Annotated in this window: 114 protein-coding genes and 1 pseudogene (2 of these 115 running past the window's edge); 62 read left to right on the top strand and 53 right to left on the bottom strand. The window is 71.8% G+C overall.

The window, feature by feature from the left end; genetic code table 11:
• Both hemB and ACWCWD_RS12410 read left to right on the top strand, forming a co-directional pair.
• On the top strand, nt 1–420 hold the 3' portion of the coding sequence (hemB, locus tag ACWCWD_RS12415) for a porphobilinogen synthase (RefSeq protein WP_450772325.1). It extends 585 nt beyond the left edge of the window; the window shows 420 of its 1005 coding nt (coding positions 586–1005); its start codon lies off the left edge, out of view; it ends in the stop codon at nt 418–420.
• Between the two features lie 165 nt (nt 421–585).
• Complete coding sequence (locus tag ACWCWD_RS12410; RefSeq protein WP_450772323.1) at nt 586–1179, top strand: hypothetical protein; 594 nt, start codon at nt 586–588, stop codon at nt 1177–1179.
• 15 nt (nt 1180–1194) lie between these two features.
• On the opposite strand, the gene ACWCWD_RS12405 is transcribed toward ACWCWD_RS12410, so the two are convergent.
• Nucleotides 1195–1617, bottom strand: coding sequence for a MerR family transcriptional regulator (locus ACWCWD_RS12405; protein ID WP_450772321.1), 423 nt, complete (start codon nt 1615–1617; stop codon nt 1195–1197).
• A gap of 77 nt (nt 1618–1694) precedes the next feature.
• Between ACWCWD_RS12405 and ACWCWD_RS12400 the strand changes: the two genes are divergently transcribed.
• Complete coding sequence (locus tag ACWCWD_RS12400) at nt 1695–2666, top strand: SDR family NAD(P)-dependent oxidoreductase (RefSeq protein ID WP_450772320.1); 972 nt, start codon at nt 1695–1697, stop codon at nt 2664–2666.
• A gap of 88 nt (nt 2667–2754) precedes the next feature.
• Here the strand turns inward: ACWCWD_RS12400 and ACWCWD_RS12395 are convergent, their stop codons facing one another.
• From ACWCWD_RS12395 to ACWCWD_RS12380, 4 genes are all read right to left on the bottom strand, one after another.
• Nucleotides 2755–3285, bottom strand: coding sequence for a HEAT repeat domain-containing protein (locus ACWCWD_RS12395; RefSeq protein WP_450772318.1), 531 nt, complete (start codon nt 3283–3285; stop codon nt 2755–2757).
• A gap of 296 nt (nt 3286–3581) precedes the next feature.
• On the bottom strand, nt 3582–4466 hold the full coding sequence (locus ACWCWD_RS12390; protein ID WP_450772316.1) for a DUF4253 domain-containing protein: 885 nt from the start codon (nt 4464–4466) through the stop codon (nt 3582–3584).
• Nucleotides 4467–5072: 606 nt separating this feature from the next.
• Entirely contained in the window at nt 5073–5618 is a 546-nt protein-coding gene (locus ACWCWD_RS12385) for a hypothetical protein (protein WP_450772315.1), read from the bottom strand.
• A 301-nt stretch (nt 5619–5919) separates the two neighbouring features.
• On the bottom strand, nt 5920–7110 hold the full coding sequence (locus tag ACWCWD_RS12380) for an MFS transporter (RefSeq protein ID WP_450772313.1): 1191 nt from the start codon (nt 7108–7110) through the stop codon (nt 5920–5922).
• A gap of 85 nt (nt 7111–7195) precedes the next feature.
• On the opposite strand from ACWCWD_RS12380, the gene ACWCWD_RS12375 reads away from it, so the two are divergent.
• From ACWCWD_RS12375 to ACWCWD_RS12355, 5 genes are all read left to right on the top strand, one after another.
• A complete protein-coding gene (locus tag ACWCWD_RS12375) occupies nt 7196–7585 on the top strand; it encodes a MerR family transcriptional regulator (protein WP_450772311.1) in 390 nt (129 codons plus the stop codon).
• A gap of 134 nt (nt 7586–7719) precedes the next feature.
• Nucleotides 7720–8334: a DUF4865 family protein gene (locus tag ACWCWD_RS12370; protein ID WP_450772309.1), complete on the top strand. Its 615-nt coding sequence runs from the start codon at nt 7720–7722 to the stop codon at nt 8332–8334.
• Nucleotides 8335–8479: 145 nt separating this feature from the next.
• Nucleotides 8480–9061, top strand: coding sequence for a dihydrofolate reductase family protein (locus tag ACWCWD_RS12365; protein WP_450772308.1), 582 nt, complete (start codon nt 8480–8482; stop codon nt 9059–9061).
• Between the two features lie 17 nt (nt 9062–9078).
• The gene (locus ACWCWD_RS12360; protein WP_450772307.1) at nt 9079–9666 is read left to right on the top strand and encodes a 2'-5' RNA ligase family protein; all 588 of its coding nucleotides are present in this window, start codon (nt 9079–9081) and stop codon (nt 9664–9666) included.
• Nucleotides 9667–9730: 64 nt separating this feature from the next.
• On the top strand, nt 9731–10828 hold the full coding sequence (locus tag ACWCWD_RS12355) for a MerR family transcriptional regulator (protein WP_450772359.1): 1098 nt from the start codon (nt 9731–9733) through the stop codon (nt 10826–10828).
• Nucleotides 10829–11035: 207 nt separating this feature from the next.
• Here the strand turns inward: ACWCWD_RS12355 and ACWCWD_RS12350 are convergent, their stop codons facing one another.
• Both ACWCWD_RS12350 and ACWCWD_RS12345 read right to left on the bottom strand, forming a co-directional pair.
• Entirely contained in the window at nt 11036–11278 is a 243-nt protein-coding gene (locus tag ACWCWD_RS12350) for a DUF397 domain-containing protein (RefSeq protein ID WP_450772305.1), read from the bottom strand.
• Nucleotides 11275–12099: a helix-turn-helix domain-containing protein gene (locus tag ACWCWD_RS12345; RefSeq protein WP_450772303.1), complete on the bottom strand. Its 825-nt coding sequence runs from the start codon at nt 12097–12099 to the stop codon at nt 11275–11277. Before ACWCWD_RS12345 ends, ACWCWD_RS12350 begins: the two co-directional genes overlap by 4 nt.
• Before the next feature lie 112 nt (nt 12100–12211).
• Between ACWCWD_RS12345 and ACWCWD_RS12340 the strand changes: the two genes are divergently transcribed.
• Nucleotides 12212–12703, top strand: coding sequence for an ATP-binding protein (locus tag ACWCWD_RS12340; RefSeq protein WP_450772301.1), 492 nt, complete (start codon nt 12212–12214; stop codon nt 12701–12703).
• A gap of 97 nt (nt 12704–12800) precedes the next feature.
• Here the strand turns inward: ACWCWD_RS12340 and ACWCWD_RS12335 are convergent, their stop codons facing one another.
• Both ACWCWD_RS12335 and ACWCWD_RS12330 read right to left on the bottom strand, forming a co-directional pair.
• Nucleotides 12801–13319, bottom strand: coding sequence for an RICIN domain-containing protein (locus ACWCWD_RS12335; protein ID WP_450772299.1), 519 nt, complete (start codon nt 13317–13319; stop codon nt 12801–12803).
• A gap of 109 nt (nt 13320–13428) precedes the next feature.
• Complete coding sequence (locus ACWCWD_RS12330) at nt 13429–14262, bottom strand: DUF4232 domain-containing protein (RefSeq protein WP_450772297.1); 834 nt, start codon at nt 14260–14262, stop codon at nt 13429–13431.
• A 397-nt stretch (nt 14263–14659) separates the two neighbouring features.
• Between ACWCWD_RS12330 and ACWCWD_RS12325 the strand changes: the two genes are divergently transcribed.
• Both ACWCWD_RS12325 and ACWCWD_RS12320 read left to right on the top strand, forming a co-directional pair.
• The gene (locus ACWCWD_RS12325; RefSeq protein ID WP_450772296.1) at nt 14660–16198 is read left to right on the top strand and encodes a helix-turn-helix domain-containing protein; all 1539 of its coding nucleotides are present in this window, start codon (nt 14660–14662) and stop codon (nt 16196–16198) included.
• A 7-nt stretch (nt 16199–16205) separates the two neighbouring features.
• Entirely contained in the window at nt 16206–17012 is an 807-nt protein-coding gene (locus ACWCWD_RS12320; protein ID WP_450772295.1) for an inositol monophosphatase family protein, read from the top strand.
• A 52-nt stretch (nt 17013–17064) separates the two neighbouring features.
• On the opposite strand, the gene ACWCWD_RS12315 is transcribed toward ACWCWD_RS12320, so the two are convergent.
• Entirely contained in the window at nt 17065–17406 is a 342-nt protein-coding gene (locus tag ACWCWD_RS12315; RefSeq protein WP_450772357.1) for a winged helix-turn-helix transcriptional regulator, read from the bottom strand.
• 147 nt (nt 17407–17553) lie between these two features.
• Here ACWCWD_RS12315 and ACWCWD_RS12310 point away from each other — a divergent pair, with 147 nt between their 5' ends.
• Complete coding sequence (locus tag ACWCWD_RS12310) at nt 17554–17904, top strand: DoxX family protein (RefSeq protein ID WP_450772293.1); 351 nt, start codon at nt 17554–17556, stop codon at nt 17902–17904.
• A 49-nt stretch (nt 17905–17953) separates the two neighbouring features.
• Here the strand turns inward: ACWCWD_RS12310 and ACWCWD_RS12305 are convergent, their stop codons facing one another.
• Nucleotides 17954–18400: a DUF6892 domain-containing protein gene (locus ACWCWD_RS12305; RefSeq protein ID WP_450772291.1), complete on the bottom strand. Its 447-nt coding sequence runs from the start codon at nt 18398–18400 to the stop codon at nt 17954–17956.
• Between the two features lie 265 nt (nt 18401–18665).
• On the opposite strand from ACWCWD_RS12305, the gene ACWCWD_RS12300 reads away from it, so the two are divergent.
• The gene (locus ACWCWD_RS12300; RefSeq protein ID WP_450772290.1) at nt 18666–19901 is read left to right on the top strand and encodes a phospholipase D-like domain-containing protein; all 1236 of its coding nucleotides are present in this window, start codon (nt 18666–18668) and stop codon (nt 19899–19901) included.
• 115 nt (nt 19902–20016) lie between these two features.
• A complete protein-coding gene (locus ACWCWD_RS12295) occupies nt 20017–20448 on the top strand; it encodes a hypothetical protein (RefSeq protein WP_450772289.1) in 432 nt (143 codons plus the stop codon).
• Between the two features lie 93 nt (nt 20449–20541).
• Here ACWCWD_RS12295 and argS read toward each other — a convergent pair whose 3' ends face one another.
• Nucleotides 20542–22326, bottom strand: coding sequence for an arginine--tRNA ligase (gene argS, locus ACWCWD_RS12290; RefSeq protein ID WP_450772287.1), 1785 nt, complete (start codon nt 22324–22326; stop codon nt 20542–20544).
• 211 nt (nt 22327–22537) lie between these two features.
• On the opposite strand from argS, the gene lysS reads away from it, so the two are divergent.
• Together lysS and ACWCWD_RS12280 are read left to right on the top strand one after the other, a co-directional pair.
• Nucleotides 22538–24292 carry a lysine--tRNA ligase gene (gene lysS, locus ACWCWD_RS12285; protein WP_450772286.1) on the top strand — a complete coding sequence of 585 codons (1755 nt, stop codon included), beginning with the start codon at nt 22538–22540 and terminating at the stop codon, nt 24290–24292.
• Between the two features lie 224 nt (nt 24293–24516).
• The gene (locus ACWCWD_RS12280) at nt 24517–24789 is read left to right on the top strand and encodes a hypothetical protein (protein ID WP_450772284.1); all 273 of its coding nucleotides are present in this window, start codon (nt 24517–24519) and stop codon (nt 24787–24789) included.
• Between the two features lie 28 nt (nt 24790–24817).
• Here the strand turns inward: ACWCWD_RS12280 and ACWCWD_RS12275 are convergent, their stop codons facing one another.
• Nucleotides 24818–26392 (bottom strand): DUF2637 domain-containing protein, encoded by a 1575-nt coding sequence (locus ACWCWD_RS12275; protein ID WP_450772282.1) that lies wholly within the window; start codon nt 26390–26392, stop codon nt 24818–24820.
• Between the two features lie 309 nt (nt 26393–26701).
• Here ACWCWD_RS12275 and ACWCWD_RS12270 point away from each other — a divergent pair, with 309 nt between their 5' ends.
• A complete protein-coding gene (locus ACWCWD_RS12270) occupies nt 26702–27241 on the top strand; it encodes a hypothetical protein (protein WP_450772280.1) in 540 nt (179 codons plus the stop codon).
• A 54-nt stretch (nt 27242–27295) separates the two neighbouring features.
• Here the strand turns inward: ACWCWD_RS12270 and ACWCWD_RS12265 are convergent, their stop codons facing one another.
• The gene (locus tag ACWCWD_RS12265; protein ID WP_450772279.1) at nt 27296–28237 is read right to left on the bottom strand and encodes a DUF3558 domain-containing protein; all 942 of its coding nucleotides are present in this window, start codon (nt 28235–28237) and stop codon (nt 27296–27298) included.
• A gap of 237 nt (nt 28238–28474) precedes the next feature.
• Entirely contained in the window at nt 28475–29356 is an 882-nt protein-coding gene (locus tag ACWCWD_RS12260; protein WP_450772277.1) for a DUF3558 domain-containing protein, read from the bottom strand.
• 218 nt (nt 29357–29574) lie between these two features.
• Between ACWCWD_RS12260 and ACWCWD_RS12255 the strand changes: the two genes are divergently transcribed.
• Nucleotides 29575–30768, top strand: coding sequence for an RtcB family protein (locus tag ACWCWD_RS12255; protein WP_450772275.1), 1194 nt, complete (start codon nt 29575–29577; stop codon nt 30766–30768).
• A gap of 48 nt (nt 30769–30816) precedes the next feature.
• Here ACWCWD_RS12255 and ACWCWD_RS12250 read toward each other — a convergent pair whose 3' ends face one another.
• The 4 genes and pseudogenes from ACWCWD_RS12250 to ACWCWD_RS12235 form a co-directional block, all read right to left on the bottom strand.
• Entirely contained in the window at nt 30817–31575 is a 759-nt protein-coding gene (locus ACWCWD_RS12250; RefSeq protein WP_450772273.1) for an SDR family NAD(P)-dependent oxidoreductase, read from the bottom strand.
• Between the two features lie 63 nt (nt 31576–31638).
• On the bottom strand, nt 31639–32406 hold the full coding sequence (locus tag ACWCWD_RS12245; protein WP_450772271.1) for a Mut7-C RNAse domain-containing protein: 768 nt from the start codon (nt 32404–32406) through the stop codon (nt 31639–31641).
• 101 nt (nt 32407–32507) lie between these two features.
• The gene (locus ACWCWD_RS12240; protein WP_450772356.1) at nt 32508–33524 is read right to left on the bottom strand and encodes an XRE family transcriptional regulator; all 1017 of its coding nucleotides are present in this window, start codon (nt 33522–33524) and stop codon (nt 32508–32510) included.
• Between the two features lie 180 nt (nt 33525–33704).
• A pseudogene (locus ACWCWD_RS12235) lies at nt 33705–33995 on the bottom strand (helix-turn-helix domain-containing protein); the annotation flags it as partial.
• Nucleotides 33996–34122: 127 nt separating this feature from the next.
• Between ACWCWD_RS12235 and ACWCWD_RS12230 the strand changes: the two are divergent.
• Genes ACWCWD_RS12230 through ACWCWD_RS12215 form a run of 4 tightly spaced genes read left to right on the top strand, consistent with a single transcriptional unit; the run spans nt 34123 to nt 38260 of the window.
• Nucleotides 34123–34839, top strand: a complete 717-nt coding sequence (locus ACWCWD_RS12230) for a hypothetical protein (protein WP_450772270.1) — start codon at nt 34123–34125, stop codon at nt 34837–34839.
• A 5-nt stretch (nt 34840–34844) separates the two neighbouring features.
• On the top strand, nt 34845–36146 hold the full coding sequence (locus ACWCWD_RS12225) for a UDP-N-acetylglucosamine 1-carboxyvinyltransferase (protein ID WP_450772268.1): 1302 nt from the start codon (nt 34845–34847) through the stop codon (nt 36144–36146).
• Complete coding sequence (locus ACWCWD_RS12220) at nt 36146–37186, top strand: serine hydrolase domain-containing protein (protein ID WP_450772266.1); 1041 nt, start codon at nt 36146–36148, stop codon at nt 37184–37186. The genes ACWCWD_RS12225 and ACWCWD_RS12220 overlap by 1 nt, the downstream gene beginning before the upstream one ends.
• Nucleotides 37187–37201: 15 nt before the next feature.
• Nucleotides 37202–38260, top strand: coding sequence for a UDP-N-acetylmuramate dehydrogenase (locus ACWCWD_RS12215; protein WP_450772264.1), 1059 nt, complete (start codon nt 37202–37204; stop codon nt 38258–38260).
• 200 nt (nt 38261–38460) lie between these two features.
• On the opposite strand, the gene ACWCWD_RS12210 is transcribed toward ACWCWD_RS12215, so the two are convergent.
• The gene (locus ACWCWD_RS12210; RefSeq protein ID WP_450772263.1) at nt 38461–38757 is read right to left on the bottom strand and encodes a hypothetical protein; all 297 of its coding nucleotides are present in this window, start codon (nt 38755–38757) and stop codon (nt 38461–38463) included.
• A 210-nt stretch (nt 38758–38967) separates the two neighbouring features.
• Nucleotides 38968–39570 carry a hypothetical protein gene (locus ACWCWD_RS12205; RefSeq protein ID WP_450772262.1) on the bottom strand — a complete coding sequence of 201 codons (603 nt, stop codon included), beginning with the start codon at nt 39568–39570 and terminating at the stop codon, nt 38968–38970.
• 284 nt (nt 39571–39854) lie between these two features.
• Here ACWCWD_RS12205 and hemL point away from each other — a divergent pair, with 284 nt between their 5' ends.
• Nucleotides 39855–41162, top strand: coding sequence for a glutamate-1-semialdehyde 2,1-aminomutase (hemL, locus tag ACWCWD_RS12200; RefSeq protein ID WP_450772261.1), 1308 nt, complete (start codon nt 39855–39857; stop codon nt 41160–41162).
• A complete protein-coding gene (locus tag ACWCWD_RS12195; protein WP_327177268.1) occupies nt 41159–41851 on the top strand; it encodes a histidine phosphatase family protein in 693 nt (230 codons plus the stop codon). Before hemL ends, ACWCWD_RS12195 begins: the two co-directional genes overlap by 4 nt.
• A gap of 112 nt (nt 41852–41963) precedes the next feature.
• Here the strand turns inward: ACWCWD_RS12195 and ACWCWD_RS12190 are convergent, their stop codons facing one another.
• The 3 genes from ACWCWD_RS12190 to ACWCWD_RS12180 all read right to left on the bottom strand — a co-directional run bounded on the left by ACWCWD_RS12190 (nt 41964) and on the right by ACWCWD_RS12180 (nt 45439).
• Nucleotides 41964–43133 (bottom strand): PP2C family protein-serine/threonine phosphatase, encoded by a 1170-nt coding sequence (locus ACWCWD_RS12190; RefSeq protein ID WP_450772258.1) that lies wholly within the window; start codon nt 43131–43133, stop codon nt 41964–41966.
• Between the two features lie 201 nt (nt 43134–43334).
• Nucleotides 43335–44639, bottom strand: a complete 1305-nt coding sequence (locus tag ACWCWD_RS12185; RefSeq protein WP_450772256.1) for a PP2C family protein-serine/threonine phosphatase — start codon at nt 44637–44639, stop codon at nt 43335–43337.
• Between the two features lie 296 nt (nt 44640–44935).
• Nucleotides 44936–45439: a MarR family winged helix-turn-helix transcriptional regulator gene (locus tag ACWCWD_RS12180; protein WP_450772255.1), complete on the bottom strand. Its 504-nt coding sequence runs from the start codon at nt 45437–45439 to the stop codon at nt 44936–44938.
• A 234-nt stretch (nt 45440–45673) separates the two neighbouring features.
• Between ACWCWD_RS12180 and ACWCWD_RS12175 the strand changes: the two genes are divergently transcribed.
• From ACWCWD_RS12175 to ccsB, 5 genes are all read left to right on the top strand, one after another.
• Nucleotides 45674–46978 (top strand): hypothetical protein, encoded by a 1305-nt coding sequence (locus ACWCWD_RS12175; RefSeq protein ID WP_450772254.1) that lies wholly within the window; start codon nt 45674–45676, stop codon nt 46976–46978.
• A 67-nt stretch (nt 46979–47045) separates the two neighbouring features.
• Complete coding sequence (locus tag ACWCWD_RS12170) at nt 47046–47657, top strand: TlpA family protein disulfide reductase (RefSeq protein ID WP_450772253.1); 612 nt, start codon at nt 47046–47048, stop codon at nt 47655–47657.
• Nucleotides 47658–47661: 4 nt separating this feature from the next.
• On the top strand, nt 47662–48423 hold the full coding sequence (locus tag ACWCWD_RS12165) for a cytochrome c biogenesis CcdA family protein (RefSeq protein WP_450772251.1): 762 nt from the start codon (nt 47662–47664) through the stop codon (nt 48421–48423).
• Between the two features lie 6 nt (nt 48424–48429).
• On the top strand, nt 48430–50214 hold the full coding sequence (resB, locus tag ACWCWD_RS12160; RefSeq protein WP_450772250.1) for a cytochrome c biogenesis protein ResB: 1785 nt from the start codon (nt 48430–48432) through the stop codon (nt 50212–50214).
• On the top strand, nt 50211–51293 hold the full coding sequence (gene ccsB, locus ACWCWD_RS12155) for a c-type cytochrome biogenesis protein CcsB (protein ID WP_450772248.1): 1083 nt from the start codon (nt 50211–50213) through the stop codon (nt 51291–51293). Before resB ends, ccsB begins: the two co-directional genes overlap by 4 nt.
• Before the next feature lie 93 nt (nt 51294–51386).
• On the opposite strand, the gene ACWCWD_RS12150 is transcribed toward ccsB, so the two are convergent.
• The gene (locus ACWCWD_RS12150) at nt 51387–52703 is read right to left on the bottom strand and encodes an aldehyde dehydrogenase family protein (protein WP_450772246.1); all 1317 of its coding nucleotides are present in this window, start codon (nt 52701–52703) and stop codon (nt 51387–51389) included.
• 192 nt (nt 52704–52895) lie between these two features.
• On the opposite strand from ACWCWD_RS12150, the gene ACWCWD_RS12145 reads away from it, so the two are divergent.
• Nucleotides 52896–53345, top strand: coding sequence for a MarR family winged helix-turn-helix transcriptional regulator (locus ACWCWD_RS12145; protein WP_450772244.1), 450 nt, complete (start codon nt 52896–52898; stop codon nt 53343–53345).
• A gap of 83 nt (nt 53346–53428) precedes the next feature.
• Here ACWCWD_RS12145 and ACWCWD_RS12140 read toward each other — a convergent pair whose 3' ends face one another.
• Together ACWCWD_RS12140 and ACWCWD_RS12135 are read right to left on the bottom strand one after the other, a co-directional pair.
• On the bottom strand, nt 53429–53845 hold the full coding sequence (locus ACWCWD_RS12140) for a PLD nuclease N-terminal domain-containing protein (protein WP_450772243.1): 417 nt from the start codon (nt 53843–53845) through the stop codon (nt 53429–53431).
• Nucleotides 53846–53912: 67 nt separating this feature from the next.
• Nucleotides 53913–54725 (bottom strand): class I SAM-dependent methyltransferase, encoded by an 813-nt coding sequence (locus tag ACWCWD_RS12135; protein WP_450772242.1) that lies wholly within the window; start codon nt 54723–54725, stop codon nt 53913–53915.
• An 85-nt stretch (nt 54726–54810) separates the two neighbouring features.
• On the opposite strand from ACWCWD_RS12135, the gene ACWCWD_RS12130 reads away from it, so the two are divergent.
• The 5 genes from ACWCWD_RS12130 (at nt 54811) to ACWCWD_RS12110 (ending at nt 59214) form a co-directional block, all read left to right on the top strand.
• Complete coding sequence (locus tag ACWCWD_RS12130; RefSeq protein WP_450772241.1) at nt 54811–55530, top strand: GntR family transcriptional regulator; 720 nt, start codon at nt 54811–54813, stop codon at nt 55528–55530.
• A gap of 181 nt (nt 55531–55711) precedes the next feature.
• Nucleotides 55712–55912: a hypothetical protein gene (locus ACWCWD_RS12125; RefSeq protein ID WP_450772240.1), complete on the top strand. Its 201-nt coding sequence runs from the start codon at nt 55712–55714 to the stop codon at nt 55910–55912.
• Between the two features lie 93 nt (nt 55913–56005).
• Entirely contained in the window at nt 56006–57463 is a 1458-nt protein-coding gene (locus tag ACWCWD_RS12120) for a menaquinone biosynthesis decarboxylase (RefSeq protein ID WP_450772239.1), read from the top strand.
• On the top strand, nt 57460–58377 hold the full coding sequence (gene mqnP, locus ACWCWD_RS12115) for a menaquinone biosynthesis prenyltransferase MqnP (RefSeq protein ID WP_450772237.1): 918 nt from the start codon (nt 57460–57462) through the stop codon (nt 58375–58377). The genes ACWCWD_RS12120 and mqnP overlap by 4 nt, the downstream gene beginning before the upstream one ends.
• Nucleotides 58378–58545: 168 nt before the next feature.
• A complete protein-coding gene (locus ACWCWD_RS12110) occupies nt 58546–59214 on the top strand; it encodes a UbiX family flavin prenyltransferase (protein WP_390965392.1) in 669 nt (222 codons plus the stop codon).
• Nucleotides 59215–59230: 16 nt separating this feature from the next.
• Here the strand turns inward: ACWCWD_RS12110 and ACWCWD_RS12105 are convergent, their stop codons facing one another.
• Nucleotides 59231–59377 carry a hypothetical protein gene (locus tag ACWCWD_RS12105; RefSeq protein WP_450772361.1) on the bottom strand — a complete coding sequence of 49 codons (147 nt, stop codon included), beginning with the start codon at nt 59375–59377 and terminating at the stop codon, nt 59231–59233.
• 155 nt (nt 59378–59532) lie between these two features.
• On the opposite strand from ACWCWD_RS12105, the gene ACWCWD_RS12100 reads away from it, so the two are divergent.
• The 6 genes from ACWCWD_RS12100 to ACWCWD_RS12075 all read left to right on the top strand — a co-directional run bounded on the left by ACWCWD_RS12100 (nt 59533) and on the right by ACWCWD_RS12075 (nt 64961).
• Nucleotides 59533–59988 (top strand): Lrp/AsnC family transcriptional regulator, encoded by a 456-nt coding sequence (locus ACWCWD_RS12100; RefSeq protein ID WP_266707593.1) that lies wholly within the window; start codon nt 59533–59535, stop codon nt 59986–59988.
• Nucleotides 59989–60041: 53 nt separating this feature from the next.
• Nucleotides 60042–61205: an aminofutalosine synthase MqnE gene (gene mqnE, locus ACWCWD_RS12095; RefSeq protein WP_386890109.1), complete on the top strand. Its 1164-nt coding sequence runs from the start codon at nt 60042–60044 to the stop codon at nt 61203–61205.
• Between the two features lie 178 nt (nt 61206–61383).
• The gene (locus tag ACWCWD_RS12090) at nt 61384–61908 is read left to right on the top strand and encodes an N-acetyltransferase family protein (protein WP_450772234.1); all 525 of its coding nucleotides are present in this window, start codon (nt 61384–61386) and stop codon (nt 61906–61908) included.
• 181 nt (nt 61909–62089) lie between these two features.
• Nucleotides 62090–62383, top strand: coding sequence for a DUF4229 domain-containing protein (locus ACWCWD_RS12085; protein ID WP_450772233.1), 294 nt, complete (start codon nt 62090–62092; stop codon nt 62381–62383).
• A 435-nt stretch (nt 62384–62818) separates the two neighbouring features.
• The gene (locus ACWCWD_RS12080; RefSeq protein ID WP_450772232.1) at nt 62819–64168 is read left to right on the top strand and encodes a dicarboxylate/amino acid:cation symporter; all 1350 of its coding nucleotides are present in this window, start codon (nt 62819–62821) and stop codon (nt 64166–64168) included.
• Nucleotides 64169–64319: 151 nt separating this feature from the next.
• Nucleotides 64320–64961: a TetR/AcrR family transcriptional regulator gene (locus ACWCWD_RS12075; protein ID WP_450772231.1), complete on the top strand. Its 642-nt coding sequence runs from the start codon at nt 64320–64322 to the stop codon at nt 64959–64961.
• Nucleotides 64962–65004: 43 nt separating this feature from the next.
• Here ACWCWD_RS12075 and ACWCWD_RS12070 read toward each other — a convergent pair whose 3' ends face one another.
• The 3 genes from ACWCWD_RS12070 to ACWCWD_RS12060 are packed head-to-tail and all read right to left on the bottom strand — an operon-like array spanning nt 65005 to nt 67656.
• Nucleotides 65005–65430, bottom strand: coding sequence for a nuclear transport factor 2 family protein (locus tag ACWCWD_RS12070; protein ID WP_450772229.1), 426 nt, complete (start codon nt 65428–65430; stop codon nt 65005–65007).
• Nucleotides 65431–65480: 50 nt separating this feature from the next.
• The gene (locus ACWCWD_RS12065) at nt 65481–66332 is read right to left on the bottom strand and encodes a MaoC family dehydratase (RefSeq protein WP_450772227.1); all 852 of its coding nucleotides are present in this window, start codon (nt 66330–66332) and stop codon (nt 65481–65483) included.
• A 4-nt stretch (nt 66333–66336) separates the two neighbouring features.
• Nucleotides 66337–67656, bottom strand: coding sequence for a 3-oxoacyl-ACP reductase (locus ACWCWD_RS12060; protein ID WP_450772226.1), 1320 nt, complete (start codon nt 67654–67656; stop codon nt 66337–66339).
• Nucleotides 67657–67867: 211 nt separating this feature from the next.
• On the opposite strand from ACWCWD_RS12060, the gene ACWCWD_RS12055 reads away from it, so the two are divergent.
• Together ACWCWD_RS12055 and ACWCWD_RS12050 are read left to right on the top strand one after the other, a co-directional pair.
• On the top strand, nt 67868–69130 hold the full coding sequence (locus ACWCWD_RS12055; protein ID WP_450772225.1) for an acetyl-CoA C-acetyltransferase: 1263 nt from the start codon (nt 67868–67870) through the stop codon (nt 69128–69130).
• Between the two features lie 51 nt (nt 69131–69181).
• Nucleotides 69182–71119 (top strand): AMP-dependent synthetase/ligase, encoded by a 1938-nt coding sequence (locus ACWCWD_RS12050; protein ID WP_450772223.1) that lies wholly within the window; start codon nt 69182–69184, stop codon nt 71117–71119.
• 72 nt (nt 71120–71191) lie between these two features.
• On the opposite strand, the gene ACWCWD_RS12045 is transcribed toward ACWCWD_RS12050, so the two are convergent.
• Nucleotides 71192–71644, bottom strand: coding sequence for a hypothetical protein (locus tag ACWCWD_RS12045; RefSeq protein WP_450772221.1), 453 nt, complete (start codon nt 71642–71644; stop codon nt 71192–71194).
• 34 nt (nt 71645–71678) lie between these two features.
• The gene (locus ACWCWD_RS12040; RefSeq protein ID WP_450772220.1) at nt 71679–72125 is read right to left on the bottom strand and encodes a sel1 repeat family protein; all 447 of its coding nucleotides are present in this window, start codon (nt 72123–72125) and stop codon (nt 71679–71681) included.
• A 170-nt stretch (nt 72126–72295) separates the two neighbouring features.
• Here ACWCWD_RS12040 and ACWCWD_RS12035 point away from each other — a divergent pair, with 170 nt between their 5' ends.
• On the top strand, nt 72296–72685 hold the full coding sequence (locus tag ACWCWD_RS12035) for a hypothetical protein (RefSeq protein ID WP_450772219.1): 390 nt from the start codon (nt 72296–72298) through the stop codon (nt 72683–72685).
• Nucleotides 72686–72805: 120 nt separating this feature from the next.
• Here ACWCWD_RS12035 and ACWCWD_RS12030 read toward each other — a convergent pair whose 3' ends face one another.
• Nucleotides 72806–73948 carry an Lrp/AsnC family transcriptional regulator gene (locus tag ACWCWD_RS12030; protein WP_450772218.1) on the bottom strand — a complete coding sequence of 381 codons (1143 nt, stop codon included), beginning with the start codon at nt 73946–73948 and terminating at the stop codon, nt 72806–72808.
• 59 nt (nt 73949–74007) lie between these two features.
• On the opposite strand from ACWCWD_RS12030, the gene ACWCWD_RS12025 reads away from it, so the two are divergent.
• Both ACWCWD_RS12025 and ACWCWD_RS12020 read left to right on the top strand, forming a co-directional pair.
• Entirely contained in the window at nt 74008–75204 is a 1197-nt protein-coding gene (locus ACWCWD_RS12025; RefSeq protein ID WP_450772217.1) for a M20 metallopeptidase family protein, read from the top strand.
• 58 nt (nt 75205–75262) lie between these two features.
• A complete protein-coding gene (locus tag ACWCWD_RS12020) occupies nt 75263–76672 on the top strand; it encodes an MFS transporter (RefSeq protein WP_450772216.1) in 1410 nt (469 codons plus the stop codon).
• A gap of 19 nt (nt 76673–76691) precedes the next feature.
• Here the strand turns inward: ACWCWD_RS12020 and ACWCWD_RS12015 are convergent, their stop codons facing one another.
• Nucleotides 76692–77285: a TetR family transcriptional regulator gene (locus tag ACWCWD_RS12015; protein WP_450772214.1), complete on the bottom strand. Its 594-nt coding sequence runs from the start codon at nt 77283–77285 to the stop codon at nt 76692–76694.
• 85 nt (nt 77286–77370) lie between these two features.
• On the opposite strand from ACWCWD_RS12015, the gene ACWCWD_RS12010 reads away from it, so the two are divergent.
• Together ACWCWD_RS12010 and ACWCWD_RS12005 are read left to right on the top strand one after the other, a co-directional pair.
• On the top strand, nt 77371–78648 hold the full coding sequence (locus ACWCWD_RS12010) for a beta-ketoacyl-[acyl-carrier-protein] synthase family protein (RefSeq protein WP_450772212.1): 1278 nt from the start codon (nt 77371–77373) through the stop codon (nt 78646–78648).
• A 166-nt stretch (nt 78649–78814) separates the two neighbouring features.
• The gene (locus tag ACWCWD_RS12005) at nt 78815–79618 is read left to right on the top strand and encodes an ALF repeat-containing protein (protein ID WP_450772211.1); all 804 of its coding nucleotides are present in this window, start codon (nt 78815–78817) and stop codon (nt 79616–79618) included.
• 85 nt (nt 79619–79703) lie between these two features.
• Here ACWCWD_RS12005 and ACWCWD_RS12000 read toward each other — a convergent pair whose 3' ends face one another.
• A complete protein-coding gene (locus tag ACWCWD_RS12000) occupies nt 79704–80453 on the bottom strand; it encodes an HAD family hydrolase (RefSeq protein ID WP_450772354.1) in 750 nt (249 codons plus the stop codon).
• Nucleotides 80454–80625: 172 nt separating this feature from the next.
• Here ACWCWD_RS12000 and ACWCWD_RS11995 point away from each other — a divergent pair, with 172 nt between their 5' ends.
• On the top strand, nt 80626–83220 hold the full coding sequence (locus ACWCWD_RS11995) for a bifunctional FO biosynthesis protein CofGH (RefSeq protein WP_450772210.1): 2595 nt from the start codon (nt 80626–80628) through the stop codon (nt 83218–83220).
• A 125-nt stretch (nt 83221–83345) separates the two neighbouring features.
• On the opposite strand, the gene ACWCWD_RS11990 is transcribed toward ACWCWD_RS11995, so the two are convergent.
• The gene (locus ACWCWD_RS11990; RefSeq protein WP_450772208.1) at nt 83346–83906 is read right to left on the bottom strand and encodes a TetR/AcrR family transcriptional regulator; all 561 of its coding nucleotides are present in this window, start codon (nt 83904–83906) and stop codon (nt 83346–83348) included.
• A 130-nt stretch (nt 83907–84036) separates the two neighbouring features.
• On the opposite strand from ACWCWD_RS11990, the gene ACWCWD_RS11985 reads away from it, so the two are divergent.
• Entirely contained in the window at nt 84037–84729 is a 693-nt protein-coding gene (locus tag ACWCWD_RS11985) for an SDR family oxidoreductase (RefSeq protein ID WP_450772207.1), read from the top strand.
• A 27-nt stretch (nt 84730–84756) separates the two neighbouring features.
• On the opposite strand, the gene ACWCWD_RS11980 is transcribed toward ACWCWD_RS11985, so the two are convergent.
• Entirely contained in the window at nt 84757–85989 is a 1233-nt protein-coding gene (locus ACWCWD_RS11980; protein WP_450772206.1) for an aminotransferase-like domain-containing protein, read from the bottom strand.
• Between the two features lie 276 nt (nt 85990–86265).
• Here ACWCWD_RS11980 and ACWCWD_RS11975 point away from each other — a divergent pair, with 276 nt between their 5' ends.
• Nucleotides 86266–87150, top strand: coding sequence for a carbon-nitrogen hydrolase family protein (locus ACWCWD_RS11975; protein WP_450772205.1), 885 nt, complete (start codon nt 86266–86268; stop codon nt 87148–87150).
• Between the two features lie 9 nt (nt 87151–87159).
• Here the strand turns inward: ACWCWD_RS11975 and ACWCWD_RS11970 are convergent, their stop codons facing one another.
• Nucleotides 87160–88671 carry an MFS transporter gene (locus ACWCWD_RS11970; protein WP_450772204.1) on the bottom strand — a complete coding sequence of 504 codons (1512 nt, stop codon included), beginning with the start codon at nt 88669–88671 and terminating at the stop codon, nt 87160–87162.
• A 101-nt stretch (nt 88672–88772) separates the two neighbouring features.
• Here ACWCWD_RS11970 and ACWCWD_RS11965 point away from each other — a divergent pair, with 101 nt between their 5' ends.
• On the top strand, nt 88773–89666 hold the full coding sequence (locus ACWCWD_RS11965; RefSeq protein ID WP_450772203.1) for a helix-turn-helix transcriptional regulator: 894 nt from the start codon (nt 88773–88775) through the stop codon (nt 89664–89666).
• 200 nt (nt 89667–89866) lie between these two features.
• Nucleotides 89867–90502, top strand: coding sequence for a LysE/ArgO family amino acid transporter (locus ACWCWD_RS11960; protein WP_450772201.1), 636 nt, complete (start codon nt 89867–89869; stop codon nt 90500–90502).
• Between the two features lie 26 nt (nt 90503–90528).
• Here the strand turns inward: ACWCWD_RS11960 and ACWCWD_RS11955 are convergent, their stop codons facing one another.
• Nucleotides 90529–90930, bottom strand: coding sequence for a MerR family transcriptional regulator (locus ACWCWD_RS11955; protein WP_450772199.1), 402 nt, complete (start codon nt 90928–90930; stop codon nt 90529–90531).
• Nucleotides 90931–90990: 60 nt separating this feature from the next.
• On the opposite strand from ACWCWD_RS11955, the gene ACWCWD_RS11950 reads away from it, so the two are divergent.
• Nucleotides 90991–92115, top strand: a complete 1125-nt coding sequence (locus ACWCWD_RS11950) for an alkene reductase (RefSeq protein WP_450772198.1) — start codon at nt 90991–90993, stop codon at nt 92113–92115.
• 135 nt (nt 92116–92250) lie between these two features.
• Here ACWCWD_RS11950 and ACWCWD_RS11945 read toward each other — a convergent pair whose 3' ends face one another.
• Nucleotides 92251–92850, bottom strand: coding sequence for a nuclear transport factor 2 family protein (locus tag ACWCWD_RS11945; protein ID WP_450772197.1), 600 nt, complete (start codon nt 92848–92850; stop codon nt 92251–92253).
• A gap of 92 nt (nt 92851–92942) precedes the next feature.
• Between ACWCWD_RS11945 and ACWCWD_RS11940 the strand changes: the two genes are divergently transcribed.
• Complete coding sequence (locus ACWCWD_RS11940; protein WP_450772196.1) at nt 92943–93824, top strand: LysR family transcriptional regulator; 882 nt, start codon at nt 92943–92945, stop codon at nt 93822–93824.
• A gap of 95 nt (nt 93825–93919) precedes the next feature.
• Nucleotides 93920–94663, top strand: a complete 744-nt coding sequence (locus ACWCWD_RS11935; protein ID WP_450772195.1) for a hypothetical protein — start codon at nt 93920–93922, stop codon at nt 94661–94663.
• On the opposite strand, the gene ACWCWD_RS11930 is transcribed toward ACWCWD_RS11935, so the two are convergent.
• The 4 genes from ACWCWD_RS11930 to ACWCWD_RS11915 all read right to left on the bottom strand — a co-directional run bounded on the left by ACWCWD_RS11930 (nt 94657) and on the right by ACWCWD_RS11915 (nt 96608).
• Nucleotides 94657–95172: a DinB family protein gene (locus ACWCWD_RS11930; RefSeq protein WP_450772193.1), complete on the bottom strand. Its 516-nt coding sequence runs from the start codon at nt 95170–95172 to the stop codon at nt 94657–94659. The genes ACWCWD_RS11935 and ACWCWD_RS11930 overlap by 7 nt on opposite strands.
• A gap of 214 nt (nt 95173–95386) precedes the next feature.
• The gene (locus ACWCWD_RS11925) at nt 95387–95584 is read right to left on the bottom strand and encodes a DUF397 domain-containing protein (protein WP_450772192.1); all 198 of its coding nucleotides are present in this window, start codon (nt 95582–95584) and stop codon (nt 95387–95389) included.
• Nucleotides 95581–95787: a DUF397 domain-containing protein gene (locus ACWCWD_RS11920; protein ID WP_450772191.1), complete on the bottom strand. Its 207-nt coding sequence runs from the start codon at nt 95785–95787 to the stop codon at nt 95581–95583. Before ACWCWD_RS11920 ends, ACWCWD_RS11925 begins: the two co-directional genes overlap by 4 nt.
• Nucleotides 95784–96608, bottom strand: a complete 825-nt coding sequence (locus ACWCWD_RS11915; protein WP_450772352.1) for a helix-turn-helix domain-containing protein — start codon at nt 96606–96608, stop codon at nt 95784–95786. The genes ACWCWD_RS11920 and ACWCWD_RS11915 overlap by 4 nt, the downstream gene beginning before the upstream one ends.
• Before the next feature lie 152 nt (nt 96609–96760).
• Here ACWCWD_RS11915 and ACWCWD_RS11910 point away from each other — a divergent pair, with 152 nt between their 5' ends.
• From ACWCWD_RS11910 to ACWCWD_RS11900, 3 genes are all read left to right on the top strand, one after another.
• Nucleotides 96761–97183 carry a hypothetical protein gene (locus tag ACWCWD_RS11910; protein ID WP_450772190.1) on the top strand — a complete coding sequence of 141 codons (423 nt, stop codon included), beginning with the start codon at nt 96761–96763 and terminating at the stop codon, nt 97181–97183.
• Nucleotides 97184–97329: 146 nt separating this feature from the next.
• Nucleotides 97330–98445 carry an ADP-ribosylglycohydrolase family protein gene (locus ACWCWD_RS11905; RefSeq protein ID WP_450772189.1) on the top strand — a complete coding sequence of 372 codons (1116 nt, stop codon included), beginning with the start codon at nt 97330–97332 and terminating at the stop codon, nt 98443–98445.
• Nucleotides 98446–98636: 191 nt separating this feature from the next.
• Nucleotides 98637–98927: a DUF1330 domain-containing protein gene (locus ACWCWD_RS11900; protein ID WP_450772187.1), complete on the top strand. Its 291-nt coding sequence runs from the start codon at nt 98637–98639 to the stop codon at nt 98925–98927.
• 44 nt (nt 98928–98971) lie between these two features.
• Here ACWCWD_RS11900 and ACWCWD_RS11895 read toward each other — a convergent pair whose 3' ends face one another.
• The 6 genes from ACWCWD_RS11895 to ACWCWD_RS11870 form a co-directional block, all read right to left on the bottom strand.
• The gene (locus ACWCWD_RS11895; protein ID WP_450772185.1) at nt 98972–100123 is read right to left on the bottom strand and encodes an adenylate/guanylate cyclase domain-containing protein; all 1152 of its coding nucleotides are present in this window, start codon (nt 100121–100123) and stop codon (nt 98972–98974) included.
• Nucleotides 100120–100569 (bottom strand): universal stress protein, encoded by a 450-nt coding sequence (locus ACWCWD_RS11890; RefSeq protein WP_450772183.1) that lies wholly within the window; start codon nt 100567–100569, stop codon nt 100120–100122. The genes ACWCWD_RS11895 and ACWCWD_RS11890 overlap by 4 nt, the downstream gene beginning before the upstream one ends.
• A 166-nt stretch (nt 100570–100735) precedes the next feature.
• Nucleotides 100736–101518 carry a type I methionyl aminopeptidase gene (gene map / locus ACWCWD_RS11885; protein WP_450772182.1) on the bottom strand — a complete coding sequence of 261 codons (783 nt, stop codon included), beginning with the start codon at nt 101516–101518 and terminating at the stop codon, nt 100736–100738.
• Between the two features lie 151 nt (nt 101519–101669).
• Nucleotides 101670–102143: a hypothetical protein gene (locus tag ACWCWD_RS11880; protein WP_450772180.1), complete on the bottom strand. Its 474-nt coding sequence runs from the start codon at nt 102141–102143 to the stop codon at nt 101670–101672.
• Nucleotides 102144–102313: 170 nt separating this feature from the next.
• Nucleotides 102314–102628 (bottom strand): DUF2316 family protein, encoded by a 315-nt coding sequence (locus ACWCWD_RS11875; RefSeq protein ID WP_450772178.1) that lies wholly within the window; start codon nt 102626–102628, stop codon nt 102314–102316.
• A gap of 43 nt (nt 102629–102671) precedes the next feature.
• The gene (locus ACWCWD_RS11870) at nt 102672–103604 is read right to left on the bottom strand and encodes an aldo/keto reductase (RefSeq protein ID WP_450772177.1); all 933 of its coding nucleotides are present in this window, start codon (nt 103602–103604) and stop codon (nt 102672–102674) included.
• Nucleotides 103605–103692: 88 nt separating this feature from the next.
• Between ACWCWD_RS11870 and ACWCWD_RS11865 the strand changes: the two genes are divergently transcribed.
• Together ACWCWD_RS11865 and ACWCWD_RS11860 are read left to right on the top strand one after the other, a co-directional pair.
• Nucleotides 103693–104301, top strand: coding sequence for a TetR/AcrR family transcriptional regulator (locus ACWCWD_RS11865; RefSeq protein WP_450772176.1), 609 nt, complete (start codon nt 103693–103695; stop codon nt 104299–104301).
• 219 nt (nt 104302–104520) lie between these two features.
• Complete coding sequence (locus ACWCWD_RS11860; protein ID WP_450772174.1) at nt 104521–105261, top strand: alpha/beta hydrolase; 741 nt, start codon at nt 104521–104523, stop codon at nt 105259–105261.
• 121 nt (nt 105262–105382) lie between these two features.
• Here ACWCWD_RS11860 and ACWCWD_RS11855 read toward each other — a convergent pair whose 3' ends face one another.
• The gene (locus ACWCWD_RS11855; protein WP_450772172.1) at nt 105383–106099 is read right to left on the bottom strand and encodes a TetR/AcrR family transcriptional regulator; all 717 of its coding nucleotides are present in this window, start codon (nt 106097–106099) and stop codon (nt 105383–105385) included.
• Between the two features lie 153 nt (nt 106100–106252).
• Between ACWCWD_RS11855 and ACWCWD_RS11850 the strand changes: the two genes are divergently transcribed.
• Nucleotides 106253–107389, top strand: coding sequence for an FAD-dependent oxidoreductase (locus ACWCWD_RS11850; protein WP_450772171.1), 1137 nt, complete (start codon nt 106253–106255; stop codon nt 107387–107389).
• Between the two features lie 86 nt (nt 107390–107475).
• Here ACWCWD_RS11850 and ACWCWD_RS11845 read toward each other — a convergent pair whose 3' ends face one another.
• On the bottom strand, nt 107476–108700 hold the 3' portion of the coding sequence (locus ACWCWD_RS11845) for a sodium:solute symporter family protein (RefSeq protein ID WP_450772169.1). The gene runs 341 nt beyond the window's last position; the window shows 1225 of its 1566 coding nt (coding positions 342–1566); the start codon falls outside the window, past its right edge; the stop codon is at nt 107476–107478.

Here is a 108700-nt window from a genome sequence, read left to right as displayed (position 1 = left end):
TCGATCCTCGCGTACACCGCGAAGTACTCCTCCGCCTTCTACGGCCCCTTCCGGGAGGCCGTCGGCTCCTCGCTCCGGGGCGACCGCAAGACGTACCAGCAGGACCCGGCGAACATCCGCGAGTCCCTGCGGGAGCTGGCGCTCGACCTCGAAGAGGGCGCCGACATGGTCATGGTCAAGCCGGCCGGACCGTACCTCGACATCCTCGCCAAGGTCGCCGACTCGGTGAACGTGCCGGTCGCGGCGTACCAGATCAGCGGCGAGTACGCGATGATCGAGGCCGCCGCCGAGAAGGGCTGGATCGACCGCGACGCGGCGATCCTGGAGAGCCTGACCGGCATCCGGCGCGCGGGTGCGTCGATGATCCTGACGTACTGGGCGACGGAGGTCGCGCAGCGGCTGGGCGGGCGCTCGGCGTAGCCGTCACCGTACCGGCCGGGGGCCCGGCGGGCGTGTCCGTGCGGATGGCCTGCCGGGCCTCGCCGTACCCGCTCGACTCCGGCCCCCGGCATACGGGTTCGGCCCCCGGCATACGGGTTCGGCGCGCGGGGTGCCGGCGTGCCGGGGTGGTGGCACGATGCCCGGGTGAACCACTTCTCGCGCTTCGCCAAAGGTCCCAGCCCCGGTGGCAGCGGGATGCGACAGCCCCCGGAACCCGTGCCGACCGAGCCCGGCCGGTGGCCGAAGCTGGAGGCCGCGCTCGCCCTGGTCAACCGCGACCTGCGGGCCACCCTGCCGGGCCAGGACGCGTTGGTGCTGATGAGCGTCCCGTCGTACGAGCCCGCGTCCCGGGCGTTCACCGGCGAGGAGCAGGTCTACGTGGCGATGCCCGACGGCCGTTGGCAGGGCAACGCGGTCAACGCGTCGGACCTGGAGGAGGGTTGCCCGCCGGAGCCGGACGACCCGGACTCGGTCCTGGCCGTCGTCGCGGAGGCCGCGCAGGACACCCTCATGGAGCTGCTGTGGCAGGCCTGGCCCGTCTGTCCGGCGCACGGGACCGGCATGCACGTCGGGGCCGCGGGGGCCAGCGGCGGTTGGCCCCACCCGGACGATCCGGATCCGGTGGGCCCGCCGGTGTGGTGGTGCGGCGGAGGTCGGGGCGGTTCGTGTCACGATGCCGCACCGGTCGGGGATTTGGGCATCGGGCGTCCGAAGAGGGCTGTACGGGAGGCCCGTTGACGGGTGCGCCCGCGTTCAGCGGTTCGGGTCCCAGAGCCCGTCGGCCTCGCCCCGGGCGAGGTGGTCGGAGTAGACGCCGACCTTCCAGACGATGACGGAGCGGCACTCCTCCAGGGCCCGGATCTGCTCCTCGACGCGCCGCTGGTGGGCGTCGAGGAGCCGGAGGCGGTCGGCCTCGTTGCCGGGCCCGTTCCGTACGAGCTCGGCGAACCGCCTGAGTTCGGCGAGAGGCATCCCCGACTCCCGCAGTTTCACGCAGACCATCAGCCACTCCACGTCCGCCTCGGTGTAGCGGCGCCGGCCGCCCGCGTCCCGTCCCACCGGCCCGACCAGCAGGCCCTCGCGCTCGTACAGGCGCAGGGCGTGCACGCTCAGGCCGGTCCGCCCGGCCACCTCGCCGATGCCCAGCGGCTCCGTGCGGGTCTCGGTAGTCGTCATGCCCTTCAATCTAGGCGCTGTCGGCGTCCGTTGCGGGAGTTGACCTAGACCGAGGTCGAGCTCGTAGCGTCCTCTGCATGACCATCAGTGAACAGCAGCCGCTCGGCTCGCCCTTCTCCGCCGCCAGTACCGCCGAGGACGTCATGGCCGGGGCCGACCTCTCCGGGAAGACCGCCGTCGTGACCGGGGGCTACTCCGGGCTCGGCCTGGAGACCTCCCGCGCCCTGGCGGCCGCCGGAGCCCGGGTGATCGTCCCCGCCCGTCGGCCCGGAGTCGCCGAGGCAGCCCTCGCCGACGTGAAGGGGTGCGAGATCGTCCCCATGGACCTGGCCGACCTCGACAGCGTACGGACGGCCGCCGCGCACATCGGCGCCTCCGTCACCCGGCTCGACCTCCTGATGGCGGTGGCCGGCGTCATGGCCACCCCCGAACGGCGCGTCGGGCCCGGCTGGGAGAGCCAGTTGGCCGCCAACCACTTCGGGCACTTCACCCTCGCCTGCGAGCTCTACCCGCTCCTGGCCGCGGCCGGTGGCGCGCGGGTCGTCGTCAACAGTTCGGCCGGGCACACCCTGACCGACTTCCGCCGGCACGACCCGCACTTCCGTACCGGCTACGACAAGTGGCTGGCGTACGGCCAGTCCAAGACCGCCAACATCCTGTTCGCCGTGCACCTCGACGCCCTCGGACGCGAGGACGGCGTCCGGGCGTTCTCCCTCCACCCCGGCAAGATCATCACGGGGCTCCAGCGGGAGATGGAGCTCCAGGAGCAGATCGACCTCGGGTGGGTGGACGAGCACGGGAACGTCGTCGGAGCCGGTTTCAAGTCCCCTTCGCAGGGGGCCGCCACCGGCCTGTGGGCCGCCACGTCCCCGCTCCTCGACGGACACGGCGGGCTCTACCTCGAAGACTGTGAGGTCGCGCGCGTCTCGGCCCCGGACGAGGCCATGGACGACGGTGGGGTCCGCGCGTACGCCGTCGATCCGGATGCGGCCGCACGGCTGTGGGACCTGTCACTCGCGGCGACCGGGGCCGCTCCGATCGGCCGGTGACACTCCTGGGGCGTGGCCGTGGCCGTGGCTGTGGCCGTAGCCGGCCCGACGCGTACGGGGCGAAAGGCCGACGCGTACGGGACCGCCCTCAGTCGGCCGCCTGCTGCTCCCACCCCGTGAGGATGCGGGCGGCCTCGTGGCCGAGGTGGGCGTCGTCGGACAGCCGGCGGAGCACCTCGGCCCGGCCCTCGCTCGGACCCGCCTCGCTGAGGGCCGCCAGGGCGTTGTCCCGTACGAGCGGGTCGGGGTCGCTCAGCACGGCGGCGGCCAGGGCCGCGAGGACGACGGAGTCGTCGGCGTACGAGCCCAGCGCCATCACCGCGTACTGGCGGACCAGGTCCTCGTCCGGGTGTTCGACGGCCGACACCAGGACGGCGCCCGCGAGACGCCAGGTCTCCGGGTCGGACGGGGGCCAGAGCCGCAGTACCTTCGTCGCCTCGACGCGCGCGAGGTCGAACGCCTCGTAGTCGGCGACGACCTCGATGAGGAACGACAGAATGCCCGGGTGATCCGGCTCGGTGGAGAGCACGCCGCCGAGGTCGTAGACGATTTCGCGCCTGCGGTCGCTCTCCTGGGGCAGCGTCCCGTACTCCGTGATCAGCTTTTCCGTCCGGTTCATGGGATATGCGTTTCCCCCGACGCGAAGTTCCACGCATCCGGCCACTTTCCGGGCCGCCTGGGCCGCCCGGGCCGGGAGTCGTGCGGGGCGGAGGCGCGGCGGGGCGTACGGGGCGTACGGGTGTGGCGCGGTCCGGCTTCTCCCCTCGTGGAAGCCGGACCGCGCGTTCGGGGTGGCCGGTCCCGTCCGCTCGGTCCCGGCCGGTCAGGGTCGCTCGGGACCGTCGGTCAGGTCGGGTGGTCAGGTCGGGCCAGGCCAGGCCAGGTCAGGTCAGGACTGGGCGTCCGGGCGGGCGGTCAGTCCCACCAGAAGGTCCAGCAGTCGCGGTTCATCAGGTGCTTCTCGGCGTACGCGTCGAGGCTGTACGGCGGGTTCTGGTCGATGTTGTCCGGGCAGAAGGCGTAGTGCTCGGCCGCGACCGCCCGGGCCTCGGCGAGGGTGGCCGGCGGGCGGCCGACCGACACGGTCAGGGTGTCGAAGCCGAGCATGACGATCCGGATGTCGAACCGGTCCTCCCAGGAGCGGAGCACCGCGCAGAGGCGGGCGACGTCGTTCTCGTGGTTGACCGGGCCCGACCAGCCGATGGCGGCGGGGATGTCCGCGCTGCGCCGGGCGGGTACGAGGGCAGGGCGCAGACCGGTTCCGTCCTCTTCGAGGTAGGCGCCGCCTATGACGTCCGCGAGTTCGGCGGCCAGTTGGTCGGGGTCGCCGATGCAGGCGGCGGGGACGGGGGCGAGTCCGGGCCACTCGGGGGCGCTGCCGGACCCGGCCCGGTCACCGGACTCGGACGTGTCGGCGGACTCGGACGTGTTGGCGGACTCGGACGTGTCGGCCGACTCGGCTTCCCCGTCCCCGAGTTCGTCGTCGGCGTACGGCTCCCAGAAGCTCAGGAGCACCTCTTCGGCGTCGTGGTCACCCGGGTACGAAGCGCGCTCGGGTGCGAGATCCCAGGCGCTGGGCGGCTCCCGGCGCGGGCCCTCGTCGATCAGCACGGGCAGCAGTCCGACCCGCCGGCCGGTGGCGCGCAGGGCCGCGAAGTCGCCCGGGGCCGCCGCCGTGTTCCCGTACCAGAACAGGGGTTCGTGCCAGGGGCCGTCGACGGTGGCGTCCACGAGGGATCCGGACGGCAGATCCAGCCCGTGGGAGGCAAGGGACGGAAGGGGATTCGGAAGCGTCGCCATGTCGCAGACACTAAGGGGAACCACTGACAACGCCTCCGGCGGTGCCGTTGACACTGTCACTAACAAGGCGGTCCAGAACGGCCTGAAGTGCTCGAACACCCCTGTCTCCGGCCCCGATTCGCGCGACAATCCCTCCGCGGGGCATCCGTAGAGCCCCCGCCGCCGAAGAGGAGACATGGCCCCTCAATCGAAACAACCCGAGCGACCCGAGCAGCCGAATCGACCCGAGAGATCCGGGCGGCCGCAGCGGTCCGGACCGGCCCAGCAGGGCAGTCAGAGGCGTGAAAGCAGTCAGGGTCGCGAGAGCGGCCAGGGCGGCCCCGGCAGTCGGCAGCCCAACCGGGGCAAGCGGACGAAGACTTCGCGTCTCGCCGACGGCCGGCTGCTCATCGCGGACATCGATCTGGAGCTCCCCCCGGGTCGGAGCCCGCTCCAACGGGCCCTGCGTACCGCCGACATCAACCTCCCGCCCGCCCGCTCCAGGGCGGGCGCACCGACGGAGGCCGGGGGGCCCGCCGGTGAGGCCGGGAAGGCCGCGCCCGTGGACGGAGCCGCTGCGGGGGAAGCTGTCTCCGGAGGGTGAACCGGGGTGCTCGCGTGGTCCGTTCAGTCGGCCTTGGGTGTCGTCGCGTACGTGAACGGGCCGACGACGCCCGCGCTGTGATGGGCCGCCGCTTCGAGCGCGGCGGTGATCCGTTGGCGCGGATTCAGGTCGAGCGAGGCGGTGGCGTGGAGCGCGCCGAGGGCGATGTCGTCTCCGCAGCCGACCGCCGCGTACCGGTCCGAGGGCTCGCCGACCTGGTAGTCCGAGTGGATGGTGTAGAGCCGTCCGGCTATGCCGACGAGGAACGTACCGGCCTGCTCCTGCTCCGACTCCTTGCGCGCCCAGCCGCCTTCCTTGAGGCAGGAGCGCAGTGCGTCGATGAACTTGGTGACCATGAACCGGTCCAGGTCGCCGCTCGGATGCGGTACCTCGAACGCGTACCGCAGGAGCTGTCCCATGCGGAACGACGAGGTGAACCCCATGACGTAGGGGCCGTTGCGGAACACCTTGAGGTCCCGGCGCACGGTGATCGAGAGCCCGGCGACTCCTGCCGAGTCGCCGCCGAGGTGGACGCGGTTCTTGTGGACGAGCCCGACGATCACGGTCATGCGGAGGCAACCTCACAAGGGCGCGGTGGAGCGGGTCTGCGGATGTCAGGAGAGGCTTCCCGGGGCGGATCGCCGCGAATCGCCCTGAGACGGAGCGAGTTCGAGGCGCGTTCGAGGCGCGTCGGGGCGTGGGGGAGGCGCATCGCGGTGCATGGCGAGGCGCTCGTGGGGCGGGGCGCTCGCGAGGGAAGCAGGGCGGCCGACTTCCCCTCTGCCCACCCGCGCGGGCACGGAGCCGATGTATCCGCGCCGGGGCGGCGCGAAGCCGGCGTACGGTCGAGCGGGTCGAGCGGGCCACCGGTCAAGCTGTCGAAGGGACTTCGGGCGCGGTGTCCTGGGCCCGGGATCGATCACGGGGGAGTACGAGACGGGCCAGGGCCAGCCCCAGCAGGCTCAGCGCCGCGCCCGCGAGGCCGGTCCAGCGCAGACCTCCGGCGGCGACGATCGCACCGCCGACGGCGGAGCCCGCGGCGGCGCCGAGGTTGAAGGCGCCCACGTTGACGGAGACGGCCAGGGTGGGGGCTGATCCCGCGTGGCGCAGGATCAGCCCTTGCAGCGGGGCGATGGTCGCGGTGGCGAACAGGCCGAGGACCAGGACCGCGACCACGGCCGTGGGCTGCCACACCACGGCGAAGGGGACGAGCAGGAGGGTCCCGGCCAGGCCGCCGAAGACCCCGCGTACGGTCGCGCTCATCGACCTGTCGGTGAGTTTCCCGGCGGCGAGGTTGCCGAGAAAGCTGCCCGCGCCGTAGGCGAGCAGGAGCCCGGAGACCGCGGAGGCGGAGAAGCCGGAGACGCGGGTCAGCAGCGGGGAGATGTAGGTGAACACCGCGGACACGCCGGAGAAGCCCACGGCGGTGGTGGCGATGGCGAGCAGTACGGGCCGCCGCGTCACCACCCGCAGCTCGTCCCGCAGGCGCGTGGGCGGCGCCTCCTGCCGGGGCAGTACGGCGGCCAGGAGCGCGGCGCCCACCAGGGCGAGGGCGGTCAGCAGGACGAACGGAGCCCGCCAGCCGGCGTGCTGCCCCAGCAGCGCCCCCAGCGGCACCCCGAGGAGCGTGGCCACGGTGAAGCCGGAAGCGACGGTGGCGATGGCCGAGCCCGCCTTCTCGGCGGGGACCACCCTGGTCGCCGTCACCAGCGCCAGCGCCACGAAGGCCGCGTGACTGAGGGAGGACACGACCCGGCCTGCCAGGAGCAGCCCGAAGGAGGGCGCCACGGCACAGATCGCACTGCCCGCCGCGAACAGCAGCAGCAGCCCGACGGCGAGCCCCCTGCGCGGCAGGCGTGAGGTCAGCAGGGCCATCAACGGCCCGCCGATCACCACACCGAGCGCGTAGGCCGTCACCGCCTGCCCGGCGGTTCCCACGGAGACGTCCAGATCGGAGCCGACCTCGGGGAGCAGCCCGGCGACCAGGTACTCGGAGGTACCCACGACGAAGACACTCGCGCACAGCGACGCGAGGATCGCGAAATCCTTGTTCACGGTCATGGCGCCGACGCTAAAGTCTCATATCGGTAGGAGAGTCAAGTGCTGAGGCGATCGCGACCGGGGTCGCGGTCATCGGGAGGCCCCTGTGCGGATCGGCGAGCTGTCCCGGCGGACGGGCGTGGGCGTGCACCTGCTGCGCTACTACGAGGAGCAGGACCTGCTGCATCCCGAGCGCCGCCCCAGCGGGTACCGGGAGTACGTCGACGAGGACGTCGCCGTCGTCCGCCGTATCCGGAGCCTTCTCGCCGCGGGTCTGAACACCTCGACGATCCGTACGGTCCTGCCGTGTCTGCGGGACGACGGCGAATGGCTCGTCCCGACCTGCTCGGATCTGGTCGCCGACCTCCACCGGGAACGCGACCGCATCGCGCGGGCCATCGCCGACCTGCAGACCTCCATGGCGGCGCTCGACGGAGTCATCGCCGCCGCCCCGGCCGACGTCACCCGGCGGGCGCTCTCCACGCTCAACGCCTGAACGGAACGCCGGCCGGGAGACCATCGCGTCAGCACCGATTCTCGCCGCGTCAGCATCGAGACCGCCGGGCCAGCATCGAGACCGCTGGGTCGGCACCGAGACCGCCGGGTCAGCACCGAGAGAGGCAGCACTTCATGTACGCCAAGCAGTACGAGATCACTCTGCCCGCCGACTACGACATGGAGATCATCCGGAAGCGGGTGGCCGTGGGCGGCCCGACCATGGACGACCGTGCCGGACTCGGCCTGAAGGCCTTCGTCATGCGCGAGCGAGGGGTGAACGGTTCGCCGGTCAACGAGTACGCGCCCTTCTACCTGTGGAACGACACGGGCGCGATGGCCCAGTTCCTCGTTGGCGGGGGCGGGTTCCAGAACATCGTCCGTGACTTCGGGCGCCCCGCGGCGCACCACTGGACCGGTATCGCCTGCCACACGGGGCCCGCCCGTGAGGCGGCCGTCCGGTCGGCTTCGCGCCGCCTCACCCCGATCCCCGCCGACCCCGATCTCCGGGGCGACGGCCTCGGCCTGGCCGCGCTGATCGGGCGGGAGGCGGAGGAACTGCGCGCGCTCGCCCGCCGCGAAGGCGTGCACACCGCCGCCCTCGCCTTCGACCCGCATGCCTGGCAGCTGGTGCGGTTCGTGCTGTGGGCGGACGCCGTGGCACCGGACGAGGACGCCACCGAGCGCTATGAGGTCCTGCACCTCTCCGCTCCCGGCCTGGCCGACCTGCCGGAGGGGCGCACCTGGTAGTCGGCGGGAGGGCCGGCGACGGCGACATGCCGGGCGGGGTGCGGATCACGGGGCGGGCGGCCTCGCGCGCGTAACGTCTCGGGCCACCCGAACCCGGTGCGCGGCCACCCGTGCCGCGTACCCCACCCGATCCGCGAGGCCATCGATGCGCAAGCTCATCCTCTCCATCTCCATGTCCCTCGACGGGTTCTTCGAAGGACCGGACCACGACATCGACTGGCACTTCGTGGACGAGGAGTTGCACCAGCACTTCAACGACGAGCTGGGGAGGATGGGCGCGTTCATCCACGGGCGGGTGACGTACGAGCTGATGGCCGAGTTCTGGCCCACGGCGGACGCCGACCCGGCGAACGCGGGGACGGTGGCCGAATTCGCCGTGATCTGGCGGGACATGCCGAAGTACGTCTACTCCCGGACCCTCACCGAGGCCGGCTGGGGCTCCACGATCGTGCGCGAGGTGGACCCCGACGCGATCCGCGCGCTGAAGGCGGAGCCGGGCGGTGACCTGGTGGTCGGCGGGCCGATGCTGGCCGACGCGTTCCGGCGGCACGGGCTCATCGACGAGTACCGGGTCTACGTCCACCCGGTCCTGATCGGGCGCGGCACCCCGCTCTTCCGCGACACCGACACCCGTACGAACCTGAGCCTCGTGGAGACCCGGCGCTTCGGCAGCGGCGTGGTGCTGCTGCGGTACGAGGCGGGGGAGGGGAGCGGGAACGGAGGCTGAGCTGACACCATGCGGTCGTGGCGGACGACAGCACCCGTGGGTTCCGGGCGGGCCAGACAGCTCTCGTCGTCCGGATCCCGGAGGCGGAGCCCTGCGTCGGCAGGTGGCGTGAACGGTTCGACCCCTCGGCCCGGGCCGGGGTACCGGCCCACATCACCGTGCTCTTCCCGTTCCTCGACGAGAGCCGGACGGACGCGTCCGTCCACTCCGCACTCGCGGACGTGCTCGGCAGCCACCCGGCCTTCGACCTGCGGTTCGAGAGGTGCGGAAGGCTTCCGGGCGTGCTCTGTCTCGACCCCGACCCCGACACGCGGTTGATACGCCTCACGGAGGCGATCGCCGACCGCTGGCCCGAAGCTCCGTCGTACAGAGGGCGGTTCGCCGGGATCGTCCCGCATCTGACCGTCGCCCAGGGCCAGGACGAAGCCGTCTTCGAGCAGGTCGAGGCGGACCTCTCCGGCAGACTCCCGTTCACCGCCCACGTCTCGTCGGTCGAACTCATCGTGCACGACGGCACGGCGTGGCGGGAACGGGCGTCGTTCGCACTCGGAGACCGAGAGCGGCACACCGGTCAATCCCCCTTCAGCGGGCGCGGGTTCGCGTAACGGCTCCCTTGACCCTCACGCGACGTCAGGCCGCATAGTCGGTGCCGTGGAGGATCACTGGACCGTGGGACGCGTGGCCGCGCTGGCCGAGGTGAGCGTCCGTACGCTGCACCACTACGACGAGATCGGGCTCGTACGTCCGTCGGGGCGGACTCCCGCCGGATACCGGGCCTACTCGGCGGGGGACGTGGAGCGGCTCAGGGAGGTACTGGCTTACCGGCGGCTGGGCTTCGGCCTGCGGGAGGTCGCGGAGTTGGTCGGCGACGCGTCCACCGACGCGGTCGCGCACCTGCGCCGGCTGCGCGGGCTGCTGCTGGACCGGCGTGACCGCGCCGATGCCATGGTGGCGGCCATCGACAGGGAACTCGTCACTCGGGCGAAAGGACTGCTGGTGACACCGGAGGAGCAACTGGGGCTGCTCGGAGCGCGGTTGTACGACGCGATCGGCGGCGCCTACCCCGCGACACGGCGTACCGAGCCGCGGTTCGCCGCGCAGATCAGGGACGCGCTCGGGGAGGCGCGCACGGTGCTGAACGTCGGTGCCGGTACCGGCTCCTACGAGCCCGCCGATCGCGAGGTCACCGCCGTGGAGCCGTCGGCGGTCATGCGGGGGCAGCGGCCCGCCGGTTCGGCACCGTGCGTGGCCGCCAGCGCGGAGAACCTGCCGTTCGAGGACCGCTCCTTCGACGTCGCGATGGCCGTCTCCACCGTCCACCACTGGGGTGACCCGATCGCGGGGCTCCGCGAGATGCGGCGCGTGGCCCGCCACGTGGTGGTCCTCACCTTCGACACCGACGAGCCCGGCTGGCAGGACCGGTTCTGGCTCACCCGCGACTACCTCCCCGAGTTCGCCGGCGTCCTCGCGGAATTCCCCTCGCTCGCCGGGATGGCCGACGCGATCGGCGCCCGCGTCGAGCCGGTGCCCGTCCCGTGGGACTGCGCCGACGGCCTGTTCGAGGCGTACTGGCGCCGACCGGACGCGTACCTGGAGGAACACGTGCGCCGGGCGATGTCGGTATGGACGAGGGTCGGGCCGGAGGCCGAGCAGCGGGCGGTTCGCAGCCTCGGCGCCGACCTCCGCTCCGGGCGGTGGGCCGAGCGCAACGGGGAACTCGCGGAGCTCGACGCGGTGGACCTCGGGCTGCGGCTGCTCGTCGCTTGAGCGGGTGTCGGTCGCGGTCCGTGACCAGGCATCCGGCAAGTACCGCCAACCGGTGCGTCCACAGTGGCGAGGGATGGGCCAGTACCGGCCGAGGCAACATCCCCATGTGTCAGTGAAGTTCGCGCCATCGAGCGCGGATGTACGACTGCACCCGGCGTTGTCGGCGGGGGCTGTCAGCGGGCCCAGGGCGGGCAGTGTGGCTTCTGCCTAAGCGGTGGCCGCGTAGGCGGCAAAAGTGCTCCAAGTGCCGGTGGAGACGGTGAGGACGGGGCCTTCGGGGGTCTTGGAGTCACGGATGTGGATGGCGGCAGGGTGGGCGGCGATTTCGACACACGCGCCGCCTTCCTCGTTGCTGTAGCTGGACTTCTTCCAGGAGAAGGCGACTTCGACGCAGGCGCCGCCTTCGCTGCCGCTGTAGCTGGACTTGAACCACGTGTATGCGGTGCTCATTGCTCTCCTAGCAGCCGGTCCAGCAGGCTCTTCGACTCTTCTGCGTTGAGAGCCTGCGTTCGCAGCATCGCATATTTCTGGGTGAGGATGCTGACCTCGTTCGCATCGGCCACGAGCTGGCTACCCCGTTGCGTTTCGGTGTATCCGAGATGCTGGAAGTCGGGAGTTTCCAGCAGGATGAACGGGCCATCGAGCGCAGCGTGGTCGGTCCGTCCCAGTGGCATCACCTGCAAGGTGACTCCCGATAGCTCCGCGCATTCGCGCAGATGGCGGAGGGTCGAGAAGTATGTGACGTCTCCGCCCAGGCGATCCCTGATCACCGCTTCTGAGATGACGAAGCTCAACGTGGGAGGGGTGTCGCGTCGCAGGATGTCCTGCCGCTCCATACGCGTGGCAACCTGCCTTTCGATCTCTGACGCGCTGAGGGCCGGGACCTTGCTGCGGAACACCGCACGCGCGTATTCCTCGGTCTGGAGCAACCCGGGTAGTACCTGGTTCTCGAACCACGACAGCGCCAGAGCTTCGCGCTCCAGGTCCATGTACCGCTCGGCCCAGGCCGGAATCAAGTCAACCTCCGGCATGTGCTCCACTGCGGTTGCCAACGCGCGGTTACTGGGCAGCAGTTCGTCCAAGCGTTCGGCCAAGTCGGGAAGGAGCGATCGCCTGCCCTGCTCGATCGAGGCGATCGTCTCTACCTGTACGCCTGCTGCCGCAGCCAACTGGGTCTGGGTAAGGCCGGCCGCGACGCGGAACAGGGCCACTAGTTTGCCGACGAGTTTCATGGCCGAGGCGTTCCTGCGCTGCGGCTTCTTGGAATACATGGCCTGCCCCTCCCCATCCGGGTCCGTACTTCACGCGCACATGACCCGTACAAAAGATCTGTACGGGTGCGCGTACTGCAACAGCCTAGTAACCGAGGGTGACTCTTGACCGGTGAATGAAGCAAAGGGAACCACCCCTCACCTCGCGCGCCCCGTCCTCCCCGTTCGCCCCGATCCGGCAGTCGCCGTCCGTGAGCTCTTCTTCTGGCGCCGCCGTAACTCGGTGGCCGCCGTGCGCGAGTTCGTGCGGCGGGCCGCTCTGGATTGGGGGCTCGGCGAGCGGGTTGAGGATGTCGTGCTGTGCGCGAGCGAGTTGGCGACCAACGCGGTGCTGCACGGGGTGCCGGCCGGGCGGGGGTATCTCGTGCGGATCGAGAGGCTGGGTGCGTCGGCCGGGCTGCGGATCGAGTTCCACGACAGCGGTGACGGCCGGGACGCGGTCCCGGTGTCCGGCCGGGGATGCCCGGCCGAGGCCGACCCGGGCGCGGAGTCCGGGCGCGGGCTGGTCATCGTCAACGCGCTCGCCGACCGCTGGGGGGCGGCGGTGCGGAGGCCCGGGAAGATCGTCTGGTGCGAGTTCTCGGAGAGTGCGCCTCGTCGGTGACGCCTTGCCCCTCTGTACGCGGCCGGATACGGCCCGGCGGGTGCCGGCTCGCGCCCGGCACCCGCCGTCGTGGGTGACTGATGGGTGCGGAGAGAACTCAGGTGCGCGAGAGCACGTTGAGCGTCCACTTCTGGTACGGGCCGCCGTTGCAGGTCAGGCCGTAGACCTCGTAGTTGGCGTTGCTGTCCAGGCAGATGGAGGTCTGCAGCGAGTTGCGGCGGGAGTCACCGTCCTTGGTCCACACCGCGTCGGGGGACGGGCCCTCGCACAGTTCCTTGGTCGCGACGATGACCTCGTCGGTGAGCCACGGCAGGGCCAGGCAGTTGCCGGTGGCCACCTGCCTGATGGTGCCCGCGGCGGGGCCGGTGTAGGTGAAGGTCCACTGCTGGTAGGGGTCCTTCCGCGCGGGGTCGCACTTCGAGGTGTAGATGTGGCCCCAGGCGTTGCCGTCGAGGCAGAGACCGGTCGCCTTGTTCTGGTAGGTGCCGGTGACGGTGGTCTCCGTGGCGTGGGCCTGCGCGGGCAGGAGGCCGAGGGCGAGTCCTGCCAGGGCGGCTGGCAGCACGGTGCGGCCGAGGGCCTTCGTCGGCTTGCCCGCGGGTCCGAGGAACTTCATGCTCTGTACTCTCCGGTGTCCGGGCCGGGCGAGCTTCGCCCGGCCTGTCGTCATGGATGCTGTCGTCGCTGGTACGAGCAGCGGGGCGTACGGGTTCACACGGGATCGCTCAGAACGAGGTGGCGGTCTCGAAGTCGGACTGCCAGTACGTGACCTGGGCCGAGCTGTCGATCCAGACCGCCTTGCCGAGGGGGACAGTCACCTGACCGTCGTTGAAGCCGCCCTGGTTGTCCTGGAAGGAGACCCGCAGCGCCTTCACGCCGGAGCCGCCCTCGCCGCTGCCGTCCGCGGCCGAGGTGCGCACGGAGGCGTACGCGGACTGGCCGGGCTCCAGGACGATGACGGACTGCGGCACGCTGTTCTCGTCGTAGGCCATGACCGCCTGGGCGCCCTCGTAGCCGATGCCCGGGTAGCCGACCGCGTTGCAGGCCGTCGAGCCGGTGTTCGTCACCGTCAGCAGGACGTGGTTGATCGGGCGGCTCAGGATGGAGCCCTTCACCTTGCTGTTCGTGCCGTCGCAGCTCGGGTAGCTGGGCGCGTCGTCGTCGCTGGACGTGGAGTCGCCGGAGGAGCTGCCGGACGATCCCGTGGAGGAGCCGCCGGAGCCCGAGGTGCTCGAAGCGGAGGACCCGCCCGAGCCGGAAGCGGAACCCGAGGAGCCGGAGCCCGAGGAGTTGGAACCCGAGGAGCCGGAGCCGGAGGAACCCGTGGCGGTCGAGGTGTTCGCCTGGGTGGCGGTCGTGCCGTCCTTCGCGGTGGCGCCGGTGCCGGCCGGGTCCGGCAGAGCGGCGCTGCCGTCGGCGGACACCGGGGTCGAGGCGATGGCCCGGTCGATCGTGGCCCGGTCCTCCTCGCTGCAGGCCGTCAGGGAGAGGGCGCCGATCAGGGCGGCGACGCCGAAGACGGAGGCACGGGTGATGCGGCGGGTGCGGAGCTGACGCATGGTGAGTTTCCTCTTTTGGAGAATGTCTTGGGCGGAACGGGGCGCGCCGCTTGGGCGGCCCGAGGGTGAACCGGTGTGCTGGACAATGAAGTGGTCGTCAGCGCCACAGGTGTGGGAGGACTGCCGTGGAGGCGGCGATCAACCCCCCTGTGGCCACGCTTCCGACGAAGGCCGCGGGGCCGGATTCGGACATGACGATTCCGTGTGTGAGGTGGGTGGGTTCGTGCCGTTCGCGGTCGGCGACCCGGCATGACCACATACTGTCCGGCTCCTTGTCCCAGCGGCAATGGATCACGGCCGACATGGGATGCCGGAACGCTGGAACAGCCTCTGACCTGCGGATATGTGAGGTCCCTGGAACGCTCTTCCGGGACGGGAACGAGGGGGGAACGGTCGCGTGGGCACGGAATTCCAGGACTTCGCCGCAGCGCTGGTCGCGCTGAAGGAGCGGTCCGGCATGAGTTACGGGGCGCTGGCCAAGCGGCTGCACATGAGTACGTCCACGGTGCACCGCTACTGCAACGGCGACGCCGTCCCGCATGAGTTCGCGCCGGTCGAGCGGATCGCGAGGCTGTGCCGTGCGACGCCCGACGAGATGGTCGCGCTGCACCGGCAGTGGATTCTGGCGGACCAGGCGAAGAAGCAGGGTGGAGCGCGGAAGGAGCAGGCGTCGCCGCCGCCCGTGCCGGTCGCCCCCGCCGCCGTCCCCTCCTGGGCCCGGCCGGCCGACGCGGAAGCGGAATTTGCAGAGGACGGAGAAGCGGAACGGGGCGGGGAGCCGGAAGCGGGACCGGCGCGGGAATCGGAGGCGGGACCGGCGCGGGACGAGGCACCGGACGCGACTCCCGTCCCTGCCCCGGCCCCGGTTTCGCCCCCTGCTCCTGCCCCGGCTCCGGTTTCGCCCCCGGTCCCTGCCCCGCCGGCAGCCGACGCCGACGACCCGCTGGTGACGGAGCGCCAGGGAGGCCCGAGTGGTTCTGGTCGTCCGCGTTCCCGGCGTACGCGCGTCCTGCTGGCCGCCGCCGTGGTGGTCGCCCTCAGCGTGCCGTCCGTGCTCGTCGCCCGTAACCTCGCGGGCGGGTCCGACGACGGCCGGAACGCCGACGCGGCCACCGCTACCGCCGTACATAACGCCTCGCCGAGCCCGTCCCGCAAGCCGTCCGCCAAGCCGTCGGCGAGCGCCTCCGCGTCCGCCTCGGCGTCCGCGTCGCCGTCCGCCTCCGCCGCCGGGCCGACCGCCACAGCGGGCCCGGCGGGGAAGGGGACGGGGGAGGTGTCGTCGGACGAGGTTCCGTTGCGCGCCACCATCACCTCGTACAACTGGGATTCGCCCTGCGGGCAGTACACCCTGCTGGACGAGGACCCGAACGATGTGCCGCCGCCGCCGAGCCCCCAGAGCAGCCGGGGCTGGGCGAAGGCGTTGGGCGGGGTGGACGGCGGCTCTCAGCTGCTGGAACTGACGCTCCAGGGCTCCTCGTCCGAGGCGGTCGTCGTCAGCGGCCTGCACGTGCGGGTCGTGACGCGGAAGGCGCCGCTCGCCTGGAACTCCTTCTCGATGGCCGAGGGATGCGGCAGCAGCATCCTCCCGCAGAGTTTCGACATCGACCTCGACGACGCCCAGCCACGGACGAAGCCGGTCGCGGGGAAGCAGGGGGACGCCGTCGTCCCCGCGCAGGACTTCCCGTTCCGTACGAGCTCCACCGACGTACAGGTGCTGAACCTCGACGCCCACGTGGAGGGGCACGACGTGTCCTACTACCTGGAGCTCGACTGGACCAGCGGGGGCCGGAGCGGCACCCTGCGGGTGGACGACCACGGCGAGCCGTTCCGTACGAGCAGCGTCAAGGCCCGGCCCGAGTACATCTACTGGCAGGACCGGGCGCAGTGGATGGACAAGGACTACGTCGATCCGTCCCTGGCGGACGAGGGGGAGTGACACCGCGATGAGCGACATGTACGCGGCTTCCGGGGACGTCGGGATCGCGGCGGCCGGGGCGGAGGCGGGCGCAGGGGTGGTGCGCGCCCTCCACGGCCGGCGCCTCGCCCGGGTCGAAAAGGGCGGCGGGGACTTCGCGACCGCCGCCGACCTGGAGGCGGAACGGGCGATCCTCGACACCCTCCGCGCCGCCCGGCCCGACGACGCGGTGCTCGGCGAGGAGAGCGGGCAGCGGGGCGCGGCCGACGCCGCACGCCAGTGGCTGGTGGACCCCCTGTGCGGCACCCTGAACTACGCCGCCGGGACCCTGGTGGTGGCCGTCAACGTGGCTTTGCTGGACGGAGAGTCGGGCGGCGGGGCGGCTGCGGTGGCGGACCCCTTCGGTGAGGAGTTCTTCCTGACCGACGGCCGGAGCGCTTGGGTGCGCCGCGACGGGACCGAAGCACCCCTGCACCCCTCCTCGGCCACGCGGCTGGTGGACGTCAACCTCGACCCGCCGTTCCCGAGCGCCCCCGGATTCCGGGCGGTGGACCTGCTGGCCCACCCCGACTTCGGCCTGTGGTTCCGGCCCCGGGTGGTGTCCTCGACGCTGGCGGTGGCCTGGGTCGCGGCGGGCAAGCGCGCCGCGTACGTCACCGACGGCGGCGACCTCTCCGGCAGCGTGCACTTCGCCGCCGGAATCGCCCTCTGCCGGGCCGCCGGCTGCGTCGTCACCGACCTTTACGGCGCCCCGCTCGGCCCCGACGCCCGGGGGCTCGTGGTAGCCGCCGACACCGAGACGCACGGGCTGCTGATGTCGATGATCCGAGGCTGAGAGCGCCGGCCGGGTCCCAACTGACGGCCGTGTCCTGACAGCTCTTTCCTGCCTAGCCTTCGGCGGCCTTGGACGCCCTGTCCACTCCGTTCGCCCCGACCGCTTCCCGGAAGGTGACGACCGCCTCGCCGTTCTCCCGGGCCCAAGCGGTGAGCATCCTGATCGGCTCCTCCAGGGTCCGCCCGAGAGCGGTCAGGCTGTACTCCACGCGCGGCGGAGCCTCGGCGTACGCGTGGCGTTCGACGAGCCCGTTCGCCTGGAGGCGGCGAAGCGTCTGGGTCAGTACCTTGCGCGAGATTCCACCGCTCAGCTCGACCAACTCGCCGTGGCGCAGGGGGCCGTCGGTCAGCGCGAAGAGCGTGACCATGGACCACTTGCTCGCGATGATCTCCATCGCGAGGAGAGCGGGGCAGTCGGCGAGGAAGATGCTTCCGGGGCGCAGGCTCACGTCTCGAAGGTTACCCGGAGGTTCCTGACGGCTGTCTATCGTCGGTGAGGTGCGCACGTCTCCTGTTCGCCTCCCGCATGATCGAGGTCTCCTGTGTTCATCTTCCTGGTCGTCACAACTGTGCTCATGTCGGCGGTACTTCTGATATCGGCCGGAGCCAAATCCCTGCGGACGCGCCACATCACCGAGCAGATGACCACTCTCGGAGTGCCGATGGGCCTGATGACGTTCCTGATCGCCGCCCAGGTGGCGGGCGCGGCCGGTGCGATCGCCGGACTCCGGTGGGCACCTCTCGGAATCGCCGCCGCCGTCGGCCTGACCCTCTACTTCGCCGGGGCCGTCGCCTTCCACCTGCGCGTCCGCGACCACAAGGGCGCGCTTCCGGCGGCGGTTCTCGCAGTGGCCTCCGTCGCCCTGATCGTGCTGCGCGCCGCCGCCGTCTGACCTGCCGTGCCTCTCGGTTCACGCACCGGCGCGCAGTGGGGGACAGCCCTCAGCCGTCCGTCGCTATCCCTCGCGCGTGCAGGATTTCCACCATCTCCGACGACCAGAAGTCGTCCGCTCCTCTGATCCGCTTGAGGTTGGGGAGCAGCGGCAGGTCGTCGAGGGAGCGGACGTCGAAGAGGTCATCCTCACCGTCCCAGACCGGTGAGCAGTGGTAATAGACCCGGAGTCCACCGTCGAGTATCAAATCCTCCACGGAGGCGAGGAGTTCGTCGCTGATCTCCAGCGCGTCGAAGTACTTTCGGGCGACGGGCAGCACCTGGTGACTCAGTCTCTTCTTCTCGGTGTAGGCGCGCGCGGGGTCGCCGTCGGCCTTGGCCAGACCTTGCGCCACGAGGTAGGCCGCCAAGTCGAACCGGGGGGTGAGGGTCCCGTCCGTGTACATGAGCCGGTCGATCACCAGCAGCTTGAAGTTGAAGTCGGTGAACTGCGTCATGGGCGCACCATACGACCAGGGTGTGACAGCCCCGAGCCGCCGGTGCTCCTGTGAGGTTTGTGTTCCGGCGCGAGCGCCGCGGCCGGGCTCATGACCCGTCGCGGTCCGGACGACAGGAAAGCTCCTGGGCCCCGCGTCGCCTTCGTGCAGGACAGTACGGGAGTGACCCGGCGTATCGCGGGCAGCCGGAACGACGGCCGACCGCCCGTCCCCGACCCCCGCCGGGGGCAGCGGGCCCCAGCCCTCGCCCTCCGGAAGGTGATCCATGACCAGCAACACGCTCGACGCCGCGCCCTCCGGCAGCGGCGCGGCCGACCCCGTCGGCACGCTCGACCCGGAACTCTCCGCCGAGCGGGTCCAGCGACTCAGACGGCGGCTGGAGCGCCTCATCGGGATCGCCGCGACCGAGGGGAACGAGCTGCTCCCGCTCCGCAACGGCGACGAGATATTCGGCGCGATGCTCGGCGCGATACGGGCCGCCGAGCACACCGTGGACATGATGACCTTCGTGTACTGGCGGGGGGAGATCGCCGAGAAGTTCGCCGAGGCGCTCTCCGAACGCGCCCGGGCCGGGGTCCGGGTGCGGCTGCTGCTCGACGGGTTCGGCAGCCGGCTCATCGAGAAGGACCAGCTGGCGATGATGAGCGACGCGGGCGTGCACGTCGCCTGGTTCCGCAAGCCGCTCTACCTGTCGCCGCTCAAGCAGAACCACCGCTGCCACCGCAAGGTCCTCGTCGTGGACGAGCGGACCGCCTTCACCGGCGGGGTCGGGATAGCCGAGGAGTGGTGCGGCGACGCGCGCAACGAACACGAGTGGCGGGACACCCATGTCCGGCTGCGCGGTCCCGCCGTCGACGGGCTCGCCGCCGCGTTCGCGCAGAATTGGGCCGAGTGCCACGAGGAGCTCTTCGACGCCGAGGACCGGTTCGTACCGGGCGCTCCCGAGGGCGACGCGATCGTGCAGGTGGTACGGGGCTCCGCCAGCTTCGGCTGGCAGGACATGCAGACCCTGATCCGGGTCGTCCTGGAGTCCGCCGAGGAGCGCGTCCGCCTCACCACCGCGTACTTCGCGCCCGACGCGTACTTCACCGAGCTGCTCTGCGCCACCGCCCGGCGCGGCGTCGAGGTCGAGATCCTGCTCCCCGGCCCGTACACCGACAAGCGGGTCTGCCAGCTCGCGGGGCAGCGGTACTACGAGGACCTGACCGCGTGCGGGGTGAAGATCCACCAGTACCAGCCGACGATGATGCACACCAAGACCCTCACCGTGGACCGGGTCGCCGCCCTCATCGGCTCCACCAACTTCAACCGGCGCTCCCTCGACCACGACGAGGAGGTGATGCTCGCCGTGCTGGACCCGGAGTTCACCGCCGTACTCGACGGCCACTTCGAGCAGGACCGCGCGGCGAGCGAGCTGATCGACGGCCGCCGCTGGCGCCGCCGCTCGCTGGTGCAGCGGGCCCGCGAGGCGTCGGTGTACCCGATCCGCCGGTTCCTCTGAGCCCCGCCCCCAGGTGTGGCGTGGGCCGCGCGGGGCACATGAAAGGCCCCAGCCGCCGTACGGCCGGAGGCATTGCCCGCCCCCTGGGCCGTACGTCACCTGAAGGGAGAGGCCCATGAGCGCGTTCGCCGACACTTCACGGGAAACGACGACGGCGGCGGTGATCACCGAACCCGTGCCCGATCTCCAGCTCCAGCTGCTGATCCAGCTCCTCGACCGCGAACTCCGCTCCAGCCTGCCGCTGACCCTCACCCTCTCCGGCGGGATCCTGCACGGGGACCTGATCGGCCACGAGGAGTGGAAGGCGGAGTGGGCGCGGAGCCTGCGCCAGGTGGAGGGCGAGGGCGCGAACCTCCTCGCGGAGTTCCCCGAGACCGTCGACCAGGGGCTCAGCGAGTTCGGCGCCGAGGAGGACCCGGGGCTGCCGCGCTGGATCCACCTGCGGGACGTCACCCTCAGCGTCGGCGGCGTCAGCCCGGTGCTGCTGCCGCTGTGGCGCGGACGGCTCGCCGACGTGTCGGGGTGGGCGCTGGGACGGCCGCAGTAGTCGTGGGCCGTACGCGTACGGGCGCACGCATGGCGGAGGCCCGGCGGATCGGGAAGATCCGCCGGGCCTCCGTGCGTCAGGTGCGCACCGCCGTCAGAGGCGCTCGGGCGTCCGGATGCCCAGCAGCTCCATGCCCGTGTGCAGGGTGCGGGCGGTCAGCTCCACGAGGAAGAGCCGGTTCTCGACGACCTCGGGGGCGTTGTCGTCGCTGAGGACCTGGCACTGGTCGTAGAAGGTCGTCAGGTGCGAGGCCAGCTGGTAGAGGTACGCGGCCAGCTTGTGGGGCTCGTAACCCGCCGCGACCTCGTCCAGGGTCTCGCCGAACCGGTCCAGGTGCAGACCGAGCGCGCGCTCCGCCGGGGCCAGCTCCAGCTCCGGGTGGGCGGCGGGCTTCGCGTCGCCGGCCTTGCGGAGGATCGAGCGGATACGGGCGTAGGCGTACTGGAGGTAGACCGAGGTGTCGCCGTTGAGCGAGACCATCTGGTCCAGGTCGAACTTGTAGTCGCGCACGGCGGACGTGGACAGGTCGGCGTACTTCACCGCGCCGATGCCGACGTACCGGCCGTTCTCGACGATCTCCTCCTCGGAGAGGCCCACCTTCTCGGCCTTCTCCCGCACCACGGCCGTCGCCCGGGAGACCGCCTCGTCGAGGAGGTCCTCCAGCCGGACGGTGACGCCCTCACGGGTCTTGAACGGCTTGCCGTCCTTGCCGAGGACCGTGCCGAAGGCCAGCTGGTGCGCCTTGACGTCCTCGCCGAGCCAGCCGGCCCGGCGGGCGGTCTCGAAGACCATCTTGAAGTGCAGCGACTGCCGGGCGTCCACGACGTACAGCAGGGTGTTCGCCTTGAGGTTCTGCACCCGGTCGCGGATGGCGGAGAGGTCGGTCGCCGCGTAGCCGTAACCGCCGTTGGTCTTCTTGACGATCAGCGGGACCTGGTTGCCGTCCGGGCCCTTCACGTCCTCGAAGAAGACGCAGAGCGCACCCTCGGAGCGCACGGCGACGCCGGTCTCCTCCAGGATGCGGCAGGTCTCCTCCAGCATGTCGTTGTAGCCCGACTCGCCGACGATGTCCGGGTCGGAGATCTCCATGTCGAGCTTGTCGAAGACGGAGTAGAAGTAGACCTTCGACTCGTCCACGAACCGCTGCCACATGGCGAGCGTCTCCGGGTCACCGGCCTGGAGCGCGACCACCCGGTCCCGGGCACGGGCCTTGAACTCCTCGTCGGAGTCGAAGAGCGCGCGGGACGCCTTGTAGAGCCGGTTCAGCGAGGACATCGCGGCCTCGCCCTCGGAGGCGGCGCCGGTGCCCGCGGTCTCGTGACCGAGCTGGTCCGGGTGCTCGACGAGGTACTGGATGAGCATGCCGAACTGGGTGCCCCAGTCGCCGATGTGGTGGCGCCGGACCACGGACTCGCCGGTGAACTCCAGGATGCGCACCATCGCGTCGCCGATGACCGCCGACCGCAGGTGGCCGACGTGCATCTCCTTGGCGACGTTCGGCTGGGCGTAGTCGATGACCGTCGTGCCGGCGTCCGGCGCGGTCGGCACACCGAGGCGGCCCTCCGCGTCGGCGGCCCGCCCGGCGAGCGTCTCCAGGATCGCCCGGTCGGTGAGGGTGATGTTGAGGAAGCCGGGCCCGGAGACCCCGATCTCCTTGATCAGCCCGCCCGCCGGGATCGCGGCCGTGACCTGCGAGGCCAGCTCACGGGGGTTGCCCTTGAGCTTCTTGGCCAGCGCCAGGATGCCGTTGGCCTGGAAGTCGGCCCGGTCGCTTCGTCGCAGCAGCGGGTCGGCGGCGCCGGCGTCCGGCAGAGCTGCCGTCAGGGCGTCCGCCAGCTGCTGCTGGAGCGTGGAAGCGAGGGAAGGGACCGAGGCCATGTGCCGGCTGCCGTTTCCGTAGGGGGTAATGGGTTTCCCCAAGTATCCCACGGGCGGTGAGCACGTTCGCAAAGCCATTTGAGCGCGCCGGGGGCTGCCCGGTGTCCCGTGGCGGATCACGGGACGGCCCCCGGGGAAGTCATTTTCGCGCTCCGCCGTGTACCTGGGAGAATGACAGGGCCCCCGAAAGATTCCTGTACGAGAGAAGGGCGTGCCGACCGTGGCCGAGAGTCAGACAAGCACCGAGACCGACTGGGTCTCCCGCTTCGCGGACGATGTCATCGCCGAATCGGAGCGTCGTGCGCCTGGCAAACCGGTCGTCGTCGCGTCCGGGCTGTCCCCGTCCGGCCCGATCCACCTCGGCAACCTCCGCGAGGTCATGACCCCGCACCTGGTCGCCGACGAGATCCGCCGCCGCGGGTACGAGGTCCGCCACCTGATCTCGTGGGACGACTACGACCGGTACCGCAAGGTCCCGAACGGCGTCCCCGGCATCGACGCGTCCTGGGCCGAGCACATCGGCAAGCCGCTGACCTCGGTGCCCGCCCCGGCCGGGTCCGCGTACCCGAACTGGGCCGAGCACTTCAAGGCCGCCATGGTGGAGGCGCTGGCCGAGCTGGGCGTCGAGTACGACCCGATCAGCCAGACCGAGCAGTACACCGCGGGCGTCTACCGCGAGCAGATCCTGCACGCGATGAAGCACCGCGCGGACATCGACGCCGTCCTCGACCGCTACCGGACGAAGAAGGACCCGGCCGCCGCGGGCAAGGGCAAGCAGCAGCAGAAGAAGGTCGACGAGGCCGAGCTGGAGGCCGCCGAGGGCTCCGGCGCGGCCGACGAGGACGACGGCAGCGGCAGCTCCGCCGGGTACTTCCCGTACAAGCCGTACTGCGGCAACTGCGGCAAGGACTTCACCGTTGTCACCTCCTACGACGACGACACCACCGAGCTGAACTACACCTGCTCGGAGTGCGGCTTCGCCGAGACCGTGCGGCTCAACGAGTTCAACCGCGGCAAGCTGGTCTGGAAGGTCGACTGGCCGATGCGCTGGGCGTACGAGGGCGTGATCTTCGAGCCCAGCGGCGTGGACCACTCCTCGCCGGGCTCGTCGTTCGTCGTCGGCGGCCAGATCGTCCGCGAGGTCTTCGACGGTGTCCAGCCGATCGGCCCGATGTACGCCTTCGTCGGCATCTCCGGCATGGCGAAGATGTCCTCCTCCAAGGGCGGGGTGCCGACCCCGGCCGACGCCCTGAAGATCATGGAGGCGCCGCTGCTGCGCTGGCTGTACGCGCGCCGCAGGCCCAACCAGTCCTTCAAGATCGCCTTCGACCAGGAGATCAACCGGCTCTACGACGAGTGGGACTCCCTGGAGCGCAAGGTCGCCGAGGGCACCGCGCTCCCGGCCGACCTCGCCGCCCACGGCCGCGCCGTCCGCACGGCCGCCGGTGAGCTGCCGAGCACCCCGCGCCCGCTGCCGTACCGCACGCTGGCCTCCGTCGCCGACATCACCGCCGGCGCCGACGACCAGACGCTGCGCATCCTCAGCGAGCTCGACCCGGAGAACCCGCTCACCTCGCTCGACGCGGTGCGCCCCCGCCTCGACCGCGCCGAGAACTGGATCACCACCCAGGTCCCGGCCGAGGCCCGCACCGTCGTCCGCACCGAGCCGGACGCCGAACTCCTCGGCTCCCTCGACGAGCAGGGGCGCGAGTCGCTGCGCCTGCTGCTGGAGGGCCTGGACAGCCACTGGTCGCTGGACGGGCTCACCACGCTCGTCTACGGCGTGCCGAAGGTGCTCGCCGGTCTTGAGCCGGACGCCAAGCCGACGCCCGAACTCAAGGTGGCCCAGCGGTCGTTCTTCGCGCTGCTCTACCGACTGCTCGTCAGCCGGGACACCGGCCCGCGCCTGCCCACCCTGCTCCTCGCCGTCGGCGCGGACCGGGTGCGGGTGCTGCTCGGGGCGTAGGCGCAGGCAGGACGCACGGAGAAGGGGCCGCCGCCCGGAGGGATCCGGGTGGCGGCCCCTTCCCTTCGAGGGCTCACGAGTTTTTACGGGTTCGGGTGCGGGCTCCCCGTTGACACGGTGATCACCACGGGCGTTCGCTACGGGGAGGGCGGACCGCACGCACGGTGCGACGTCCGGGAAACGGCGTCGAGGACGCCGACGGGGGCGGGGCGGGCGGGGTTCTCATGAGCTGGTACCTGATGATTGTCGGCGCGGGGCTGGCAGCGGAGGCAATTCCCTACTTGTCCGGCCGGAAGACGGCCGGATTCGGCCGTCCCCGGGTCGGCGGCTGGGCGCTGGCGACCTCGGGGACCGCTGTCTTCCTCGGCGGGCTGGTGGACGCCGCCGGATGGGGCGACGCCGGGGCATTGACCGCGATCTGCCTCGCCCCCGTCGGACTGATGCTGTTCGTGAGCAGCGCCCCGGTCACCCGGTTCACCCGGCGCCGCAGAGGCTGACACCGGCGCTCTCCTCCCGGCGTCCGGCTCAGGCGATGTGGTCGGCCGCGAGCTCCGCGTCGTACCGCTGCTTGAAGTCCGGCATCAGGCGGCGCAACAGGGCGGCGCTGCGCGGGTGCTGGACGTTGTGGCCGTCGGCGAGGTGGATGCCGAGGACGTCGACGCTCGGGTAGCCGCTGTTGGTCTGCACGAACTCCCGGAAGACCTGGTACGCGATCTCGGCGTACTCGGCGTCTTCCGCGTTCTCGGCCTCGGCGGTGACCTGCGCGGCCCGCTCCTCGGCTTCCCGCTCGGCCTCGCGCACGGTCTCCTCGGCCGCCTGGACGGCCTCCCGCGCGTCCACGTCGGCCTGTGAGTCGGCCTCCTGCTGCCCGGCGCGCTGGTGCGGGACGGCGCCGATGGTGCCCACGTTGCCGAGCGGGCGGGTACGGCCGCCGGGGCCCGAGGGCACCTGGGTGGGCGTGCGCTCGAAGGTGTCCTCGTAGAAGGGGTCGTAGTCGCCCTGGTACGGCTGGTCCGCCGGCTGCCCCGCGAACCACGGGCTGGTCCGCGCGTCCGGGTCGGGGTCCTCCGGCGCCCAGTCGCCGCGCTCCTGCTGCTGGGTGTCCTGCGGGTACGGCCCCTGGGGGTACGGGTCCTGCGGATACGCGTCCGGCGGCACGTCCTCGGGGGCGTACCCGTCGGGGGCGTACCCGTTCCGGGCGGGCCCGTCCTGCTGCTGGCCGTTGCGCTGCTGGCCGTTGCGCTGCTGGGGGAGGGACGCGCGCGGGGGAAGGTCACGCTGCTGCGGGTGGGGCGCCCCGTCCTGCCGGCGCTCCACGTCCTGCGCGTGCTCCGCGCCCTGCCGGTCCTGGCCGCCCTGCCGGTCCTGCTCCCCCTGGTACGGGGCGAGTTCGGGCTTCGGCGCGGGCGGCAGCAGGACGGGCTCGATCCCGGCCGCCGCGAGCCCGGCCGGGGCGGTCTCGGCGAGCGGTACGCCGAACTTGGCGAGCCGCAGCGGCATCAGCGCCTCGACCGGGGCCTTGCGCCGCCAGGCCCGGCCGAAGCGGGCCTGCAGCCGGGCCTGGTAGACCAGCCGGTCCTGTTCGAGCTTGATGACCTGCTCGTAGCTGCGCAGCTCCCAGAGCTTCATGCGCCGCCACAGCTTGAACGTCGGTACGGGGGAGAGCAGCCAGCGGGTGAGGCGCACGCCCTCCATGTGCTTGTCGGCGGTGATGTCGGCGATCCGGCCCACCGCGTGACGGGCGGCCTCGACGGCGACGACGAAGAGGATCGGGATCACCGCGTGCATGCCGGTGCCGAGCGGATCGGGCCAGGCGGCGGCGCCGTTGAACGCGATGGTCGCGGCCGTCAGCAGCCACGCCGTCTGGCGCAGCAGCGGGAACGGGATGCGCATCCACGTCAACAGCAGGTCCAGCGCCAGCAGTACGCAGATGCCCGCGTCGATGCCGATCGGGAACACCAGGGAGAAGTTCCCGAACCCCTTCTCCAGGGCGAGTTCGCGCACGGCTGCGTACGAGCCGGCGAACCCGATCGCGGCGATGACCGCCGCTCCTGCGACGACGAGCCCGATGAGTACCCGGTGCGTGCGTGTGAGCTGCATCGCGGCCACCCGCGATCCCCTCCCCGACCTCTGTTCTCCGCCCGGCTTCCGACATCCGGTGGGGGCCAGCCTGGCACATGTGTACGAGAGGTGATGCGCGGGGAGGTCGGGAGGGCCGCCCGGAGGGCTGTCCCAGGGGAGCCATCGATTCCGCAAAGGGGGCTCTGGGCTGGGACGTTGGCCCAGGGGCGATTTTCGGTCACGACTTGGGACCGGCCGACGGAACCGGCCCGACCCAGTCCTACGCTGAGCTCGCGAGAGGCCGCCCACAGCCCTTTCGGCCCCTACGAGCCTGCCTGGTGATGACTCATGACCTCGGACGTCGTCTCCGTACGCCCCGCTACCCGCTGGATGATGGCCCCCACCGCCTTCGTCCTCGCGACCAACGCCCTCAGGGCCGTCCAGGGGGGCGAGGCGTACCAATGGTGGATTTTCGGCGGCATGGCGGTGCTGTTCCTGGGCGTCCTCGTGGCCGTCCGCTTCAAGTGCGCCGTCACCGTCACCGCCGACACCGTCACCGTGCGGCAGCCCCTGCGGACCGTCTCCTTCGGTCTCGACCGGCTGCGTTCGGTCTCCGGCGGGTTTCCGCCGGGCAAGAAGCGTGGCTTGGTGGGGCTGAGGTTCGAGGGGGTCGACGGGACCCGCGCCTCGTTCAGCATGGTGGCCGTGTCCCCGGCCGACCGCCGGCGCCTGGTCGCCGCCCTCACGGAGCGCACGGCGCCGGACGTGGTGCGGTGGGACGAGCTGATGCGCGCCATGCTCGCCGAGGGCCGGGCCACGGACACACCTCCGGGGCCCGGCCCTCGGAAAGCGGCCGGACCCCGGAGCGGGACCCGCAAGGTGTCCTGACCGGACACCGTCCGGACGTCAGGACTTCGTCGTCGGCCAGGACATCTTCATCGCCTAGGACTTCTTCGTCGCCCTGGGCGTCGCCTTCGCGGTGGCGCCCGAGTCCGTGTCCGAGCCGGAATCCGCGTCCGAGCCGGAGTCCGAGGCGGCGCTCTTGCTGCTGCTCGTCTTCGGGCTGTCGCTCTCGTCGCTGCTGCTCTTGCTGCTGCTGGTCTTCGGGCTGGAGCTGGTGGTGGCGCTCGGGCTCGACGAATCGTCCGTGGTGGTGCCGCCCGCACCGCCGACGGCCGCCACGGCCTCCTTCGCCGCGGTCTGCGCGCCCGCCAGGATGTCCGCGGCGGACGGGGCCTTGGCGCCCGCGTAGCCGGTGCCGTTGTAGTTCACGGAGACGACGACGTTGGCCGTACGCACGACGATCGCGGCGTAGGAGAAGTCCTCGCTCGTCTTGTTCAGGGTGTACGTGACGGCGGTCGCCTGGTCGCCGATGCCGGAGACGGGCGCGGTCGCGAGCTTCTTGGCACCGTCGACGGCCTGCGCCTTGGCGACCGACTTGGTGAAGTCGGTGGTCGCCCGGTCGGCGCCGCTGCCGAGGGCCTCGTCGGATTCGTACCGGACGAAGCCGATGTCCAGCCAGTGGTAGACGGAGCCCTTGACGCCCTTGTCGTCCAGGCCGTTCCAGGAGCAGCTGCCCCGGGCGTCGTCGTCGGAGGACTTGCCCACGGTGCCGCCGGCCTTCTTCGCGGACGGGACGAGCTTCTTGACCGTCTTCGCGGAGAGCGCCTTGCACGGGTCGGGCAGCCCGGCGAACTTCGCCGGCTCCACGGTGGGGGTCGGTGAGGCGGAGGCGGCGGCGCTCGACGAGCCGGAGGAGGCGGAGCCGGCGCCCTTCTCCTTCGCGTCGTCGCCGGAGTCCGACGAGCAGCCGGCGGCGACGAGCATCACCGGGACGGCGGCGCAGAGGAGTATGCGGGACAGTCGCGGAGCTGATCGGTGCATGGTTCCTTCACTCGGACGGGACGGCGATCGCGGTCGTGCGGTCGGGCCGGCGTTCAGCCGTGCGGGCGTTCGTGCTCGGCTTCCGGCGGGTGCCGTGCGGCGGTCGGTGTACGGGCGGGCGGTGGTGCGGGTGCGTGTTCCGAGGAGCCACCGTACGACGGACGCGGAACCCGCGGGGCCGCGGCGGCGACCCGCGACGGCCCCGGCGGGGGTTCTGCCGGCGCCCGTCGGAGCGGTCTATTCGTTGATGTTCTCGTCCAGCCCGCGGGCCAGTGCCTGGGCCTTCTCCTGGAGTTCCGCACTCTCGGGCACGTCGCCGGCGTCGGCCGCCTGCTCGGCGTACCGGACGGTCACGACCACGTTCGATGTGCGGAAGACCACGCTGACCGTGCGGCGCTGCGAGGTCGAATCTCCGCTTTCGAGCGAATCGTTCAGGAATGCGGCATTTCCGATGTTGTCCAGCACCCGGGGCGCACGTTCGCCGGAGGCGTCGGCGCCGCCGTCGCCACCGCTGTCGCCCCCGTTCGCGGCCGGTGACGCGGTCGCCGCCGGGGAGGTGGAGCCCTGCGGGGCCACCCCCGTCCCGTCGGACGCGGCCGGATCCGCCGAGGGGTCCGCCGGGGCGTCGGCGGAGGGGTCCCCCGAGTCGTCGGCCGAGTCGTCCGCAGAAGGGGACGAGGAGAGGGAGGGCGCGGGCAGGCCGACCGCCTCCGCCTTCTTCCCGTACACGGTGGCGGCGGTGTCCTCGTCGCTCACGGAGGGGTCGTAGGAGACGACCCGCTCGAAGTCGACCACCAGGGTGCGGGTCGAGTCGGCGTCCCGCGCCTGCCAGGTGCACCCCACCTTGCGGTCGGTGTCGTACGTGACCGAAGCCCGGCCCTCGTACGCCTTCTCGCGCTGTTCCTCGGGGAGGTCCGCCACGCCCGGCAGGAGCTGCTTGAGCGTGTTCACGCTCACGGACCGGCAGGCTTCCGGCAGGGTCTGGTACTTGCCCGGGGGTGCGACGGAGACGGTCGGGGTGCCGGGCTTCGCGTCGGCGGTGGCGTCCTCGGTGCCCGAGCCCCCGGTGCAGCCGGCGACGAGCGCCGCGAGAAGCGCGATGCCGGGAACGTACGCCATGGGTCGCAAGGTCCCAGGCCCCCTTCGGTACGAAAACGAGTTGCCGCGCTACGGCGGCCGGTGGACACAATGTGTATCGCACGTGCGGCTGTGAATGCCGGTCGGCCGAGATGTTTGCCGATCTTGGCACCCGTTTTGCGCTTTAAGTCTTTTGGGCCCTTTCGGGCCTCTTCAGCTATCTGTCCTGCCAGCTTCCTGTCGGGGGAAATCGAGGGTTCATGTCGTACGTGGAGATGCCGGGAGCGCAGGTACCGATCCGGATGTGGACCGATCCCGCGTCGGTCGAGGACGTCGCGATGCAGCAGCTGCGCAACGTCGCGACCCTGCCGTGGATCAAGGGCCTCGCCGTGATGCCCGACGTCCACTTCGGCAAGGGGGCGACGGTCGGCTCGGTGATCGCCATGCACGGCGCGGTCTGCCCCGCCGCCGTCGGCGTGGACATCGGCTGCGGCATGTCCGCCGTCAGGACCTCCCTCACCGCGAACGACCTGCCCGGTGACCTCTCCCGGCTGCGCTCCCGCATCGAGGAGGCGATCCCGGTCGGGCGCGGGATGCACGAGGAGCTGGTGGACCCGGCCGGGCTGCCCGGGGCGGGTGCGGCCGGCTGGGACGACTTCTGGAGCCGGTTCGGCGGGATCGCCGAGGAGGTGAAGTTCCGCCAGCAGCGGGCGGTGCGGCAGATGGGCACGCTCGGCGGCGGCAACCACTTCATCGAGTTCTGCCTCGACGAGACGGGCTCGGTCTGGCTGATGCTGCACTCCGGTTCCCGCAACATCGGCAACGAGCTGGCCGACCACCACATCGGCATCGCCCAGAGCCTCCCGCACAACCAGGGCCTCGTCGACCGCGACCTCGCGGTCTTCGTCGCGGACACCCCGCAGATGGCCGCCTACCGCAACGACCTGTTCTGGGCGCAGGAGTACGCCAAGTTCAACCGCGCCGTCATGATGGGGCTCTTCCAGGACGTGGTCCGCAAGGAGTTCCGGAAGGCGAAGGTCACCTTCGAGCCGGTCATCTCCTGCCACCACAACTACGTGTCCGAGGAGCGGTACGACGGCATGGACCTGCTGGTCACCCGGAAGGGCGCGATCCGGGCGGGCTCCGGCGAGTACGGGATCATCCCCGGGTCCATGGGCACCGGCTCGTACATCGTGAAGGGCCTCGGCAACGAGAAGTCCTTCAACTCCGCCTCGCACGGCGCGGGCCGGCGGATGAGCCGGATGGCCGCGAAGCGCCGGTTCACCACCAAGGACCTGGAGGAGCAGACGCGCGGCGTCGAGTGCCGCAAGGACTCCGGCGTGGTGGACGAGATCCCCGGCGCGTACAAGCCGATCGAGAAGGTCATCGACCAGCAGCGGGACCTGGTGGAGGTCGTCGCCAAGCTGAAGCAGCTGGTCTGCGTGAAGGGCTGAGACGGGGGACGCGCCCACCGGCCGGGCCGGTGGGCGCGCGGCCGTCGCTCAGAGCGTGCGGTGGACCTTGTAGTTGGACGCCTGGGCGCGCGGGCGGACGACGAGGAGGTCGATGTTGACGTGGCTGGGACGCGTCACGGCCCAGCCGACGGTGTCGGCCACGTCCTCGGCGGTGAGCGGCGCGTCGACGCCCGCGTACACCTTGGCGGCCTTCTCCTCGTCACCCCGGAACCGGTTGGTGGCGAACTCCTCGGTCTTCACCATGCCGGGCGCGATCTCGATGACCCGGACCGGCGTCCCGACGATCTCCAGCCGCAGCGTCTCGGCGAGCACGTGCTCGCCGTGCTTGGCCGCGACATAGCCCGCGCCGCCCTCGTACGTCCCGTGGCCCGCCGTCGAGGTCAGCACCACGACCGTGCCGTCACCGCTCGCCGTGAGCGCGGGCAGCAGGGCCTGGGTGATGTTGAGGGTGCCGACGACGTTCGTCTCGAACATCTGGCGCCAGTCCGCCGGGTCCCCGGTGGCCACCGGGTCCGCGCCGAGCGCGCCACCCGCGTTGTTCACCAGCACCGCGAGCGAGCGGAACGCGGTGGCGAACTCGTCGACCGCCGCGCGGTCGGTCACGTCCAGGGCGTACGCGGCCGCCTGGTGGCCCGCCGCGTTGATCTCCTCGGCCAGCGCCTCGATGCGGTCCTTGCGGCGCGCGGTGAGCACCACGCGGTAGCCCTCGGCGGCGAGCCGGCGGGCGGTCGCGGCACCGATGCCGCTGCTCGCACCGGTGATGACGGCGATGGGGGTGGCGGCCATGACGAACTCCCTCGGACAGGTGACCGGTACCGGGCCAGGATAGGCAGAACCCGCCCTCCGGCCTCAGGCGGTGTCCGGCCCGCCGAATTCGCGCACCGCGTCCGCGACCACCGTCTCCAGATGCCCGTGGTGCGCGCCCCGCCAGTACACCCGCTCGCACACCGTGCACTGCGCGAACACGTCGTACGCCGCCTGCGTACCGTGCTCCAGCCGGTCGGCCACCGCCTCCTTGTCGGCCTCCCGCAGCGGCCCGTTGCACGCGGTGCAGCGCGACCACGGCGCCAGGACCGGCGCGAAGCGCCCCAGCACGTCCCGGAGCTGCTCCTCGGGCCGGTCGCTGTAGACGTACGCCCCCGCCCACAGCTCCCGCCGCCGCAGCAGCCCCCGGTCCCGCGAGAGCATCACCCGCCGCTCACGCGCGGAGAGCGCCGCGAGCGCGGGATCGCCGATGTCCTCGCTCTCGTACGCCGCGTCGACACCCAGCAGCCGCAACCGCCGCGCCAGCGTGCCCAGATGGACGTCCAGCAGGAACCGCAACGGCGCCCCCGGCACCCGCTGCGGACGCTCCACCGCGCGGACGACGAGGTGCTCCCCGGCCCGCGGAATGTGCGACACCGCCACCTCCGCCCCGTCCACCACCAGCGCCCCCGCCTCGGTGAGCGGCACGCCGAGCGACTCCACGACGTGCCCGAGCGTCGACACCCCGTCCGTCACCAGAGCGGTCACCCCCTGCCGCCGCTCGTGCGCGACGAACAGCCGCAGCTCGGGGGCGACTTCGACGGAGATCTGCTGCTTGGCCACGGAAGGCCCGGGCGCGGAAGGCTTGGTCACGGGCCCAGGATGTCACCGGGGAGGGCGGTGGAGCGAGGCGTTTGTGGGCGGGGCGGGCGTGCCGTCGGGCACCGGCCCGGCGGGGCCCGACGAGGCGGGGCTCAGACCAGCACGCCACTGCGCCGGGCGAGACCGCGCAGCTCCGTACCGGTGGGGCCGGACACCAGGAGCGACGAGACGAGCGACTTTACGGCGGGCCGGGCATGCGTCTCCTCCGGAGCGTGGTGCTCGGCCGACAGGAGCGTCCTGACGCAGTCCTGGCGGCGCCCCAGCCGTTCGAGGGCCGTGGCGACGTCGGTGAGGCAGCGGGACCGGCGTTCGACGCTGGGCAACGCCTTCAGGGAGACGGTCCGGGCCGCGTCGAGGGCGGCCAGCGGATCGCCCGCGTGATTCTCGGCGGAGATGCGGTGCAGCCGCACGGTGAGAGGGCTGAAGCCGCCCCCGTGGTCACGCAGCAGCGTCGCCCCGCCGAGTTCCTCCGCGATGGCCGCGGCTTCATCGGTGAGTTCCCGCATGCCGTCGCGGTCGCCCCGCCGGGCGACCGTGTAGGCGGCGGACTGGATGAGCAGTCCGCGTTCCGCCGCACCGGCGCGGCCGACGGCCCGCAGATCGGGATGGTCCGCTGCGGTGAGGGCGATCGACAGCGCCTCCGTGTGCCACCCCGCCTTGCGTGCGAGGACAGCGAGCTGGCGGGCGGACTCCGCGACGGCGAGGGCGTCGCCCCCGGTCGTGGCGAGCCCATGGGCGCGGTCGGCAGCCATCCAGCCGAGCTGCTGCTCGTCCAGCTTGATCAACATGCGGGTGGCCAGAAGGTAGCTCCTGGCGAGCAGGCCGCAGCTGTCCGGCGCGCCGGTGGAGGCTTCCGCGTGACCGGCGCGGATCAGTCGGGGCAGCCGTACGGCGAGGCCCGAGTACCGGCAGGCGTCGAAGTCCGCGAGAGCACGGGTGAAGTCGGCGGAGAGTCCCCCTGCCGGCAGGGCGGGGCCGGAGCCGCCCAGGCCGAGCATCGCGTCCCTGATCCCGGCGACCAGCAGATCACCGAGGACTCCCTCGTCCGCGTGGGCCGACCGGTTCCCGGCAGCGGGTGATACCGCAGTCGCCGCCGCCGTGGCCGCCATGCCCGCCAGTAACTTCCTCCGCTGCACCGGGTCTTCACCGTCCTCGTGCCCTGAGCCGACCAGGCTGACCACCCTAGGGCCGGGCAGCCGGGGGAAGGCCGTGGTTGCGACGATCCGCTGGCCGTGTCGTGTATCGGAGCGTGGCGCCGGCGGAACCAGGCCGAACGCCTGATGCGGAAGGTTCAGGGCATCCGCGAAGGCTCGTAGCACGTCCACGTCTGTAAGGGGTGAGATGCCGCGCTCGTAGCGGGAGACTTGGGCGGCGGAGAACCTGGTCAGTTCTCCCAGTTCGGCGAGAGTCAGTCCCTTGGCCTGTCGAGTCTCCCGGACGAGATCCCCGGGCTTCACATCGGCCCCGTAGGTCTCGTGCGCCCTGTTAATCGCATCTGTGCCCCGTCTCTGAACGATGGTCGAGATGGCCCCGCCCCGACCGTAGCCCCAGAAACGCCTGCTTGGGCAGGGGCTTTGCATGAGACGCAAACGGGATTGCGTGCCAGATCGGTACCTCTCCCGATCCGGGCATGCAGCGGCGATCGTCGAAGTCCGTCGGCCGACCAGGCCGTCGGCTCTTCCCCTCGCGGAGGTTCCGATGCAACCCGTGCCTTCCACTCCGTCTCCGACGGCAGCCGGCGATGTTCGCCTCGCCCCTGGCTACTACTTCCGGTCCGACGACCTCGGCTCCCACGTCACCAGCCTGCTCGAGTGCTCCAGCGTCTTCGGTATCAAGGCCGCCATGGTCGAACTCCTCTCCAGTGCCGCGGCCGGGCTTCGTGACGAGCACTGCGGTGTCGTCGAAGAAGGGGCCCTGCTGCAGGGTGACGTCATTGTGCAGGCAGGTGCCCGCGTGGAGGCGGGCGCACAGGTCGTCGGCCCGGCCCTGATCTGCACGGGCACTGTTGTCGCGGCTGGAGCGCTGGTTCGCGACAACAGCGTCATCGGACCCGGGTGCAGGATCGGCTTCGGCGCGGAGGTTACCCGGAGCCTGCTGACGGGCTACGTCTTGATGAAGCACCCCTGCTTCGTCGGAGACTCGGTGATCGGACGCCGAGTCAACCTCGGCTCGTTCTGCTCCACGACCGGACTGCGGTGTGATCGTGGACCGATTGCGGAACCGGCTGTCGAGGAGATTTCGATCAACCTTGGCGGGCAGCGGATTCTCACCGGGCAGACGAAGTTCGGTGCAGTGATCGGCGACGAGGTGTCTTTGCCGGCCGGAACCGTTCTGTCGCCGGGCACGCTGATCGGGCCGGGAACGGTGGTCTACCCGCGCGATCACATCGGTGGCTTCCTGCCTGCCGGTACCCGGGTCCGGTGACAGCCATGAACGCAGTCAGCGCACCTGGCACCTTGGTCCAAGTGGTCGGCGGGCGCCCGTTGGTCGGACGTGTCACGGTGCAGGGCAGCAAGAACATCGCCCTGCACCTGTATGCCGCCGCGCTCTTGACCGACGCCCCTCTCACGTTGACCGGTGCTCCGGCAATCCTCGACACCGAGGTGTGTGCTGGGATCCTCCGGCACACGGGCGCGCACGTCGACCTCCAAGCGGGCCGCTTTATGGTGAGTCAGGGAGGCAACACGCGCCCGATCATCCATCCTGAACTCGGCCGCAAGGTACGAACGACCGCCGTTTTGGCTGGAGCGGTGCTCGCCCGGACTGGGCAGGTTGCCTTCCCCTACCCCGGAGGCGACGCCTTCTGCCCTCGCCTCATCGACCGGCACCTTGCGGCGATGCAGGCCGCCGGCGCCGATCTGACATTGAGCGGAAGTGGCATCAGCGCCCGATGCGACAGTCGAGGAGTGCGGCCGTTCACCGTGGATGTGAACACGCCGTTCGGACCCAGCCTTGGCGCGACAGTGACCTCGATGCTGCTCGCCGCTCGTGCGCCGGGAACGAGCCTGATCACCCATCCGTCCATCGAGCCGGAGGTCGCCGAGACTGCCCGGTTTCTCCAGGCGCGAGGGATTGACATCGCCTTCGACCAGGACGGCTTACACGTGACGGGTAGCGACAGTATGGGCGGAGGAACTTTTGCCGTGGCAGGCGACCGCATCGAGGCAGCGACCATGATCATGGCCGGGGCCGCGACCGGGGGGAGCGTCCATCTCGACAACATCAGCGTCGGCGATCTCCCGACAGGGCTGACGGACACCCTGTCCCGGGCCGGACTCGTCCTGACCGACGACGAAGCCTCCGGCGGAGTTCGCTCCTCTCCGGTTGGACTGCTGCGTGGGGTGGAAACGGCGACGGGGCCGCACCCTGGGCTGCCCACCGACAGCGCGCCCCAGCTTGGCGCCATGCTCACGCAGGCCGAAGGGGCCTCGCTGATCTCCGAGCGCGTCTACCCGCAGCGTGACACCCATGTGCGGGGACTTCGCGCCTTCGGCGCAGAGATTTCCTCCTCCGGCTCCTTGATCCGGATTCGAGGACCTGTGCGACTGCGCGGTGCGGACGCGGAGGCCGCCGACATTCGCGCGGTGACCTCTCTGCTGATTGCTGCCCTTGCGGCAGACGGGACCTCTACGATCCGGGGGATCTACCACCTCCGGCGCGGCTACGGCAACCTCCTGGACAACCTCGCCACGCTGGGAGCCGTCATCGCAACTACCCCCGGAGGCCCTTGATGTCTGTTGTCCCGTTCACTGCCGAAGACGCCGCTCGGCTCCAAGACTCTCTTGAGCAGGTCGTTGCGGACGGCGCTACCCCTGGTGGTGTGCTCGCCTTCGGCACCATGGACGCCGTCCCCCGGTTCCTGTCCGCCGGCCGAATTGCATTCGAGTGCGGCGACGCAGAGCCTGACCGGCACACTGCGTACGACATCGCCTCGCTGACAAAGGTGGTAGCCACCTGGCCTCTGATCGGTCAGGCTCTCCAGGATGGCCTCCTTGACCTGGACGCACCGATCCGCGACTGCCTGCCTCCGATGCGCAGCGAGACGCCCAGTGCTGAGCCCTCCGTCCGCCGGCTTCTCGCTCACACTTCGGGGCTGCGGGCTTCCACTCGCCTCGACCACTACCGCGGCGCCGAACTACCGTTGCATGAACTTCTGTGCCGGGAGCCCCTCGAAGACACCTCAGGACAGCACCGGTACATCAACCGCGGCTATATTCTCCTCGGCCTGGCTCTCACTCACCTCCGCCACCGCTCTCTCGACCAGCTCACCGACAGCCTGTGGCACGCCCTCGGCATGAACGACACCGTATTCGGGCCCGTCACCCGCACCCGTCAGGTCGCGCCGACGGAGCAGCGCATCCCCGGCGCCCCGCGCATCTGGGGCGCGGCCCACGACGACAACGCAGTTCTTCTCGGTGGCGTCGCTGGTCATGCCGGGGTCTTCTCCACCCCTGCCGACCTCGCCATCTACGCGCAGCGGCTCCTGACCGCCCACGCGGGCGGTGACGAGACGGCGCTCGGCTCGTGGCTGCAGGAAAGCCTCGTCCCCCAGACTCCGATCGAGCCGGGCCTGGATCGAGGCCTGTCTTGGATCCTCGCCGCCGGAGGACGCGTGGCTTACCACCACGGCTTCACCGGTACCAGCCTCTACCTCGCCCCCGACACCGGCCGCTATCTCGTCCTCTGCACCAACGCCGTTTATCACGGCAACGCCCGCACGCGCATTGCACCGCTCCGTGCTCTCGCGATCAAGACTGTCTCTGCCACCTGACCAAAGGAGGCCCCCATGGGCGAGCTCCTGGCTGACCACACCACGTTGCGTCTCGGTGGGCCTGCCGATCGGTTCCTTACCCATGCCGACCCCGCTGCCTGGCCCGATCTCGCCTGCACTCTGCGCGATGACGATGCGGCGTTCTTCGTGCTCGGCGGTGGAAGCAACACGCGGGCAGCCGACCTTGGTTACCCCGGCACTGTTCTTCGTATGGCCACCCGGGGCATCACTGCGCGCCCCCTCGGTGACGGATTGATCGAGGTGGTCGCCCAGGCAGGAGAACCACTCGCGTCGCTCGTCGCCTTCAGCGTCGCCGAGGGGCTGTCCGGCGTCGAGTACCTCGGTGGCATTCCGGGCACCTGCGGCGCCGCCCCCGTCCAGAACACCGGGGCTTACGGCCAACAGATATCCGACACCCTCGTCCGCATCACCGTTCACGACTGGTTGCACGGTCACATCGTTGAACTCAGTCCTGAGGATTGCGGTTTCAGCTACCGCACCAGCATTTTCAAAGCTTGTCCCGGCCGATGGACGATCCTCGCGATCACCCTGCGTCTCACCCGAAGCGTGTGGGCAGCTCCCGTCCTGTATCAACACCTGGCCACAGCCCTGGACGTTGCGCCCGGGGCTCGGCCACCGCTTGCCGAGGCCGCCCACGCGGTGATTGCAGACCGGTCGAATCGCGGGCTGACGTTGCCGACTTTCGGCCCTGACGCCCGTCAGGCGGGCTCGGTCTTTCTGAACCCGGTCGTTGACCGTGCGCAGGCCACCGCTGTCCGTGCCGCTGGTGGTCCGGTCCGCCGTGATCAGGCAGGTCAGCTGTGGGCGAGTGCCGGATGGCTCGTGGAACAGGCTGGACACAAACCCGGCAGCAGAGTCGGGCTGGGCGTGTACTGCTCCACTGTCCGAAGTCTGACGTTGACCGTCCGCCATGGGGCCACGTCCCAAGCCTTCAGCGAAGCTCTCCGGATGCTGGCCGACGAGATTCACGGCACGTACGGCATCCAGTTGCGCCCTGAACCCGTCGAGCCCATGAGCGGCAGAGCTAAGCGGCAGTTGACCAGGGAGCCGTAGCGGGGCGGCCGACGTGATGAACCGGAGCTCGAAGCGATCCAGGCGAAGGGCCCTGACCCTGCCGGTCGCGGCACGCGAGCGAGGGGAGATTCAGCCGCCAGTTCTTCGACCGGACCGGGTGAGCTCGGTGGGAACTCCAGATCGCACGGTTCCAGGACCAAGTCTGTTCGGCGGTGAGCACTGCTGATCTTGTCCGTGTGTCAGACCTGCGGGGCAGCGTCGGAGCTCCGGGCCGTGGCCCGCGCGCCGGTGCCGGTGCCGTGGGTGTCCGCGCTCGCGACGGGCGGGGTGTAGAGCGGCCCGAACGCCGCGTACGCGTCGGCGAGGATCTCCTCGGCCGTGACCAGCGTCCGTTCCCGCGCGAGCCGGAGCGCCTGACGGGTGTACGGGGAGGGCGGGGCCGGGTGGCGTCGGCGCCACCAGCTCGCGCCCACGGCGTACGCGCCACTGGCGAGGACCACGGCGGGGACGGACAGGATCGGCAGCACATCGCCCACGGCGGGACCTCCTTCAGCGGATGTCCTCTTGTGTCGGCAGGTTCCGGGGCCCGACTGGAGATCGTTCTTCGGCCAATGAATGGCCGGATGACTACTGATGGATGCGCAGGGCGAGCAGCCGCGCTCCGGTGCACCCCGGCGTGCGCGTGACCGTCGCGCGCGTGCGCCCCGTACGTCTCGTGCGTGGATCGCGTGCGTGTGTCGCGTGCGTCAGGGCCACACCAGGCAGTACGCCTGGTGGCCCGCGTCGTGCAGGCGGACGGAGAAGTCCTGCCACTCGTGGAGGAGGCGGTAGACGTTGAAGGCGTCGCGCGGGCCGCCCCGGTCGGGGACGGTCGACCATATGAAGGCCGCCGCGCCCACCGTCTCCTCGCTCACGTCACGCAGGGGGTCGACCACGGTCATCGGCAGCTTCACCACGGCGTAGTCGGGGTGGAGGACGACGAGCTCCAGCGGCGGGACCTGGTGCAGCGGGATCCCCTGTATACCGGTGAGGACCATCGCGGCCACCGTCTCCGGCTTGATCTTGGTGAACATGCCCCCCATGCCCAGCTCGTCGCCGCCCAGCTCCTCCGGGCGCATCGAGATGGGCACGCGTGCGGCGGTCGCCCCGTCCGGGGCACCGAAGTACTTGTAGGTCACCCCCACCCGGCCACCGCTCCTGATCCCGGGACCGCTGCCGGCATCCGGTGCCGGTCTGCTGCCCTGTACGCGTTCGGCATCGCGCTCGGCATCACGCCGGTGACGCCCACGCCGGGCAGGCTCGGGCCCCAGGCCGTCGGTGCCTTCGCCCACTCCGCCACCGCGATGCATATTTCATCCACCCGACTACTTCTTAGGAGACACAGCCCCACCGCGCAACCCGATCATCGTGTCAGTGACCTCCCCACCAGGCGTGCGGCGAAACACCTGCCTGCGAGTCCGCGCGCGCCTCTGACACCATGGCATGTGTGAGCTTTCCCCATGACGCCCCAGTTTCGCAGACGCGAGGGGGCTGACGCCCTTTCGTGATACGAGGAGTGCGCGCTCCTTGCTCACCGGTGGCCGCGATGTCCCCACCAGCCCTCCGACCCCCCGAATCGCAGATCAGGACCAAAGTGGCGTATTCATACGAAGCCCCAGTTTCACAGTCGCTCTTCGACCGCGCGTCCGTCGTGACGCCCGGTGGCGTGAACTCACCGGTGCGCGCCTTCAACGCCGTAGGCGGTACGCCCCGGTTCATGGTGTCCGGCACCGGTCCGTACCTCACCGACGCCGACGGCCGCGAGTACGTCGACCTCGTCTGCTCGTGGGGGCCGATGATTCTCGGCCACGCCCACCCCGAGGTCATCGGCGCCGTCCAGGCGGCCGTCGCCCGGGGCACCTCCTTCGGTACGCCGGGGGAGGGCGAGGTCGCGCTCGCCGAGGCGATGGTGGCCCGCGTGGAGCCCGTCGAGCAGGTGCGCCTGGTCTCGTCCGGCACCGAGGCGACCATGTCCGCGATCCGGCTGGCGCGCGGCTTCACCGGCCGGGCCAAGGTCGTGAAGTTCGCCGGCTGCTACCACGGCCACGTCGACGCGCTGCTGGCCGCCGCCGGCTCCGGCGTCGCCACCTTCGCGCTGCCCGACACCCCCGGGGTGACCGGCGCGCAGGCCGGGGACACCCTGGTGCTGCCGTACAACGACCTGGAGGCCGTCCGCGCCGCCTTCGCCGCGCACCCCGGCGAGATCGCCTGTGTGATCACCGAGGCCGCCGCGGGCAACATGGGCGTCGTCCGGCCGGTGGACGGCTTCAACGCCGGGCTGAAGGAGCTGTGCGCCGCCGAGGGCGCCCTGTTCATCTCCGACGAGGTCATGACCGGGTTCCGCACCTCGAAGGCCGGCTGGTACGGCGTCGACGGCGTCCGCCCCGACCTGATGACCTTCGGCAAGGTCATGGGCGGCGGCTTCCCGGCCGCGGCCTTCGGCGGCCGCGCCGACGTCATGGCGTACCTCGCCCCGGCCGGTCCGGTCTACCAGGCGGGCACCCTCTCCGGGAACCCGATCGCCACCGCCGCGGGCCTCGCGCAGCTGCGGCTGCTCGACGACGCCGCGTACGCGAAGGTCGACGCGGTCTCCGCCGAGCTCCAGGGCCTGGTCAGCGGCGCGCTCAGCAAGGAGGGCGTGGCGCACCACGTGTCCACGGCGAGCAACATGTTCTCCGTGTTCTTCACCGACGGGCCGGTCCGGAACTACGCCGACGCGAAGAAGCAGGAGGCGTTCCGCTACACCGCCTTCTTCCACTCGATGCTCTCCCAGGGCGTCTACCTGCCGCCCTCGGCGTTCGAGTCCTGGTTCGTCTCCACCGCCCACGACTCCCGGGCCGTCGAGCGCATCGCCGACGCCCTGCCCGCCGCCGCCCGCGCCGCCTCGGAGGCCACCGCATGAGCGAGAACGGTTCCGCCCAGGACATCACCGTCGTCCACCTGATGCGCCACGGCGAGGTGCACAACCCGGAGGGCGTGCTCTACGGGCGCAAGCCCGGGTACCACCTCTCCGAGCTGGGCCGGAAGATGGCCGACCGCGTCGCCGAGCACCTGGAGCAGCGCGACATCCGCCACGTCGTCGCCTCCCCGCTGGAGCGCGCCCAGGAGACCGCGACCCCGATCGCGAAGGCGCACGGGCTCGACCTCGCCACCGACGCGCGGCTGATCGAGGCCGCCAACGTCTTCGAGGGCAAGACCTTCGGCGTCGGCGACGGCGCGCTGCGCAACCCGGACAACTGGAAGCACCTCACCAACCCGTTCAAGCCCTCCTGGGGCGAGCCGTACATCGAGCAGGTCGTACGGATGATGGGCGCCCTGGACGCCGCGCGCGACGCGGCCCGGGGTCACGAGGCGGTCTGCGTCAGCCACCAGCTGCCGATCTGGATCGTCCGCAGCTTCGTGGAGCGCCGCCGGCTCTGGCACGACCCGCGCAAGCGGCAGTGCACCCTCGCCTCGCTGACCAGCTTCACCTACCAGGGCGACAAGATCGTCTCGGTCGGCTACTCCGAGCCCGCCCGCGACCTGGTGCCCGCGCACCTGCTCGCCGGTGCGAAGCCGGTGAAGGGCAAGTCGAAGGCGTTCGGCGCCTGAGGACGCACGCGCCCGAGGACGCACCACGCACCCGAGCGCACTGATCCCGGGGGCGGGCCACGGCAGGTGGCCCGCCCCCGGGATCGTTCGTCCGGGGTGCCGGCCGGAGGGGTCAGCCCTTCGGGCCGAACCAGTCGAGGCAGACGACCAGCGCGTCGTCCTCCGGCTCGGCGTCGCGGTGCTCGGCCAGGGCCAGCAGGACGGCCCTCGGTACGGACGGGGCGTGCAGCAGGCCGGCCGCCTGGATGGCCCGGGCGAGCGCCCGTTCGCCGTACGGCTCTCCGGCGCGGTTCCCCGCCGCGTAGACGCCGTCGCTGACGAAGACCAGCCGGTCCCCGGGCAGCACCTGGAACTCCTGGACGACGTAGGCGGTCTCGTCGAACATGCCCAGCGGGAGCTGCGCCTCGAGATCGACGCGCTCCACGGTCCTGCCGCGCCTGCGCCACAGCTGCGGCGACCCGGCGTCCACCACCTGGACGTTGCCGGTGGCGAGTTCGAAGGTGAGCAGCAGCGTCGACACGTGGGAGGCGCCCCGGTACTCGGCGTACAGCGCCTGGTCGGCGAGGGCCGCCTGGTCCGCTATGCCGATGCCGGCCCGGCGGGCGTTGCGCAGGGCGTTCACGGCCAGGTTGGTGAGGAGCGACGCCTCGATGCCCTCGCCCATGCCGTTGGTGACGGTGAGGGTGAGGGTGTCGGCGGTGGTGGACCAGTCGAAGTTGTCGCCGTGGATGGCGTACGCCGGTTCCAGCTGGGCGCCTATGGCGTACTCGGGCCGCGAACACGCCCGGGCGGGCAGGAGCTGCCACTGCATCTCGGCGGCGAGGGTCAGCCGGCTGACCCGGCGGGCCCGCAGATAGAGGTCGGTGTCCCGCTCGGCGACGATGATCTCGTGGCCGAGGAGCTGGGCGATCTCGGTGAGGTCATGGACGGCGCCGGCCGTGCGCCGGTCCCGGGGCAGTGTCACGTCGAGGACGCCGAGGCGGTCGCCCCGGACGGTCACCGGCAGGTGCAGGACGACCGAGCCCTCCCGCCCCGGCGCGGTGCCTTCGTACGGCGTCTGGCTGCCGAAGGCGCGGCCCTCAGGGCTGCCGTTCACCGGCACCGGGCCCTGCGCGCGGGCCGGGGCGTCGACCGGCTGGAGCACCGTCAGGCTGTAGTCGGCCATCAGGAGCTCGACGTCCGTGGCGCCGTAGTGCTCGGCGAGCGCGGCGCGCGCGGCCTCCACCAGGGCGTGCGGCGCGGCGGTACGCAGGGCGCGTTCCACGGCCAGGTAGTTCGTCACAGTTGGTCGGCTTTCTTCACCAGAGTGCGGCTCGGGGGCGAGCAGAGTAACGGGACCAGGGGGTGCCCGACGGGCCGGTGCCGGGCCCTTCGCGCCGCGCCCCTCCGACGGCGGAGCGGGGAAGCGGCGGCCGGAGCGGGCGTCAGCGGGTACGGGCGGGGCGGAGCGTCGCCGGCAGGGGCGCCGGTAGGGGCGCCGCCCTCACACGGTGTCCGTCCAGCCGAGGTGGAGTACGGCGACGTCGTCGGCGAGTCCGCCGCTGTCGGCGGCGAGGTCCTCGCACCGCTGGACGACCGCGTCCACGAAGTCGTCGGCCGGGAGCTGGTGGGCGTACTCCCGCGCGATCTCCACGAGGCCCTCCTCGCCGAGGCGTTCGTACCCCGTGCCGGTGCGGCCCTCGATGAGCCCGTCGGTGAAGAGCGCGAGCCGTGTCCCCCGGGGCGCCTCCAGCACGGTCACCGGCCAGTGCGCGCGGCCGGGCAGCAGGCCCAGCACGGGGCCGCCCGGCACTTCCTCCAGGCGGACCGGACCGTCCGGCGGCCGCACCAGGACCCCGGGGTGACCGGCGCGCACGACCTCCACGTGAGGAGCGCGGGCCGCCCGGCTGAGGGTGGTGAGGGTGGCGAAGATCTCGGGGCCGGAACGCTCGGCGACCAGCATCTGTTCGAGCAGGTCCAGCAGTCGCTGCCCGCGCGCCCCGGAGAGGATGAAGGAGCGCCACGCGACCCGCAGGCACACCCCGAGGGCGGCCTCGTCGGGGCCGTGGCCGGAAACGTCGCCGACGACCGCGTGCGTGGTGCCGTCGGGTGTCTGGACGACGTCGTAGAAGTCGCCGCCGAGCAGGGTCTGCGCGCGGCCGGGGCGGTAGCGGGAGCAGACCTGGGCGGTGTCGTCGAGGAGCAGCGGGGTGGGCAGCAGGCCGCGTTCGACCCGACTGTTCTCCGCGGCCAGCAGCCGGCTCTCCCGGAGGTCGGCGGCGGCGCGCTCGGCGCGCTTGCGCTGTATCGCGTAGCGGATGGCCCGCACGAAGAGCTCGGCGTCGAGGCGGCCCTTGATCAGGTAGTCCTGGGCGCCACCGGAGACCGCGGCGAGCCCGGAGTCCTCCTGGGCGAGCCCGGTGAGGACGACGACGGCCGCGTCCGGCGAGCGGGAGAGGATCGTCTCCAGTGCGCCGAGTCCCTGGGAGTCCGGCAGGTGCAGGTCGAGCAGGACGCACTGAGGGGTGTCCCGGTCGAGGGCGTCGAGCGCCTCCGCGAGGGTCCGCGCCCAGGACAGGTCGACGGCGACGCCGCTGTCGGCGACCATCTCCTCGACCAGCAGGGCGTCCCCGGGGTCGTCCTCGATCAGCAGGACGCTGGGCCCGTCGCCGCTCCAGAGGTCGAAGCCTGCGTCGCCGGTGCGGCCGGCGGGGAGGGCGGCGGTGCGGGGCGCGGCGGTGCCGGTGCGCGACGGCTCGGAGGACTTGCCGTCACGGGGTGCGAGGACGGTGGGGGGCGGGGTGCCCAAGGCGCTGTGCCTCCTCTCACCATGGACCGGCGGCCATGGGACCGCACGATGCGACCGCGACGAGACTAGAGGTAATAGTTGTTCACTGACAACAATTGCAGGAAGTAAACATCCCTGGTCGGGGCGGTGCGGGGTGAATCGGTGCATTCCCCGCGTCCCCGCGCGCCCCCGCGTCCCGGCGTCGCCGCGTCACCGTGACGGCTGCGGGGAAGGGGCCGGCGGCGCGGGCCGGGGGTGATCCCCGGGCCGGGAGACGTGCCGTGCTCTGGCGGACCGGGGTGCTCGCCCCGGTGGTCTCAGGCGGGGTTCGCCAGCCAGGCGGGTTCGTCGGGCTCGTATCTCTCCCCGTCGATGAGCTCGGCGGCGGCGTCCCGGAACGCCGCGAGTCCCTCGCGCAGTGCCTCGGCCGCTTCGGGCTCCATCGCCGCGAGCACCAGGGACACCTCCCGCACCTGGCCGGCCCTGATCTCTTCCAGCAGCGCCCGGCCGGGCCGGCTGAGGTGGAGTTCTATCTCCCGGCGGCTGGCCGGGCTCAGGCGCCGCTCGACGAGGCCCGCCGCTTCCAGCCGGTCGCAGAGCCGGCTCGTCGCGGGTGGGGTCGACCCCAGTGCCTCGCCCAGGGCCCGCATGTTGCCGCCCTCCCGGCGCTCGATCGCCAGCAGTGCGCGCAGCTGGGACGGCGAGGTGGGGCCCGTCGGGGTGTCGGCCTGGGCTCTTCCCCAGAGAACCGCGAGCAGATTCGTCACCTCGGACGCGGTACGGGCCACTTCTTGGGGGGACGACGGCCGGCGCGGGAACATCGCTCCACTGTGCCACCCCTGCGGCGCCGTTGTCAGCCCGCGCGGCTCCGGGCGGACGGCCGAAAGCCGTCGGGGCCGTCCCGTGAAAGCGGAGCCCTTGTGGAGAACTGGTGAGGGTCCGGTCGTGTGGTGAAAATCAGATAATCGTAGGAACCATCGCGTCGCTCCTTCCATCTCAGCCATAGGCAGTTTGTATGGGCATGAGATAAAACGACCGCCGATGGGGACGTGGACGTGAACCAGAAACATGCGAACAACATCAACCGGAGGGGACTGCTGGGAGCGGGCCTGGGAGCCGCAGCCGCCGCGGGAATCGCGGGCTGCGGCTCACTCGGTTCCGGGGGCGGGGCGCACCACGGGCCCGGGACGAGCTCCGGGGGCGCCGCCGGTACGGCTCCCGACCACGGCGCGCACGCCGGTGGAGGGAAAGAGCGAGGCAAAGGGTCTGCGAACAGCGGTGTACGCCTGATCGGAGACGGTTCCACCTCCGACACCGGAAAGCAGCCGAAACAGCCCGAGGCGCCCGTCCCGCTCGAACCCGGCCAGACGCCCCCGCAGTTCGTGATCTTTTCCTGGGACGGGGCGGGCGAGGTCGGCAACGGGCTTTTCCCGCGCTTTCTCGAACTCGCCCGGGAACACGACGCCGCGATGACCTTCTTCCTCTCCGGCATCTATCTGCTGCCCGAGTCGAAGAAATCGCTCTACCAGCCGCCCAACAATCCGCGCGGCGCCTCGGACATCGGCTACCTCACCGACGACCACGTCAGGCAGACGCTCCGGTACGTGCGCGAGGCGTGGCTCGACGGCCACGAGATCGGCACCCACTTCAACGGCCATTTCTGCGCCGGTGAAGGGTCGGTGGAGAACTGGACGCCCGCGCAGTGGCACAGCGAGATCAATCAGGCCGTCTCCTTCGTGACGCAATGGCGCACCAACAGTGGCTGGGAGAACGTCGAACCGCTGCCTTTCGACTACCGGAAGGAACTCACCGGCGGACGCACCCCCTGCCTTCTCGGGCAGGAGAACCTGCTGCCGACCGCGAGCAGGCTCGGCTGGCGCTACGACGCGAGTTCGCCGGGCGGCGTGCAGATGTGGCCGGAGAAGCGGCTCGGCGTATGGGATCTCCCGCTCCAGGGAATCCCGTTCCCCGGCCACACCTTCGAAGTCCTCTCCATGGACTACAACATCCTCGCCAACCAGTCGCAGAATTCGACCCGGGGCATGCCCTCGCGCTATCCGGACTGGCGTGAACAGGCGACCGGTTCCTATCTCGCCGGATTCCGCAGGGCGTACGAGTCGAATCGCGCACCGTTCTTCATCGGGAATCACTTCGAGGAGTGGAACGGCGGTATCTACATGGACGCCGTGGAAGAGGTGATCAAGGAAGTGGCCGGACAGCCGGACGTACGGCTCGTCTCGTTCCGCCAGTTCGTGGACTGGCTGGACGTCCAGGACCCGGAAGTTCTGGCGAAGCTCCGTACACTCGAGGTCGGTCAGGCCCCCGCCGGTGGCTGGAACGCTTTCTTTAAGCAGGCCTGACAAGGGGCTTTACGGGCACCGAGGGGGGTGCCCAAGATCCCCGGATCTGCCATGCGAAACTTTTCACATGAGCCATGGCCGCGCACCCCGACGCCGCTTCACCCTGCTCGCCGCCACGACCGCCGTCGTGGCCGGTGCCCTGACCCTGTCCGCCTGCGGCGGGGACGACATCAAGTCGGGCGGCGGCGGTGACACCAACTTCGTCACCGGCAGCGGCGGCATCTCGACCGTGGCCGCGAAGGACCGCACGGCCGCCCCGGAGCTCGAAGGCACCACGCTGGAGGGCAAGAAGCTCGACGTCGCCGCCTACAAGGGCAAGGTCGTCGTCGTCAACGTCTGGGGATCGTGGTGCGGCCCCTGCCGCGCGGAGGCGAAGCACTTCGCCGCCGTCTCCAAGGAGACCGCCGGCCAGGGCGTCCAGTTCGTCGGGATCAACACCCGCGACACGCAGAAGGACGCCGCCCTGAACTTCGAGGCGGACGCGGACATCACCTACCCGAGCCTCTACGACCCGGTCGGCAAGCTCATCCTCCGCTTCCCCAAGGGCACCCTGAACCCGCAGACCATCCCGTCGACCGTGGTCATCGACCGCGAGGGGCGCATCGCCGCCCGCACCCTCCAGGCGCTCGACGCGGAACAGCTGCACAAGATGATCGACCCGCTGATCGCGGAGAAGTGACCCGGTGACCACCCTCGCCGCCGCCACGTACAACGAGACGGTCGTCAACGGTGCGCTGCTGGCCGCCGTGCCGATCGCGCTCCTCGGCGGTCTCGTGTCGTTCTTCTCGCCCTGCGTCCTGCCGCTGGTCCCCGGCTACCTGAGCTACGTCACCGGCATCAGCGGCACCGACCTGGCGAACGCCCGGCGGGGCCGGATCGTCGGCGGCGCCTCCCTCTTCGTCCTCGGCTTCACCGCCGTGTTCGTGTCGGGCGGCGCGCTCTTCGGCTACTTCGGCGGCAACCTCCAGGAACACAGCGAGGCACTCCAGCGGGTCCTCGGCGTGCTGATGATCCTCATGGGCGTCTTCTTCATGGGGCTGATGCCGTGGATGACCCAGCGCGAGTTCCGCATCCACCGCAGACCGGTCACCGGGCTGCTGGGCGCCCCGCTGCTGGGCGCCCTCTTCGGGATCGGGTGGACCCCCTGCCTCGGCCCGACGCTGAGCGCGGTGTCCATGCTCGCCTTCGACCAGGGCACCGCCGAGCGCGGGGCACTTCTGACGGTCGCGTACTGTCTGGGACTCGGTGTCCCGTTCGTCCTCGCCGCCGTCGCCTTCCGCAAGGCGCTGGGAGCATTCGGCTGGGTCAAGCGCCACTACGCATGGGTCATGCGCATCGGGGGCGTCATGATGATCGCGACCGGCATCCTGCTGCTGACGGGGCTGTGGGCCACGTTCATGCAGGACGTGCAGGGCTGGTCCAACGGTTTCACTGTGGGGATCTGAGTTCCATTGAGCAAGCTGAACACCACTGACGAGCGCGACGCCGCGCGCGCCGACGAGCAGGACGTCCGGGAGCTCGGCGACGCCGGGGCGCAGCTCTCCACCGCACCCGTGGAGGAGCGACCCGACCGCGAGGCCGGGCTGCCCGCGATGGGCGTCATCGGCTGGATCCGCTGGTTCTGGCGCCAGCTCACCTCGATGCGGATCGCGCTGATCCTGCTCTTCCTGCTGTCGCTCGGCGCCATCCCCGGCTCGCTGATCCCGCAGAACAGCGTGGACGAGCTGAAGGTGCTGACGTTCAAGAACGCGCACACCACCGTCACGCCGATCTACGAGAAGCTCCAGCTCTTCGACGTCTACAGCTCGGTGTGGTTCTCCGCGATCTACATCCTGCTGTTCGTCTCGCTCATCGGCTGCATCCTGCCGCGCAGCGTCCAGTTCGTGGGCCAGCTGCGCAGCCGGCCGCCGCACGCCCCGAAGCGCCTGACCCGGCTGCCCGCGTACACGACCTGGCGTACGGAGGCCGAGCCGGAGCAGGTCCGCGAGGCGGCGCTCGCCCTGCTGCGCAAGCGGCGGTTCCGCACCCAGGCGGAGGGCGACGCGGTCGCGGCCGAGAAGGGCTATCTCCGCGAGGCCGGCAACCTGGTCTTCCACGTCGCGCTCATCGTGATGCTGGTGGCCTTCGCGGTCGGCGCGCTCTTCCACTTCCAGGGCGGCAAGCTCGTCACCGAGGGCGACGGTTTCGCCAACACGATGACGCAGTACGACGACTTCGACAGCGGGTCGCTGTACGACTCGGACTCGCTCAAGCCGTTCAGCTTCACCCTCGACGACTTCGTCGGTACGTACGAGAAGACCGGCCCCCAGCGGGGCACGGCCCGCACCTTCGAGGCGCGGGTGACGTACGCCGAGGGCGCGTACGGCAAGGACAAGAAGGGCGTCATCAAGGTCAACGAGCCCTTGGTGATCGACGGCACCAAGATCTTCCTGATCTCGCACGGCTACGCCCCGGTCGTCACCGTCCGGGACGGCAAGGGCAAGCAGATCTTCAAGGCCGCCGTGCCGCTGCTGCCCCGCGACGCCAACATCACCTCGTCCGGCGCCATCAAGGTCATGGACGGCTACAAGGACAAGAACGGCAAGCGGGACCAGCTCGGTTTCCAGGCGTTCTTCGTGCCGACCTTCGCCGGTGCGGGCAGCGGGACGATGCTCTCGCAGTTCCCCGGCGCGGAGAACCCGGTGCTGGCGCTCAACGCGCTGCACGGCAGCCTCGGCGTCGACTCCGGCCTCCCGCAGAACGTCTACCAGCTCGACACCGACAAGCTGAAGCCCTTCAAGGACGCCGACGGCAACAACCTGAAGCAGCGGCTCGCGCCCGGCGAGACCATGCAGCTCCCGGACGGCGCCGGCTCCATCACCTTCGACGGTGTCGAGGAGTGGGCCAGCTTCCAGATCTCCGAGCGGCCCGCCGCCGGCTGGGCGCTCGGCGGGGCCATCGCCGCCATCGCCGGACTCGCCGGTTCGCTCTTCATCCAGCGCCGCCGCGTCTGGGTGCGGGCCGTGCGCGGGGCCGACGGAGTGACCGTCGTCGAGATGGCCGGGCTCGGCCGCAGCGAGTCCGCGAAGCTGCCCGAGGAACTGCTCGGCCTGGCGCTGGCGCTGAACGACGTGGCGCCGACCGCACCCGATCCGCAGCCCGACCCCGCCCCGGGGCCGGAGACCGACTCCGTGGCCGAACCCGGCCCCGGTCCCGACGTACCTGCCGCAGAATCTGCCGAAGGGGCTGAGAAGTGAATCTCGCCGCCGCCGCCAACGAGAATCTGGCGCACACCAGCAATGTGCTGATCTATTCGTCGATGGCCGTCTACACCCTGGCCTTCCTCGCGCACATCGCGGAATGGGTGTTCGGCAGCCGCAGCAAGGTCGGCCGCACGGCCGCCGCGCTCGACGCCGGGGCCGCCGCCCAGTCCTCGGTGAAGGTCCAGGTCAACAAGGCCGGCGGAGCGACCGCCGTGCTGGAACGCCCGAAGGTGGTCACCCGGTCCGCCGCCGGGACCCGGGACGTCCCGGACGGCCCCGGCGCCTCCGGCGGCACCTTCCAGGGCGACCTGTGGGGCCGGATCGCGGTCTCGATGACCGTGCTCGCCTTCCTCGTACAGGCGGGCGGCGTGGTCGCCCGCGCGCTCTCCGTGGAGCGCGCCCCCTGGGGCAACATGTACGAGTTCTCGATCACCTTCTCCACGGTCGCCGTCGCCGCCTACCTGATCCTGCTCCTGCTGCGGAAGAACGTCCGCTGGATGGGTCTGCTGCTGGTCACCGTGGTCCTGCTGGACCTCGGCATCGCCACCACCGTGCTCTACACGGACAGCGACCAGCTGGTGCCGGCGCTCCACTCGTACTGGCTGTGGATCCACGTCTCCACCGCCATCATCTGCGGCGCGGTCTTCTTCCTCGGCGCCGTCGCCACGCTCCTCTACCTCTTCCGCGACAGCTACGAGCGGAAGGTCGAGAACGGCGAGACGCCGGGCCGGTTCGCCCAGTCCGTGCTGGACCGGCTGCCCTCGGCGGCGACGCTCGACAAGTTCTCGTACCGCGCCAACGCGGCCGTCTTCCCGCTCTGGACGTTCACGATCATCGCGGGCGCGATCTGGGCCGGCGAGGCCTGGGGCCGCTACTGGGGCTGGGACGCCAAGGAGACCTGGTCGTTCATCACCTGGGTCGCCTACGCCTGTTACCTGCACGCCCGCGCGACCGCCGGATGGAAGGGCCGCAAGGCCGCCTACCTGGCGCTCATCGCCTTCGGCTGCTGGCTGTTCAACTACTACGGCGTCAACATCTTCATCACCGGCAAGCACTCCTACGCCGGGGTCTGACGCCCCGCAGGGCCTGTACGCGAAACGGCTGCCCGCACCTCCCGTACGTTCCGGGGGGAGCGGGCAGCCGTTCTTCGTGTCCGGGCCGGGGGCTCAGCCGAGAGGGGTGTCCAGGACGGCCTTGCGGTGGGTGAAGGTGTCGATCGAGTAGGGGCCGTGGTAGCTGCCCATGCCGCTCTCGCCGACCCCGCCGAAGGGCAGGTCCGAGACGGTCAAGTGGGCGAGCGGCAGGCCGATGCCGACGCCGCCCGAGGAGGTCTCGGCCAGCAGCCGCTCGCGGACCTCGGCCGACTCGGTGAACGCGTAGAGCGCCAGCGGCTTGTCCCGGTCGTTGATGAAGCCGATCGCCTCGTCCAGGCCGGCCACGGTGAGGATCGGCAGCACCGGGCCGAAGATCTCCTCGCCCATCACCGGCGCGTCCGGGGCGACGTCGGCGAGCACGGTCGGCGCGATGTACTTCGTCGCCCGGTCGTGGGCGCCGCCGGTGACCGTACGGCCGGAGTCCAGCAGGCGCACCAGGCGGTCGAAGTGGCGCTCGTTGATGATGCGGCCGTAGTCGGGGGAGACGGAGGGGTCGCTGCCGAACTGGGCCTCGACGGCGGCGGCGAGGGCGTCCGCGAGGGCGGCTCCGGTCTCCGGGTCGGTGAGGACGTAGTCGGGGGCGACGCAGGTCTGGCCCGCGTTGAGGAACTTCCCCGAGGCGAGCCGCGCCGCGACCGCCTTCAGGTCGGTGTCCCGGTCCACGAAGACCGGGGACTTGCCGCCCAGCTCCAGCGTCACCGGGGTGAGGTGCTTCGCCGCGGCGGCCATCACGATCCGGCCGACCGTGCCGTTGCCGGTGTAGAAGATGTGGTCGAACCGCTCCTCCAGCAGCGCGGTCGTCTCCTCCACGCCGCCCTCGACGACGGCCACCGCGTCGGTGTCCAGGAAGCGGGGGAGCAGCCGGGCGACGGCGGCGGAGGTCGCCGGGGCCAGCTCGCTCGGCTTGGCCACCACGCAGTTGCCGCCCGCCAGCGCGCCCGCGAGCGGGGCGAGCAGCAGCTGCGCCGGGTAGTTCCAGGGCGCGATGACCAGGACGACACCGAGCGGGTCGCGCACCGTGAGCGCGGTCGCCCCGAGGGCGGCGAGCCCGGCGTGTACGGGGGCGGGCTCGGGGCGCAGCCAGTCTTCGAGGTGCTCCAGGGTGTGGTCGATCTCGCGGACGGTGAAGTCGATCTCTGTCCGGTACGACTCGGCGCGGCTCTTGCCGAGGTCGGCGCGGAGCGCGTCGGCCAGCTCGTCGCCGTGCTCGGTGAGCAGGGCGCGCAGCCGTTCCAGCTGGTGGGTGCGCCAGGCCAGGTCCTTCGTACGGCCGGTGCGGAAGGTGGTGCGGAGGCGGGCGACGACGTCGGCCGGGGACTCGGAGGGCATGGGGGCTCCCTACTGCGGGCGTCTCGATGGACAGGAAGTTGACATCGTCAAGCAACGCATTTCATGTAACGACCATAAGTTGAGTAAGTCAAATAATCTGAGCGCGGCGCGCGTGCGACGTACCGTGGAGGACCCACACCCGTGATCCGCGCCGGACTGTCCGCCGCGCCTCTGCCCAAGGATGACCACCCCATGCCCCCGGAACCGGCACCCCGCGCCGACCGCGCCGTCCCCACCCCGGACGACCTGCTGGAGCCCCTGGCCGTCGTCGTACGAGGGCACTCCGACGACCTCACCGCCGTCGCCGCCCGCCACGGCCTGAGCAGCGCGCAGGCCCGCGCCCTCATCGCGCTCGACGCGCCGATGCCGATGAGCGCCCTCGCCCGCCACCTGGTCTGCGACGCCTCCAACGCCACCGGACTCGTCGGCCGTATGGAGACCCGGGGCCTGCTTGTCCGCACCCCCGCCCCCGGCGACCGCCGCTCCAAGGTCGCATCCCGCACCCCCGAGGGCACCGAACTGGCGCACCGGATACGCGCCGAGATGCGCGTGGTGCACGGCGCGCTGGAGGCGCTCACCCCGGAGGAACGCACCGCGCTGCTGCCGCTGCTGGAGCGTCTGGGCGGGCTGCTGAGCTCGTGAGCGGCCGTTCTTGAACGCCGAAGAGCCCGCCCGGTCCGGTCTCCCGGCCCGTGCGGGCTCTGTCGTACGGGGCGAGCCGCAGGTCAGGCGGTCGCCGGAGGCGGCGTCCCCGGTGCTTCGTCGGGGCCGGTACCGCGTTCGCGGCGCTTGAGCTCGTCCTCGCGGCGGCGCAGGTCGGCCTCCCAGTCCTTCAGGAGCGACTCGTCCCGCTTGTTCTCCGCGCGCAGGCTCTGGAGGAACTCCGGGTTGTCGTCCGGTGCCACCCACTGGGTGCGGTGGTTGCGGTGCCACTCGGAGGGCGTACGGCCGCCGGCGGGTGCGTGGCGGAGCTTGCCCGCCGCCAGCCAGACGATCGGGCCGACGATCCAGAACAGCAGGATGATGAAGACCCAGGCGACCTTGGGCAGGTGCTTGGCCTCGTCCTCCGGGGTGTTGAGGCAGTCGATGAAGGCGTAGATCGTCAGCGCCAGCGGCAGGAGATAGATCAAAGCCCTGAACATGGTTGAGGATTCCCCCCGGGAACGGCGGTGGGGCGTGAAGGCCCCCGGTGAGGCGTCAGGGTACCGGCTACGGATGACACCCCACGGCGAGCAGATGTGAACTGGCGGCGAGAAGCTCCGGATGAGCCTCCGCCAGACGGGCCGCGGCGAGCGCGGACTCGAACAGCGGCGAGCCCACGAGTGACTCCCCGGTGTGCTGTTCCGTCGCCTTCAGCAGCGACCAGGCCGGTCCCTCGATCCCGTACACCACCGGGTCCTCGCACCCGGAGTCGCGCAGTTCGGCCGCCAGTTCCTCCGGGGTGTGGAAGTACGCCTCGGTGAACCCGCGCCGGCCGTCGTACACCCCCGTCGCCAGGCTTTCCACGATGCTCTCCCCGATGGCGGGGTGGTGCAGGTGGGCGTAGGCGGTGTGCTCGAAGAGCGGCGCGTACCGGTTGATGCCCGCCGCCGCGACCGGCCCGCCCGGCCGGACCACCCGCCGGGCCTCCGCCAGGGCGGCTTTCCGGTCGGCGGGGTCGGTCAGGTGGTAGAGAGGGCCGAGGAGCAGCACCGCGTCGTAGGTGGCGTCCCCGGCCGGCAGCTCCCGCGCGTCGGCCCGCTCGGCGGTGGCCCCGGTCTCCAGCGCCTCCTGGACGTGCCGCTCGACCGGATCGACGAGGTGGACCTCGTACCCCGCCTCCACCAGCCACCGCGCGTGCGCACCCGGGCCGCCGCCCACGTCGAGCACCTTCGCCGGGGCCGGTGGCAGGTGCCTGCGCAGCAGCTCCTGGGTCCGCACCAGCTCCAGCACCCCGTCGGCGTTCTTGCTGAGCCGGGCGGACTCGTCGTAGCCGGAGGTGTAGAAGTCGATGATCCCGGGCGGTACCTGATGGGGCGCCATGCGTGCCTCCTGGGGTGGCCATGAGTGGGAGCGAACTCCTGGACTAACCTAACCGGTTGACCAGTCCAGCGACCAGGAGGCTGCGATGCCGCTTCTCAAGTACGAGCAGATCGCGGAATCATTGCGTGCTCGCATCACCGACGGCGACTTCGGCCCGGGCGACCTTCTCCCGTCCGGCCGGGACCTGTGCGAACAGTGGTCCGTCTCGCGGGCGACCGTCATCAAGGCGATGGACGTACTCCGCGCGGACGGGCTGGTCGTCGCGCGGCAGGGTTCGGGATTCACCGTGGTGGAGACGCCGTTGGCGCGCCCGGCGGGGCGGCGGATCGCCGGTTCCGCGCGCCTTTCGGGCGGCTCGGCCTTCCGTCGCCTCGGGACGCCGGTCCGGGAAGTGCCTCCGGAGAAGGTGGCGGAGGCGCTGTGTCTGGATCCGGAGGTTGCCGCACTCCGCCGTGACCGGCTCATGCTGCTGGACGACGGAGCGCCGCAGTCGCTGGTCGTTGCGTGGTTCCCGCCGGACATCGCCGATGCCTGCCCGAGGCTCGCGCAAGCCGGACCGCTGATGGAGGGCACCACCCACTACGTCGCCCGCACCACTGGCAGGCGCCCCGCTGAAGGCGTCGACGTGTCGACGGTCCGGTTGGCCTCCGAGCATGAGGCAGAGCTTCTGGGGCTCGCGCTTCCTGAAGCGGTTGCCGTCGTCCTTCATACGGCGTCGGACTCCGAGGGCAGGCCGCTTGTCTGCGAGGAGGGCGTGACACCGGCGCGGGTATGGGAGCGCACGGACGCCTACCCGATGAGCTGAGATCGATACCCGATGGGCTGAAGACGACCGGCATCTCTTGACTGGACCGGTCAACCGGTCCAGTCTTCGATCTATGACACCAGATCACCTCGACTCATCGACTGCTCGTTTACTTCCGTGGACACGCGAGGACGGCGCCCCCTGCTACCTCGTGACGAACGGGCAGGGCCCTGTCTCGCGCATGGCCGATGAGATGGAGCGGACGCAGATGCGTATGGCCGTCGAGGTCCAGGAATACGCGCACGCCATGACGGAGGACCCCGACGTGACGGTTCTGGAGCTTCGCTTTGTCGCCACCCGGCTCTCCGAGTGCCTGACCGACGCACTGCGCATCGCGGAAAGCCGGGGCGGCCGACTGGAACGGGAGCGGATGCCTGAGTGACGTCCGCGCCACTTGCTCACCCCGCTCCGCGCCCGGCGCGGCGGCGGGGGAGCGCCCGAGGGGGAGTGCGGGGAGGATGACAAACTGGTGGGCATGGCTTACGACGATCTTCGCTCCCTGCTCCGGGCCTTGGAACGTGAGGGCGATCTCAAGCGCATCAAGGCCGAGGTCGATCCGTACCTCGAAGTCGGCGAGATCGTCGACCGCGTGAACAAGGCCGGCGGGCCCGCGCTGCTCTTCGAGAACGTCAAGGGGTCCTCGATGCCCCTGGCCATGAACGTGTACGGCACCGACCGGCGGCTGCTGAAGGCGCTCGGGCTGAAGGCGTACTCGGACATCAGCGACAAGATCGGCGGGCTGCTGAAGCCGGAGCTGCCGCACGGGTTCATCGGTGTGCGCGAGGCGTTCGGGAAGCTCGGCTCGATGATCCACGTACCGCCGAAGAAGGTGAAGGGGGAGAGCGCCCCCGTCCAGGAGGTCGTCCTCACCGGCGACGACGTGGACCTGGACCAGCTGCCCGCGCTCTTCACCTGGCCCGAGGACGGCGGCTCCTTCTTCAACCTGGGGCTGACCCACACCAAGCACCCCGAGACCGGCGTCCGCAACCTCGGGCTCTACCGGCTCCAGCGCCACGACCGCCGCACCATCGGCATGCACTGGCAGATCCACAAGGACAGCCGCAACCACTACCAGGTCGCCGCCAAGCGCGGCGAGCGGCTGCCGGTGGCCATCGCCTTCGGGGCGCCGCCCGCCGTGACGTACGCGTCCACCGCACCGCTGCCCGGGGACATCGACGAGTACCTCTTCGCCGGGTTCGTCCAGGGCAAGCGGATCGAGATGGTCGACTGCAAGACCGTGCCGCTCCAGGTCCCGGCCAACGCCGAGGTCGTCATCGAGGGCTGGCTGGAGCCGGGCAAGATGCTCCCCGAGGGGCCCTTCGGCGACCACACCGGGTTCTACACCCCGCAGGAACCGTTCCCCGCGCTGACCATCGACTGCGTGACCATGCGCAAGCGTCCGCTGCTCCAGTCGATCGTGGTCGGCAGGCCGCCCACCGAGGACGGGCCGCTGGGCCGCGCCACCGAACGGTTCTTCCTGCCGCTGCTGAAGATCATCGTCCCGGACATCGTGGACTACCACCTCCCCGAGGCCGGCGGCTTCCACAACTGTGCGATCGTTTCGATCGACAAGAAGTACCCCAAGCACGCCCAGAAGGTGATGAGTGCCATCTGGGGCGCCCACATGATGGCGCTGACCAAGCTGATCGTCGTCGTGGACTCCGACTGTGACGTCCACGATCTGCACGAGGTGGCCTGGCGGGCGCTCGGCAACACCGACTACGCCCGGGACCTGACCGTCACCGAGGGGCCGGTCGATCACCTCGACCACGCCTCCTACCAGCAGTTCTGGGGTGGCAAGGCGGGCATCGACGCGACGAGGAAGTGGCCCGAGGAGGGGTACACGCGGGACGGAGGCTGGCCGGAGATGGTCGAGTCCGACCCGGAGACGGCGGCGAAGGTCGACCGCCGCTGGAAGGAATACGGACTGTGACTGCCGCAGAAGCAGCGCTGGGCCACGGCCCGGCGCAGCCCAGTAGCAAGGTGAAGGCGTTCCTGCGGCTGGTGATGATCGAGCACTCGGTGTTCGCGCTGCCCTTCGCGTACATCGCCGCGCTGATCGCGATGTTCCAGGTCAGCGAGTCGATCCACTGGGTCGAGCTGCTGCTCGTCACGGTGGCGATGGTCGGCCTGCGGACCTTCGCGATGGCCGCGAACCGGATCATCGACCGGGAGATCGACGCGCGCAATCCGCGCACCGCGACCCGCGAGATCGTCACCGGTGCCGTCTCCGTGCGCTCGGCGTGGACGGGCGCCGTGGTCGCGCTGGTCTTCTTCCTCGGCGCCGCGGCGCTCCTGAACCCGCTCTGCCTCGCGCTCGCGCCGATCGCGGTCGTGCCGATGGTGGTCTACCCGTACGGCAAGCGGTTCACGAACTTCCCGCACGCCATCCTCGGCATCGCGCAGGCCATGGGCCCGATCGGCGCCTGGCTCGCGGTGACCGGCAGCTGGTCGTGGGACGCGGTCATCCTCGGGCTCGCCGTCGGCATCTGGATCGGCGGCTTCGACCTGATCTTCGCCTGCCAGGACGTCCGCGCCGACCGCGCGCACGGTGTGCTCTCGGTGCCCGCCCGCTTCGGCATCCCGGCCGCGCTCTGGGGCGCCCGGGTCTGCCACGCGATCACGACCGGGCTGCTCGTCTGGTTCGGCCTCGCCACCGACGCGGAGCTCTTCTACTGGATCGGCATGGTGATCGTCGCCGTGGCCTTCGTGTACGAGCACCGGGTGGTCCGCCCGCACGACCTGTCCCGCCTCAACCGGGCCTTCTTCTCGGTCAACGGGTTCATCGGCATGGCGCTCTTCGCCTGCACCCTGCTCGACCTGGTGGTGCGCGGCCTCACGCCGTGACGGCCGTAGCGTCGTGACGGCCCTAGCGTCGTGCCGGCCGTGGCGCCGTACGGGGCGGTGGGGCCGCGAACCCCGGACGCGGGCAACGCCCCCGCGCCTCCAGCCGGTTCCGGGTTCGGCCGGTGCGCGGGGGGCAGCTACCCTCGGCGTGTGGAATCCACGACTTCAGTGAGTCAGCAGCCGCGTCGGCCTTGGATTGTCGGGGTGTCGGGCGCCTCGGGGACCCCGTTCGCCGCTTCGGTGGTGCGTGGGCTGCTCGCTGCCGGTGAGGACGTGGACCTGGTGGTGAGCCGCGCCTCGCGGCTCACGCTGCTGGACGAGACGGGGATCGCCTTCCGCGACGCGCACTGGCGGGACGACCTCGCGAGCTGGCTGGCGCGGGGGGCGGACGGCAAGCCGGACACCTTCGCCCCGGACCTCTCCGGGGTGCGCCACTGGCCCGCCGGTGATCTCGCGGCGGGGCCGTCCTCGGGGTCGTACCCGGCGAAGGGGATGCTGATCGTCCCGGCTTCGACGGCCTGCGTGGCCGGGGTCGCGCTCGGGCTGTCGAAGGACCTGCTCCAGCGGGCCGCGAGCGTCACGCTCAAGGAGCGGCGCACCCTCGTCGTCGCCGTACGGGAAACACCCCTGAGCGGCGCGACGCTGAAGCAGATGGTGGCCCTGGACGAGGCGGGGGCCGTGGTGCTGCCCGCCTCCCCGGCGTTCTACGCGGGCGCCACGCACATCCAGGATCTGGTGGACTTCGTCGCGGGGCGGGTGCTGGACGCGGCGGGGGTGCCGCACGGTCTGTACCGCCGGTGGGAGGGGGAGCTCGGTGGCGGCTCACGTACCGCCTGAGGGCGGGCCGGTCCGGTCAGCGCTTCTTGTGGCGCGGGGCGCGGCTCTTCGCGACACGCCGTGCGGGCGCCGGCTGGTCGGCGCGCGAGCGGTTGGCCAGGTCCTGCAGCTCGCGCATGCGGGCGTAGGCCATCTCGATCGAGGCCACCTCGAACGAAAGCACGGTGTTCACTCCTGAGGGTTCGAAAGGGTCGCTTCGAAGCAGGGTTCGACAGCGTTTCTTGAATCTTCTGGAAGATTTGCAGGGTGGAAGCCCTGTTGGCCTTAAATTCTATACCCAGACTTGCGATACTGCTGAATAATGGAAGGTTCTGTCATATGGACGCGGTGGACAGGCAGCTCATCCAGGCCCTCCGGGAGAACGGCAGGGCGTCGTACGCGGAACTGGGCCGGCTCGTCGGCCTCTCCGGCCCCAGCGTCACCGACCGGATCAACCGGCTGGAGTCGGCCGGAGTCATCACCGGCTACCGCGCCACCGTCAACGCGGCGGCCCTCGGCCTCGGCGTCACCGCACTGATCGGCATCTCGCTCTCCGACGCGGCCGACCACGAGGACGTGGCGCGCCGGCTGCGCGACCTGGAGGAGATCGAGGACGCCTGGTTCATCGCGGGCGACGACTCCTACATGCTCAAGGTGCGCGTCGGTGACGTGGACGGCCTGGAGAAGACGATCCGCCGGCTGAGCGGAACGAAGGGCGTCTCCCGCACCCGGACGACGATCGTGCTCTCCACGAAGTGGGAGAACCGGGTCGGAGAGCTCCCCGAAGAGCGCTAGGCGTACCGTGGGGTCGGTTCGAGGTCGTTACGCAGAGAAATGGGAGGCGTCTGGTGGACGCGGGACTCAAGCGCGAGCTGGAGGAGAAGGTCCGGGCCGGCGAGCGGCTGAGCCGCGAGGACGGGATCGCGCTCTACGAGTCCGACGACCTGGCCTGGCTCGGCGGTCTGGCCCACGAGGTGCGCACCCGTAAGAACGGTGACGTCGTGCACTTCAACGTCAACCGGCACCTCAACATGACGAACGTGTGCACCGCCTCGTGCGCGTACTGCTCGTTCCAGCGCAAGCCGGGCGAGAAGGACGCGTACACGATGCGCATCGAGGAGGCCGTCCGCCTCGCCAAGGCGATGGAGAACGACAACCTCACCGAGCTGCACATCGTCAACGGGCTCCACCCCACCCTGCCGTGGCGGTACTACCCGCGCTCGCTCAGCGCCCTCAAGGAGGCGCTGCCGAACGTGGCGCTGAAGGCGTTCACGGCGACGGAGATCCACCACTTCGAGACGATCTCCGGCCTCAGCGCCTCCGAGATCCTCGACGAGCTGATCGAAGCCGGTCTGGAGTCGCTGACCGGCGGCGGCGCGGAGATCTTCGACTGGGAGGTCCGCCAGCACATCGTCGACCACAACACCCACTGGGAAGACTGGTCGCGCATCCACCGCCTCGCGCACGAGAAGGGTCTCAAGACCCCGGCGACGATGCTGTACGGGCACATCGAGGAGCCCCGTCACCGCGTCGACCACGTGCTGCGGCTGCGCGAGATGCAGGACGAGACCGGCGGCTTCCAGGTCTTCATCCCGCTGCGCTACCAGCACGACTTCGTGGACATGAAGGACGGCAAGATCCGCAACAAGCTCCAGGCGCGGACCACGATGGCCACCGGCGCCGAGGCGCTGAAGACCTTCGCCGTCTCCCGGCTGCTGTTCGACAACGTGCCGCACGTCAAGGTGTTCTGGGTGATGCACGGCGTGCAGACCGCCCAGCTGGCGCTCCAGCACGGCGCGGACGACATGGACGGCTCGGTCGTCGAGTACAAGATCACGCACGACGCCGACAACTACGGCACGCCGAACAAGCTCGGCCGTGACGATCTGCTGGAGCTCATCCGGGACGCGGGCTTCCAGCCCGTCGAGCGCAACACCCGGTACGAGATCATCCGCGAGTACCCGGGCCCGGACGCCGACCGGCGCGAGACGCCGCAGGCGATGCGGGTCTGACACCACGTGTTCGACGAGGGGCCCCGGTCGCAGGTACGCCACTTGCGCCCGGGGCCCCTCGGCGTTTCCGGCCCGCACCGGCCCTCTCCCCGACCCGTCCCGGCCCCCTCCCGCCGACCCGTCCCGCATGCCGGAAAGCTGGTTGAGGCCGTCGGGTCGTAATGGCTAACCTTGGCCCATGCCTCTTACCTTCACCCTGGACCCCGACTTCGGTCCCGAGCTGCGCGACGGCGTCCTCGCGCTCTGGACCGATGTCTCCAACGCGGGCGGCGCGGTCGGCTTCGTCCCGCCGGTCACCACCGAGGACGTCCGCCCCGAGCTGCTCAAGCACCTCACCGCGATCGCCGAGGGACGCACCAGGCTGCTCGTCGGACGGGACGAGGACGGCACGGTCGCGGCGACCGTCTTCCTCACCCTCAACACCCACCGGCTGATGCGGCACTGGCTCTGGCTCTACACGGTGATGGTCCACCCCTCCCACCAGGGCAAGGGATACGGGCGCGACCTCATGGCGGCGGCGGCCGACGCGGCGCGCACCATCGACGGTATGGAGTACATCCGGCTCACCTGCCGGGGCGGCACCGGCGTGGACCGCTTCTACGAAAGCTGCGGCTACAAGGAAGTGGGCCGGGTGCCGGGGGCGATCCGGGTCGCCGAGGGCGACGACCGGGACGACATCACCATGCTGCTCCCGCTCGGCTGATTCCCGCCGCGGGGCGGCCCGGGGCCGTCCGGGGTGCGGGCCCGGCGCGTTCCCGCAGTTCAGGCGGGGGCGTACGGGGCGTGCGGGGGGCCGTGGCAACCCCGTGAACCGAACGATTTCGGGGCATGCTTCACTGGTCGGGCAGGTTCGCATCACCGTCGTACGTAGAGAGAGGTCAGCCGTGTCCGCTGCCAAGCCGAGCGCAATGATCCGGTACTCCGCGCTGCGCCTGCTGATTTTCGTCGCCTGTTTCTTCGTCTCCGGAGTGGCCGTCCACTTCGGTGTGATCCCCTCCGGCGTCGGCGGCTCCAACGTCGTCTGGGTCGTCCTGCTCGGGCTGGTGCTGTCCGCCCCGCTGAGCTACGTCCTGCTGCGCAAGCAGCGTGACGAGATGTCCGTCCAGGTCGTCCAGAAGGTGGACCGCGCCAAGGCCCGCCTGGAGGCGAACCGCGCGCGCGAGGACGCCGTCCAGTAGGACCCGGTTCTCGTCGCCGAGGAACCCGGCACGTAACCTTCGTCACATCCGCGCCCCTGGGGGCGCACCGCACCTCGGACCCCGGCCCGGAGCAAGTCGCTCCGGAACCGGGGTCTTTGACGTTTTTATCCGCCGCTTATCCGGCGCGCCCGGCCGGACGCATGCCCATAGAAAGACTTTGAGGCCCTCAAAGTCGCGGTGTTAACGTGAACGACATGAAGACAGCAGTGCGAATCCGCTACGCCCCGGGCGTCCCGCTCGTGGCGCGCCTGCACGTCGATCTCTGCCGCTGCACGACCGCGGCCTGTTGTCGCCTCTGACCCGGCAGCATGCAGCGGCGCCGCCTCCCGGCGAGGACGCCGCCCCCGTCCCCTTCCCCTTCTCGCGTACGCGTGCCTTCCCACGCGTACGCCGCGTCCTGTCTGGAGTGTGTCCGTGTCCGCGAACCCCGCGTCCACCGCGGAGACCGCCGAGCCCAAGAGCTCCGGTTTCCGTATACCGAAGGTGCCGTTCTGGGCCCAGATCGTCGCCGGTCTGGTCCTCGGTGTCGTCCTCGGCTGGATCACCCGCTCGTACGACGTCGCGTGGCTCTACACCACGCTCGACAAGGTCGGCCATATCTTCGTCCAGCTGCTGAAGCTGGCCGTCGCGCCGCTCGTCTTCTTCGCGATCCTGGTGTCGATCACCAACCTCCGCAAGGTCAACAACGCGGCCCGGCTCGCCACCCGCACCCTGCTCTGGTTCATGATCACCTCGCTGATCGCGGTGGCCATCGGCCTCGCCATCGGCCTGATCACCAACCCGGGCTCCGGCACCGGCCTCACGCCGAAGGACGGCCTCAAGCCCGAGCACGCCGGCTCCTGGCTGGACTTCCTCACCGGCATCGTCCCGACCGACGTGATCACGCCGTTCACCGAGCTGAACGTCCTCCAGATCGTCTTCATGGCCGCCGTCGCCGGCATCGCCGCCCTGAAGCTCGGCGAGAAGGCCCAGCCGATCCTGACCCTCAGCGAGTCGATCCTGGAGCTGCTCCAGAAGGCCCTGTGGTGGGTCATCCGCCTCGCCCCGCTCGGCACCGTCGGCCTCATCGGCTACGCCATCGCCGACTACGGCTGGGACCTCATCGGCAAGTACGCCACCTTCACCGCCGACGTCTACGTCGGCTGCGCCCTGGTGCTCTTCGGCGTCTACCCGCTGCTCCTCGCCACCGTCGCGAAGGTCAGCCCGATCCAGTTCTTCAAGGGCGCCTGGCCCGCGATCCAGCTGGCGTTCGTCTCCCGCTCCTCGGTGGGCACCATGCCCGTCACCCAGAAGGTCACCGAGCGCCTCGGCGTCCCGAAGGAGTACGCCTCCTTCGCCGTCCCGTTCGGCGCCACGACCAAGATGGACGGCTGCGCCGCGATCTACCCGTCGCTGGCCGCGATCTTCATCGCGCAGATCTTCGACGTGCAGCTCGGCGTCGGTGACTACATCCTGATCGCGTTCGTCTCGGTCATCGGCTCCGCCGCGACCGCCGGTCTCACCGGCGCGACGGTCATGCTGACGCTGACCCTCTCGACGCTGGGCCTCCCGCTGGAGGGCGTCGGCCTGCTCATGGCGATCGACCCGATCCTGGACATGATGCGCACCGCCACCAACGTGGCCGGCCAGGCGCTGGTCCCGGTGATCGTCTCGGCCCGCGAGAAGATCCTCGACCTCGGCAAGTACAACTCCGCCTCGGCCTCGCCGGTGGACGAGATCGAGGTCGCCGACGAGGAGCCCGTACGGGTCCCCGTCGCCGCCTGATCGCACCTCGCACCACGCACCACGCGCCCCGGGGGCGCCCGGGTCCTTCGGGACCTGGGCGCCCCCGGGGCGTTGTCGCGCCGACGGTGCCGTCCCCGCTCCCCGTACCCTTACTCGGGAGTAAGGCAGCGGGGGCGGAAGGAAGTCCGACATGGATGCGGTGAAGAGCAAGCGGATGCCACGCGCCGTGCGTGAGCAGCAGATGATGGACGCGGCGGTGCAGATCTTCGGGCAGCGCGGCTACCGGGCGGCCTCGATGGACGAGATCGCGGAGCTCGCGGGCGTGTCGAAGCCGCTGGTCTACCTGTACCTGAACTCCAAGGAGGAGCTCTTCACCGCGTGCATCCGCCGCGAGGCGAAGGCGCTGGTGGACGCGGTCCGGGCGGGGGTCGAGCCGGGGCTGCCCGCCGACCGGCAGCTCTGGGAAGGGCTGCGCGCGTTCTTCCTGCACACCGCTGAGAACCCGGACGGCTGGGCGGTGCTGCACCGCCAGGCGCGGACGCACGGGGAGCCGTTCGCCTCGGAGATCACCACCATGCGGGACGAGATCGTCGCGTTCGTGACCGGTCTCATCGGCGCCGCCGCCCGGGAGGCCCACCACGACCCCGCGCTGCCCGACCGGGACGTGGTCGGGCTCGCGCAGGCCCTGGTGGGCGCCGCCGAGGCGCTGGCGGGGTGGGCCAACGAGACCCCGGGCGTCTCGGCCCGGGAGGCGGCGGCGACGCTGATGAACTTCTCCTGGGCGGGCCTGGAGAACCTCATGAACGGGCGGCCCTGGCAGCCGCCCGTCTGATCCGGTGGCCCCGGCCGGTGCGGGGCCGATGCGCGGCGGCCCCTCAGGGGTTCTCGGGCGCCAGCCCGGCGGCGACCAGGGCCGCGTAGACCGCCTTGCCCAACGCCACCACGGCGGACTGGGGGCGCACCATCACGGTGAACTCCTTGATCAGCCCGGCCTCGTCGAAGTGCAGCAGGTCGATGCCGTGGATCTGGGCGCCGTTCACCGTGGCGCGGAAGACCAGGATCTCCGAGGGGGCCTCCTGGCCGTCGGCGCTGGTCTCGGCGGTGCCCTCGTACTGGCCGACGTAGTGGAAGTCCTCGAAGACCTGGAGCAGTACCCCGAGGAGCCCCAGCACCTGGGGCTTCCCGTCGAAGGGGGTGAACTTCACCGGGCTGTAGAGGCGGACGTCGTCGGTGAACAGGGAATCGATTCCGGTGAGTTCACCCTTCTCCACGGCGGCGCGGAAGCGTTCGGCGGATTCCATGGTTCCTCCCGATGTCGGTCCAGGGGTCGTACCGGTCGTACCGTACGGGCTCACAGGTCCCGGGTCACCGTGCCGGTGAGGTGGAGCCGCGCGCCGTCCGGGCCGCCGCGCAGCTGGAACCTCGTACCGGAGCCGTCCGCCGCGTACGTCACCGTGCCCGGCAGGAGCACCGGGGCCCGGAACTCCGCCCGTACGGTACGGATGTGGTCGGCGCCCTCCACCTCGGCGAGGCAGCGGGCGACGGTCCACATGCCGTGGGCGATGGCCCGGGGGAAGCCGAACAGGCGGGCGGTGAGCGGGTGGAGGTGGATCGGGTTGCGGTCGCCCGAGGCGGCACCGTACCGCCGTCCCAGGTCGCCGGTGAGCCGCCACTCGGCGACGGCGGGCAGGTCGGGGACGGGGGGCAGGCCGGGGAGGGCGGGCGCTGCGGGCGCGGCGGGGGCGGTCCGTGCGGAGTGGCGGGCGAGGTACCCGCTGCGGGACTCCCACACCAGCTCGTCGCCCACCCGGGCCTCCGTCACCACGGTCGCCTCGGTGCCCCGGCGGTGCGGGGTCAACGCTGCCGCGTAAACAGTCAGTCGGAGGGGCTCCGCGGGCTGTACGGGGCGGTGGGAGGTGATCTCGATCCAGGTGTGGACGAGCCCGAGCACGGGCAGCGGGAACGCCCGTGCCGTCATCAGCCGCATGGCGAGCGGGAACGCCAGGACGTGCGGGTAGGTCGGGGGGAGCGGGCCGGTGGCGGGGAAGTGGCAGATCCGGCGGTAGCGGGCGAGGAGTTCGGCCGGTGCGGGGGCCGCGGGGCCGGTGACGCGGGTGGCCGGGAGTACGGCTCCGGGGCGACCGGGGCGTTTCAGTGGCGAGGTCAACGCGCCGTACAGGAGGGAGAGTCCGAGGCCGGGCACCGGCTCACGCCCCCAACAGGCTCTGGCCGCAGACGCGTACCACCTGGCCGTTGACGGCCGTGGAGGCGGGCTGCGCGAACCATGCGGTGGTCTCGGCCACGTCCACCGGAAGTCCGCCCTGGGAAAGGGAGTTCATGCGGCGGCCCGCCTCCCGGATGAAGAGCGGCACGGCGGCGGTCATCTTCGTCTCGATGAAGCCGGGGGCGACCGCGTTGACCGTGACCCCGTGGTCGGCGGCGGCGCGCGGGGCGAGCGAGCGGACCAGGCCGATGATTCCGGCCTTGCTCGCCGCGTAGTTGGTCTGCCCGTTGTTCCCGGCGATGCCCGCGATGGAGGCGGTGGCGACGATCCGGCCGCCCCGGTTGAGGGTGCCCGCCTTGAGGAGCGCGTCCGTGGTCCGCAGTACCGAGTCAAGGTTGACGTCGATCACGGAGGCCCAGCGGTCGGCCGCCATGTTGGCGAGCCGGCGGTCGCGGGTGATGCCCGCGTTGTGCACGAGGATGTCGAGCCCGTCCGGGACCGCCGCCGCGATCCGCTCGGCGGCGTCCGGCGCGGTGATGTCCAGGGGCAGCGCGGTGGCGCCGAGCCGGTCCGCCGTGCGGATGAGCTCCTCCTCGGCCTGGGGCACGTCGAGGCAGATCACCCGGGCGCCGTCGCGGGCCAGCACGGAGGCGACGGCCTCGCCGATGCCCCGGGCGGAGCCGGTGACCAGCGCGGTGCGGCCGGTCAGCGGGGCGAACCAGTCGGCGACCGGGCCGGGCGTCGCGCCGGAGACCTCGACGACCTGGCCGCTGACGTACGCGGACCGGGGGGAGAGGAGGAAGCGCAGGGTGGACTCGGCGGACGCGGCGGCGCCCGGCACGACCCGTACCAGCTGGGCGGTGGCGCCCCGGCCGATCTCCTTGCCCAGTGAGCGGACGAACCCCTCCAACGCCTGCTGGGCGGCGGCCTGGTGGTGGTCCTCGGGGGACGGGGCCGTACCGAGGACGACGATCCGGCCGCTGCGGGCGACCGAGCGGACGACGGGGTGCAGGGCCGCGTGGAGGGCGGCGAGCCCCGCCGCCGAGGTGATGCCCGTCGCGTCCACGACGATTCCGGCGGGCCGGTCCGCCTGCTCCACCACCGGCAGCCCGAGGCGGGCGAGGACCTCGCCGACCTCACCCGGTACGGCCGCCTCGCCCGCCGTGAGGTGCAGCAACGGCCCGTCGAGCGTGGGCGTCTCCAGGGACCAGCGGCGCAGCGGCGTGGGCTGGGGGAGGCCCAGGCGGCGGGTGAGGAAGCGGCCGGGGGCTGTGCCGGTCAGGTGCAGATAGCGGTCGGCCATTGTCCAGACTCCCTGCTCGGTCGTAGATTTACTCCGGAGTAAGGTTACTCAAGAGTCAGGAGCTGGTCGAGATGAACCGCACGCGGACACGGCCCGGGGCGACAGCACCGCTCGGAGCGATCGCGGGGGCCACGGCGGCCGGGACGATCGCGGGGGTCACGGCGGCCATGGCGGCCGGGACGATCGCGGCGGCCGGGACGGGTGGGCCGCGATGATCCCGCTCCCGCAGCCGCGCAGGGTCGCCGTCCTCGGCGGCAGCCGCATCCCCTTCGCCCGCTCCGACGGTCCCTACGCCGAGGCGTCCAACCAGCAGATGCTGACCGCCGCGCTCGACGGGCTCGTCGAGCGGTTCGGCCTGGCCGGGCAGCAGGTGGGGGAGTTCGCCGCCGGTGCCGTGCTCAAGCACAGCCGCGACTTCAACCTGGCCCGCGAGACGGTGCTCGGCTCCCGCCTCGACCCCCGCACCCCCGCGTACGACGTCCAACAGGCGTGCGGGACCGGCCTCCAGGCCGTCATCGGCGTCGCGAACAAGATCACCCTCGGGGCGATCGACTCGGGCATCGCGGGCGGCGCCGACACCACGAGCGACGCGCCGCTCGGCGTCAACGACGAACTCCGCCGCATCCTGCTGAACGCCCGCCGCGCCAAGGGCAACGCCGCCCGGCTCAAGGCGCTCGCGGCCGTCCGCCCCCGCCACCTCGTCCCCGACATCCCGCGCAACGCCGAGCCGCGCACCGGGCTTTCGATGGGCGAGCACGCCGCGATCACCGCCCGCCGCTGGGGCGTCCCGCGCGAGGACCAGGACCTGCTGGCCGCGACCAGCCACCAGCGGCTGGCCGCCGCCTACGACCGCGGGTTCCTGGACGACCTCGTCGTCCCGTACCTCGGCCTGGAGCGGGACCAGAACCTGCGGCCGGGCTCCACGGTCGAGAAACTCGCCACTCTCAAGCCGGTGTTCGGTGCCGCACACCCCGATGCGACGATGACCGCCGGGAACTCCACCCCGCTCACCGACGGAGCCGCCACCGTGCTGCTGGCGAGCGAGGAGTGGGCGCGGGAGCGCGACCTCACGCCGCTGGCGTACCTCACGCTGTACGAGACCGCCGCCGTGGACTACGTGAACGGCGAGGACGGCCTGCTGATGGCCCCGGCGTACGCGGTGCCCCGGCTGCTCGAACGGGCGGGGCTGACCTTCGAGGACTTCGACCTGTTCGAGGTGCACGAGGCGTTCGCCTCGCAGGTGCTCGCCACGCTCGCCGCCTGGCGGAAGCGGGGCCTCGGCGCCGTCGACCGGGAGAAGCTCAACGTGGCCGGTTCCTCGCTCGCCACCGGCCACCCGTTCGCCGCGACGGGAGCCCGGATCGTCGCCACCCTCGCCAAGCTCCTCGCGGAGCGCGAGGGGCCGGGGCGCGGGCTGATCTCCATCTGCGCGGCCGGTGGTCTGGGGGTGACCGCGATCCTCGAACGGCCCTGAAGCGTCCACAGGCTGTCCCGTACCGCCACCGCCCCCTCCGAGGAGCCGCACGTGTCCACGCCCCCCGCCCCGCCCGCATCCCCGGCCGACGGCACCGCGTCCGCCGCCACGCCGCCCGTCCTGGTCCCCCCGCTGCTCCTGCGCGGCGCGGACGGCCGCGTGCGGGAGGCCTCCGTACCCGCGTTCGCGCCGCCGGTACGGCACGGCTCGCTCGCCGAGATCCCCTTCGACAACGCACGCGAGGCGCCCTCGGACGCCGTCCTCAGCCGCAAGGACGAGGGCGGCAGCTGGCGGGACGTGACCGCCCTCGCGTTCGCCGAGGAGGTACGCGCCGTCGCCAAGGGCCTGATCGCGGAGGGGTTCCAGCCCGGCGCCCGGATCGCGATCATGGCCCGTACGACGTACGAGTGGACGCTGCTCGACTTCGCGGCCTGGGCCGCCGGGCTCGTCACCGTTCCGATCTACCCGACGTCCTCGGCGTACCAGGTGCGGTGGATCCTCCAGGACTCCGGCGCGCGGGCCTGCGCGGTCGAGACGAAGGAGCAGGCGCGGATCGTCAGCCAGGAGCGCCGCGAACTCGACGGCCTGGCCCACCTGTGGCAGTTCGACACCGGGGCGCTCGGCCGGCTCATGACGGCCGGCCGGCACGTGCCCGACGCGGCGGTGGACGAACGCCGCGCCCTGCTGAGCCCGGACTCCGCCGCCACCCTCATCTACACCTCCGGCACCACCGGCCGCCCCAAGGGGTGCGTCCTCACCCACGGCAACTTCTTCGCCGAGGTCGACAACGCCATCGAACTGCTGCACCCGGTCTTCAAGTCCGTCTCCAAGTACCCCGCGTCCACCCTGCTGTTCCTGCCGCTCAGCCATGTCTTCGGCCGGATGGTCGCGATCGGCTGCCTGCGCGCCCGGGTCCGCCTCGGGCACGCCCCCTCCATCCGCACCGAGGACCTGCTGGAGGACCTGGCCGGGTTCCAGCCGTCGTTCCTGCTGGCGATCCCGTACGTCCTGGAGAAGGTCTTCAACACCGGGCGCGCCACCGCCGAGAAGATGGGCCGCGCCTCCTCCTTCGACCGGGCGGCCCGCATCGCCCAGCGATACGGGCAGGCCGTCGAGGCCGCCGAACACGGCACGGGCCCCGGCCCCGGTACCGCCCTGAAGATGGCCCGCAAGCTCTACGACCCGCTGGTCTACCGCCGCATCCGCGCGGCCCTCGGCGGACACGTCCGGTACGTCATCTGCGGCGGCTCCCCGCTGGGCGGCCGGCTCGCCTCGTTCTACGCGGGCGCCGGGATCGAGATCTTCGAGGGGTACGGCCTCACCGAGACCACCGCCGCCCACACGGTGACCCCGCCCCTCAAACCCCGCCTGGGCACGGTGGGCTGGCCGCTGCCCGGGACCTCGGTACGGATCGCGGACGACGGCGAGGTGCTGCTCCGGGGCGGCCAGGTCTTCCACGGCTACTGGGACGCGGAGACCGGCACGTCCGTACCGGTGCTGCGCGACGGCTGGTTCGCCACCGGCGACCTGGGCGCCCTCGACGACGACGGCTACCTCACCATCACCGGCCGCAAGAAGGACATCATCATCACCTCGGGCGGGAAGAACGTCATCCCGGCCCCGCTGGAGGACTGGCTGCGCGCCCACCCGCTGGTCGGCCAGTGCATGGTCGTCGGTGACAACCGCTCCTTCATCACCGCGCTGATCACCCTGGAGGAGGACGGGCTCGCGCACTGGCGGCAGATGAAGAAGAAGCAGGGCGTCCCGCTCCGCGAACTCGTCGACGACCCCGAGCTCCGGGAGACGATCCAGCACGCGGTGAACGAGGCCAACGGCTCCGTCTCGCGCGCCGAGTCGATCCGTAAATTCACCGTGCTGCCCGTCGACTTCACCGAGGCGAGCGGCCACCTCACACCCTCGCTGAAGCTCAAACGGGACGTGGTGGCACGGGACTTCGCGACGGAGATCGAGGAGCTGTACCGGAAGTGAGGCGCGGGCCGCGGGCGGTTCGGGGGACGGTTCCGGGGCTGGCCGGGGAAGCCGGGCGGGGGCCCGTCCCGGTCAGCGGAGCCGCACCGGCGCCAGGAACCCGGCCGTCGACCGGCGGCGGGCCCGGCGGACGCGCAGAAGCGTGGCGAACCCGCAGGCCATGGTCGCGAGGAGCGGGATCAGCGCAGTCGCGAGCGCGACGGCCCGGGCCGAGGGGCCCGTGCGCGGGGTGATGTAGTCACCCCAGGGGGCGCGTACCGTCTCGGCGGTCCGGCCGGGGCGGTGGCTGCCCGGCACCACGACCGGGGTTCCGTCGGGCAGGGTGCCCCGGCAGCGGACGTAGCTGTTCTTGCCGGTGTCCCGGGTCGTGCAGGCGGTGACGGCCACCCGCACGACCGGGCCGCGCGGCGCCACGTACGCCAGGCCGATCAGCACGGCGAGGGCCGTCGCTCCCGCGCAGAGCGCCGTCAACAGCCCCCACAGGACCGCCGTCCGCCACGTCTCCGTACCTTCACCGGCTCTCACGGCGCCGAACCTACTCCCCGGGCAGGTCAGGGCCTTACAGCGGGTTGTCGCCCTTCATGTTGAGGGCGTGGCCGGGGCGGAAGAAGCGCTTCGCGGCGAAGTGGCCGTGCTCGGCGGCCATCCGGAACCAGGGCTCCGACGCCGCCAGCCCGTCGCGCTCCTCGACCAGGCGGCCCATCTCCCACATCGACTCGGGGTCGTTGCGCTCCACGCCCAGCCGGAACACGCGCTCCGCCTCGTCCAGGTCTCCCCGGATCTTCGCGAGCAGCGCGATCGACCGCAGGGCCCCCAGATCGCCGCCCTCGGCGGCGGCTGCCAGCTTCTCCGGGGTGCCGTACTTCCGGTGCAGGTGCCAGGCGCGGAGCGCGAGGAGGAGGCCCAGCAGCCAGGCCGCCCAACTGACGTCGAAGAGCGTGTCGTTGTCGGTCGCCATCCCGATCACGCTCAGGACCGCCGCCACGACGAACAGCAGGAATGCCATGCGTACCCCCCCGGGTCACGTACTGCCCATCGGCACTCTTCCCGGCGGGCGCTTCCGCTACCCCTGGAGAGGCCACCCCGGACGCGCCGGGGGGGGACCACTTCCGGGGCCGCCGGCCTCGGCCGGGGGCCCGTCCAGAACAATGCGAGGGAACGAACGAAGGAATTTCCATGAGCGACTCCAGCGGCCACAGCGTTCTCTCCGTCGTGCCCCAACTCCTCTGGGGGGTGATGTCCGCCGCGGCGGTGGTCACCGCGGTCGTCCGGTCCTCCAGGATCGGCCGCCGGTCCGCGGAGGGGGCCGGCAAGCCCGCGCGGTGGGACCCCTTCGGGCCGGAATGGACCTGGGCTCTGGTGGGGGCGGTCGTCGGCTACGCCGCCGGGGCCGCGATCGCGCGCCACTTCAGCTGGGGAGACGTCTGGGAGAGCCTGTGGCTGCCCTCCTTCGCCGCGTCGGCCGTCGCCTACGTGACCCGGCAGCGCCTGCGCGGGCGGACGGGATGGGCTGCCGCGCTGTACGCCGTCGCGGGCGCCGTGGCCCTCGGCCCGCTGCTCGACTGACGCGGGGCGGGATCGCCCGTCGGCGGCGGGCGCATCCAGGAGTACCCGCCCGGCGCACCCCCGCCCGCACTCTTCCCGGTGGACGGCCCCGCTACCCACCGGCTCGCTCACGCGGCTCGCTCATGCCTCCCGGCCGTCGCCCCGCAGCCGTTCCAGCAGCGCGTTCTCGGCCCGGTGGGCGCCCGGGTCCTCCCAGAAGGTGACGGGGACGCCCCGGAGGTGGCGGCCGTGCGGGTCCAGGAGGTGGCCGGCCAGCTTGAGCGGCCAGAGGGTCACCGCCCGGTCGGCGACGACGAGTTCGGAGAACCGGGTGGCCAACCGGGCCTCGAAGGCGCCGATTTCCTCGGCCGAGCGCAGCCACACCGCGAGCATCAGGTTGTGCGGCCCCGACAGCGAGGCGCAGAGGCGGGTTTCGCGCATCCCGATGAGCTGGGAGGCGATCCGGGCGGTGTCGGCGGCCGGGGCGATGCCCCACAGGGTCACCGAGATCGGCCAGCCGGAGAGGTAACGCGCCACCTCGCAGCGGTAGATGAGGGCGTCCTCGCGGTGCATCCGGTCGAGCCGGCGGCGTACGGTGCTGGGGCTCACGCCCAGGCGCTCCGCGAGCCGGGCGGCGGGCTGGCGGAAGTCCTCGCTGAGCAGCAGGTAGAGCCGGGTGTCGAGGTCGTCCGGGGTGGTCAGGCCCCGGCGCGGGTGGGAGGGACCCCGGTCCCTGGTCAGGGTGGACTGGCTGTCCGGGTCGAGCCGGTCGAGCCGCCAGCGGCTGCCCTCGGTGTGGACGGCGGTGGCGATCTGCGAGCGGGTGGCCGCGACACCGGGCAGCGCGCCGAGCCGGAAGCCGACGTACCGGGCCAGCATCGCCTGGTCGGGGAAGGCGGCGGTGAGGACGAGGTCCCGGGAGCCGGTGACGTGCTCGATGGTGATCAGGTGCGGGTCGTCCGCGATCTCTGCCGCCACCTCGTGCAGCGCGCCCGCCACGCAGTCCACCTCGATGAAGGCGATGATCGGCAGCGTCACTCCGGCCGCCACCGTGTAGCAGCTCAGCCACGCGTGCCCGGCCTCGGTGAGGCGGTTCCAGCGGCGCGCGGCCGTCGAGCCGTCCACCCCGAGCGCCTTGCCGATCTGCGCCCACTCCGCCCGGGGCGAGGTCTGCAACGCGGTGATCAGGAGATAGTCCAGCTCGTCCAGCGGGGCGTCCCGGACGGCGTCCGCGGGCGGACGGGGGGCCGCGACGGTGGCGGTTTTCTGCGTGGAGGACCTCATCGGTGCCGCTTTCCTGCGGATGATCATCACTGGAGTGCTCGGGTCCGCACCATACGCCCATGTCTCTGCTCCAGGATGCCCACGCCCTCGCCCCCGCGCTGACCGAACTCCGCCACGCCCTGCACCGGGAACCCGAGCTCGGCCTCGATCTCCCGCTCACCCAGCGCAGGATCGTGGACGCCCTGGCGGGCCTCGGGCTGGAGATCACCCTGGGGAAGGGGCTCAGCTCGGTCACCGCCGTGCTGCGCGGCGGGCTGCCCGGTCCGGCGGTGCTGCTCCGCGGCGACATGGACGGGCTGCCCGTCCAGGAGGACACCGGCCTCCCGTACGCCTCCGTGCTCGACGGCCGGATGCACGCCTGCGGCCACGACCTGCACGTCACCGGGCTGGTCGGCGCGGCCCGGCTGCTCGCGGACCGGCGCGCGGAGCTGGCGGGCGACGTGGTGTTCATGTTCCAGCCCGGCGAGGAGGGCCAGGGCGGCGCGAAGATCATGATCGAGGAGGGGGTGCTCGACGCTGCGGGGGAGCGGGTCGTCGCCGCGTACGCCCTGCACGTGGTCTCCACCGGCGCGCCGACCGGCTTCGCCGCCACCCGGCCCGGCCCGATGCTCGCCGCGTCGGACGCCGTCCACGTCACCGTGCACGGCCGGGGCGGGCACGGTTCGTCCCCGCACCTCGCGGCCGACCCGGTGCCCGCGATGTGCGCGATGGTCACCGCGCTCCAGACCCTGGTCACCCGCGAGACCGACATCTTCGACCCTGCGGTCGTCACCGTGGGCCGGATCGAGGCCGGTACGGCGCCCAACGTCATCCCGGAGGACGCGCGCTTCTCCGCCACCGTACGGACCTTCTCCGACGCCGCCCGCGCCACCGTCCGCGCGGGCTTCGAGCGGACCGTGCACGGGGTGGCCGCCGCCCACGGGGTCACCGCGACCGTCGACTACGTCGACCAGTACCCGCCGACCGTCAACCACGCCGAGGAGGCGGCGTTCGCGCTGGAGACCGCGCGGCGGATCCTCGGCCGGGACCACGCCTTCGAGGCGCCCGAGCCGATGGCCGGGGCGGAGGACTTCTCGTTCGTGCTGCGCGAGGTGCCCGGCGCGTTCGTCGGACTCGGCGCCTGCCCGCCCGGAACGGACCCCGCCACCGCCCCGATGAACCACTCCGCCCAGGCGGTGTACAACGACGGCGCGCTGCCGCACGCTGCCGCGCTGCTCGCCGGGCTGGCGCTGCGCCGGCTCGGCCGCGACGTGTAGCGGTCCGCCCGCCGCTTCCGGTGCCACCGCCGCCCGTACCCGTAGGAGGAGCCCGCCCATGGCCGTCACTGCCACGCCCGCACCGCCGCCCGCCACCGCGTCCGTGACGGCGGTCGTGGGACTCCTCGTGTTCTTCGAGGCGACCAGCGGCTTCCTCCAGGTCGGGCTGGCCCCGCTGCTGCCCGACCTCGCCGACCACCTCTCGATCGGTTCGGCCTCCCTCAACTGGGTCGTCTCCGTCCAGCTGTTGGCGGCGGCGGTCTGCGTCCCGCTGTTCGGCAGGCTCGGCGATCTGCACGGCCACCGCCGGATGCTCCGGATCGCGCTCGCCCTGATCGCCGCCGGAACGCTGACCGTCGCCCTCGCGCCGGACTACCCGGTGCTGCTGGCCGGCCGGGTGCTCCAGGGGCCGATCGCGGCGCTGCTGCCGCTGGAGATCGCCCTCGTACGGGACCGGCTGCCGGTCGCCGAGGCGCGCCGGGCCATCGCCCGGCTCGTCGGGGCGCTGACGCTCGGCGCGATGGCGGGCGGGGTGGTGATGGGGCTGGTGGACTCCGCGTTCGGCTCGCTGCGGCTGACCCTGCTGGTCCCGGCCGTCCTCGCCGCGGCCTGCGTACCGGTCTCCTTCGTCGCCGTACCGGAGTCGCGCACCAGGGCCGTCGGGCGCGTCGACCGGGCCGGGGTGGTGCTCCTCGGCGCCGCGATGATCGCCCTGCTCGCCGGGGTGTCCGGCGCGGAGGACGGCTCCTGGGGCTCGGTACGCGTACTCGGCCCGGTGCTCCTGGGGCTCGCGCTGCTCGCCCTCTGGGTGCGGGTCGAGCTGCGCAGCAGTGAACCGCTTGTGGACGTACGGGCGTTGGCGGCGCGGACCACCGCCCCCTTCTACTGCGCGGCCTTCCTGTTCGGGGTCTTCTACTTCGGCAGCCAGACCCCCAACTCCACGTTCTACGCGGCCGATCCGGCGACCGACGGGTACGGCTTCGGGCTCGGCGCCCTCGCCATCTCGCTGGTGTCACTACCCGGTGCGGTCGGCAGTGTCGTCGGCTCCCTCGCCACGGCCGCGCTGGCGAAGCGGATCGGCTACCGGCCGACGCTGATGGCCGCCTTCGGCCTGGTCGCGCTCACCTTTACCCAATTCGCCTTCTTCCACGCGGAGATGTGGCAGATGGCGGCCGGATCGGCCTTCCTCGGCCTCGGTATCGGACTGGCGCTGGGCGCCATGCCCACCGTCATCGTGGAGGCGGCCGAGCCCGCCCGTACGGGGATCGCCGCCGCCCTCTACAACAACGTGAAGACGCTCGGCGGGGCCGTGGCGGGCGGGGTGTTCGCCTCGCTGCTCGGCGCGTTCCGCTCGGACCTCACCGGCGAGCCGGGCGAGGGTGGCTACACGGCGGTGTGGCTGGTCGGCGCGGCGGCGGCCCTCGCGGCGGTCGCGATGAGCGCGCTGTCCCGGCGCCGGGAAGGGTGAGGGGCGCCCCCGCGAAGGGTCAGTCCGCCTCGGGGGGTACCAGCCGACGGGCCAGCTCCACGATGTACGCCCGCATCTCCGCGTCCCCGGCCCCCTCCCCGCCGTCGCCGCTCCCCATGATCAGGCGGGCGAGCTGCGGGAACGCCGAGGGCAGCACCGCGATGCCCAGCACCGCGAGGAAGGTGGCGGCGGCCCGGGTGTCCGGGGCCGTACCGAGGGTGCGGGCGAGCGATCCCACCATGCCGGCGTACCGGGCGCGGCGCTCCCCGTCGGCGGGCAGCGCCCCCGTGTCGTGGTGCAGCGCCTCCCACATCATCAGGCGCAGCAGCTCCGGGTTGGCGCGGTGCAGGTCGTGCACGCGTCCGGCGTAGGCGCCGAGGTCGCCGACCGGCGGGCCGAGCAGCGCCGCGTGCTCCTCGACCGCCTCGGCGACGACCGCGGCGAAGAGCTTCTCCTTGCTGCCGAAGTACCCGTAGATCCGCTCCTTGTTGGCGCCCGCCGCCTGGGCGATGCGGTCGACCCGGGCGCCGCCCATGCCGTGTGCGGCGAATTCGGTACGGGCTGCCGCCAGGAGCCGGGCGCGGGTTCCCACAAGCTGATCGGGTGAGGACATGGCACAACCCTACATGGCCAACCATCCAGTTGGTTGGGTACGGTTCCGGGCATTCCCGCAGACCGCTGGGAAAGGCGAACCACTCATGGGCGCGACATCCGCCGAGACCGACGCAGTTTCCTCCTCCGGGACCCGCCGGGCCGCCGAACGGCCCCTTCCCGAGGTGCTGGTGACCGGGCTCGGGGCCACCACCCCGCTCGGAGGCAGCCTCCCGGAGACCTGGTCGGCGCTGCTGGCCGGGGAGAACGGCGTCGGGGTCCTGGACGAGCCCTGGGCCGAGCCGCTGCCCGCCCGGCTGGCCGCCAGGATGCGGGTGGATCCGGCGGGCGTCCTGGAACGCACCCTGGCCCGCCGGCTGGACCGGTGCGAGCAGGCGGCCCTGGTGAGCGCCCGGGAGGCGTGGGCCGACGCGGGGCGGCCGGAGGTTGATCCGGAGCGGGTGGCCGTGGTCGTCGGTACGGGCGTGGGCGGGGTGCTCTCGCTGCTCGGCCAGGACGACGTACTGGAGAGCGCGGGGCCCCGGAAGGTCTCCCCGCACACCGTCCCGATGCTGATGCCCAACGGGCCCGCCGCCTGGGTGAGCATCGACCTCGGTGCGCGGGGTGGCGCCCACGCCCCGGTGAGCGCCTGCGCGTCCGGCGCCGAGGCCGTCGCGTACGGTATCGACCTGATCCGGCTCGGCAGGGCCGACGTGGTCGTGGCGGGTGGCGCGGAGGCGTGTCTGCACGCGTTGCCGCTGGCCGGGTTCGCCCGGATGATGGCGCTCTCGACGGCCAACGACGACCCGGAGCGGGCCTCCCGCCCCTTCGACGCGGCCCGCAACGGCTTCGTGCTGGGGGAGGGTGCCGCCGTCCTCGTCCTGGAACGCGCCGATCACGCCCGCGCTCGGGGCGTCCGCCCCCACGCGGTGCTCGCCGGGGCCTCGGTCACCTCCAGCGCCGGGCACATCACCGCCTCCGACCCGGAGGGCCAGGTGCGCTCCATGCGCAGGGCGTACCAGGAGGCGGGGCTCACCCGCGCGGACGTCGGCCTCGTCCACGCGCATGCCACCTCCACCCCGCAGGGCGATCTCGCCGAGGCGTTGGCGGTCGGCGAGGCGCTGGGCGGCCGGCCGGCGGTCACCGCCACCAAGTCGATGACGGGCCATCTCCTGGGTGCGTCGGGCGCGTTGGGCGCGGCCGTCGCGGTGCTGTCGCTGCGCGACGGGATCACCCCGGCGATCAGGAACCTCGACGTCCGCGACCCGGGTGTCGACCTGGATCTGGTGACCGGGGAGCCCCGGAAGGGAAGTTGGGGCTCAGCCCTGGCCAACTCCTTCGGATTCGGCGGGCACAACGTCTCGCTCGCCTTCACGGCGGCCTGAGAGAGGGGGAGTCGGCGGCGGGTGTCGCGGCCGCATCCGGTGTTTCACCGGAAGGCGCCCCCGCCGGTGGAGATGTTCATCCCGTGGTGCGGCGCGGCGCGTTGATGCGTGTACCAGGCACCTGGATGCTTCGTACCGACGGATCCATCGAGCCCGGAGGTACATCATGAGACTGACCCGCGCCGCGCTGCTGGTCGCCGCGACCGCTCTGGCGCCCGCGCTCCTGCTCACCGCTCCGGCCTTCGCGGCCGGCGCGTCCGCGTCGTCCGCACCCGCCGCCCCCTACACGCCCTTCACGTCCCCGTCGGTGGCCTGCCCGGCCGCCCCGTCCGGCACGGACACTCCGGTCGACGAGCTGACGGAGGACGAGCTCCGGGCCGAGGTCCAGGGCATAGTCGCGGACCCGAACGCCGGCCGGTCCGTCCTGAACGGGGCGAACGCGGCCCTGGCCGGCACGGTGGACGACCTGCGTGCCTTCCTGGAGACGGGCTGCACCCAGGCTCAGTACGGCGACGACCTCTTCTCGGTCGCCCGCGTCATCGCGGTGGCCCAGGAGAACGGTGACAAGAGGGTGGCGAAGGCGGGCAGTGACGCCATGACCGCCTCCGAGACCGACCCCGGAGCCGCGCGCGCCTTCCTGGAGACGGGATACCCCGAGGCCCAGCTCAAGGACGACTACCTCGCCGTCGCCCGCATCAGCGCCGCGGCCCAGCAGAACGGTGACAAGTACGTCCAGCTGGCGGCGAGTGCCGCCTTCGACACCAACACCCCCGAGGCCGTCAGCTACTTCCGGTGGACCGGGTACAAGGAGGCCCAGTTCCAGGACGACGCGCTGTACGTCGTCCGCATGCTCAACGACCCGAACCTCAGCGACGCCATGAACGACGCGATCCAGGATCTCCTCAGCAACGGCACCGCGGAGGACTACCGGTACTTCCGGACGGTCGGGCAGTACGAGATCGACGGCTGATCCCGGCCGCTCCCGGTGGTGTTCCCCCGACGGCCCGCCGGGGGAGCGCCACCGGGCGGCGGGGGCCGGTGCGTCCGCCGTCCGGTCACCGCACCGAGCGCAGCGCGCGGAGTGTGGGCGTCCCGCCCCGCTCCGCCCGCCGCTCCGGGTCCTCCCGTACGGGCCCCGCCCCGCCGCTGCCGTCCCCGCGCTCCCGTACGAGTCCCGGCAGCGCGGCCACCTCGGTGAGCGCGTCCACCCGCCAGTCGGCCGACTCCACCACGTCCGGGTGATCCGCCCACCAGTGCCCGAACGGGCCCCGCCGCAGGTGGGCGGTGCGTAGACCGGCGGCCTTCGCCGGGAAGAGGTCCTCGGCGGGGTGGTCGCCGACGTACACCGTGGTGCGCGGGTCGGCGTCCGACGCCTTGAGGACCCGCGCGAAGAACTCCGGGTCCGGCTTGGCCACGCCCCACTCCGCCGAGGTGACGACGAGGTCCGCCGGGAGGTCCAGGGCCCGCAACTGCTCGGTGGCGCGCGCCGACCGGTGCCCCGCCACCACCACCCGGAACCCGAGCGAGCGGAGTCCGGCGAGCGCCGGGCGTACGTCCGGGTAGAGGTCCCGTTCGCCGAGGTGCTCGCCGCGCCCCGCCGCCTCGCGGGCCAGTTCCGCCTCCGCCACGTCCATGCCGGGGCGGAGCAGCGCCAGCGCGTCCGTGGCGCATCCGCCCCCGACGACGGCGGCGCCGACCAGAGCGCTCACCGTGTGCGCGGGCACACCCAGCCAGTCGGCCCAGGACGCCCAGTGGCGGTCGTCGCGTACGAGGGTCTCACCGATGTCGAACACGATCGTTTCCATCACCGTGCCGACCCTACGGGGCGGACCCCGCCGCACCGCCGACATCCGCGCCCGGACGCGCGGCGCGGGTTCCACCAGGTGCGGTGAGGTGCGGTGAGGTGTGCGCGAACGTGCGACGAGGTGTGCGCGAACGTGTGAGCGACCGGCCGACCCGGGCCCCCGCCCCGCTCGTATGCTCGATGCCATGACCGATCCTCAGAGCGGACGCCCCACGACCAACGCCATGCGGCGCGCACTCAAACGGGCACGTGACGGTGTGGCCCTCGACGCGACCGAGGCCGCCGTACTCCTCCAGGCGCGCGGTGACGATCTGACGGATCTCGCCGCGTCCGCCGCCCGGGTGCGCGACGCGGGCCTGGAGGCGGCGGGCCGGCCGGGCGTCATCACGTACTCCCGCAAGGTGTTCATCCCGCTCACCCGCCTCTGCCGCGACATCTGTCACTACTGCACCTTCGTCACCGTCCCCGGCAAGCTCCGCCGCGAGGGCCACGGGATGTTCCTCTCCCCCGACGAGGTCCTCGACATCGCCCGCAAGGGCGCGGCGCTCGGCTGCAAGGAAGCGCTCTTCACGCTCGGCGACCGCCCGGAGGACCGCTGGCCCGAGGCGCGGGAGTGGCTGGAGGCCGAGGGGTACGACGACACGCTGGCGTACGTACGCGCCATGGCGATCCGGGTTTTGGAGGAGACGGGCCTGCTCCCGCACCTCAACCCGGGGGTGCTCGGCTGGACCGACCTCCAGCGCCTCAAGCCGGTCGCCCCGTCGATGGGGATGATGCTGGAGACCACCGCGACCCGCCTCTGGTCCGAGAAGGGCGGCCCGCACCACGGCTCGCCGGACAAGGAACCGGCCGTCCGGCTGCGCGTCCTGGAGGACGCCGGCCGCTCCAACGTCCCCTTCACCACCGGCATCCTGATCGGCATCGGCGAGAACTACGAGGAGCGCGCCGACTCCCTCTTCGAGATCCGCCGCACCGCCCGCGCCTACCACGGCATCCAGGAAGTCATCATCCAGAACTTCCGCGCCAAGCCCGACACGGCGATGCGCGCGATGCCCGACGCGGAGCTGGAGGAGCTGGCCGCGACGATCGCGGTCGCCCGGCACATCCTCGGCCCGTCCGCCCGCATCCAGGCCCCGCCGAACCTCGTCGACTCCGAGTACGCGCTGATCGTCGGCGCGGGCATCGACGACTGGGGCGGGGTCTCGCCGCTCACCCCCGACCACGTCAACCCCGAACGCCCCTGGCCGCACATCGACGAACTCGCCGCCCGCACCGCCGAGTCGGGCTTCGATCTGCGCGAACGCCTCACCATCTACCCGGAGTTCATCCAGCGCGGCGAACCGTGGCTCGACCCCCGGCTGCTTCCGCACGTGCGCGCGCTCGCCGACCCGGAGACCGGCATGGCGAAGGAGGGCGCGATCCCCGTCGGCCTGCCCTGGCAGGAGCCGGACGAGGAGTTCGGCGCGAGCGGCCGCACCGACCTGCACCGCACCATCGACACCGAGGGCCGCACCGGCGACCGCCGCGAGGACTTCGACGAGGTGTACGGGGACTGGGAGGCGCTCCGCGAGGCCGCCGCCCCCGGCATGGTCCCGTCCCGCATCGACACCGACGTGCGCGAGGCGCTGGGCCAGGCCGCCGACGACCCGACGAAGCTCACCGACGCCCAGGCCCTCGCCCTGCTCCACGCGGAGGGCCCGGCGCTCGACGAGCTCTGCCGGATCGCGGACACGCTCCGCCGCGACGTGGTCGGCGACGAGGTCACCTACATCGTCACCCGGAACATCAACTTCACCAACGTCTGCTACACCGGCTGCCGTTTCTGCGCCTTCGCGCAGCGCCGTACCGACGCCGACGCGTACACCCTCTCCCTCGACCAGGTCGCCGACCGGGCGGCCCAGGCGTGGGACGTCGGCGCGGTGGAGGTCTGCATGCAGGGCGGCATCCACCCGGACCTGCCCGGCACCGCCTACTTCGACATCGCGCGGGCCGTGAAGGAACGCGTCCCCGGCATGCACGTGCACGCCTTCTCGCCGATGGAGGTCGTCAACGGGGCGACCCGCACCGGGCTTTCGATCCGCGACTGGCTGACCGCCGCGAAGGAGGCCGGACTCGACTCCATCCCCGGCACGGCGGCGGAGATCCTGGACGACGAGGTCCGCTGGGTCCTCACCAAGGGCAAACTCCCCACCGCCACCTGGCTGGAGGTCGTGAAGACCGCCCACGAGGTCGGCCTGCGCTCCTCGTCCACCATGATGTACGGGCACGTCGACCAGCCCCGCCACTGGCTGGGCCACCTCCGCACGCTCGCCCGGCTCCAGCAGGAGACGGGCGGGTTCACCGAGTTCGTGACCCTTCCCTTCATCCACACCAACGCCCCGGTCTACCTGGCCGGCATCGCCCGCCCCGGCCCCACCGACCGCGACAACCGGGCCGTCACCGCGATGGCCCGGCTGCTGCTCCACCCGCACATCACCAACATCCAGACCAGCTGGGTGAAGCTCGGCACCGAGGGCGCCGCCGAGATGCTCCGCTCGGGCGCCAACGACCTCGGCGGCACGCTGATGGAGGAGACCATCTCCCGTATGGCCGGGTCGAGTTACGGCTCGTACCGCTCCATTCAGGACCTGGTCGCCATCGCCGAACTCGCGGGCCGCCCGGCGAAGCCGCGTACCACCCTGTACGGCGAGGTCCCCGCGGAACGCGTCGCCGCGGCGACCGTCTCGGACGGCCATCTGCCGGAGCTGCTGCCGGTTCTGCCGGGCTGATCCGGCGCGGCGCCGCCGTTCCCCGTACCCCCTTTGCCCATGTGGCGGGGGGTGCGGGGGCGTCGGCGCGCTCGGGAGTGCGCGAAGGGTCGCGCCTCCGGTCAGCCGCTCTCTCAGCCGTTCTCTCAGCCGCTCTCCGTCAGGGCCGCGTGCGCGGCGGCGAGGATCTCCTCGGAGAGCGGGGATCCCTTGGTGGCCCGTGACAGGACCAGTGCGCCGAACAGGGTGCAGAGGCGGGCGATGCCGTCCTGGTCGTCGGTGGCGAGGAACTCGGCGAATCCGGCCACCCCCTCGGTGTAGACGCGCCGGGCCTCGGGCCCGCCGCCGTCCCGCGCGACGTCGGTGGCGAGCCCGGCGACGGGGCAGCCGCCCGCCGGGTCGTCGCGGTGTTCGACGGAGAGATAGGTGTCGATCAACGCCCGCTGGGTGGCGTCGCGCTGCCCCTCGTGCTGCCTGAGCCCGGCGGCGTGGTGCCCGGCGAGGTGGTTGAAGGCGTGGGCGGTGGCCTCGTCGACGAGTGCCTCCTTGGAGGCGAACTGCTTGTAGAACGCGCCGTGGGTCAGGCCGGCCGCCTTCATCAGGTCGGCGACGCTGACGTGGGTGCCCTGCTCCCGGAAGAGCCGGGAGGCGGTGTCCACCACCCGGCTGCGGTTCTCCTCCGCCTGTGCCTGCGACACGCGGCCCATGGCTGCCTCCCTTTTTGGACGTCTTCTTTGGATGTCGACTGGCATCTATCGTAGGACGATGTTTAGATTATGGTCATAATCTAATGGAGCGGGCGGCCCGACGGCGCCCGCGAGGGCCGGGAGCAGACACATGGAACTCAAGAACGCGGTCGCGGTCGTCACCGGCGCCAACCGGGGTCTCGGACGGCACCTGGCCGCCCAGCTCGTCGAGCGCGGCGCGAAGGTGTACGCGGCGGCCCGGCGCCCCGAGCTGATCGACCTGCCCGGAGTCACCCCTCTGCGGCTCGACGTCACCGACCACGCGTCGGTCGAGGAGGCCGCCCGCATCGCGTCCGACGCGACGCTGCTGATCAACAACGCGGGCGTCCTCACCGGCGCGGCGCTGGTCGGCGGCGACCTGGACGAGGTGCGCCGGGAGATGGAGACCAACTTCTTCGGCCCGCTCGCCACGACCCGTGCCTTCGCCCCGGTCATCGAGGGGAACGGCGGCGGCGCCGTGCTGAACGTCCTGTCCGTCCTGTCCTGGCTGCACCCGGGCGGCGTCGGCTCCTACGCCGCTTCCAAGGCCGCCGCCTGGGCGCTGACCGGCGCGACCCGCGACGAGCTGGCGCCGCGCGGCATCGCCGTTTCGGCACTGCACGTCGGCTACATGGACACCGACATGGCCGTGGCCGTCCCCGCCGACCGGAAGACCGCCGCCGCCGATGTCGCGGCCCAGGCCCTGCACGGCATCGAGACGGGCCTGCCCGAGATCATCGCCGACGCGGTGACCCGGCAGGTCAAGCAGAACCTGTCTGCCGCGCCGCAGCCGGGCGCCGTCTGAGGCGAGCTGCCGCCCGCCTCACACCGTTCAGGCGTGCGCGACAGGCTGTGATCCCGGTGCTGGTGCCCCCGCCGCGCCCAGCGCCTTGCCCAGCCGCAGCAGCCCCTCGGTGATCTCCTCGGGGGTGTGGGTGGTGAAGGACATCCGCAGGGCGGCCGGGTCGGGGGCCCCGGCGTAGAAGGGGGCGCCGGGCACGTACGCCACCTCGTGGGCGATCGCCTTCGGCAGCAGGGCGGTCGCGTCGTGGCCGTCGGGCAGCCGGACCCAGACGAACATCCCGCCGTCCGGCCGGTTCCAGGTGCTGCCCGGCGGGAGGGCGGCGGGCAGGCCGTCGAGCAGGGCGTTCCGGCGCTCGCCGTACGCGGCGCGGACCCGGCCCACGTGGGCGTCGAGGTCGGAGACCTCCAGGTAGCGGGCGGCGGCCGCCTGGTCCACGGCGGAACAGTGCAGGTCGGCGGCCTGCTTGACGATCACGCAGGCCCGGCGTAGCGCGGCGGGCGCTCGGAGATGACCGATGCGCATGCCGGGGGACATCACCTTGGAGAAGGTGCCGAGCAGGACCGTGCGGTCGGCGGCGGCGTCCAGCGAGGCGATCCACGGCACGCGCTCGCCCTCGTAGCGCAGTTCACCGTACGGGTCGTCCTCGACGATCCACAGGCCGAGCCGCTGCGCGACCTCGGCGACGGCCTGACGGCGGGCGAGCGGGAGGGTGCGTCCGGTCGGGTTCTGGAAGGTGGGGATGGTGTAGAGCAGCTTGGGCCGTTCCCGCTCGACGAGTTCGGCGAGCGCCACCGGGTCGATGCCCTCGTCGTCGCACGGCACCGGCAGGACCCGCGCCCCCGCGAAGCCGAAGCACTGCAACGCCGCGAGATACGTGGGGTCTTCGACGAGGACGGTGTCGCCGGGCTCCAACAGTGCCGTGGTGAGCAGGGTCAGCGCCTGCTGCGAACCGGTGGTCACCAGCAGGTCCTCCGCCCCGGTCGGCAGCCCCCGCGCGGAGTACCGGGCGGCGACGGCCGCCCGCAGCCCCGGATCGCCCTCGGTCATCGAGTACTGGAGGACCCGCCCCGCGTCCTCGGCCAGCACATGGTCGTAGGCGGCCCGGATCTCCCCGGCGTCGAAGAGCTCGGGCGCCGGAAGCCCGCCCGCGAACGAGATCACCTCCGGCCGCGCGGTCAGCGCCAGGATCTCGCGTACGGGCGAGGCATCGACCGAGGCGGCGCGGGCGGCGAGGGCGGGGGTGGCGGCTCGGGTCGTCATGGGGGCAGCCTACGAACAACTGCGGTGTCCCTGAAAGGCTTTGTGCAGCGGTTCCCGAGCAGTGGGACGGGTGGAGTCGGCTGTGTCGGACGGGGCGAGGACCTGCGGGTCCTCCTGCGGTGGCGTCGCGCCCCCGGGCCCGGCCGGTGCCGCCGGTGCGGCCGGGCGCCCGGTGGTCCACGTCGGTTCGGTCGCGCGGCCCTCCGCCCGTCACACGCCCCACCCGCCTCCAGTGACCCACCCACCTCCAGAACCCCGCCGGTATCCTGGGCTCCCGTGACCGCACGCACCGCACCCACCGCCCCGCCCGTTACGTACCCGATCCCGTCGAGCCCGCTCCGGGTGGCCGCCGCGCAGGCGCAGGCCGTGGCCGGGGACGTGGAGGCCAACACGGCCACCGCCGCCGCCCTGGTCCGGGAGGCCGCCGGGGCCGGGGCGCGGGTGGTCGTACTCCCGGAGAAGTTCCTCAGCGGGTACGAGCCCGACCTCGTCCGCGCCGAACCGCTGCGCTGCGCCGTGCAGCCCGGCGACCCGCGTCTCGCGCCGCTCGCCGACGCCTGCCGGGAGACCGGCACGGTCGCCGTGGTGGGCGCCGCGTTCCACGAGGCGGGGGAGCTGTACGTCTCCGCGCTGGTCATCGGGGCGGACGGCGCGCTGGTCACCCGTTACGACAAGCAGTACCTCTTCAAGACCGAGCGCGAGGTCTACCGGCCGGGCGCCGCCGGGTGCACCCTCGACGTCGACGGCTGGCGGCTCGGTCTCGGCATCTGCTACGACTCCGGGTTCCCCGAGCACGCCCGCGCGGCCGCCCTGGACGGCTGCCACGCGTACCTCGTCGGCGCCCTGTTCAGTGTCGGCAACGGCCACCACGAGTCCCGTACGTGGTTCCCCGCCCGCGCTCTCGACAACACCGTCTACACGGTCCTGGCCAACCACATCGGTACCACCGGCGGCTGGAACACCTGCGGCGGCAGTGGGGTGTGGGGCCCGGACGGGCGGCTGCTGACCGAGGCCGGACCGGACCGGCGCGAGGTGGTCACCGCCGACCTCGACCCGGCCGCCCTGACCGCCGCCCGCGAGGCGGAGGGGATGCTGGGCGACCTGCACCGGGTCGTGGCGGCGGAGCGGGCGCAGTACGCGCTGGGCGGTGGGCGGCCGTAGCACTCCCGCTCAGACCGTCGTAACCGTCGTCCCGGGCGTCCCGGCCCGGGCGATACGGGTGGCGAAGTAGGCGAAGGCCAGCGCCAGAGCGGCCTGTACGGTCACGGCGGCGGCGAAACCGCGGGGCAGCCCGGCGGCGGCTGAACCGTCCGCCGTCGCGTCGGCCACGGCGTGGAAGAGGCCGCCCAGGAGCGCCACGCCCAGGCCGAGGCCGAGCTGCTGCAGGGTGGTGAAGAGCCCGCCGGCGACACCCGCCGCCCAGGTCGGGGTGCGGGAGAGGACCGTGCGCAGGACCGGCCCGTACATCAGGGCCTGGGTGACACCGAGCGCGATCAGCAGCGGCTGCAGGGCCCACGGGGCCCCGCCGTGGGTGCCGCTCACGGTGACGGCGAGGGCCACGAGTACCGCCGCCTGCCCGATGGCCGCGCCGGTCATCGTCCAGCGTCCGGTACGGCGTTCCACGGCCGGCAGGGCGAGGGCGGTGACGATGAACCCCGCGCCGAACCCGAGGAGCAGGACGACGGTGCCCCAGGCGTCCACGCCGAACGCGCCCTGGGCGAGCGCCGAGAACTCGTACAGGAAAGCGCCGTAGCCGGTGAAGAACAGCAGCGACATGATCAGGCCCTGTCGTACGGCCGGGGTGCGCAGCACGCTCGGCGGTACGACGGGCAGTTCACCGCGGCGTTCGGCGGCGCGCTGCGAGCGGGCGAAGGCGGTGAGCACCGCACCGCCCGCGGCCAGCATCGCGAGCACCGGCGCCGGACCGCCCGCGGAGGTGCCGAGGGTCAGGGGCACCACGACGAGGAGCAGGCCGGTGCCGAGGAGCGCGGCTCCGCGCAGGTCGAGGGTGAGCGGTGCCGTCGAGCGCGACTCGGGCACGGTGCGCAGGGCGAGCAGGGCGGCCGCGCCGATCGCTCCGGTGAGTATCTGCACGAGCCGCCAGCCCCAGTGGTCGCCGGCGGCCTGGGACACGGCTCCCGCGAGGAGCTGCCCGGCCATGGTCGCGATGCCGCCGACGGCGGCGAAGAGCGTGACGCCCAGCGCCCGCAGCTTCGCGGGGGCGGTGGACTGGATGGTGGAGAGGACCTGCGGGGTGAACAGCCCGGCGGCCACGCCCAGCACGGCGCGCAGCACGACGAGGGTGACCAGGTTCGGCGCGAGGGCGGCGAGCACGGAGGCCACGCCGAAGGCGCCGACCCCGGCCGCGAGCAGCCGGCGCCGTCCGCACCGGTCGCCCAAGCGCCCCGCGACGACGAGGGTCGCGGCGAACGCCGTGGTGTACGCGGACAGTACGAGCTGTCCGCCCGACGCGGTCACACCGAGGTCTCCGGTGATCGCGGGTTCCAGCAGGTTGACCGAGCCGAACGTCATGTTCACGGGCAGGAAGGCGACGAGCAGGGCGGCGAGCCCGGCGCCGGTGAGGGCACGCGTGGGGGTGGGCGTTACGGCGTGCGGGGCAGGGGCGGGGACGGCCGGTGGAGTGTGCGGGGCGGCGACGGACGGTGCGGTCGTGAGGGTCATGACCAGACTGTGCGCCTCGCGCCATCCTGGTACCAGGAGCCTGTTTATAGGGGTACCACTACTACCTGGATCCACCGGCCCCGAGGCCCGACACTGGGGTGGTGACCTCTTCGACGCCCGACCGCAACGCCCTCGGCGCCTTCCTGCGCGCCCGCCGCGCCCGTGTCACCCCCGGTGACGTGGGCCTGCCCGCGGGCGGCCGGCGCCGCACGCCCGGTCTGCGGCGCGAGGAGGTCGCGCAGCTCGCCGGGGTCGGGGTCACCTGGTACACGTGGCTCGAACAGGGGAGGGCCAGGAACGCCTCCGACCAGGTACTGGACGCGGTGGCGCGCGTCCTGCGCCTGGACGCCGCCGAGCACCAGCATCTGATGGTGCTCGCGGGCCGGGGTGCGGCCACCGAGCCGGGGCCGCCGATGGACCTGCGCCCCGAACACACCGCGGTCATCGCCAAGTTGCTGCCGTACCCGGCCGCCGTGCAGACCGACTGCTACGACCTGGTCGCGGCCAACCGCACCTACCGCTACCTCTTCGCCGACCTCGACGCGTACCCGGTCGAGGAACGCAACTGCGCGTGGCTGATGTTCACCGAGCCGAGCTGGCGCAACAGCCTGGTCGACGAGGACACCGTCCTCCGCGACATGACCGCGAGGCTCCGCGCCCGCCAGCCGGAACACCGCGACGACCCCCGATGGAACGCGCTGATCACCCGGCTGCGCCAGGAGTCCCCGGACTTCGTGCGGCACTGGGAGTCGTACGAAGTCGGCGCCGAACGGACCCAGTTGCGCCACTACCGCTCTCCGCGCGTCGGCGCCCTCGACGTCCAGTTCCAGAGCCTGTGGCTGGACCGGGCGCGGGGCGAGCGGATCATCGTCATGACCCCCGACGACGCCGCCACCGCCCAGCGCCTGGAACGCCTCGACTCGCTGGTCGGCGCCGCACCGGCGTGGACCTCCCTCGGTGACGGCGCCTCCGAGGGTTCGGCCACCGGGGCCTGAGCGCGGGCTGCCGCACTCCGCGGACGTCGGGCCGCTTTCGAAAACGGGTTGCCCGGGTGGCGGGCGCCCTCCGAGAATCCGCCCATGACCATGACCATGACCCCCTCCGCGCTGCCGCTGTCGCTGTCCTCCCCCACCTTCGCGAGCCGGGGTCTCCAGCAGCGGACCGGCGGTCCGGGAAGGCCGACTCCGCACCGCGCGTGAGCGCGGCGCTGGTCGCGGGGCTGCTGGCCGGTTACGGCATCGCCGTACCGGTCGGGGCGGTCGCGACCTACCTGGTGGCGCTCACCGCGCGGACCTCGCTACGGGTGGGAGCCGGTGCCGCGCTCGGCGTCGCGACCGCCGACGGCCTGTACGCGCTGGTCGCCATGGCCGGGGGCTCCGCCCTCGCCCCGCTCGTCGAACCCGTCGCGCCGCCCCTGCGGTGGGCGTCGGCCGTGGTCCTCGTGGTGATGGCCGGCCGGGGCGCGGTGACGGCCCTACGCCGGCACCGCGCGCGGGAGACCCCGGGCGGCGGGTCCGGCCGGAGGCCGGTGGGCCCGCTGCGGGCGTACCTCGGGCTCCTGGGGCTCACGCTGATGAACCCGGTCACCGTCCTGTACTTCGCCGCCCTGGTGCTCGCGGGGCAGGGGGCCGCCGCGCCGGGTCCGGGGGAGCGGGCCGTGTTCGTCCTGGCGGCCTTCGTGGCCTCCGCGTCCTGGCAGTTGCTGCTGGTCGGCGGCGGGGCGCTGCTGGGGCGCGTACTGACGGGCCCGCGCGGGAGGCTGGCGACGGCGCTGCTCTCCAGCGCTGTGATCACCGGACTCGCGGTCCACCTGGTACTCACCCCTCCCTGACGGAAGGCCCTACGCGACGGTGCCCCCTACGCGACGGCGTCCCCGGCGGTAGGTGAGGCACCCGGCGGCGACTGCTCCTTCGCCGTGGCGATCACCTCGTCCAACACCTCGCGGGAGCGCAGCAGTTCGGCGATCTTCCGGTCGATCCGGTCGCGTTCCGCGCCGAGGTCGCCGACCAGCCGGGGCGTGGCGACGGCGGACGGCCCGCCGTCCGAGTCCCGTACGCAGGGCAGGAGTTCGTAGATCTTCGAGCTGCAGAGGCCCGCCGCGTAGAACTCCTGGATGCGGATGACCCGGTCGACCGCGCCTTCCGGGTACTCGCGGTGCCCGCCGGGTGTACGGTCCGAGGCCAGCAGGCCCTGCTGCTCGTAGTAGCGCAGGGAACGCTCGCTCACGCCCGTACGGCGGGCCAGTTCACCGATCCGCATGACGCTCCAGCTCCTTCGCGACTTGAACCTGACACCGGTGTCAATTCTTACCCTCCCGGCATGACGAACGCACCCGTGTCCACCTCTTCGAAGGTGTCGGTCTTCGACCCCGCCGACCTCGGCCCGCTGAGCCTCCCGAACCGTCTCGTGATGGCCCCGCTGACCCGTAACCGCGCCACCGCCGACGGCGTCCCCACCCCGCTCATGGCCACCTACTACGCCCAGCGCGCCACGGCCGGCCTGATCATCGCCGAGGCGTCCACCCCGAACGCGGTCGGCCAGACGTACCCGAACATCACCGCCATCCACCGCCCCGATCACGTCGCCGGATGGCGCCTGGTCACCGACGCGGTACGCGCGGCGGGCGGGCAGATGTTCCTCCAGCTCCAGCACGGCGGACGCGTCGGCCACCCCGACACCAGCGGCCTGACCCCGCTCGCCCCCTCGCCGGTGGCGCTCCCCGAGACGCTGCACACGCCCACGGGGAAGCAACAGGCCCCCGTTCCACGCGAGATGAGCCTCCAGGACATCGAGGACCACGTCGCCGACTTCGCCTCCGCCGCCCGTCGCGCGATCGAGGCGGGCTTCGAGGGGGTCGAAGTGCACAGCGCCAACGGGCATTTGCTGCACCAGTTCCTGTCGCGGAACACCAACCGCCGCACCGACGCCTACGGAGGCCCGGTCGGCAACCGCGTCCGGTTCGTCGCCGAGGTGGTCCGGGCCGTCGCCGAGGAGATCGGCCCCGACCGGGTCGGGCTGCGGGTCTCGCCCGGCAACACGGTCAACAGCATCGAGGAGGGCGACACCGAGGAGATCTACCCCGCCCTCGTCGCCGCCCTGGCGGGCAGCCGCATCGCCTACCTGCACATCGGGTACGCGGACCCGGACCAGCCCGTCTTCCAGCGCATCCGCGAGGACTGGCCCGGCACCCTGATCGCCAACCCGGTGCTCCCGCAGGACCGTCTCCCCGAGGACGGCGGCCTCGCCGCGAGCGAGCGCCTCCTCGCCGCAGGCGCGGACCTCATCGCCCTCGGCCGCCCGTTCCTCGCCAACCCGGACCTGGTCCACCGTCTGCGTACGGGAGCGCCGGTGAACCAGGTGCGGGACGCGTACATGATGTACGTCGGCGGGGCGACGGGTTACACGGACTACCCGGCGCTGGCGGAGCAGCCGGGCGTCGAGTGAGCCGGACGCGGGGTGATGGTCCCGGCCTCCGGCCTCCGCCTGCTGCTCTCCGCCCTCCGCCCTCCGCCCTCTGCCTCCGCCCTCCGTCCGGAGGCAGAGGTGGCAGTGTGCCCACGGGCCTCGTGGGCCGCGTCGTCACCCCCGCTGCGGAGCACCGCCGCCCAGCCAGGCGAAGGCGGATTCCTTGATGTCGCGCTCCAGGTCGCTGCCCTTGGTCGCGAAGATCCGGCTCACCGGAAATCCGCTGGCTTCCAGCAGGTAGGCGAGGGCCGCGTACTCCCTCGGGTACCGGGCGACCGCCTGAGCGTCGATGTCGACGATCCCGGCGGGGAAGGTGAAGTTCCCGAAGTCGTAGACGCTCTTGCGGTCGCTGATGCGCCAGATCCCGTCCCGCTTCTCCAGGCGGTCGATGAACCGGTTGTGACCGTTGCAGCCGAGCCGGAGGTCGACGTTCTCGCCGATGATGACGGCGTTGGTCTCGCTGACGGCGCGGTCGCCCTCGGCGGAGAAGGTCACCGAGGGCGCGGTGATCAGGTGCTTGGTGCGGAAGGCGGAGGCACCCATGCGGGCGGAGGCGTCCACGAACTCGTACGCCGGCCCCTCGAACCAGGTGATCTCGATCCGTCCGTCGGGGTGGAAGAGCCCCTTGAGGAGGTCCCACTCGCCCAGGTCGCGGTGGATCCACCCGGTCATGAGGTCGGCGATGTCCTGTCGGTCCTGAGATGTCACGTTCATGCGTCCAGTTTTCGCCGCGACGGGCGATAGGTCCAACCGAAAGATACGATCGATCGAGTGGTGAGAACGATGGACGGGACGGGAGGCCGGCGGTGGAGCTGCGGCACCTGCGCTACTTCGTCGCCGTTGCCGACGAGCGCCACTTCGGCCGGGCCGCCGACCTGCTGCACATCACCCAGTCCACCCTCAGCGCCCAGGTGCAGGCCCTGGAACGCGAGGTGGGCGGACGCCTGTTCAGCCGGACGAGCCGCCGGGTCGAGCTGACCGAGGCCGGTGAGCAGCTGCTGCCCGAGGCCCGCCGCGCCCTCGCGCAGGCGGACCGGGCCCTCCAGGCCGCCCGGTGGTCGGTGCGCGGCGAGACGGGGGCGGTACGGATCGGCTTCTCCGGCGTCGCGGCCCTGCAGGGCGTCCTCTCCGAGGACGTGCGCGGCTTCCGCCGGGCGCGCCCCCGCGTCGGCCTCACCCTGACCGAGCTTCCGCCCGCCGCCCAGGTCCAGGCGGTACGCGACGGCGCGCTCGACATCGGCTACTGCCCCGACCTCGGTCTCGCCGACACCGACGGCCTGCGCGTCGTCCGGCGAGCCCTCACCCCGATGTCGGTCGCCGTGCGCTCCGACCACGAACTGGCGTCCCTCGCCTCGGTGACCACCGTCGACGTGAGGTCCCACGACCTCATCGTCTTCGCAAGCCGGGAGGAGGACGAGACCGTCCTCTCCCGGCTCTGGCCCGGCCCCGTGGAGGACCGCTCCGGAGTACGCCTGGTCGCCAGCACCCTCGGCGTCCTCGCCCTCGCGGCAGCGGGTGAGGGCGTGGCCCTCGTCCCCACGGCCACGGAGCGCATCACCCTGCCGGGTCTCACCTACCGCCCCCTGCGGGGAGCGCCACCGGGGCCGGACCTGCTGGTACTCGGCCGGCACGACGAGACGTCGGGAGCGGTCCGCACCTACCTCGACTCCGTGCCCTCCGCGCTGTGACCTGGGACAGCCTGGCACTATGTCGCGCGAGGTACTCCGACGACCGAGCAGCGGGCGGTGCCCGCCGACTTTCTGAGCGAGGAACGGTGCAGGACGTGGACATAGCTGTGGATGTGGACGTACCGGCGTTCGAACTCCCTCTTGTCAAGGCGGTGTTCAGGGGCGTCACCCCGCTGAACGTCTCCCGGTCGGCGGCTCGGGCCGCCGCGTCGGTGGTGCGGACCGTGCTGACGGGGCTCATCGACGGGGCGCTGCGAGCGGCGGCGGAGGAGTCCCGGAAGAAGCTGCTTCCCCAGGATCTCGTGACCGCCGTCGACCGGGACGTCGAGCTGGAGGTGGGAACCGACTGGTACCGCCACAGTCCTGCGTTCAAGGGGCTGACCGGGGTCGTGTACGACGCCGAGGGCGCCGTCGTGGAGGCGCCCGGGCGCGGCAGCTCACCCAAGCCGAGTTCTGTGGCGGGCGCCCACAGGTTCGAGGCCGGGATCAGAAAGCTGCTGCGCGAGCGGGGTGCGAGGGCCGTCCCCGCGATGGTCCGCGAACTGGACGGGGTCGCAAGCGTGTTCCTGACGGACCTCGCCCGGGACGCGGCCATGGTCGTCCGGGAGGGCGGGATCAAACGGTTCGGCACGGTCACTCTGTTGATGCCGGGCGAACTGTCCGACCCGCTCCCGGCGCCCGAGCCCGACCCCGCTTCTCTGGCCCTTTCCACCCGCACGGGAGACGGCCGGACCATCGGGAGGGACGACGTCCTGGCCGCCACCATGATCCAGTTGTTCGGCGGAGTGAGGCAGCGTGCCGTCGCTGCGGCACGGGAAGCGACGGAGACGGCTCAGTAGTAGCCCTTGGTGCCGTCCAGCAGCTCCCGGACGATGTCCGCGTGCCCCGCGTGGCGCCCGGTCTCCTCGACCAGGTGGATCAGCATCCAGCGAAGGTTGGCGCCGGCGGAGTAGAAGCCGGAGTGCCGGCCGATGTCGTCCAGGGAGGCCGCGGCGACGATCTCGTTGCTGCGCGCGCACTGGGCCTCGTACTCCGCGAGGAGCTCCGCCAGGGTGCGGCCGTCGGTCAGCCAGTTGGCGTCTTCGGCCGACTCGTCGAACGACGGGTTCTGCTTCTCGTCCCCGCCCAGGAACAGAACCTCCAGCCAGGTGTGCTCGGTCCAGCGCATGTGGGAGAGGAGACCGGCCATCGTCATGAGCGGTGAAGTCGGGACGACGGAACGGTGCGCGTCCTCCTCGCAGATCCCCTCGCACTTCCAGCGCAGGATCTGCCGCTGGAGGTCCAACCAGCCGATCAGTGCGGTTCGTTCGTCCGCCTGGAGTGGGGGTCGCTTCAGTTCCGGTGTCATAGCGGCGCACGCTACCGGGGCGGCTGGGAAGCGCAATCGGATTTACGGCTCGCGGGGTGCGCGCCCGGCGATGGCCCGAGCGGTCGGCCCCGGTCCGTGGAGCCCCCCAAGCCCCCGGGGGAAGCCTCGGCCCCGAGCCAGTCCGTGGCCCGGGGCAGCAGGCGGAGCGGCGGGCGCCGGGCCATCGCCATGTCCCGCGCCTGCGCCCGGTGGCTCAGCGCTGGGCGGCGAAAGCGACGAACTCGGCCCAGGCGGTGGCGGTGACGAGGAGGGCGGGTCCGGTGGGGTTCTTGCTGTCGCGGACGGGGACGAGGCCGGGGAAGTCGCGGGCGACTTCGAGGCAGTTGTTGTCACCGCCATCGCTGTAACTCGACTTGCGCCAGGTGGCGTGGCCCAGGTCGGGTGCGTTCATCGCTTCGTCCTCCGCACGTCCTGGATGAAGGCACTCCACGCGGGTGCGCTGATGAGAAGGGCCGGTCCGGTCGGGTTCTTGCTGTCGCGGACGGGGACGAAGCCGGGGAAGTCGTCGGCGACTTCCAAGCAGTTGGTGTCGCCGCCGTCGCTGAAGGTTGACTTGCGCCACGCGGCGATGGAGAGGTCAAGCGTGCGGTTCATGATTGATGCTCCTCCAAAACGCCCCGGATGAATACCAGCGACTCCGCTGGTGACAGGGCCAGATCGCGGACACGATCGTAGGACAGTCGGTAGCTGGTCACCTTGTCCGGCTCGTCGATCAACTCGCCGATGCCGTTGCCCTCCACATAGGCAACGGAGCTGCCATCCGGGTCCCAGAGAATGGAGAGGTGGCTGGCCATGAGCCCGTGCACACCCGCTGAGAACGGCAACACCTGGAGAACAACGTCTGGGAGACTGCAGGCCGCGATGAGATGCTGCAATTGGGACTCCCAGGACTTCGCGTTCACCGTTGGTCGGCGTAGCGCCACCTCGTCCAGGATCAGCCGCACGTGGGGGGCCGGGTCGCGGCGAAGGATCTCCTGACGGCTCATGCGGGCTGCCACCTGCTCTTCGACCAGCTCGATGTTGCCGTTCGACGTCTGGGACGCAGACAACACCTCCCGGGCGTAGTCCTCTGTCTGGAAGAGCCCAGGGATCGCAAGTTGAAACTTCCACATGATGCGAGCCCGGCTCTCCAGCCGCATGAACTCCTTGTACTTGTCCTTGAAGACTTCCCGCCGCGCCACCACCCACAACCCTTTGAGTAGCTCCCCGCTTCCGTAGTACCGGTCGAGGTCCTCCATCACCTCAAGTTTCGAGAGCCGTTGGCCGACCTCCAGCCGGTACAGGTAGCTCTTGTCGTAGCGGGTCTCCGAGGCGAGCTGGGCCAGCGACTTGCCGGCGTTCTCGCGCAGGAAGCGCAGCGTCCGTCCGAGCGCGGCACGTCCAGATTCTTCGTCCACGTCGGCCGGTTCGGTCATGGTGGGCCTCCCGTTGTCCTGTGTGCGGGCAATCGTGTGCGGCTTCCGAGCGTAGGTCTCGGCGGTGATCATCGAGTCACGAACAGTGAGCATCACCCGATGGAAGTCACTGCGAAGTCACCCGAAGTCACCGCGTCTGTGAGGCACATGTCATGACCGATTCCCAGTTCCGTCTGCTGCCCTGGAACTCGCCCGAGGGCAGGCGCTGTTACCTCAGCACCGACGACCCCGAGAGCCGGCTGTCGCGGCTGGCCGACGAGGTGGAGGCCGATCTCGTCGCGTGCGGGGAGGACGTGCTCGACGGGGCGCGGGAGGTGCTGGCCGATCCGGTGGCCGGGGAGGCGGCGGTGCGGTTCGCGCTCAAGGCGACCGCCGATTCGTTGCGGGACGTGCTGCGGGTGGCGGAGTGCCGGGAGGGGCGGCCGCCGTTCGCCTGGATCGTCGGCGGGGTGAGTCCGGGGCCCCGGCGGGACGGATCCCGGTGGGACGCATCCCGGCGGCCGGAGGCGGAGGGGCCTGCGGAGGGTCCCGGGGAGGGTGGGGCGGAAGAGCCTGGCGAGCACCCCGCCGGCTGACCCGTCCGTCCGGGAAAACCCTGATGAATGCCGTTCAAAAGTGATCTCCAGAGCTACTCCGTACATACCGTTCCGGCCCTGAATCAGTCGTTCCCGTTCTATTACAGTGCTGGCGGAGCCGTACCGACGGTAGGGGGACTGGCCGGATGACCATCGGGACCACAGCTGTCTGGGGCCGTGTGGAGCAGCAGGACTTCCGCAGCCGGGTACGGGGGGCACTGCTGGGTGCGGCGCTCGGGGACGCCCTCGGGGCGGGGGTCACTCCGCTGACTCTGGAGGAGATCCGGGAGGCGCACGGGGTGGGCGGGGTCGCCGACTTCGTGCCGGTGGACGGGCGGCGGGGCGGGGTCACGTCGGTCACGCAGCTGACCCTGTTCACCGTGGACGGGCTGATCCGGGCGCAGGTGCGGCGCGATACGGGCGCCTGGCATCCGCCGACGGATGTGTACCGGGCGCATCTGCGGTGGGCGGCGACGCAGCGCGACTGGGGGCCGGACGAGCGGCGCGAGGGGGACGGCTGGCTCGCGCGCGAGGAGTGGCTGTACGCCCGCCGCGCTCCCGCACGGGCCTGCCTGCACGGCTTCGGCGACACCACGATGGGCACCCTGGAACGGCCGAAGAACCCGAAGGCGCGGGATTCCGCCGCGCTGACCCGGTCCGCGCCGTTCGGGTTGCTCGCGGGGTGGGAGCCGCAGCTGGTGTGCCAGCTCGCCGTGGAGTGCGCGGCGCAGAGCCACGGGCACTCGACCGCCCAACTGGCCGCCGGTGCCTTCGCGGTGGTGGTGCACGGGCTGGCCCGGCGGGACACCCTGGACGGTTCGGTGCAGCGGGCGCTGGCGCTGCTCGCGGAACGCCCGGGCCACGAGCCCGTCACCGAGGCGTTGCGCAGGTCCCTCGGAGCCGTACGGCAGGGAATTCCCGGGCCCGCGCTGATCGAGTCGCTGGGCTCGGAGGACTCGGCGGAGGAGGTGCTCGCGGCGGGGCTGTACTGCGCGCTCGTCGGCGAGGACGTACGCCACGGGCTCCGGCTGGCCGTGAACCACGGCGGGCCGTCCTCGCCCACGGCGGCGGTCTGCGGGGCGCTGCTGGGCGCGCTGCACGGGGAGACGGCCCTGCCGCCGTCCTGGCTCGCCGAGATCGAGGGCCGGGCCACCCTCCTCGAACTCGCCGACGACTTCGCGATGGAGATGACGCAGGGCCCGGCCCTGCACAACGCGACTGCTGCCGCCCCGGGTTGGATCGCCCGCTACCCGAGGGAGTGACGTGAACCGGTCCGTCCCGCGGCGGACGCCGTGGGCGTTTACGCGCTGTGGACGGGGGCGCCGTGGGCGGCGGACCGGACCGCCGCCCCGCGCCGCTTCGCGCTCGGTGAGCGCACGTTCAGGCCAACAGGGCTGTTCGGAAGCCCTATTGGAGTGGATCTCGGAGTCGGCGACTGCGTAGGGTCGGCCGCATGACCGCTTACGTGATCGCAGACGTGCAGTTGACCGGTGACCCCGACGAGCTGGCCGATTACCGTTCGCAGGTGGTCGCGACCCTTGCGCCCCACGGTGGCCGCTATCTGGCCCGGGGCGGTGAGATGGATGTCGTCGAGGGCGACTGGACCCCCGGGCAGATCGTTCTCGTGGAGTTCCCGGACCTGGCCTCCGCGCGAGCCTGGAACGACTCGGCGGAGTACCGGGCGATCGCACCGCTCCGCATCCGGAACACGGACAGCAGAAGGCTGATCGTCGAGGGCCTCTGACTCCGGGGGCCGGGCCTTCCGCGCGCCCGGCCGGTCGGGTCCGGTCAGTCGCCCCGGGGCCGCCCGTGGGCCCGCCCCGGCCGCAGCAGCACCGGCCGCAGCCTGCTGTAGCCGCGTACCGATACGGGCCGCAGCGAGCGGAGTTCGTACGCGGGCATCCCCGAAAGCTCACCGGCCAGCTCGGTGTTGACGAGTACGGTGTCGGGCCGGGCGACCGCGGTGAGGCGGGCGGCGATGTTCACGGCCGCCCCGTAGACGTCGCCGAAGCGGCTGAGTACGGCTCCGTGGGCGAGCCCGGTCCGCACCTGCGGGAGCCGGGCCTCCGCCCCGGCGCGGGCGGTGAGCTCCAGGGCGATGTCGGCGGCCTCGGACGCCGACTCGCAGACGAAGAGCACCTCGTCGCCGATGGTCTTCACGACCCGTCCCCGGCCCTCGGCGACCACGTCGCCGGTGAGGCCCTCGAACAGGTCGAGTACGCGGACGAGTTCGGCGTTGCCGAGGCCCCGGGTCATCCGGGTGTAGCCGACCATGTCGGTGAAGCCCACCGCCCGGTCGCGGACGTCGGCGCCCTCGTGGTCCGGTAGCGGTTCGTCCTGCCCCGGTCCTGCGGGCGCGGCCCGCGTCGCCTCCTGCGCCTCCTGCGCCTCGGCGAGGACGCGTTCCGCGTACGCCGCGAGGTGCCGGCGCCACACGTGCTGCTGCAACTGCTCCATCTCCGGCAGCAGTGCGGCGGCGTGCGCCATCAACTTCGCGCCGTCGAGCGTGAATTCCGACTCGCGGTTGATCCAGGACCAGAGGGTGTGCACCTCCCACTCGGCCAGCCGGGACAGGTGGTGGCCCAGGGCGCGGGCCATCATGATCTCGCTCTCCTCGGTGATGAGCCCGGCCGCGATGAGCCGTTCCCCCGCGCGGAGCGCCTCGACGTCGGCGTCGGTGAAGACCCTCGCGTCCTCCTCGACCATCGGGAAGCCGAGCGCGCGCCAGATCTGCGCGGTCCGCCCGGCTCCCACCCCGGACCGCTCGGCCATCTCCTGCCGCGTCCAGACGCGGCCGCCGCCGAGCAGCACCTCCTCGATGGCGGGGGCGAGTTCGGCGACTCCGAAGAGCCCGGGCGCCCCGCCCGCCGGGCTGTCGGTGCTTGGCGGATCGGGCGCTTCGGGTGCTTCGGCGCTCCCGGTCCTCTCGGCCGCGTTCATGTGGTGTGCACGATCAGGACGTCCAGTGGCGCCTTGCGGGCGATGTCGGCCGGTACGGAGCCGAGGATGCGTCCGGCGAGCGAGCGCAGCCCCCGGTTGCCGACGACGAGGAGATCGGCCGAGGTCTCCCGTGCCAGCCGGGTGAGCGCGGCGACCGGCTCGTCCTCCACCGCGACCGTCCGCACCTTCTCCGCACCCTGCGCCCGAGCCCGGTCCCTCGCGATCCGCAGGGTGGACTCGGCGGGCGCGGAGCCCACCACCTGGTACGCCTCCGCACCCAACTGGTCTTGCGCAGAGACGAGTTCGTGCCCACGCATCGGGGCGTACGCGCAGGCCACGACGAGTTCGGCCTCGCTGTCGGCGGCCAGCCGGGCCGCCCTCTCGACCGCCGCGAACGACGACTCCGAACCGTCCGTACCGACCATGACCGTGCGGTAGGTGCCCACGCCAAACCCCTTACTCCGCAGTAAACTTACTGAAAAGTAAGGTAGGGCGGAGCGGTTCGCCGGGCAAGGGGTGGGGCGCGCAGGGAACGCGTGACGTGCCGCACGTGCCGCACGTGCCGCTCGGCCGGCCTCGCCGCCGGGGCCGGGCCGCCGGGTCCGCGCCCTCCTACGGTCGCGCCTGCGTGGGCAGGGTGAGGATTTCGGCACCGTCGTCGGTGATGGCGATGGTGTGCTCGGTGTGCGCGGTCCGGCAGCCTGTCGCGCTGCGCAGCGTCCAGCCGTCGGCGTCGGTGACGAGGGTGGCGGTGTCGGCCATGATCCAGGGCTCCAGGGCGAGCAGCAGTCCGGGGCGCAGCTTGTATCCGCGGCCGGGCCGTCCGGTGTTCGCGACGTGGGGGTCCTGGTGCATGGTCGAGCCGATGCCGTGGCCTCCGAACTCGGTGTTGACCGGGTAGCCGGCCTCGCTGAGGACGGTGCCGATGGCGTGGGAGAGGTCGCCGACGCGCGCCCCGGGCCTGGCGGCGGCGATCCCGGCGGCGAGTGCGCGTTCGGTCGTCGCGATCATCGCGACGCTCTCCGCCGGCCTGGCCCTGCCCACCAGGAAGCTGATCGCGGCGTCCGCGGCGACCCCGCCCTTGCTCACGGCGAGGTCGAGGGTGAGCAGATCCCCGTCCGCCAGCGTGTAGTTGCGGGGCCGCCCGTGGAGCACCGCGTCGTTGACGGCCGTGCAGATGTAGTGCCCGAACGGGCCGCGTCCGAAGGAGGGCGCGTAGTCGACGTAGCAGGACTGCGCCCCCGCCTCGGTGATCATTTCCTTGGTCCACTGGTCGATGTCCAGCAGGTTCGTACCGACCGTGCTGCGCTGCTTCAGCGCGTGCAGGATGTTTCCGACCAGGGCGCCGGATTCCCTCGCCCGCTCGATCCGCGCGGAGTTCAGGATTTCGATCATGGGGGACCTCTCACATGCGTCCAATAACTATACCGGTCTAACTGTACCGGTATAAGAATGGGTCGCGGTCGGGGCCAGGGTCGGACGCATGGTCGGGGTCGTGGTTGTGGTCGGGGTCATGGTCGTGGTCGTGGTCGGGGTCGTGGTCGGTTCAGGCGGGGTGGGCGTAGTTCTTCGGGCCGGAGTACACCCATGAGGCGGACTTCCACGTCCCCAGTCGGAGACGCAGACCGCTGCGCGGTGCGAGCGTGCCGGAGAGCGCGATGTCGTGGTACCGCGAGCGGCCGTTGGAGCATTCGGTCTCCGGGGAGTTCTTCCATCCCTCACCGGTCCCGCCGTACTGGAGCCGGGTCGTGAACCGGGTGGTGGTGTGACAGTGGGCCTGGAGCCGGCCCTTGAGTGTGTAGGTGCGGTTTCCGGCGCCGCTCCAGGACAGCCGGCCGGTGAAGCTCAGGACCGCGGAGACGTCGCCCCGCTGGACCCGGAACGCGACCGGCTGGTCGGCGCGGGCGGCCCGGGGGCGAGGGGCGGCCGTGGCCGTCGCGGAGGTGTTCGCCGCCGCGGGGACGAGCAGCGCGGCAGCGGTCACGGCGGCGGTCACGGCGGCGGTACGGGCAGGGTGCACGGGAGGGGCCTCTCGGAGATCGCGAACAGGTCGGGATCTTCCTACCGGCCCACCCCGCCACCGCTCGCGGTTGAACCGTTCGCCCTTCACCCGGATGGATGTCGCATCACCCGAGCGGGGTGGTGCCGCGCTCGGCCCGGAGCCCGGCGGCCCGGCGGCCCGGCGGCCCGTCACCGGGAGGTGAAATCGTGGCGCGGTGCCTGCGGCAGCGTGAACCAGGCGCGGGCCAGGAGACGGGCGCGGTCCGTCAGTACGGTGAAGGGGACGGGGCGCCCGCCGGTGTCCCGTACGGCCTGGTCCAGGTAGTCGCGCAGTTGCCAGACCTCCGCCGGGCCGGCCCCTCCGGCGACGTCGAGCATCCGCCGCACCTGGTCCGGCGTGACGCCCAGATCTGCGGCGACCTCTTCGGCGGTGAGGCCGGACAGGGCCAGGTTGGCCCTCAACTCCTCGCTCGTACGGCGGCGTTCGGTTTCGTCGAGAGACATGGTTCGATCTCTTTCCTCAGGCGGGCGCGAGGGGGGTGGTCCGTTACCGGACGATGTCCCCCGAACGCGTCGGGACCGCGTCCAGCGCGGCGAGGGTCGGAGCGTCGAGCGTGATCGCCCCGGCGGCCACGTTCGCCGCCAGGTGCCCGGCGTCGGCCGTGCCGGGGATGAGCAGCACGTTCGGGGCGTGGTGCAGCAGCCAGGCCAGGCCGACCTGGGCCGGGGTGCGGTCCAGCGACTCGGCCGCCGCCAGGACGGCGGGCTCGTCGGTCACCTTCGGCATGCCGGGGAACGCGCTGCCGAGCGGGAAGTACGGCACCCACGCGATGTCCTCGGCCTCGCAGAGCCGGAGCATCTCCTCGTCGTCGCGGGCGACCAGGCTGTACGCGTTCTGCACGCAGGCCAGGCCCACCGGGAGCGCGCGGCGCAGCTCGGCCATTCCGACGTGGCTGATGCCGATCGCTTCGATCTTGCCCTCGTCGCGCAGCGCGGTCATGGTGGCGAGCTGGTCGTCGATGTCGACGATCTGCTCGCCCTCGGCGATCAGCCCGGGGCCGCGTTCCGCCCGGCGCAGATTGACCAGCGGAATCCGGTCGAGGCCGAGGCTCTTCAGGTTGTCCTCGACCGAGGCCCGTAGCTCCTCGGGCCGCTGCGCGAGGCGCAGCGGGTGCGGGCCGCCGGAGTGGGGCGTGGCGCCGACCTTGCTGACGACGAGGACCCCGTCCTCGGGCCGGAGGGCCTCGCGGATCACGTCGTTGGCGAAGCCGTCCCCGTAGAACTGGGCGGTGTCGATGTGGTCGACGCCGAGCTCGACCGCCCGGCGCACGAGGGCGAGGGCGGCGGCGCGGTCGTCCCGGAGGCGGGGGAGCTGCATGGCGCCGAAGCCGACGCGGGAGACGGTACGGGCGCCGATCCGGCCCGCTCCTCCCGCTCGGAGGGCGCCGGTGGCCGTGGTGGTGGTGTCCGAGGGCAGCATGAGGTATCCCGATTCTCGTGAGAGGATGGGTAAACGGAGGAACCTCCGTTATCTCGACCGTAGCACTACCGGAGGGTCCTCCGCTTTGATGACGCATGAAGCACCGGACGCACGGCCCCCCGCTTCCGGGGGCGCCCGCCCCGCCCGTGCCGACGCGCGGCGCAACCGCGAGAAGCTGGTCGACGCCGCCCGCTCGGCGTTCGCGGCGGCCGACGACACCTTCCCGCTGGAGGGCGTCGCCCGCGCGGCCGGTGTCGGCATCGGCACCCTCTACCGGCACTTCCCCACCCGCGAGGCGCTGGTGGAGGCCGTCTTCGCGGCCGAACTCGACGCCGTCGCCGACAGCGCCCCCGAACTGCTCGACGCGTTCCCGCCCGAGGTCGCACTGCGCGCCTGGATGGACCGCTACGCCGCGTTCGTCGCGGCCAAGCAGGGGATGCTCGGCACCCTCCGCGCGGGCTGGGCCTCCGGCAGCATCGCCACCCCGGCCACCCGAGAACGCCTGACCGCCGCGATCGCGGACCTCCTCGCGGCCGGAGTGCGCGCGGGCACCCTCCGCGCCGACGTCGAGCCCGGTGACGTCACCACCATGGTCTTCGGCGTCTTCCACCCCGTGGCCGACGACGGCACCCCCGACCGGACCGGCCGGGTCCTCGACCTCGTCATGGACGCGCTCCGCACGCGCGACGGCGGCTGACGGGGGTTGACGGGGACGGCCGCCACGGGCCCGGTGCCGAGGCGGGGATTCCCCCTCCCCCCGGGCCCGTCGGCTTGTTATCCTCTCGGAGGCCGTGCGAGAGACCGAGGAGGTGGTACCCGTGAACGTATCGACGTGGGTGCTCTCCTCAGGAGTCACGGTCGGGCGATAGGTCGTCGTCCGGGAGCACCGTTCTGTGCTCTCCCGAAAGGCACGACCATGCACTTCACTTCCGAACAGCTCCTCGACGACGGTGTCGTCGAGCGCGAGTTCACCCTCGGCGAGATCCCCGGCATTCTGTGGACGCCCGCATCCGCGTCCGCGTCCGCACCGGTGCCGCCGATCCTGCTCAGCCCCCCTCCCATCGGGCTCGGCAGGGCGTACCCCCGGCTGGTGGGCCGCGCCAGGAGCGCTGCCGCACAGGGCTTCGCCACGGCCACCATCGAACTCCCCGGATACGGCGACCGGCCCCGCCTGCCCGGTGCCGAGCAGGCCGCCGCCGACCTGCGGCGGGCCCTGGCGGCCGGCGAGCCGGTCACCGACGAGATCATCGACGCCCTCGTCCTCCCCCTGGTCGAGAGGGCGGTCCCGGAGTGGCGGGCCGTCCTGGACGCCCTGCTGGAACTGCCCGGGATCGGCGGCCCGGTCGGGTACTCGGGGGGAGTGATCTCCATCGGCACAAGGCTGGCCGTGGTCGAACCGCGCATCTCGGCCGCCGTACTGTTCGCCGGGAGTTATGTCCCCCGCGTCATGTACGACGAGGCCCGCAAGGTCACCATTCCGCTGCACGTCCTGCTGCAGTGGGACGACGAAGGCAACGACCGGCAGGCGTCCCTGGACCTGTTCGACGCCTACGGCTCCGAGGAGAAGACGCTCCACGCCAACCTGGGCGGGCACCGGGGCGTCCCGCAGTTCGCGGGCGAGGAGGCGGAGAGGTTCTTCGCCCGGCACCTGCGCTGAAGGCAGGGCCGAGGCCGTGCTGAGACCGTGCTGAGGCCGTGCTGAACGACCGCCCCGATCGCGACGGTACCGGCCTCGACCGGCACCGGCCGGTCGGGGCGGCACCGGCCCGCGTAGGGGCTCAGGCGGCCGTGCCGCCCGACGGCGGCAGCGACGCGATGCCCGCGAGCATGAGGTCGACCCCGGCGAGGAACTGCTCGCGGTCGTCGTGGCCCCGCATCTGGTCCGCGACGGCCCGGGTGAACGGGTAGTCGTCGGGGTCGAGGCGCTCCCAGGCCGTGGACGCGGCGTCGAGGAAATCGGCGCGGTTCGTGTCCGGTCCGAACGCGCGGGCGCTCTCGGTGTTCGTGGCGTTCTGTCCGGCGGCACCCAGGATGTAGTGCAGCAGCGCCGAAGTCGCCGTGAACCAGGCGCCCTCGGGCGCCCCCAGCGCGTGGATCTGCCGGCCGAGGCTCTCGAAGAGCCGAGGTACCACCGTCCCCCACTGGCTGCGGGCGATCCGCCCCGCGAGCTGGGGTGCGAGCCAGGGGTGCGCGTCGGCGGCGTCGAACAGGCCGATCGCGACGGCACGGATCGCGTCCTCGGGTGTGCTCTGCGCTCCGGGCGCCTCCACGGCCTCGACGACGACCGCCTCGACGGAGGCTCCGAGCAGCTCGTCCTTGTTCGCCACGTGGTGGTAGATCGCCCCGGGGCCGGTCGCCAGGCGCTCGGACAGGGCCCGGAAGGTCAGCCCGCCCTCCCCGGCCGTGTCGAGCAGCTCGATGGACGCCCGGACGATGCGCTCCCGGGAGAGCGCCTCCGCGCGCCGCGGTGACCGGCGCGGCCCTGTGGTGGTCATGGAGCCATTTTGACATGACTGGAACGCTGTTCCAACATGGGTGTGGAACGGCGTTCCAAAGCATCGGCCGCGGCCGCATGCCCGGGAGGGGGCGGTACGGACCCGAGGTACCGGACCGCACCCCCGGCGCCGCGCCCCGAAGGAGGAGTCACCATGAGCAGCACCCCCAGCACCCACGTCACGATCGTGGGCGCCGGACTCGGCGGCCTCACGCTCGCCCGCGTCCTGCACGTCTACGGCATCCCGTCCACGGTCTACGAGGCCGAGGCGTCCGCGACCGCCCGCACCCAGGGCGGGCTGCTCGACATCCACGACCACAACGGCCTCCCGGCGCTCCGCGAGGCGGGTCTGGAGGAGGAGTTCCGCGCCATCGTCCTGGAGGGCCACCAGGCGACCCGCGTCCTCGGTACGGACGGAGCCGTACTCCTGGACGAGCCCGACGACGGTACGGGCGGCCGCCCCGAGGCGCTCCGCGGCGAGCTGCGCCGGATGCTGCTCGACTCGCTGCCCGCCGGGACCGTCCGGTGGGGCCACCGGGTCAGCGGCGTACGCACCCTCGCCGACGGCACCCACGAGGTCGCCTTCGCCGACGGCACCACCGTCACCACCGGCCTGCTGGTCGGCGCGGACGGCGCCTGGTCGCGGGTCCGCCCGCTGCTCTCCGGCGCCGTGCCCGCGTACTCCGGCATGTCGTACGTCGAGACCTACCTCCACGACGCCGACGTCCGCCACCCCGCCGCCGCGAAGGCGGTCGGCGCCGGGGCGATGTGCGCGCTCGTGCCCGGCAAGGGCATCCAGGCCCACCGGGAGACCAGCGGGACCCTGCACACCTACGTGGCGCTCAGCAGGCCGCAGGAGTGGTTCGCGGCCGTCGGCTTCGCCGACCCGGCCACGGCCACCGCACGGATCGCCGCGGAGTTCGACGGCTGGGCGCCGGAGCTCACCGCGCTGATCACCGACGGGGAGACCGCTCCGGTGCTGCGCCCCCTCTTCACCCTGCCCGACGAGCACCGGTGGGACCGTGTGCCGGGAGTGACCCTGCTGGGCGACGCGGCGCACCTCATGATCCCGTCCGGCGAGGGCGCCAACCTTGCCATGCTGGACGGTGCCGAGCTCGGCAGGGCCCTCGCCGCACACCCCGGCGACGTCGAGGCCGCGCTCGCCGCCTACGAGCGGGAGCTGTTCCCCCGCAGTGCGGCGGAGGCCGTCGACGCCACCGACCTCCACGAGGCGATGTACGGCGAGAACGCGCCCCACGGCCTGCTCCGCATGTTCACCGGCGAGGCGTAGCTCCCGGAACGCCAACGGGCCGGTACCGGCCCGGTGTTGAACCGGGCGGTACCGGCCCGTGCGGGTGCCCGGGCGACCGCCGGGGCTCAGTCCCGGACCGGGGCGGTGTCCGCTGCCGGGCCGCCCTGGGCGGGGAGGGAGGCGGCGGCCGAACCGTCGTCGCCGTCCTCGTTGATGCGGGCGAGCACCGCGTCGCGCTCCGGGGTGTCCTCCGGCTTCACGAACCCGATCACGATGTACAGGACCAGGGAGACCGCGAGCGGCACCGAGACCTGGTACTGGAGCGGGACTCCGCCGTCCACCGCCCAGTTGATCGGGTAGTTGACCAGCCAGAACGCCACCAGGCCCAGCGCCCAGCTGACCAGTGCCGAGGTCGGCCCGGACTTCCGGAACGTACGCAGCAGGCCCAGCATGAACGGAATGGCGATCGGACCCATCAGGCCGGCCACCCACTTGATCACGACGGTGATGATGTCCTTGAACGTGGGGGAGTTGACCTGCGTGGCGACCGCCATCGACAGCGCGAGGAAGGCGATCGTGGTCCAGCGGGCCGCGATCAGACCGACCCGCTCGTTCCAGCCGCGCGCGGACTTGGCGAAGGTCGGCACGATGTCGCGGGTGAAGACGGCGGCGATGGCGTTGGCGTCCGAGGAGCACATGGCCATCGTGTGCGAGAAGAAGCCGACGATGACCAGGCCCAACAGGCCGTGCGGCAGCAGCTGTTCGGTCATCAGGGCGTAGCTGTCCGAGGCGTCCGGCTTCTGCGCGTGGACGAGCAGCGGCGCACACCACATCGGGAAGAACAGCACCAGCGGCCAGACGAACCAGAGGATGGCCGAGAGGCGGGCCGAACGGGTCGCGGAGCGCGCCGAGTCGGTGGCCATGTACCGCTGGGCCTGGTTCCACATGCCGCCGTTGTACTCGAAGGTCTTGATGAAGAGGAACGCGAGCAGGAAGGTCACCGTGTACGGCCCGGCGGTCGGGTCGGCGTGGCCGTCGGGGAGCTTGTCCCAGACCGTCCACAGGGTGGAGAACCCGTCCAGCTTGCCCATCACCGCGATCAGCATCGCGAGCCCGGCGAAGAGCTGGATGATGAACTGCCCCAGCTCCGTGAGCGCGTCGGCCCACAGCCCGCCGACCGTGCAGTAGATGGCGGTGATGACGCCGGTGATGAGGATGCCCTGGGTGATGGTCAGCCCGGTGAACACCGACAACAGGGTGGCGATGGCAGCCCACTTGGCGCCGACGTCCACCACCTTCAGCAGCAGACCGGACCAGGCGAGTGCCTGCTGGGTCTCGACGTTGTAGCGG

The organism is Streptomyces sp. NPDC001493 (assembly GCF_053597235.1).
The sequence above is the reverse complement of the archived record's forward strand: the minus strand, read 5'-3'. Positions and strand labels throughout refer to the sequence as shown.

Excerpts from the sequence above, each read along its gene's own strand:
- ACWCWD_RS12215 (WP_450772264.1), top strand. The coding sequence starts at position 37,202 with ATGGGCGAGCTCCTGGCTGACCACACCACGTTGCGTCTCGGTGGGCCT.
- ACWCWD_RS11875 (WP_450772178.1), bottom strand. The coding sequence starts at position 102,628 with ATGTCTCTCGACGAAACCGAACGCCGCCGTACGAGCGAGGAGTTGAGG.
- ACWCWD_RS12120 (WP_450772239.1), top strand. The coding sequence starts at position 56,006 with ATGGCTTACGACGATCTTCGCTCCCTGCTCCGGGCCTTGGAACGTGAG.
- ACWCWD_RS11995 (WP_450772210.1), top strand. The coding sequence starts at position 80,626 with ATGCTCGATGCCATGACCGATCCTCAGAGCGGACGCCCCACGACCAAC.
- ACWCWD_RS12195 (WP_327177268.1), top strand. The coding sequence starts at position 41,159 with ATGAGCGAGAACGGTTCCGCCCAGGACATCACCGTCGTCCACCTGATG.
- ACWCWD_RS12055 (WP_450772225.1), top strand. The coding sequence starts at position 67,868 with ATGATCCCGCTCCCGCAGCCGCGCAGGGTCGCCGTCCTCGGCGGCAGC.
- ACWCWD_RS11910 (WP_450772190.1), top strand. The coding sequence starts at position 96,761 with ATGACCGATTCCCAGTTCCGTCTGCTGCCCTGGAACTCGCCCGAGGGC.
- ACWCWD_RS11895 (WP_450772185.1), bottom strand. The coding sequence starts at position 100,123 with ATGAACGCGGCCGAGAGGACCGGGAGCGCCGAAGCACCCGAAGCGCCC.
- ACWCWD_RS12025 (WP_450772217.1), top strand. The coding sequence starts at position 74,008 with ATGTCTCTGCTCCAGGATGCCCACGCCCTCGCCCCCGCGCTGACCGAA.
- map (WP_450772182.1), bottom strand. The coding sequence starts at position 101,518 with ATGATCGAAATCCTGAACTCCGCGCGGATCGAGCGGGCGAGGGAATCC.
- ACWCWD_RS12000 (WP_450772354.1), bottom strand. The coding sequence starts at position 80,453 with ATGGAAACGATCGTGTTCGACATCGGTGAGACCCTCGTACGCGACGAC.
- ACWCWD_RS12005 (WP_450772211.1), top strand. The coding sequence starts at position 78,815 with ATGAGACTGACCCGCGCCGCGCTGCTGGTCGCCGCGACCGCTCTGGCG.
- ACWCWD_RS11985 (WP_450772207.1), top strand. The coding sequence starts at position 84,037 with ATGGAACTCAAGAACGCGGTCGCGGTCGTCACCGGCGCCAACCGGGGT.
- ACWCWD_RS11990 (WP_450772208.1), bottom strand. The coding sequence starts at position 83,906 with ATGGGCCGCGTGTCGCAGGCACAGGCGGAGGAGAACCGCAGCCGGGTG.
- ACWCWD_RS12070 (WP_450772229.1), bottom strand. The coding sequence starts at position 65,430 with ATGGAATCCGCCGAACGCTTCCGCGCCGCCGTGGAGAAGGGTGAACTC.
- ACWCWD_RS12240 (WP_450772356.1), bottom strand. The coding sequence starts at position 33,524 with ATGGCGGCCACGGCGGCGGCGACTGCGGTATCACCCGCTGCCGGGAAC.
- ACWCWD_RS12295 (WP_450772289.1), top strand. The coding sequence starts at position 20,017 with ATGAGCGCGTTCGCCGACACTTCACGGGAAACGACGACGGCGGCGGTG.
- ACWCWD_RS11850 (WP_450772171.1), top strand. The coding sequence starts at position 106,253 with ATGAGCAGCACCCCCAGCACCCACGTCACGATCGTGGGCGCCGGACTC.
- ACWCWD_RS11945 (WP_450772197.1), bottom strand. The coding sequence starts at position 92,850 with ATGAACGTGACATCTCAGGACCGACAGGACATCGCCGACCTCATGACC.
- ACWCWD_RS12330 (WP_450772297.1), bottom strand. The coding sequence starts at position 14,262 with ATGCGTCAGCTCCGCACCCGCCGCATCACCCGTGCCTCCGTCTTCGGC.
- ACWCWD_RS12020 (WP_450772216.1), top strand. The coding sequence starts at position 75,263 with ATGGCCGTCACTGCCACGCCCGCACCGCCGCCCGCCACCGCGTCCGTG.
- ACWCWD_RS12305 (WP_450772291.1), bottom strand. The coding sequence starts at position 18,400 with ATGACGCAGTTCACCGACTTCAACTTCAAGCTGCTGGTGATCGACCGG.
- ACWCWD_RS12265 (WP_450772279.1), bottom strand. The coding sequence starts at position 28,237 with ATGCACCGATCAGCTCCGCGACTGTCCCGCATACTCCTCTGCGCCGCC.
- ACWCWD_RS12035 (WP_450772219.1), top strand. The coding sequence starts at position 72,296 with ATGAGCGACTCCAGCGGCCACAGCGTTCTCTCCGTCGTGCCCCAACTC.
- ACWCWD_RS12250 (WP_450772273.1), bottom strand. The coding sequence starts at position 31,575 with ATGGCCGCCACCCCCATCGCCGTCATCACCGGTGCGAGCAGCGGCATC.
- ACWCWD_RS12090 (WP_450772234.1), top strand. The coding sequence starts at position 61,384 with ATGCCTCTTACCTTCACCCTGGACCCCGACTTCGGTCCCGAGCTGCGC.
- ACWCWD_RS11950 (WP_450772198.1), top strand. The coding sequence starts at position 90,991 with ATGACGAACGCACCCGTGTCCACCTCTTCGAAGGTGTCGGTCTTCGAC.
- ACWCWD_RS11860 (WP_450772174.1), top strand. The coding sequence starts at position 104,521 with ATGCACTTCACTTCCGAACAGCTCCTCGACGACGGTGTCGTCGAGCGC.
- ACWCWD_RS11870 (WP_450772177.1), bottom strand. The coding sequence starts at position 103,604 with ATGCTGCCCTCGGACACCACCACCACGGCCACCGGCGCCCTCCGAGCG.
- ACWCWD_RS11905 (WP_450772189.1), top strand. The coding sequence starts at position 97,330 with ATGACCATCGGGACCACAGCTGTCTGGGGCCGTGTGGAGCAGCAGGAC.
- ACWCWD_RS12225 (WP_450772268.1), top strand. The coding sequence starts at position 34,845 with ATGAACGCAGTCAGCGCACCTGGCACCTTGGTCCAAGTGGTCGGCGGG.
- ACWCWD_RS12205 (WP_450772262.1), bottom strand. The coding sequence starts at position 39,570 with ATGCATCGCGGTGGCGGAGTGGGCGAAGGCACCGACGGCCTGGGGCCC.
- argS (WP_450772287.1), bottom strand. The coding sequence starts at position 22,326 with ATGGCCTCGGTCCCTTCCCTCGCTTCCACGCTCCAGCAGCAGCTGGCG.
- ACWCWD_RS12180 (WP_450772255.1), bottom strand. The coding sequence starts at position 45,439 with ATGTTCCCGCGCCGGCCGTCGTCCCCCCAAGAAGTGGCCCGTACCGCG.
- ACWCWD_RS12350 (WP_450772305.1), bottom strand. The coding sequence starts at position 11,278 with ATGAGCACCGCATACACGTGGTTCAAGTCCAGCTACAGCGGCAGCGAA.
- ACWCWD_RS12300 (WP_450772290.1), top strand. The coding sequence starts at position 18,666 with ATGACCAGCAACACGCTCGACGCCGCGCCCTCCGGCAGCGGCGCGGCC.
- ACWCWD_RS11900 (WP_450772187.1), top strand. The coding sequence starts at position 98,637 with ATGACCGCTTACGTGATCGCAGACGTGCAGTTGACCGGTGACCCCGAC.
- ACWCWD_RS12255 (WP_450772275.1), top strand. The coding sequence starts at position 29,575 with ATGTCGTACGTGGAGATGCCGGGAGCGCAGGTACCGATCCGGATGTGG.
- ACWCWD_RS12390 (WP_450772316.1), bottom strand. The coding sequence starts at position 4,466 with ATGGCGACGCTTCCGAATCCCCTTCCGTCCCTTGCCTCCCACGGGCTG.
- ACWCWD_RS12400 (WP_450772320.1), top strand. The coding sequence starts at position 1,695 with ATGACCATCAGTGAACAGCAGCCGCTCGGCTCGCCCTTCTCCGCCGCC.
- ACWCWD_RS11920 (WP_450772191.1), bottom strand. The coding sequence starts at position 95,787 with ATGAACCGCACGCTTGACCTCTCCATCGCCGCGTGGCGCAAGTCAACC.
- ACWCWD_RS12135 (WP_450772242.1), bottom strand. The coding sequence starts at position 54,725 with ATGGCGCCCCATCAGGTACCGCCCGGGATCATCGACTTCTACACCTCC.
- ACWCWD_RS12405 (WP_450772321.1), bottom strand. The coding sequence starts at position 1,617 with ATGACGACTACCGAGACCCGCACGGAGCCGCTGGGCATCGGCGAGGTG.
- ACWCWD_RS12140 (WP_450772243.1), bottom strand. The coding sequence starts at position 53,845 with ATGTTCAGGGCTTTGATCTATCTCCTGCCGCTGGCGCTGACGATCTAC.
- ACWCWD_RS11930 (WP_450772193.1), bottom strand. The coding sequence starts at position 95,172 with ATGACACCGGAACTGAAGCGACCCCCACTCCAGGCGGACGAACGAACC.
- ACWCWD_RS12380 (WP_450772313.1), bottom strand. The coding sequence starts at position 7,110 with ATGACCGTGAACAAGGATTTCGCGATCCTCGCGTCGCTGTGCGCGAGT.
- ACWCWD_RS12075 (WP_450772231.1), top strand. The coding sequence starts at position 64,320 with ATGGATGCGGTGAAGAGCAAGCGGATGCCACGCGCCGTGCGTGAGCAG.
- ACWCWD_RS12395 (WP_450772318.1), bottom strand. The coding sequence starts at position 3,285 with ATGAACCGGACGGAAAAGCTGATCACGGAGTACGGGACGCTGCCCCAG.
- ACWCWD_RS12150 (WP_450772246.1), bottom strand. The coding sequence starts at position 52,703 with ATGCCCTCCGAGTCCCCGGCCGACGTCGTCGCCCGCCTCCGCACCACC.
- ACWCWD_RS11970 (WP_450772204.1), bottom strand. The coding sequence starts at position 88,671 with ATGACCCTCACGACCGCACCGTCCGTCGCCGCCCCGCACACTCCACCG.
- ACWCWD_RS11915 (WP_450772352.1), bottom strand. The coding sequence starts at position 96,608 with ATGACCGAACCGGCCGACGTGGACGAAGAATCTGGACGTGCCGCGCTC.
- ACWCWD_RS12015 (WP_450772214.1), bottom strand. The coding sequence starts at position 77,285 with ATGTCCTCACCCGATCAGCTTGTGGGAACCCGCGCCCGGCTCCTGGCG.
- ACWCWD_RS11955 (WP_450772199.1), bottom strand. The coding sequence starts at position 90,930 with ATGCGGATCGGTGAACTGGCCCGCCGTACGGGCGTGAGCGAGCGTTCC.
- ACWCWD_RS11980 (WP_450772206.1), bottom strand. The coding sequence starts at position 85,989 with ATGACGACCCGAGCCGCCACCCCCGCCCTCGCCGCCCGCGCCGCCTCG.
- ACWCWD_RS12370 (WP_450772309.1), top strand. The coding sequence starts at position 7,720 with ATGTACGCCAAGCAGTACGAGATCACTCTGCCCGCCGACTACGACATG.
- ACWCWD_RS12270 (WP_450772280.1), top strand. The coding sequence starts at position 26,702 with ATGACCTCGGACGTCGTCTCCGTACGCCCCGCTACCCGCTGGATGATG.
- ACWCWD_RS12030 (WP_450772218.1), bottom strand. The coding sequence starts at position 73,948 with ATGAGGTCCTCCACGCAGAAAACCGCCACCGTCGCGGCCCCCCGTCCG.
- ACWCWD_RS12170 (WP_450772253.1), top strand. The coding sequence starts at position 47,046 with ATGAGCCATGGCCGCGCACCCCGACGCCGCTTCACCCTGCTCGCCGCC.
- ACWCWD_RS11865 (WP_450772176.1), top strand. The coding sequence starts at position 103,693 with ATGACGCATGAAGCACCGGACGCACGGCCCCCCGCTTCCGGGGGCGCC.
- ACWCWD_RS12280 (WP_450772284.1), top strand. The coding sequence starts at position 24,517 with ATGAGCTGGTACCTGATGATTGTCGGCGCGGGGCTGGCAGCGGAGGCA.
- ACWCWD_RS12315 (WP_450772357.1), bottom strand. The coding sequence starts at position 17,406 with ATGGAGATCATCGCGAGCAAGTGGTCCATGGTCACGCTCTTCGCGCTG.
- ACWCWD_RS12320 (WP_450772295.1), top strand. The coding sequence starts at position 16,206 with ATGAGCGACATGTACGCGGCTTCCGGGGACGTCGGGATCGCGGCGGCC.
- ACWCWD_RS12365 (WP_450772308.1), top strand. The coding sequence starts at position 8,480 with ATGCGCAAGCTCATCCTCTCCATCTCCATGTCCCTCGACGGGTTCTTC.
- ACWCWD_RS12275 (WP_450772282.1), bottom strand. The coding sequence starts at position 26,392 with ATGCAGCTCACACGCACGCACCGGGTACTCATCGGGCTCGTCGTCGCA.
- ACWCWD_RS12335 (WP_450772299.1), bottom strand. The coding sequence starts at position 13,319 with ATGAAGTTCCTCGGACCCGCGGGCAAGCCGACGAAGGCCCTCGGCCGC.
- ACWCWD_RS12145 (WP_450772244.1), top strand. The coding sequence starts at position 52,896 with ATGCCCCCGGAACCGGCACCCCGCGCCGACCGCGCCGTCCCCACCCCG.
- ACWCWD_RS12100 (WP_266707593.1), top strand. The coding sequence starts at position 59,533 with ATGGACGCGGTGGACAGGCAGCTCATCCAGGCCCTCCGGGAGAACGGC.
- ACWCWD_RS12385 (WP_450772315.1), bottom strand. The coding sequence starts at position 5,618 with ATGACCGTGATCGTCGGGCTCGTCCACAAGAACCGCGTCCACCTCGGC.
- ACWCWD_RS12060 (WP_450772226.1), bottom strand. The coding sequence starts at position 67,656 with ATGGCCGACCGCTATCTGCACCTGACCGGCACAGCCCCCGGCCGCTTC.
- ACWCWD_RS12345 (WP_450772303.1), bottom strand. The coding sequence starts at position 12,099 with ATGTATTCCAAGAAGCCGCAGCGCAGGAACGCCTCGGCCATGAAACTC.
- ACWCWD_RS11855 (WP_450772172.1), bottom strand. The coding sequence starts at position 106,099 with ATGACCACCACAGGGCCGCGCCGGTCACCGCGGCGCGCGGAGGCGCTC.
- ACWCWD_RS12220 (WP_450772266.1), top strand. The coding sequence starts at position 36,146 with ATGTCTGTTGTCCCGTTCACTGCCGAAGACGCCGCTCGGCTCCAAGAC.
- ACWCWD_RS11925 (WP_450772192.1), bottom strand. The coding sequence starts at position 95,584 with ATGAACGCACCCGACCTGGGCCACGCCACCTGGCGCAAGTCGAGTTAC.
- ACWCWD_RS12130 (WP_450772241.1), top strand. The coding sequence starts at position 54,811 with ATGCCGCTTCTCAAGTACGAGCAGATCGCGGAATCATTGCGTGCTCGC.
- ACWCWD_RS12010 (WP_450772212.1), top strand. The coding sequence starts at position 77,371 with ATGGGCGCGACATCCGCCGAGACCGACGCAGTTTCCTCCTCCGGGACC.
- ACWCWD_RS12040 (WP_450772220.1), bottom strand. The coding sequence starts at position 72,125 with ATGGCATTCCTGCTGTTCGTCGTGGCGGCGGTCCTGAGCGTGATCGGG.
- ACWCWD_RS12125 (WP_450772240.1), top strand. The coding sequence starts at position 55,712 with ATGGCCGATGAGATGGAGCGGACGCAGATGCGTATGGCCGTCGAGGTC.
- ACWCWD_RS12260 (WP_450772277.1), bottom strand. The coding sequence starts at position 29,356 with ATGGCGTACGTTCCCGGCATCGCGCTTCTCGCGGCGCTCGTCGCCGGC.